This window comes from Mucilaginibacter sp. Mucisp86 (genome assembly GCF_047324315.1).
Classification (GTDB): Bacteria; Bacteroidota; Bacteroidia; order Sphingobacteriales; family Sphingobacteriaceae; genus Mucilaginibacter.
Genome location: NZ_CP168503.1, coordinates 6,051,344 through 6,166,686 on the forward strand (window position 1 = coordinate 6,051,344; position 115,343 = coordinate 6,166,686).

Genomic DNA, 115,343 nt, shown 5'->3' on the forward strand with positions numbered 1-115,343 from the left:
GCAATAATATCATCACTGATAATAGCATGGGTAACAGTAGGATATAAGGCTGTTAAAGCTGCGCTTGTTAACCCGGTTAAAAGCCTGAGAAGTGAGTAGCAGCTGGCAGTGGCAGTTTACAGTTAACGTGCTATACAAGTACCAATAAACTAATGAACAAGTGAACCAATGACCAAACCATGGTAGGAAATTACATTAAAACCACTGTGCGTGGCCTGATGAAAAACCGGGCTTACAGCTTTTTGAATATAGCCGGCCTGGCTATTGGAGTGGCTTGTGCATCTATGATATTTTTATGGGTGCAGGACGAGCTTACTTTTAATCATAATTTTGTAAAGCGGGATAACCTGTACACGGTTCGTGAAAATCAAACCTATGATGGTAAAACATCTACATTTAGGGCCACTCCGGGGCCAATGGCTGCGTCGCTTAAGGCCGATATTCCGGGCGTAAAAAATGCTGCCCGTATGGCAGGTTCTGATAATATTGTATTTGCGCTCGGTGATAAAGCAATCAACGAAAATGGTTCCTATACCGACGCGGAGATCTTCCCGATGCTGAAACTCTCATTTGTACAGGGCGATGAAGCAAATGTTTTTCACGAACTGCATTCGGTAGTGATCAGCACTACCATGGCTAAAAAGTTTTTTGGTGAAGCCAACCCGGTGGGCAAGGCTTTGAAGATGAACAATGAGCAGGATTTTACGGTTACTGGGGTGTTTACAGATCTTCCTAAAAACTCTACCTTCCAGATGCAATGGTTCGCACCCCTGAAAAATATCGATCATATGCAGCCATGGATGCAGGACTGGGGAGCTAACTGGGCCCGAACTTATGTGGAGCTGGAACCATCGGCAGATGTTAATTCCGTTAACAAAAAACTTGCTAACTACATCGGCACTAAGAAAAACGGTAATAAAACAGTGTCATTCCTTTTCGCGATGAACGACTGGAACCTGCGCGATAAATTTACCGATGGTAAAATGGATGGCGGAAGGATTGAATATGTTCGCCTGTTTTCGGCGATTGCCTTTATCATTCTTATCATAGCCTGTATTAATTTCATGAACCTCTCAACGGCCCGTTCCGAAAAACGGGCCAAAGAGGTTGGCGTTCGTAAAGTAATGGGCGCCGGTAGGGGTAAGCTTGTAGCCCAGTTTATAGGTGAGGCTTTGATCATGGCATTCATTGCCGTTATTATAGCGGTGCTTTTAGTTTACGCTGCGCTGCCATCGTTCAATAACATGGTTCAAAAGGAACTTAATATAGATTTATTGCAGCCCCTGCATTTAACTTATCTACTGTCGATAGGTTTTGTTACCGGTTTACTGGCTGGCAGCTATCCCGCGTTTTACCTGTCATCGTTTAACCCTATTGCGGTATTAAAAAATATCAAATTACCATCGGCGGCGGGCGCAGGTTTCATCAGGCAAAGTTTGGTGGTGATCCAGTTTTCGGTATCGATTATACTTATCATCGGTACAGTAATCATATATCAACAAATTCAGCACGTAAAAAACAGGGAACTGGGTTATGAAAAAGACAACCTTGTTTACATTGATACCAAAGGCAAAATAACCGACCATTTTACCGCGATAAATAATGAGCTGAAGCAAACCGGTGTTGTAGCCGATGCGTCATTAAGCGAATATCCTATTTTGCAGATCTGGAGTAATACCGATAATTTTTCATGGGATGGTAAGGACGCATCAAAAAATCCGCTGATCACTATTGAAAGTGTAAGCCCCCAGTTTGTATCAACCATGAATATGAAGCTGCTTGCAGGCAGGGATTTTTATGCCAATGCCACGCTTGATAGTAGCAACGTGATCATTAACGAAGCCTTTGCCAAACAAATGGGTAAGGCCGGTCATGTGGGTGGTATTATCAGGGATGGTGGCAGTAAGCCTTACCAAATAGCCGGGATTATTAAAGATTTCCTTTATAATGATATGTATGTTTCTGGCGCACCGCTGATGTTGTTTAACCGCCCGCAAAACAATAACATCTTAACTATCCGCTTTAAACAGGGCGTCAATTTAACCGCTGCCCTTGCAAAAGCCGGCGAAGTTTATAAACGTGCCAACCCGGGTTATCCATTCGAATACAAGTTTGTTGATAGTGATTTTGATGATCTATTTAAAACAGAAGCCCTTACGGGTAAGCTGGCTGGCGTGTTTGCATCGCTGGCTATTGTAATATCCTGCCTGGGCTTATTTGGTTTAGCTGCTTACACCGCCGAAAGAAGAATTAAGGAAATAGGTATCCGCAAAGTGCTTGGGGCATCTGTGGCGGGTTTAACCGGCCTGCTATCGCGTGATTTTTTAAAACTGGTTGCAGTTTCTTGCCTGATAGCCTTTCCGGTTGCATGGTACGCTACCAATAACTGGCTGCAAAGTTACCAATACCGGGTAACTGTACAATGGTGGGTATTTGCCGTTGCCGGGATAGCCGCGATTTTTATAGCGCTGGCTACTGTAAGTTTTCAGGCTGTTAACGCCGCGCTGAGTAACCCGGTAAAAAGCCTCCGTTCGGAATAAGTTAGTCATTGAATCATTTGCTTTGCGTCATTAAGTCATTGATACGGCGTAAAGCAAAGAATGACTTAATGATCAAATGACGCAAAGCAAATGACATATTATAAATGACCTAATGATATAAGAGATGCTGAGGAATTATATAACAATCGCCTGGCGCAATATCCTTAACAATAAGGTTTACAGCGCAATTAATATACTGGGGCTTGCCGCGGGGATGGCGGTTGCGTTGATGATTGGCCTTTGGGTAGCTAACGAGTACTCATACGACAGGTTTTTGCCCAATTATGAGCAGCTGTACCAGGTTGAGCAGCATTTTACTACCCAGCATGATGGCGAGCATACACAAACTGCGGTTTCATTACCATTGGCTGAAGTGTTGCGTAAAGAGATCCCCGGGATAAAACGGGTTGCCGAAACCGATTGGATAGGGATGCAATGGCATGATTTGCTGGTGGGTGATAAAAAGCTTTATGTTGCCGGGGGCGCAGCCAACCCCGATTTTTTACAGATCTTTAAATATACCTTTGTAAAGGGCAACGCCAAAGATGTGTTTAGCCAACCAAATTCTATCATCCTGAACGAATCGACCGCGATAGCCCTTTTTGGTGATGCCGACCCGATCAATAAAGTAGTGCGTTACGATAACAGCCAGAACTTAAAGGTAACCGGCATTATAAAAGATATTCCCAAAAACGCCACACTGCAGTTTAGTTTTTTAACACCTTTCAGCTTTAAAGAAGCAACCGAAGGCTGGATGAAAGGTGCCCGCACCATGTGGACAAACAACTCGTTCAACATGTACCTGGAGCTGCAGCCAGGCGTAACTATGGAGCAGATAGCGCCTAAAATTAAAAACGTCGTATATGATCATAGTGAACAAATGCGCCCGGGTAAGCCTGAAGTGATCATCCACCCCTTAAAAAAATGGCACCTGTATAATGACTTCAAAAATGGGAAGGCTGTAGGCGGTTTTATTGATTATGTGCGCATGTTCAGTGTGATAGGTATTTTGGTGTTGCTCATTGCCTGCATCAATTTCATGAACCTTTCCACTGCCCGGTCTGAAAAGCGAGCCCGTGAGGTAGGCGTACGCAAAGCCATCGGATCCCAACGAAGCGATCTGATAGCCCAGTTCCTGGCCGAATCTGTAATGATCACTTTCATTTCATTTTTGTTGTCGATAGTGATGGTACAGCTGGCCATTCCGTCGTTTAATGCAATTGTGGGCAGTGCTATCAGCATCCCGTATACTAATATTTTGTTTTGGGCTGTGATGATAGCCTATGTGCTGTTTACTGGTTTATTGGCAGGTAGTCGCCCAGCATTTTACTTATCGTCATTTAATCCTGTGCAGGTATTAAAGGGCACTATCAAGGTTGGTAAATCGGCTTCATTGCCGCGTAAGGTTTTGGTGGTAATGCAGTTTAGCTGTTCGGTTGCTTTGATTATCAGTACTATCATTGTTTATCAACAAATTCAATATGCTAAAAACAGGCCTACCGGTTACAGCTCAGCCCGGTTAATGATGACCGACATGAGCGGCGATCTTGAAAAAAACTACAGTGCCCTTAAAAATGATTTGCTGGCAAGTGGTATGGTGGAAAGTGTTGCTTCAGCATCAAGCCCAATTACAAATATTTATAGTCATACAGGTATCGATAACTGGCCGGGAAAAGCCGGTGGAGAAACAGGCATAAATGTTGGTTCGATATCAGTATCTCCCAATTATTTTAAAACATTGGGTATGAACCTGAAGGAAGGCCGGGATTTTTCGGCAGAGTGGGCCGCCGATACAACCAATGTTATCATCAATGAAGCTGCAGTAAAACGCATGGGATTGAAAGATCCGATTAACAAAGTGATAAATTACAGCTTTATGGGGCGGGTCCACATTATAGGGGTGGTTAAAGATGCCTTGATGGAATCACCGTTTACTCCTGTGCAGCCGGCTGTATTTAACCATGGCCGCGGCGGCAATAACATCATGTACCGCCTGGCGCCGAACGTAAATATGCAGGATGCTATTAAACGGATAGGAAAGATCTTCGATACCTACAACCCTGCATATCCATACATTTACCAGTTTGTTGATGAGGAGTATAACCGCAAGTTTAGTCTTGAAGCATTAGTTGGCAAACTGGCCGGTGTGTTTGCCGGATTAGCTATTTTCATATCATGTCTTGGTTTGTTTGGGTTAGCCGCTTACGTGGCCGAACAACGTACTAAAGAGATAGGTATCCGCAAAGTATTGGGTGCTTCAATAGCGCAGGTGTGGCTGCTGCTGTCAAAAGAATTTATTTTACTGGTGATGTTAAGTTGCTTAATAGCAACGCCCGTGGCCTTTTATTTTTTGAAAGATTGGCTGCAAAAATATGATTACAGAATAATCATAGGTCCGGGAGTATTCATGCTTTCGGCAGTTGCTGCCATAATTATCACCCTGATCACCATAAGTTTCCAGGCTATAAAAGCAGCGCTGACAAATCCGGTGAAGAGTTTGCGCTCGGAATAGTCATTGGTTCACTTGTTCATTAGTTTCATTAGTGAACGCGGGCAAGTATAAACAATGGCTTATATGCGAGGGTGGTACCCAATAAACTAATGAACAAGTGAACTAATGAACATCATACTATGATCAAAAACTATATAAAAATTGCGTGGCGAAATTTGGTGCGTAACAAGGCTTATGCTACCATCAGTGTTATTGGTTTGGCTTTGGGGATAGCCTGCGGCGTATTAATTTTTACGCTTATTACCTACCACCTGAGCTTTGATACCTTTCATAAGGATAAAGACAGGATTTATCGTTTCTATACCGAGTGGCATGACCAGGGTGTAGAACGGGCCGGAGCCATACCGCAACCAATGGCGAAAGGATATCGTAATGACTTTGCATTTAGCGAAAAAACAGCAAGATATATTAGTTTTAACAAAACGCTGATCACTATTACTAAAGGAAGCGAAGTTAAAAAGTTTGGTGAGGATAACGGCGTTGCCTTCGTTGAGCCGGAGTATTTTGATATCCTGAATTTTCCACTGCTTAAAGGCGACAGGAAAACTATTCTTGCTAACCCGATGGAGGCCCTTATTACAGAAAAAATGGCCCAAAAATATTTCGGTAATGAGAATCCGATAGGCAAAGTTTTTAAGCTGGATAACAATATCAGCGTTACCGTAACAGGTGTGTTGCAGGATTTACCAAATAACACCGACCAAAAGCAGCAGATCTTTATTTCGTATGCAAGCATGGATGCTTATGCAGGTAAAGATCGCGAAAATAACTGGGGAGGCGTTTACAGTGGCTGTCAGGGCTTTACCAGGTTAAAGCCAGGGGTTACCAAAGCACAGGTTGAAACGGCTATGCTGCAATTGGTAAAGAAAAACTATACAGGTCGTGATTTACAGGTTTGGCGCTTTAAATTACAACCTATAGCCGAAATGCACTTTGACCGCGAGTTGGGTGGCTATGCCGATAAAAGCTATTTGTGGGCGCTGTTCTTTATCGGGGTGTTTCTGATTATCACTGCCTCTGTTAACTTTATAAACCTGGCTACAGCACAGGCATTAAACCGATCAAAAGAGGTAGGGATCCGTAAGGTGCTGGGCAGCCAGCCTTTTCAATTGTTCTGGCAGTTTATCGCAGAGACAGCAATTATCAGCGTTATAGCCGTTGGCGTAGCCATTGGTTTATCTGAAATCGCCCTGCCTGCATTGAATAAACTGTTTCACGCAAACATGGCCTTTAACTGGCCGCAGTTAAGCTTGTTTACAGTTTTTATTACAGTTATTGTAGTTTTTCTTTCCGGCTCATATCCGGGACTGGTGCTGGCAAGGTTTCAGCCTATTAAAGCGCTCAAAAGCAAACTTTCGCAAAAAGATGTTGGCGGGTTTTCACTGCGGAGGGTACTGGTGGTTACCCAATTTACCATCTCGCAGGTGCTGATCATTGGTACCATCATCGTGGTATCGCAATTGCATTATTCGCAAAATGCAGATCTTGGGTTCAATAAAAATGCCGTAGTGCTGGTGCCGCTTCCTCAAAACGATAAAATAAAGATGAGTACGATGCGCAACCGCATAACCGAAATCAAGGGGGTTGAAAATGTAACCTACTGTTATAGTGCGCCGGCAGCCCGTTCCAATAGCAATACGGGTATTCAATATGATAACCGCGCCGAGGATGAGCACTGGAGCATCAATACCAAACAAGCTGATGAAAATTACATTTCTACTTTCGGCATCAAACTGGTTGCCGGCAGAAATTTTTTCAAGGGCGATTCAGTAAAAGAACTTTTGGTGAATGAAACCTTTGTTAAAAAATTGCGCCTCAAACCGCAGGATGTACTTGGAAAGCAGATGGCTATTAATGGCCGGGATTATAAAGGAACCATTGTTGGCGTAATGAAGGATTTTTACAATTACTCCTTTCATACTGAAATTTCACCCCTTTGTGTAATGCCTAATTATCAGTCTCTTTCTAACGTAGCAATAAAAATAGATATGCGCAATGCTAAAGCTACCTTAGCTGCCATTGATAAGATCTGGAACGAAACCTTCCCTGAAGAATTATATTCATACCAATTTCTGGATGATACCATAGCTCATTTTTACGAAATGGATAATATCCTGTTAACGCTTGTTGAAGCGTTTGCCGGTATCGCTATTATCATAGGTTGTCTTGGTTTATATGGCCTGGTATCGTTTATGGCGGTACGTAAAACTAAAGAGATTGGGGTACGCAAGGTACTGGGTGCAAATATCAGCAGTATTTTATGGTTGTTTGGTAAGGAGTTTAGCATACTGTTGTTAATTGCGTTTATAATAGCTGCTCCGCTGGCCTGGTGGGCAATGCATAATTATTTAAAGGATTTTCAATACCGGATCAGTATCGGCCCGCAAATATTTGTTATATCGATACTATCGAGCCTTATAATAGCCTGGATCACGGTGGGTTATAGGGCCACCATGGCCGCGTTGGCCAACCCGGTTAAGAGTCTGCGCTCTGAATAGTTGGTCATTGAGTCATTTTGCTTCGCGTCATTAAGTTATTGCAAAGACGTAAAGCAAAAATGACTTAATGACCATTAGAATGACCTAATGATATAAAATATGCTTAGAAATTACATCAAAATAGCCTGGCGAAACATCGTCAATAACAAGGCTTATACAGCTATCAATGTTTTGGGATTGGCAGCCGGGATGGCTGTTGCCCTGATGATAGCACTTTGGGTTGCCAATGAATATTCATATGACAGGTTTTTGCCCGATGCAGACCGGGTATACCAGGTACGCCGTAATTTTAACAGTAATGGCGAAACACTTACGTTTAGTTCAACTTCGCTGAAGCTATCCGATGTGTTACACACCATTCCTGAAATTGAATCTGTAGCACCTACCGACTGGACAGGTACGCATGGCCTGATAGTTGGTGATAAAAAATTATCGATTACCGGATTACAAGCAGGAAGCGATTTTCTGAAAATCTTTTCTTATTCTATGTTGCAGGGCAGCCGTTCATCAGCTTTGAAGGATGCCTATTCAATTGTTTTAACAAAGGCCACCGCCATTGCTTTGTTCGGTACGGAGAATGTGATTAATAAAGTTGTACGGATAGATAACGCGTATAATCTGAAGGTTACCGGTGTAATTCAGGATGTTCCCTCAAACTCGTCGATGCAATTCAGGTTCGTGATACCTTTTAGCCTTTTGGAGCAGACACAGCCCTACATGAAAGGTGCTCATGACAGTTTTGGCAACAATAGTTTTCAGATTTTTGTGAAACTTAAGCCTGGTGTAAGCTATCCCAAACTTGCTGCCAAGATCAGGAATATCGAAAAAGAAGAGGATAACATCAACGCTAAAAACTCCGAAGTGATCATGCAGCCAATGCTTGACTGGCACCTGTATTCTGACTATAAGAATGGTGTTGCCAGTGCTGGCTTTATTGATTATGTGCACATCTTTAGTGTGATCGGTGTACTGGTATTATTGATAGCATGCGTTAATTTCATCAACCTAACAACGGCGCGTTCCGAAAAGCGCGCCCGCGAAGTAGGGATCCGCAAGGCCATTGGCTCGCAGCGTCAACACCTCATCTTTCAGTTTCTGACCGAATCGGCCTTGATCACCTTTATATCTTTTATTTGCTCGATACTTTTTGTAAAGATTGCGCTTGCCCCGTTTAACGCGCTTACAGGTACTACAATCACCATACCTTTTAATAATATCACTTTCTGGCTTGTAGCTATTGGCTGTATGTTGCTTACTGCCTTAATCGCCGGTAGCAGGCCTGCATTTTATCTTTCTTCATTTAATCCGGTTAAAGTTTTAAAAGGCACTATCCAGGTTGGCCGCTCTGCATCTTACTCCCGTAAAATATTGGTGGTAATGCAGTTTAGTTGTTCTATTGCGCTGATCATTAGTACGGTAGTGATCTATAAACAAATCCAGTATGCCAAAAACAGACCTAATGGGTACGATCTCAACAGATTGATGGCGACAAATGCCAACGATGACCTCGGTAAACACTTTGATGCTTTCAAAAATGAATTGATTCAAAGCGGAATGGTGCAAAGCGTTTCATCGGCATCAAGTGCTGTTACCGATATTGATATGCACAACGATATTGACCAATGGCCAGGGAAATTTGCCGGTGAAACCGTTGAAATGGGCGTAATAGCTGTAGCCAATGATTATTTCAAGACTGTGGGTATGAAAATGCTTGCGGGAAGAGATTTTAACAATGCAATTTCAGATTCGTTAAACATTATTTTTAATGAAGCAGCGATTAAGCGCCTGCGACTTAAAGGTGACCCGATAAGCCAGGTAATAACTTATGGTGGTAAGAAATGTAAGATAATTGGCGTAGTAAAAAACGCGCTGATGCTATCGCCATTTGCACAGGCCGACCCAACTATGTTTTTATACAATAACGATCCGCATGGGAATATGATTTACCGCCTTTCGCCAAAGACAAACCCTCATGATGCAATTGATAAAATAGGGCAGGTGTTTTCAAAATACAGCCCGGCTTATCCTTATACATATCGCTTTGTTGATGATGATTACAACCGCAAATTTGGCCAGGAAGTATTGGTAGGTAAGCTGTCGGGCATATTTGCCGGTCTGGCCATTTTTATCTCATGCCTTGGACTGTTTGGCTTAGCGGCATACATCGCAGAGCAGCGCACTAAAGAAATTGGAGTACGCAAGGTATTAGGTGCAACAGTAAGCCAGCTATGGTTTTTACTATCGAAGGATTTTGTATTGCTGGTACTTATCAGTTGCGTAATAGCATCACCGGTGGCATTTTACTTTTTGCAGGGCTGGTTACAAAAATATGATTACAGAATAACCGTAGGGCCCGGTGTGTTTATCTTATCAGCGATAGCGGCTATAGTGATTACACTGGCAACAATTAGTTTCCAGGCTATTAAAGCGGCGATTGCCAACCCTGTTAAAAGTTTACGCTCTGAATAATTGATTGGTCATTGAATCATTTGCTCCGCGTCATTAAGTCATTGATAAAGTAGCAAAGCAAAAATGACTTAATGACCCAATGACATAATGAAATAAAGAGATGATAAAAAATTACTTCAAAACCGCCTGGCGGAATATCTGGAAAAGCAAGGTTTTTTCCGCTATTAACATTTTTGGATTGGCCGTAGGCATGGCAGCTTGTATAGTAATCACACTGTTTGTGTATTACGAAAAAAGCTTCGATAGCCTGCACACTAAGAATATCTACCGCTTAAACGAGGTGCAAAAGTTTGAGGGCATGGGAGCCACGCAAAAAGTTGCCTTATCTATGTTTCCGATGGGGCCGACGCTTAAGGCCGATTTTCCGGAAATAAAAAACTTTACCCGTGTGCGCTGGCAGCAAAAATTTCCGCTCAACAACGGACTTAAACGTGTATACATGCCACAGGTGTTCTTTGTGGACTCGGTTTTTTTGAAGATGTTTGATTTTAAACTACTGAGAGGTGACCGGGCAACTGCTTTGTTAAAACCACGCAGCGTTTTGTTAACCGAAGATGCTGCAAAACGCATATTTGGTAATGACGACCCGGTAGGTAAAACCGTTACCAATTACGGGCAGGATACCATAACTTATTCGGTTACAGGTATATTAGCTAACGTTCCCAAAAATTCACAATTGCAGTTTGATTGCCTGTTTTCGTTCAGCAGTATTTATAAACCCTGGATGTTTACCAATTGGGGCGGAAACTGGCTAAACACTTATCTTGAACTGGCTCCCGGCACCAACGTGGCAGCACTTGAAAAGAAATTTCCGGCTTATCTTGAAAAATACAGGGGCAAAGGAGGTTCTAAAAGTTATGAGCTTTTCTTGTTATCCCTTAAGGATGTGCATTCTAATTCGGCCGATATAGGGTTGGATTATATCAACTATCAAAAATTTGATAAGCATATCACTAACTTATTTACGGTGATTGGCATTATTGTTCTGATCATTGCATGTATCAACTTCATCAACCTTTCCACTGCGCGCTCATCTGAGCGGGCTAAAGAAGTTGGCGTGCGCAAGTCTATCGGTGCCGGTCGTTTTCAATTGGCAATGCAGTTTCTTGGCGAAACGGTGTTGCTTTCCCTGATCGCTTTAGTTTTTGCCTGTATTTTGGTAAGCATTGCAGTTCCTTTTGTAAATAGTTTAAGTCAGCGCGATATCAGTTTGCCATTGCATGATAACAAGATGCTTATAGGAGTGGTGCTTATAAGTACCGTACTTGTTGGTATTATTTCGGGCATATACCCGGCACTTTTCCTATCGTCGTTTCAGCCCGTTAAGGTATTGAAGGGAGCTATAGCATCGGTAGGAGGTAATAGGGTGCCGTTGCGAAATATTTTGGTTGTAGGCCAGTTTACAAGCGCTGTGATTTTGATGATTGCAACCGTGCTGGTTATCAAACAGCTTAAGTTTATGCAAAAAAAGGATCCCGGTTTTAACCGAGATCAAATTGTAAATGTTCCATTGGGGCTGATCCCTCAAAACAAATATGATCTGTTTAAGCAGGAACTGCTCTCCAACTCAATAGTACAGGGAGTTACCGCATCGCAGGATATTTTAGGTAGTCATCTTGATCAAACCGGGATCTCATTTAAGTTGGGTGATTCGCCTTTGCGCCAGCTTACCTCAACCTTGCTGGTAGTTGATAATAATTACCTTGATCTGTATAAGATCAAGCTGCTGATGGGAAAAAACTTTTCTACCGATACTTCGGCAGTTTGGAAGCAGTATATCATCAATGAAGCGCTGGCTAAAGAGCTGCTGAAAGATCATAAAGGGAAAAACATGGAATCCTTATTAGGGCAAAGATTTGGTTTTGATTCGTTGGGGGTAATTACCGGTATAGCTAAAGATTTTAACTTCAATTCCCTGCATTATAAAATCGAAACGCTGTTCCTGGTAAATGGTAAAGGGTTTAACCAAATGTCGGTTAAGATCAACGGCGGCAGGGCTAAGGATGCTGTGGCATTCATTCAGGCTACCTGGAACAAGGAATTTCCAGGGGTGCCTTTTGAATATCAATTCCTTGATGATCATTTTAAAGAAGTTTACAGCGTTGACAACCAGGTAAGCACCGTAGTGAGTATTTTAGCTGGGCTGATCATCATTATATCCTGTTTGGGACTGTTTGGTCTGGCATCGTATTCGGCCGAGAAACGGGTTAAAGAAATTGGTGTGCGCAAAGTGCTTGGTGCATCGGTACAAAATATAGTGATGCTGCTTTCGGGCCATTTTGTAAAACTGGTATTGATTGCCAACGTTATAGCCTGGCCAATCGCCTTTTACGCCATGAGTAAATGGCTGCAGGATTTTGCCTACCGCATTGATATCAGCTGGTGGGTATTCGGTATAGCAGGGTTCACCTCGCTCATCATTGCATTTGCAACTGTAAGTTTCCAGGCCATTAAAGCAGCGGTAGCTAATCCGGTTAAAAGCCTTAGATCTGAATGAATTTTACTCATTGAGTCATTTGCTTTGCGTCATTAGGTCATTGAACGCTGGCAAAAAATGACTTAATGACGAAATGACCTAATTAATGAAATAAAGGAAATGATTAAGAACTATATAAAAACAGCATGGCGTAACTTGGTTATAAACAAGGTTACTTCATTAATAAGTATTGCAGGTTTGGCAGTTGGGATAGGTTGCTTTATATTATTGGCTACCTATTTATTAAATGAACTGCGGTATGATAGGTTTCATGTTAACGCCAGTCGTATAGTACGTGTGGCTTATAATTATAAATCGTCGGATGATGCAGAGGCTAAAACAACTTCTGTAACGCCAACCGCACCGGTACCTGTATTTAAACAGCAATTGCAGGAGATTGAGGATGGTGTACGCATTTATTGGTATAATAATCCGGTACAATACCAGGATAAGCTATTTAACGAAAAACGGTTTCTGTTAGCTGATGAGCCATTTTTCAAAATCTTCAGCTTTAAGTTTCTGAAGGGTAACGCCGCAACCGCACTTAAAGATCCGTCGGCTGTGGTGATTACTGCATCTACCGCAAAAAAATACTTCGGTAATGAGGATGCTATGGGCAAGGTTTTGAAGGTTAATAACAAACAAAACATGATGGTTAGCGGCGTGGTAGAGGATGTGCCCGAGTATTCGCAGATCAAGTTTGACATGGTAGGCTCGTATGCTATTACCGAACACTCTAAAACGCGCAGATGGGATTCGGCTAACGATTATTCATACCTGCTGTTAAAGCCGGGTGTTAATATGGTTTCGGTTGAGCAAAAAATGAATAACTACGTAGCTGAGATGTTTAAAGATGATTTCAGGCAGGGGCACAAAATGTGGTTCAAGCTCGAGCCTTTGACCGATGTCCACCTTAAATCGGAAGCTACCTACCCGCTAACGCCATCTGGCAATATTAAATACATTTACATTTTAGGCGCAGTAGCGGTTATTTTGTTGCTGCTGGCCTGCGTGAACTTCCTGAACCTGGTAACAGCCAAAGCCATAGAACGCGGTCACGAAATAGGGGTAAGAAAGGTAATGGGCGCGGCACGTACGCAACTTTTTACACAGTTTATCATCGAATCTGCTATGATCACGCTGGTGTCGTTACTTGGCGGTTTGTTTTTGGCCGATTTAAGTTTTAAATGGTTCAGCGATTTTTCGGGCCAGCATTTAGGGTTTCAAACCTGGAATACATCGTGGTTGATCATGGCATTGCTGGGTTTGTTTATAACAGTGACATTTTTAGCCGGGACTTATCCGTCATTGTATCTGTCGGCTTTTAATCCTATTGTTACTTTGAAGGGGAAACTCACAAATACCTCTGGCGGCCGGGCTTTACGCAGATCGTTGGTTATATTTCAGTTTGTGGTATCTGTGTTTTTCATGATTTGTACGGTTATAGCCGGCAGCCAACTGCGGTACATTCAGCATTTGAATATCGGCATCGATAGGTCGCAGGTAATGGTGATAGATATCGGCGGCAAATCATTAAAAGATATTAAATCATTTAATAATGAGGTAACACGATTGCCCGGCGTACTAAGTGCAAGTGCTTCTTATGATTCACCGGTAGATGTTCACGGAGGGTATAGCATCAACAAAGCCGATGGCAAAAACAGTGATTATAACCTTTCGGTAACTGCTTTGCCGGTAGAACGCAGTTTCTTGAAAACACTCGGTATTAAATTGGTTCAAGGCAATGATTTTACCGATGCCGATGAGCAACGCTCTACCTTAACCGATGAAAATCAGCGCAGTTATGGCTTTATTATTAATGAAAAAGCCGCACAGGCATTGGGTTGGAAAGCTGAAGAAGCAGTAGGCAAACACATTGGCCTTAACGGACGTACCGGCGAAGTAAGAGGAGTTGTACAAAATTTTAACTTTGCTTCGCTTCATCAGGAAATTACGCCAATTGTAATGTTCACTGAGGATTATTTTGGTAAGATCCTTATCAAAACTTCGGGAAATAATACTGCCCAAACCATATCGGCAGTAAAAGAAAAATGGGCTGCCTTTAACCCTGCCACACCTTTTGAATATCACTTTCTTGATCAGGAGTTTGATGATATGTACAAAGCCGAGCAACGCACCGGTTCAATACTAACCGCGTTTACTTTTGTTACTGTATTTATTTCCTGCCTCGGCCTATTCGGACTGGCGGTATTCTCCACCAGGCAAAGGCTAAAAGAAGTCGGAGTGCGCAAAGTATTGGGAGCAAGCGTTTTCAGTATAGTGAAACTTGTTTCGGGCGATTTTCTGAAACTGGTGATTATATCGGTTATCATAGCCTCGCCGATAGCCTGGTACGCCATGCACCGCTGGCTGCAGGATTTTGCATATAAGATCAGTATACAAATATGGGTATTCATAGCTGCAGGTGCTGTAGCTATACTTATCGCTTTTATTACGGTTAGTGTACAATCTCTTAAAGCTGCACTTGCTAATCCGGTTAAGAGTCTGAGGTCCAGTGATTAGAGGTTGGTGGTTAGAGATTAGTTGAAAACATAGGAGGCCGGCTGTAAGAAAATATTTTTTACAGCCGGCCTTTTTGATTAAGTCAATTTTCGCAGCGGGTACGAGTAAGCTATCCTTAACTCCCAACTACATACTTGTTTCAGGAGAAGTAAAATTCAATATCTCAATCCGAAATCAAACTTAATCTAATCTCTAACCACCAACCTCTAATCACTAAACCCCACTGTATCATAACCGTACGCACCTTGTTACATAAGCGTACAGTAATGTTTTGATAAGATGATTTAATTTGTTGATAATTAGTTAGATATAACTTTGGTATGTTATTGATATGTTAATCGCAAAATGATGAGTATTATTGTTTAACTCATTTATTTACTAACAAACTAATTCAATAATTAAAAATGTTATCACTGCAGCATATTTCAAAGTATTTCCAGGTAGGGGGCAACAGAAACATCATCCTGAATGATCTCAGTCTTGAAGTTGACGAGGGCGAATTTATTTCTATCATGGGCCCTTCAGGTTCGGGTAAATCAACGTTGCTTAATATCATTGGTATGCTCGACGAACCATCGGATGGTTACCATTATTTTGAAGGTCATGCAGTGCATCAGCTTAAAGAAAAACAGCGCTCGGCCTTGTATAAGCAATACATTGGTTTCGTTTTCCAGGCTTATCACTTAATTGACGAATTGACTGTTTACGAAAACATTGAAACTCCGCTTATTTACCAGGATTTTAAAAGCGCAGAGCGTAAGGCTATGGTTGCTGATATGCTTGATCGCTTTAGCATCGTAGGTAAAAAGGATCTTTTTCCTGCACAGCTATCCGGGGGGCAGCAGCAGTTGGTGGGTATAGCCCGCGCACTTATCGCTAAACCCAAATTGTTATTAGCTGATGAACCAACCGGTAACCTCAATTCAAAACAAGGAGAGGAGATCATGGAGCTGTTCCGCAAGCTGAATAAGGAAGATGGCGTAACTATTATCCAGGTTACCCACTCCGAAAAAAATGCCGAATACGGTTCGCGCATTATCGACCTGCTGGACGGCCGGATCGATTCATCAAGAAAACTCTGAACTCAATAATAAAATGCGATACTATAAATTACTATTTTTCGGTCTTGTTGTATTTGGAAACTTAAAGGCTTACAGCCAGGCCCCGGCAGATTCTGTGCTTACTTTACAGCAGTGTATTGATCTTGCAATTAAAAATAACCTCAGTGTTAAAACAAGCGAATTGCAGATGCAGACACAGGAAATTGCCTATAACCAGGCACGCGAAAACCTGCTGCCGTCGCTTAATGGCAATGTGAGCCACAATATCAGCAACGGCCGTAGCCAGGACCCTACAAATTATAACTATGTAACACAGCAAATTACCTATGCCCAGTATAACCTGAACAGTAACCTGACATTGTTTAATGGCATGAGCCTTATCAACAATATTAAACGTTACTCACTGGCATACCAAGCCGGTAAAATGGACTTTCAACAAGCTAAAGATCTTGTTACGTTAAACGTGATTACTGCCTATCTTCAGGTGCTCGACAACGAGGACCTGCTGAAGGCAACAGATATACAGGTTGAACAGGCGCAGAGACAGGTAGACAGGCTGGTTATATTGAATAAAGACGGTGCCACGCCACCTGCTACGTTATATGATTTGAAAGGAACATTGGCAACCAGCCAAATTGGAGCTGTTAACACCAAAGCCGCAATGGGGATTTCAAAGATTAACCTATTGCAGATCATGAATGTGCCACTTAGCAAGGATATTAAACTTGCCCGTTTATCGGCCGATCAATTACCCGGCAGTTATGATAAAACGGCCGATGAGATTTATACCAAAGCGCTTAATGACCTGGCGTTGGTTAAAGCCTATGATCTGCGCTTAAAAAGTGCCGAAAAAGAAGTGAAATCTGCAAAGGGGGCTTTGTGGCCTACTATCTCAGCGTTCGGATCATTGGCAACCAACTACTCAAGCACCGGTAATACAGGATATTATTCGCAGTTGAAAAATAATTACAGTTCGGGCTTTGGAGTTGGGTTAAGCATACCTATCCTTAACTATTTTCAAAACCGTAACAAAGTGGCCCTTGCCCGGATCGACCTGCAAACCGCAAAATATAATAATGACTTTACACGGATCCAGTTAAAACAAAATATCGATCAGGCCTATATTAACATGACGTCGGCCCTTGAACGTTATCATTTGCTGCGCGATCAGGTGGATGCCTACGGCGAATCGTACCGTATTGCTGAAGTTAAATTTAATTCGGGAGCAATTACTTCGGTTGATTTCGTGATAGCCAAATCAAATTTCGATCAGGCTAATACAAACCTGATCAATGCCCGGTATGACTATTTTATCCGCACCAAAATACTTGATTATTACCAGGGGAATTTAGCGCTGTAACAACAGATTCTTTAAGATTAACAAAAGCCTATACTTTTATCTCAGATTATCAGTTAAATATCTGGTTGAACTTTTACCGAACTTATCGGTTAGGTTTAACCGGATATTTCTATTTTAGCGGCAGTTTTGCAAACAATATTGTTTTCATAAACTTAATACATCATCCAAACACCTAATAAATATGAAAAAATCAATTTTACTCTCATTATCTATTTTTTTATTGTCAATCGGCGTATCTAAAGCCCAGGTAATCCCAAGTTTTTCTTTTGGCTTGAAGGGCGGTCTAAATTATTCAACTTTCCCGTCAAACGGTATTTTTAACAACGATAACAAAGCGGGCTACCAGGCCGGTGCATGGGCACGAATCGGCGGTTTAGGCTTCATTTTTCAGCCGGAGCTTTATGTTACGGGAAAAAATGTAACAGTAAATACCAATGACGGTACAGCTAAAGCAAACTTTACAAGTGTTGACGTACCATTATTATTAGGTGCTAAAGTTGGAGCATTAGGCTTAGGCGGAAGGTTTTACGGTGGCCCTGTATTGTCGTTTACCGTTAACCGTGATCAAAGTTTGTCAAGTGCGGCGGCGCAAGCAGCAACTTTAAAATATAAAGATGCTAACTATGCTATACAGGTAGGTGCAGGTGTTGACATCAGCAGCCTTTCTATCGACCTTCGTTATGAAGGTGGTTTAAACAAAATAGCCTATGGTAATGATAACTCTCATACCCGTGTGAGCCTATTTAGCCTTGCTGTAGCTTACAAATTATTCTCATTATAATTCTTCGACCACTTCAAAATATACAAACGACCCGCCGGAAACGGCGGGTCGTTTTGTTCGAAATCAAAAGATGTAACTATTGTTCCGGGGTTTCGCAATCGATTGCATATTTAGTATCATACTTTAGCTTGTGATTGACAAAATAGTATTATACTTATTGTACAACGTACACCTATATTTATTTGCCATTTATGCACCTGTTATCTGTTTAAACGCGGATTATTGGTGTTTCCTAAAATTAAGGGCAGATGAAAAAGTATCTTCTCCATTCCATCAAATTTTTATTTGTGCCGCTGCTGATTACCGGCAATGCTTCTGCACAGCAAAAAGACACAACTTCGAAGCTTATCAGGCTAAATCAAATAGGATTTTATCCTGGCGCTGTAAAGAAGGCTATAGTTTTAAACGATAAGGAAGGCGACTTTTTTATCCAAACCGTTCAAAAGCAAACGGTATTTGCGGGGAAGCTAAAACCTTCGTTAAAGCCTAACTTTGCCGGGCATATTGTTCAATCGGCAGATTTTAGCGCGTTCACGAAGCCCGGTCGTTATGTACTATATGCTCCATCTGTTGGTTATTCTTATCCTTTTGAAATTAAAGCATCTGTTCATACCCCTGTGGCTGCAGCCGCTATTAAAGCTTACTATTTTATGCGTTCCGGCACAGCCTTGCCCGAAAAATACGCCGGCAAATGGCGCAGGGTTGAAGGGCATCCCGACACCGTAGTGCTGATCCATCCATCTGCCGAAAGTGAGGGGCGAAAAGCAGGTTCAATAATTTCATCGCCTCGCGGCTGGTATGATGCCGGTGATTATAACAAGTATATCGTGAATAGCGGTATTACTACAAGTACACTGCTTTCTTTGTATGAAGATTTTCCGGCTTACATGAAAACAGTCAGGCTTAATATCCCCGAAAGCAGTAAGAAAATCCCGGATGTTTTGGATGAGGTACTTTGGAACCTTCGCTGGATGTTGACCATGCAGGATCCTGCCGATGGCGGTGTTTATCACAAACTTACCAATGCGGCTTTTGATAAGTTTGAGATGCCTGATAAAGATAAGTCACCACGCTATGTGGTGCAAAAAGGCACTGCCGCCACGCTTGATTTTACAGCTGTTATGGCCCAGGCTTCACGGATTTTCAGACATTATCCCAAAGAGTTACCGGGTCTGGCTGATTCATGTTTAAATGCTGCTCAAAAAGCCTGGGAATGGGCGGTTAAAAATCCGCAATCAGCCTACCGTCAGGAAGAAATAAACAAAAAGTTTGAACCTAAGATCACCACGGGCGCTTATGGTGATAATAATTTTACTGATGAGTTTATTTGGGCTGCATCGGAACTGGTAGCTACTACCGGCAACGCAGATTATCTTAAAAATATCAATCTTGTACCAGATAATAGGATGCCGGTGCCCACCTGGTCGCAGGTTAGGTTGTTGGGTTATTATACGTTGATAAAAAATAATGTTACCGACAAGGCTGTCCCTGCGATTTCCGAAATCACGAAAAATCTTATCAGTACAGCCGATGATATGATCAGCGGGGTTGATTCAAACGCCTATCAAACGGTAATGACAAAATCCATAAGGCATTTTGGCTGGGGCAGTACATCCGAAGCTGCAAACGAAGGGATCCTGCTTATTCAGGCTTATAAACTAACTCACAGCAAAAAATATCTGAATTACGCTTTGGCTAATCTGGATTACCTGCTGGGCCGTAACGGTTCTGGCTATTCTTTTGTTACGGGATATGGAACTAAAACGCCGATGCACCCGCACCATAGGCCATCGGCTGCAGATGGGATAGTTGATCCGGTGCCGGGTTTGCTGGTTGGCGGATCAAACCCCGGCATGCAGGATGGCATCCAGGTGCCGTCGAAAGTACCTGACGAAGCTTATATCGACGACGAACGCGCTTATGCTGCAAACGAGATAGCCATCAACTGGAATGCGCCGCTGGCTTACCTGGCTAACGCCATGGAAGCTTTACAACACGAATTAGATAACCATTGATCAACTAAATAAAACATAAAACCTCACGACATGAAAAAACTCTACATTACAATGATTGGCCTGGCCTTTCTCAACGGGCTGTGCTATACAGTGCAGGCTCAAAAGAAGCCGGTTGCTGTCAGTGCTACCGATAAAAAGGTTGATGCCCTGATAGCCAAAATGAGCCTTGAAGAAAAGGTCGGACAGATGACCGAAGTTACTTCTGATGTTGTCTCTAAATCAGGTGGCGGCGCTCATGAACTTGATCCTGATAAATTGAAAGAGGCTATCATGAAATATCATGTTGGTTCGATATTGAATGTTACCGGAACAGCCTATGAACGCAGCCATTGGTATGATGTGATCTCGCAGATTCAGAAAGCGGCCGATCAGGATCGTTTAAAAATTCCGGTTATCTACGGTATTGATGCTATTCACGGTGTTACATATACTGTTGGCAGCACTTTATTCCCGCAGGAAATAGCTTTGGCTGCAACCTTTAACAAAAGTCTTGCGCATAAAATGGGGGAGATCACTGCCTATGAAACCCGCGCAAGTTATATCCCATGGAATTACTCTCCGGTGTTAGACCTTGGCCGCTCGGCTTTGTGGCCGCGGATCTACGAAACGCTTGGGGAAGATCCTTATGTGGTAAAAACAATGGGTGCCGAAATTATTAAAGGATATCAGGGTAACGATGTAGGTGATAAATACCATGTTGCCGCCTGTATGAAACATTACCTCGGCTACAGTTTCCCGCTGAGCGGAAAAGACCGTACCCCTTCGTGGATTCCTGACCGTTATATGCGCGAATATTTCCTGCCGTCATTTGCTGAAGCTGTTAAAGCAGGAGCAAAGACGCTGATGATCAACTCGGGCGAGATAAATGGCGTACCCGTTCACGCAAGCAAATATCTGCTGACTGATGTTTTGCGCGGTGAACTGCATTTTGACGGTATTGCTGTAACCGACTGGCGAGATATCCAATACCTGCATGACCGTCACCATGTGGCCGCTACCCAAAAAGATGCTGTAATGATTGCTGTAAATGCAGGCGTTGATATGAGCATGGTACCTTATGACTATACTTTTTATACTTATCTGATTGAACTGGTAAAAGAAGGTAAGGTATCAATAGCCCGGGTTAACGAAGCCGTTCATCGTATTTTAAAGGTTAAATATGAGCTTGGCTTATTTGAGCGCCCGGTTGGCAACCCTGATGACTATCCTAAATTTGGATCGGATGAGTTTAGGCAGGCCAGTGTACAGGCCGCTAATGAGGCTATTACATTGTTAAAAAACAATAACCATGTGCTTCCGCTTAAAAAAGATATTAAAGTACTGGTAACCGGCCCTACGGCAAATACCATGCGTTCGTTAGATGGGGGATGGAGCTATACCTGGCAAGGCGACTTGTCGGATAAGTTTGCTGCCGGGAAGAACACGATACTGGAAGCTATCCAACAAAAAATAGGAAAGGATAACGTAACTTATGCAGCCGGGGCATCTTTCGACAGTCTTCAAAATATAGATGAAACCGTAAAAGCCGCTAAAAATGCTGATGCTATTGTACTTTGCCTGGGCGAACTTTCCTACACCGAAAACGTAGGTAATATTGATGATCTGAACCTTCCCGGAGCGCAAACTCAATTGGCTTTGGAGCTTGCTAAAACCGGTAAGCCGGTAATCCTTGTATTGGCAGAGGGCCGCCCCCGTATTGTTACCGATGCCGAAAGTAAATCTGCCGCTACCATTATGGCCTATCTGTCTGGCAATGAGGGAGGGGATGCTATTGCCGGTGTTTTGTTTGGTGATGTAAATCCATCGGGCCGTTTATCAATAACGTATCCGCGTTATCCTAATGCGTTGGTTAACTACTACCGTAAAAATTTAGAAAATGGTAATCCCGACGATAAACACGGCTACAATCCTTTATATGAATTTGGTTACGGCCTCAGCTACACCACTTTTAGCTACAGTAACCTGCAAATCAGCAAGCCCGAACTTAAGGATAACGAAACGCTGACCATATCTGTAGATGTTAAAAATACCGGTCAGATGGAAGGTAAAGAATCAGTGTTGTTGTATATCAGTCAGCTTTATGCCAGTATAGCTCCTGATACCAAACGCTTGCGTGCTTTTGATAAGATCAGCCTGAAACCTGGGGAGACCAAAACGGTTACCTTTAAAATAACCCCGAAAGATTTGGCCTTTGTGAACGATGTAAGCAAAACGGTAACCGAAGCTGGTGCGTTTAAGATCCAGCTTGGTGATCAAACACAAAGTTTTAATTATGTATCTGCAAAAGATCAACCGTCAAGAACTGGCAGGTTGTAAGGGGGGATTAGGATTATAAGAAAAAAGCGCTTCCAATCAGTTTTGGAAGTGCTTTTTTTGCTTTTAAAGACTTACGAAGCTTCCAAAACTTTGTAAGTCTAAATTAATTTCTTTTGAAACTTGCGCTCGTTTGTAACGAGTGCTTAATGTGTTTGCGATTGTATCGCTTCCGCTTACGTTATAAACGTAAGCCCATGGTAAGCACTCGTTACAAACGAGCGCAAGAGCTTACTTCACCACCTCAACCCATTGGCCTTTTAATAAGCTGCTGATCTGGTTATTATACATAGCCTCGCAATAAACCGCCGGTAAATAGTATTTGCCGGTATAAGCCGCGTTAAGCATCACGTAATAAGTTGATTCCTGACCTTCGTTTAAGCTGAAATAAGTATTCACCCTGTCGTCACGAATATCGCGGTAATCAGATGGCGACGATTTAAATGCTTCATCACCAAGCAGGCGGGTATTCAAGATCTCCCAACCCGAAGGGAAGATCTGGGTGAGGGCGAGGTTGTCATATCTGCCGCGTTTGCCGGGGTTTTTGATGTTCACCTGGGCTACAAAGTCGGTACCCTGTTTTAACGATGAAGGATCTATCGGTTTACCTTTAAGCGAGAAATAGCCTACCCGCATTTGTAATACATCAGGATTGAGGATCGATTGGGTATCCTGTCCTGACGACGGCTGTCCTTTTTGTATTAGCCTTATGTACAATTTGTTATTGCTATTGTTTTTAAGGTAAACTTTACCGCCGTTGCCAGCCAATGCACCCTGCCATAAATACGAACTTGTGCTAATGGTAGCTTTAGCACTGCCGTTAGCATAGTTAAATTCAAGCTTGCCTGCTGGTTTGTTTTGCCCATAGAACTGCGCTAAAGCTATTAGTGAATAAGCTGTGGTTTGAGTGCTGTACCAATCATCCTGCGATAAACGTGCTGCGACAGTGTGCACCAGTCCGGCGGCCTTTTGTTTTTGCTCCAGCAGGGTAAGGGTTTCGAGTATCATTGCCTCGTCCCTTAAATCGGAGCCATAAGTGCCATAAAGACTATTATATGGTTTAACAGTGGTCGATAACTTTGCTATCATCCTTAATCCAACTTCAGGCTGGCCGGCGAGTTTATAAGCTGCGGCAAGGCGCCAGGCTGCTGCGTCACTCAATAATGCAAACTCACGCAGGCGGTTCATTGCACCCATTTCGGGTGAACGGGCGAGGGCCAGCAAGTATAAGCGGTAAGCCTGTGTAAGGTCATCCTCATAATAGTATGGTTGCTTGCGCGGTGCCCAGCTCAGCGCCTTTTCTTTCTGGTATTTTTTCCAGCGGTCAATAAAGCCTATTGGCATGCTGAATCCTTTTGCCTGGGCGGCCAACATGAAATGCCCGGCATAATTTGTTCCCCATTCATCGGCCTCGCCGCCGTAAGGCCAGTAACTTAAGCCACCGCCCTGCACCTGGAAGCCGTTGAGCCTGTTTATGGTGGCTTTGATATTACGGTCGGTTTCGGCCCTTTGTTTTGGCGAAAGATCAAGCAATTGGTTCAGGTACAATTGCGGGAATGCCGAAGAGGTAGTTTGCTCAACACAGCCATGCGGGTATTCAATCAGGTAATCCAAGCGTTTTGAGAGGTTTAACGGCGGGATGTAAGCCACCTCAAGTGTTGCTTTATTGGTACCGTTAATGCCAACAGGCTGGTAATCGATATTCCATACTTCACCAGGAGCAAGCTCTTTTTGAATAATGCGTGTAACCGGTGGATTAGGATTGCGCACATTGAGATCAACATCATAGGCTGCTGTTTCCGAACCGCTTTTGGCAATTATTTTTACTTTGCCTACGCCAACAAAATCCTTAACGTTCAAATCAAAAGTTACCATTTGGTCGCCGGGCTTATCAAAAGTAAGGGTTTTCTGGTTGTTGCCGCCGAGGTTGCTGAAAGCATTGCTCTGTACCTGTATGCTTACGAATTTAATATTGTTTTCCATAGCAAACACGGTAACCGGCAATTGAATGCTTTCTGAAGGGCCAAGCACACGCGGCAGGGTAGCCAGGATCATCAAAGGTTTTTTAACAGCTACAGCTTTTTCGGCAATGCCGTATGCTCCGTTGTGTCCCGCTACTATCATCGCTTTAACAGAACCTACGTATTGCGGCAATATAAAGCGCTGTGTTTGTTTTTCGCCGGCATCGAGGTGGAATGGTCCAAGGAATTTTACAACGGGCTTAAAGCGGTTTACAGACACGTTTTTGTTATTGCCGAGGTTCCCGTCACCACCTATGCTTAAGATACGCTCCAAGCCACCGCCAAATGCACCTATTACATAGTCAAACAGGTCCCAGGTTTTTACGCCTAAAGCCTCGTGAGCATAAAAAGTATCATGCGGATCAGGTGTTTTGTAATTGGTGATGTCTAACAATCCCTCATCAACAATTGCAATGGTGTAAGTCATTTCTTTGCCAGATGCTTCCGATACCGTAATGGCCGACTGTGTTTCGGGCCTGATCTTATCAGGCATATTGATGATAGGTTTCAGGATCGTTTCGGGGTTTTCAACCTGCAATGGGATGGCGCCATACATGCGGATGGGCAGGTCATTAACCGTTTGCGAATGTTTTTGCAACAGTGTAACGTTCACAAAAACGTTTGGCGCCATTGTTTCATCAACCGTAAATGTATAGCGGGTTTGCCCTTTCCTGGTATCTATCCACGCTGTTTTTAAAACTTTGCTGCCATTTTCAAAACTGATCAACGCGCGTCCGGACTCACCGGTTGGGATGGTCAAAGTAGCCTCATCACCAACTTTATAAGTTGATTTATCTGAAGTAAAAGATAACATCGCTGCTTCAGTAGGATTGGTTGATTGTAACCTTTCCGACCAGTTTGGCCAGTCAACGTAAATGATCTTACCTGTTGAATGGCCGGTTTGTTCATCTTTAACTTTAATAAGGTAACGGCCCCAGTCGGCTTTGTTGATGTGCAGGTTCCATTTGCCTGCGCCACCTGTAAGCCTCACGGTTTCAGTTTTGATGAGCTTGTTATATTTATCCTGTGTAAAGTTGCTCATTTCATTGCCGGTTTGATCCCACCACCAACGCCATTGCACTTTGTATAGCTCAACCTGCACATCGCGGCTGCCCGGCAGGGGGTTGCCGTTCACGTCAACATCGGCAATGTCAACTAGATGATCTTTATCAGTAACCAGCATTCCCGACAAGTCGCTGCCTTCGGGGGTTTTTATGCCCACGTAGCCCTGATAAACGTTATAAGGCATGCTAACCTGGTTTATGCTGAAGTTGCCGCCCGGCTCAAATACCTTAACCAGGAAATTTGCACGAAGCTGCCCCGGGGCTTGTTTCTCTACGTTTACATTTGCATCGACATCAGCTGTGCCGGTTTCACTCAGCTTGCCGTCAAAAACGGTTTGTACCTGGGTATTAAAGGCTAGTGTAGGATCGTCAAAAACATAATCCTTATATTTTTTGAAGCTTGTGTTTTGCGCGGATAGATAAGCATCAACTTTAGCTTTTAAGTTTTGTGCTGCACCGCCAAACAGCCATTGTGCGCTTAGTTTACCGTTGGCATTGTTGCCCTTGGTTAATTCTGCAGCTCCGCCGAACGACAGGCTAAGCTTGAGCCTGTTAGGCATTATGGTTTCAACCTTTATCTTTTTCTCAAACGTAGCACCACCAACTTTAACTTTGGCTGTCCAGTTGCCGGTAGGGGATGAGGTTTCGGTTGCCGTATGGAAACTGTAAAATCCATCTAAACTTTTAGTTTGGGTAATGCGCCTGTAAAGCTTATCACTTGGGTCATACAATTCAAATTCAACAGGATGATCGGGAGGCAGGGTTTTTAATTTGTCCTCGAGAATAAACGATGTATAAATGGAATCCCCCGGACGCCAAACGCCGCGTTCGCCATAAATAAATCCTTTGAGGCCGTTTTGTACTTCCTCGCCACCTACGTTAAACCTCGACAGAGGTAAAGAGCTGCCATCATCCAGCTTTAAATAGCCGCGTTGTGTACCTTTTTTTGCTACCAATAAGTATGGTTTTCTCTTCAGATTAAATTTGGCCAAACCGTCGCCATCGGTAGTGGTTTTGTAGATCACTTGTTTCTGATAGTCCAGCAGTTCGATATCTGCATTATTCATAGGCTCGGCACTCAGGATATCGGTAACGGCTATCAGCATGCTGTTATCATTACCCCGTTTGGCGATAAGGCCGATGTTTGATGAAATGATATTACGGGTAGCCCAGCGCTGTTTGCTGTAATACGAATCTGTACAGGCGTCGTCACGTTCCTGCCAGTTATAACCTTCGGGATAATAGTTGTCATAACGCTTCCAAAAGTCGTCGTCTTCATCACTTACTTTTGATGTATTATCGCTGTAATCACCACCGTAATAACCGCCTTCTTCGTCATCATCGCCATTATCTTTTTGAACCTTACCACTGTTGATCTTGCAGTTGAACAAGGAATATGATCGCCTGAAGCCGATAACCACCCGGTAGATGGCACCAGGTTCGGTGCGAATCATCTGGTCAAGATCGAGCATAAAACGATTCTTCTTGTGAAGGTTAAGACCTTTATCGGTGTCTAACCGGATCGTTTTTTGTACTATAGGCTTGCCAACTTGCCTTAATTCGGCACTGCCGTCAAGGCCATTGCTTTGAAAATATTGAGGTACGTTGTTTTCATAGATTTTGATGATCGTAACATCAACCGCATTGAGGTTAACTGCTTCAAATGGCATCATGATCCGTCCCGAATCGGGGAGGATAACACCTTTGCCGGGGATAGTAACAGCAGGCAGTCGGTTCTCAAAAAACAGGTTTGCGGTGTAGCCTCTGGTGATCCTTTTTAAAAGCGTGTTTTTTATCCCTTCATTTACGGTCACCGTATAATCACCTTGTAAGCGATCCGGGGCATAAACTTTTACCAGGCTCCCATCAATGCTGTATGCCGGATCAGTGATATTATTGATGCTGATAAGGCCGTTAAGTTCTTGTCCAACTAAAATGTTATCCGAAAACTGTACTTCAACGTATTGGTCGTTATCCTGAACGGCGCGGATATTCAAAACTTTGAAATCGCCAATTGCAGGAACTTCAAAATTTTGGCTGCCTTTTTTATCAACGCCAATGCTGCTGCCGTCCCAATTGATAACAAGCGGACTGGCTTTGCCAGCTATACGGGTTAAGCCGGTTATGGTAAAATGATGGTTTTTATGGGCTGCGTCATGCTCCCAGTTTATTTTAGCCGGCGAATCATAATTAGGTACGATAAGTTTATCAACAGCAGAGGGATCTTCAGCGTCGGCGGTTTGAATATCGCCTGTAAGCTTCATTTCAGTATTTGAAGTACTGCTGGCTGTTTGCATGCCAATAAATGACACGGTAAAATCGGGTTGGATAACCTGGAAGTTAAACTTAAAGTGCTCAAAATGGCCCGGCACTTCAATAAGTTTGCTTAATTTAAAATCAGCAGTGTAGTTTTTACCGGGATCGAGTTTTTCATCAGGCCTGAACTCGATGGTTCGGGCATCTGTCCAGATGGCTTTTCCTTTTATAGACGGAGAAAAGTTGAAAAGATCTTCGGTTATTTCTTCATTTTGCTGATGCGTTACCTGAACATCACTTGCCAGTCTGATCCGGATAGGGCTCTGTTTGGAAACAACGCCCGTTGTGTACGATTCGATATACTTACTGAATGCGGGATCAACAACCGTTTTTTTGTGACCACTCGCTATCAGGTATACAACGAGTAAAACAAGCGCAATGGTAGTAATAACAGTGATTAAGGTTCGGCGTTTGCGGAACTGACTGTATCCGTTTTCCATGAAATAGGTTTATTTATTATCAGGTAAATTATAAAATTTATGACAATAAATAATTTAAAGCGAAAATTATTTTATCATAACTCCGGGCTTATTTAAAACCGGGATCTTGATAAAATTCATCTCCACAATACTTTCAGGAAGGAAAATAAATTTCTTGTCGAAAATGTCTTTACCGATATAATAGCTTAGCCAATATTCGTTATTGAGGCCGAAAGTTTGCTCATCGATAGGCTCGATAAGCTTATACGCTTTACTGTCAACAACAGGGATCATATGCCGCAGGGTAGAGGTTTTTACCTGCTCGCCGTCCTTTTCACCATAACCTTTTGAGGTAATGAGCACATTTTCAATAGGCTCATTTTTAAGATTGATGAGATATACATACCATACCTTACTTTCTACACTTTCGCTCTCCAATGCTACTGCAATAGCAATATCCTTTACATTATTTTCGGGCAGGTCTTTTTTCATTCTTTTAGTTGGTTGGGTTGATTGAGTTGATCAGGTGAGTAGTTTTCAGCATGCCTACCAAACCATTCACTTAATCAACCCAATCAACCATGCACTTTATAATTTATTTTTTCTTCGGGGCCGCTTTCTTCTTTGCCGGAGCTTTTGTAGCAGCTGGCTTCGCTGCCGCGGCAGCTTTACCAAAGCGCCCTTTTTTAGCGTCCTTCGGTGTTGCATCAGCAAGTGCCTTGCATTCTTCGTAGGTAAGGGTTAAAGGGTCTTTATCTTTAGGGATCTTAACGTTCAGCTTGCCAAATTCAATATATGGCCCCCAGCGGCCGTTCAGTACTTTAACGTCCGGATCTTCATCAAAAGATTTGATCAACTTTTCAGCATCCTTTTTGCGCTTTAGGTTAATGAGCTCAATTGCTTGCTCTTCAGTAACATCATGTGGGTCGATTTCTTTAGGTAGCGACACAAAGGCACTGTTGTGGCTGATATAAGGCCCGAAACGGCCGATAGCTACTTTCATTACTTTGCCTTCATATTCGCCTACGACCTTCGGCAATTTAAACAGTTCAAGGGCTTCTTCAAGACTAATGGTTTCGATGCTTTGTCCGCTACGAAGACTTGCGTACAGCGGTTTTTCTTCGTTTTCTTCGGTAGCACTTTCACCAACCTGAACAAAGGGACCAAAACGGCCGATGCGAACAGAAACTTTCTTCCCGCTTTCGGGGTGGATACCTAATTCACGTTCGCCGGTTGCTTTGTCGGCCTTTTCAATAGTGCTTTCAACTTCCTTATGGAAGGGGTTATAAAAATCGTGGAGCATTGCAGTCCACTCTTTCATTCCCTGCGCTATTTCGTCAAATTGCTTTTCAACGCTGGCCGTGAAGTTAAAATCAACAATATCCTTGAAATATTGTACCAGGAAATCATTTACAACAGCACCGATATCAGTAGGGAACAGTTTCCCGCGTTCGGCACCTGTGTTCTCTGTTTTTTCTTCTTTTACAATGCTGCCTGCTTTCAGCGTTAATACCCTGAAATTACGTTGCTTGCCCTCGCGCTCTTCCTTAACCACATAACCACGGTTTTGAATGGTTGAGATAGTAGGGGCATAGGTTGACGGGCGACCGATACCAAGCTCTTCAAGTTTTTTCACCAGGCTTGCCTCAGTATAGCGGGCCGCCGGGCGGGAAAAACGCTCTGTGGCCGACATTTCCTGTAAAGCTAAACGCTGACCTTTGGTTAAAGGCGGCAGTATTGCATTTTCGCCATCCTGTTGTGGTTCGTCCTCGTCATCTTTCGATTCAAGATAAACTTTCAGGAAGCCGTCAAACTTCATTACTTCGCCGTTAGCTACAAGGTCTTCACTACGGGTGGAGATACCGATTTTTGCAGTGGTTTTTTCAAATTGGGCTTCGCTCATTTGCGAAGCAATGGCGCGTTTCCAGATTAGCTCATATAAACGCTTTTCTGCCGATTCGCCATCGATAGAATGATTATTGAAATATGTTGGCCTGATTGCTTCGTGCGCTTCCTGCGCACTGGCATTTTTAGTTTTGTATCTTCTTTGCTGATGGTATTTTTCGCCATAGGCAGATACGATCTCGCTTGCAGCTGAATTTAAAGCCAGTTCAGAAAGGTTTACCGAATCGGTACGCATGTAAGTGATATAACCCGATTCGTAAAGCCTTTGTGCAACCTGCATAGTGCGTGCTACGGAATAGCCCAATTTACGACTTGCTTCCTGTTGCAGGGTAGAGGTGGTGAATGGCGCTGCCGGCGAGCGTTTGGTTGGCCGGGTTTCTAACGATTTAATATCGAAATCCGCCGCGATACAATCATGTAAAAACTTTTCAGCTTCTTCCTGTTTTGCAAAGCGCTCGGGCAATTCGGCCTTGAAAGCTTCTTTGCCTCTGCCAAATATGGCTACTATTTTAAATGCTGCTTCTGATTTAAATTTATTGATCTCACGCTCACGATCAACAATAAGCCTTACTGCAACTGATTGTACGCGACCGGCTGAAAGTGATGGTTTTATCTTTTTCCATAAAACCGGCGAGAGTTCAAAACCTACCAGCCTGTCTAAAACACGGCGGGCCTGCTGTGCATTAACCAGGTTATAATCAATTTTACGCGGAGTATCTATTGCTTTTAAAATGGCCGGTTTGGTAATTTCATGGAATACGATGCGTTTGGTATGCGTATCTTTCAAATCCAGTGTTTCGTACAAGTGCCAGGAAATGGCCTCACCTTCGCGGTCCTCGTCCGATGCGAGCCAAACCATTTCGGCTTCCTTAGCTAACTTCTTTAATTCGCTAACTACCTGCTTTTTATCTGCAGGCACCTCGTATTTTTGTTTAAAGTTATTAGCTATATCAATTGCATCTTCTGACTTAACAAGATCACGGATATGCCCGTAGCTGGACTTTACTGTAAAGTCCTTTCCAAGGTAACCCTCAATGGTCTTAGCTTTTGCAGGTGATTCAACTATCAGTAAGTTTTTGGCCATTTAATCAGTTTTAGTTTTTGCAAATAAAACATAAAGTAAGCGAAACACCAATTAGTTTTTGGTAAAAGGTGTAAAAGTTGAAGGTAAATTATGTTTTAAGTTGAGATTTTTGCGCGAAAATGCCTCTGAAAATTATATTCTTGCAAAATAACTAAACTGATTTTAACAAAATGATAACAGGCGACTACGGCACCTCTTGTTTTTAAGTTCAAAGATTGCAAGGAAAAATTGTTTTACATCAGGAAACCGCCGCCAACGAGGTCATCTCCTTCATAAAATACAGCCGACTGGCCCGGTGCTATACCTGATACATTATGATGGAAGTCAACTTTCATATGTTCGCCCATTTGAAGAATAGTGCTTTGTGCTCCGGCATCTTTGTAACGTATTTTGGTAATGGCTTCAAGCGGCTCATTTATATTTTCATATTTAATGAGGTTGAGGTTTTTTACCCAGGCTTGCTTGCGTTCAAGCTCATCAGCAGTGCCTAAAATAACTGTATTGGTAGCAGGGTCAATTTTGGTAACAAACATAGGATGCCCTAATGCTACGCCCAAACCTTTACGCTGGCCGATGGTATAAAAAGGATAACCCTGATGCTTGCCTACAACCGTGCCGTTGGTAAGTACAAAATTACCCGGGCCAATTCGCTCATCAAGGTCTTCAACCTTGTGGCGCAGAAATGAGCGGTAATCGTTATCAGGTACAAAGCAGATTTCGTAGCTTTCACTTTTACCGGCAAGCTCTATTTGTCCCATATCAAGCGCCATTTGCCTGATCTCGGGTTTGGAAAAACTACCCAATGGGAATTTAGTGCGTGCGAGATTCTTTTGAGATACCCCCCACAACACGTATGATTGATCTTTATTGGTGTCCTTGCCTTTTGATATCACGTAACGGCCGTTATCCTGTAAACGGATATTGGCATAGTGACCGGTAGCTATAAATTCGCAATCGAGTTTATCGGCACGTTTTAGTAATGCTTCCCATTTAATATGGGTATTGCACAAAACGCATGGGTTAGGGGTACGGCCCGCCAGATATTCATCAACAAAGTTATCGATCACAAAATCGCCAAACTCATTGCGGATATCCAATATATAATGAGGGAAGCCATAGCCAACAGCCAAAGCACGCGCATCATTGATACTGTCCAAACTGCAGCAGCCGGTTTCTTTTGAACTACCCCCCGAAGAGGCATAGTCCCAGGTTTTCATGGTTAAACCAATAACTTCATAGCCCTGCTCATGCAGCATAACTGCCGCTACCGAACTATCAACCCCGCCGCTCATTGCCACTAATATCCTGCCATGCTTACTCATAATGCTGCAAAGATACCTATTTGATGTTTATGTTAACATATGCTTGGTCAGTAAAGGGTAAAATGTGTTTTTATCGAAGAGTTTTGTTATTAATTAATGGTTAATTGATACTGTTAGTCAGTTTTTTATGATGGTTATATTAAGTAACTATGCCATTGATCTGTGGTTTCTTAATTGATAGATACTGCTGTAAGTTCTTATTCATTACGTTTCCAATTTCATTATTTCACTAATATGAGTTAAATGCTTAAACCATTATAAGCTTAACATTATATTAATATATATTATAATTAAACATGACGGGAGTAAGAAAGTAACAGGCTTAGTGTAATAGGGGAATAAAAGGATATGTAAAATCGGATATCGCTAAAACCAATTAAATCTTGCGTCTATATCGCCAAAATCACCATAAATGTTACATTGAAACGGGGTGTAAGTGATACACCAATTTCAACAGTAAGGCTTTTTTTTTGATAAAAGTTTAATTAATAAATGTAGAGCTGACTATTATAAAAACGAGTTACATTATTTATTAAAAATAATGTAAAAATGATACTGCCTATTGTAACAGACCTATTACATTATAAATTTGCTATATCCTAATTAATAAAAGAATGTTAACTCAATTGACTTTAGAACAAAAATTACAGGGCGTGATTTTAGTGATTATTTGCTTTATTGCTGTAGCCAACTACTTAATAAAGTAACGCTTAACAATACGAATAACACGTTTAAGGTGCTTACTACAGGTTGTAAGCACCTTTTTTATTATATAAGATTTTTAGCAGGTTGATTACGGATTGCGGGTTTGTCCGTTCCCTTTAACTATCCATTTGTAACTGGTAAGTTCTTCCAGGCCCATTGGGCCGCGGGCATGAAGTTTTTGAGTACTGATGCCAATTTCGGCTCCAAGACCAAATTGAGCTCCATCTGTAAACGCCGTTGAAACGTTGGCATAAACCGCCGCGGCATCCACGTCATTTAAAAATTTAGCAATATTTTCAGCATCTTCAGAGATGATGGCCTCGCTATGTTTTGAGCTGTTTACAGCGATGTAAGCTAAAGCTTCGGTAAATGACGCTACCGTTTTTATAGCCATTTTCATGGAAAGGAATTCAGTACCAAAGTGTTCCGGGTTGGCTTCATGTAAAAGACCGGCGGGGTACTCATTTTTTAAAGCTGCAAAAGCCTGTTCATCAGCAAATATCTCTACTTCTTTTTCTTTAAGAATCTGGGCCAGTTGCGGCAAATCCTTGAGGCGGGTCGAGTGGATGATCAAACAATCTAAGGCATTACAAACACTTACCCGGCGCGTTTTAGCGTTGGCTATGATCTCCGCACCTTTTTCAACATTACCCGATTCATCAAAATAGGTATGTACAATGCCGGCGCCTGTTTCGATAACCGGTACTTTACTGTTATCCCGCACAAAATCAATTAACGACTGGCTACCCCTTGGGATGAGCACATCAATGTAACCAATAGCACTTAATAATGCTGTAGTAGCCTCACGTTCGGCAGGGAGCAGGGTAACCACATTAACATCAACGCCATGCCTTCCCAATACTTTATGAATCACCGAGATTATGGCCCGGTTTGAAAAATCTGCGTCACTACCACCTTTTAATACACTGATATTGCCTGTTTTAAAACAAAGTGCAAAAACATCAAAAGTAACATTGGGGCGGGCCTCATATATAACACCAACAACGCCAAGTGGCACGCGTGTCTTTGATATCGATAAGCCATTAGGCATTTCAGTTGCCGAAAGTTGTTTGCCAAGCGGGCTATCCAGTTTAGCAACGCTTTGCATATCGCCGGCAATACCTTTAATCCTGTCGGCAGTGAGTTTAAGCCTGTCGTATTTAGGGTCTACCGGATCCATCCGGTCAAGGTCTTTCTGGTTTTCTGCCAGGATGTATTCGGTTTGGGCTATAGCCTCTGCTGCAACATCCTCCAAAATCCCGTTGATTACGGAAGGGGCAAGGGGGGCTTTGCGGCTTGCTTCACGTGCTTTATCAAAATAGCTGTTATATTTCATGGTGTTTAGCCTTGTAAATAAAGATAATCATAATGTACCAATGCCTTTTGGTTTTTTTGGCCTATGCGTTCACGGGCCTTATCTGCGCCGTATTCAGCAATGCCTAAACCGATGAGCTTATCGGTATCATCAATCAGTTTAATAATATCACCTTTTTTGAAGTCGGTTATCACCCCAACAATGCCAACGGGTAATAAGCTGGTTGCTTTGTTTGAGATGAGTGCTGCTTTTGCACCGGCGTTAATCAGTACACTGCCAGTTGCTGATTTTTCGGAGTGGGCAATCCATTTCTTTTTGCCTGATGCTGTTTTATTTGGTATGAAACGGGTGTGCGTAACCTGGTTTTCCAAAACATCAGTTAAGATCCGATCCCGTTTGCCATTAGCAATGTGCACTGAAATGCCAAGCTGGGCGGTTTTTTGTGCCATGGTTGATTTTGTGATCATGCCACCCCGGCCAAACTGCGAACGGCCGGATGACACGAAAGTTGAAAAATCAAGTTCGTTACCGCTAACCTCATCTATCACTGCCGAACCGGCTGCTTTAGGATCGCCATTGTAAATGCCATCAACATTGGTGAGTATAATGAGGGCATTTGCGTTAAGCATAGAGGCTATCAAGCCTGCCAATTCATCATTGTCTGTAAACATCAGCTCGGTTACCGATACTACGTCGTTTTCGTTTACTACAGGGATCACCTCATATTGCAGCAAAGCCTCAAGGCAGTTTTTCATGTTGAGGTAATGCATCCTGTCCCTGAAATCTTCGCGGGTAACCAAAACCTGCGAACATAAGATCTGAAACTGTTCAAATAAATGCGAATAGGTGTTGATGAGTTTTACCTGGCCGATAGAAGCCAGCACCTGGCGGGCCGCAACAGCATCTGATTTTTCGGCGACCGTAATGAGGCTGCGGCCGGACGCTACAGCACCCGATGAAACAAGTATCACTTCAATGCCTTGCTTTTTTATCGCGGCTATCTGTTCAACCAAATGGGTTATCCTGGGTAGGTCGGGGAGACCGTTTTCCTGGGTAATAACATTTGAGCCGATTTTGATAACGATGCGTTGATAATTGAAAGCCATTAGTACAGTACAGATTGAGGCTTCAATATTACAAATTTGGGAGAAATTAGGCCTTGTTTATTTTGAAATATCCACTAAAGTGATGGATTTTATAGTGAAATGATGTAAAAATCGTCAAAAGTTTAAAAAAACATACCAGAAAGCTTGACACTCAGCTTTTAATTTATATTTTTGTCGACTAATTCTATAGACAATGTATCGTTTTAATGCAATTGCCAATCAATCCATGTTAAAAATGCAGCTCCTAACTGCAATGTGTTGTTGTTGAGCATAACTCAATCAACGATAATACACGGACCAAAAATCACAATTTTAATTACCACCACACCAATTACTTCATGAAAATTTTTACAAATTCAATTAGAATACTTGTGCTCTTCCTGGTACTATTGCCGGGCATAAGTTATGCACAGCTTAATGGCTCATATATATTGAGCGGAAAGGTTGACGATGACCAGGGCAAGCCGCTGGTAGGGGCAACCGTATCTATAAAAGGCACAACCAATAAAACATCAACAGATACTACCGGCAAATTTTCTTTAACCACAAGCGCCAAGTTACCTTATACGCTTGTTTTTACCGCAATAGGTTATCAGCCACAGGAGTTTTATATAAAAAATGCTAACAGTGCGGTAAACATCACCTTAACAACACAATCATTATTGGTTAATGAGGTGGTGGTAACGGCATCTCGTAAGGAAGAGAAACTGCTCCGATCTCCGGTGGCAATCGAAAAGTTGAGCATTACGGCCTTAAAGCAATCGCCTGGCCCCAGTTTTTATGACGCCTTAGAGAACGTTAAAGGCGTACAGATGACTACAACCAGTATTACCCTTAAAGTACCTAATACACGTGGTTTTAATAGTCCAAACAACTTCAGGTTTATGCAGTTGGTTGATGGTGTCGATATGCAGTCGGCTACTTTAGGTGTGCCGCTTGGTAATGCTATTGGCCCAACCGAACTGGATATAGCCAGCGTGGAAATTACTCCGGGTGCTGCTGCTGCCCTTTACGGAACTAATGCTATTAACGGATTGTCGAACCTATTTACTAAAGATGCTTTTAAATATCAGGGCTTAAGTTTTTACCATCGTCAGGGCGTTAACCATGTGGGTAAAGATCGTCTTGGAGCAAGCTCACTTACTGAAGATGCTTTGCGTTACGCCAAAGCCTTTAACGATAAGTTTGCCGTTAAAGTAAACTTTAGCTATATGCAAGGTCAGGATTGGCAGTCAGATACCCGCCTTGATCAAAATCCAACCAACCTTAAATCAGCAAACCCGGCTTATCCTGAATTAACAGGCACCAGCAACGCTGCTTATGACGGCTGGAACAAATATGGTGACGACGCACTTGCCGGTAGTAATACTGTATCAATAAAAGGCATCACGGTTGATGGTAAAGCCCGTCCAAATCTTACTGTGGCGCGTACAGGATACAACGAGGTTGACCTGGTTGATCCGCACGTGAAAAACTTGAAGTTAGATGGTACGCTGGCTTATAAATTATCGCCGAGCACCGTACTATCATATACCTATCGTTATGGCAGGCTTGATGGCGTGTTTCAACGCGGTAACAAAATTTCATTACAAGGTGCAACTGTTCAGAACCATAAAATTGAGTTAAAAGGGAAAGAATTCCTGGTTCGTGGCTACGAATCGATTGAAAACACCGGCAACTCGTTTAACGTGAAACCACTGGCAGATAACCTTGATTTGAACCACGCCAGCAACTCGGCCTGGGCAACTTTATATGGCAATGCTTTAAAAGCTTATAATGGTGGTGTACTTACTTCGGCAAATCTGGCAGCGGCTGAGCAGGCTGCCCGCGCTGCTGCTGATAAAGGTAGGGTTGAGCCAGGTACTCCTGAGTTTGATGCTTTGAGGAAAACCATTATAGGCATTAATAACTGGGATATTAAATCGAGCCTGATCCCTAATGCTCCGGTTACAGGAGGTGCGGCCCTGGTTCAAAAAAGTCACATGTACAACGGTGAAGCCCAGTGGGATTTGAGCAGCAAAGTTAAATTTGCTGACCTGTTGGTTGGTGCGGATATACGTGTGTATAGCATTACACCTGATGGTAATAACTTCGTGGATTTTAGCCGCCCTATTGCAGACAGGAACACTCCATTGGCCGACGGTACTTTTGGTAAAGATGTGATCTACAAAAAATATGGCGCCTTTACCCAGGTTACCAAAACTTTTTTTGATGAGAAATTGAAATTATTCGGTTCTATCCGCTGGGACCGCAACCCGTACTTCGATCCTAAATTTACACCGCGTTTAGCTGCCGTTTACACCGTTAACCAAAATCACAACTTCAGGTTTACATTCCAGAACGGTTATCGTTTCCCTTCATTGTTTGAGGCTTTATCATACGTAAATAACGGCCGCGTAAAACGTGTAGGCAGTTTACCATTCATTAACGAAGGCTTAGGATATCTTGGTAATAGCTATACCCAAACATCAGTTGTGGCATTTAACGCAGCTGTGAATGCTGCAGGCGGCTCAGATCAGGCAGCTTTGGCTAATCGTAACCTGTTAAAAATAGCGGACCTGCCACCGGCACGTCCTGAACAGATTACTTCTTTTGAAGTTGGCTACAAAGGCATAGTGGCGGATAATAAAGTGTTCATTGATATTGATGCATACACTAACCGCTATGACGGCTTCCTTGGTCAGGTGCAGGTGTTTGTACCAAATGGTGCTACTGTAGGCTCGGATGCAGCTGTATTATCAATGCTTGATATTAACCGCGACCCTACAACGGGTACATCAACTAACGCTGCCAGCCAGGGTCAAAGCAGGTACCGCGTTTATACTAACGCCAAGAATATCTATCATAACTACGGTTCATCTGCAGGTATCACTTACAATTTCTACCAGCACTACACCGTATCTGGTAACGTGAGCTTTAATAAGCTGAAAGCCCAAACAGCTTCTGATATCTTTGTTACAGGGTTTAATACACCGGAATGGTCTGGTAACGTATCGTTCGGTAACCGCGAAGTGGTTAAAAACTTCGGCTTCAACGTAGTTTACAAGTGGCAGCAGTCATACCTGTGGGAGAGCCCGCTGGTTACAGGCACAGTACCATCAATCAAAACAGTGGATGCACAGGTTACCTACCGCGTACCTTCATACTATGCAACATTTAAGTTAGGTGCTACCGACATCTTCAATAAAAGATACTACCAATATGCAGGCGGCCCAACAATCGGCGGCTTGTACTATGTTTCTGTAACGCTTGATGGTTTGTTAGCAGGTAACAATAACAACAAGTAAGCGCTCTTATTACGTTTTATATTAGTTTGTAAGGGGATGAGGTGTAAAAACTTCATCCCTTTTTTTGACCGCTGATTTTTTAACTGTGATAAAAATAGATGATTGTAAGAGATATTAATATAAATAATCAAATCATTATAAAGCATAGAAAGTCATCAACGAAATCAATGTAATCAAAAAAATCAGCTTTAAAAAAAAGGCCAACCAATCTTTCGACTAATTGACCTACGTATAAAAAAAAGCGTCTTGAACCTTGATTTACATGATCAGAGGATTTTCATGAATTAGTTTGATAGGATCAACTTGCATAGTTTTCAAGCTAATCCTTAAATCCTATTCATCAGGGTTTTGCTGTTTCATGTAACCCACATTCTTTTTTAGATTGATCTTCCCACCACCAGCGGCCGGCACGGAAATCTTCACCTTCGGCTACCGCACGGGTACATGGCATACAGCCAATGCTTGGGAAACCTTTGTCATGCAGTGAATTATATGGAATGTTGTATTGTTTAATGTAAGCTTTAACTTCGTCAAGCGTCCAGCTAAAAATAGGGTGGAACTTCACCAGTTGATTTTGTTCGTCCCATTCCAGGTCATGCATATCATGGCGGTTAACCGACTGCTCGGCGCGGATGCCAGTGATCCAGATCTTATTACCTTTTAAAGCACGCTTAAGCGGTTCTATTTTACGAATCCCGCAGCACTCTTTACGGTTTTCAACCGATTCATAAAAGCTGTTAGGGCCTTTTTTGCTTACCATTTCTTCAAGCAACTCGTTATTGGGATAGTAAGCATGAATGGGCTTCTGATACCTGTTCATGGTAGCCGCCCAAACCGAATAAGTTTCGCGGAAAAGCCTGCCGGTTTCAAGTGTAAATACTTTGATAGGCAGGTTATTGGCAAATATCATATGGCTGATCACCTGGTCTTCCCAACCAAAGCTGGTTGAGAAAATCACCTCACCCGGAAACTGCTCTGCCAATTTGGTCAGAGCTTCAATAGGGGCGAGCCCGGCAGTTACGCCTTGTATTTGTTGTAATGCGGTGCTCATTTTATATAACCTTAGTAATAAACATGATAATAGAACGGATACTGATGAGGATAACGATTACCGAGACCGCCACCATGATAGTTTTTGCAGAGATCTTATTGGAGATCTTAGCAGCAATTGGTGATGCAAGCGCACTGCCTAAAATAAGGCCGCCTACAGCCTGCCAATGATCGCTGCTTACCATGGCAATAAAGGTTATTGAACCCATCATTGCCACAAAAAAACGAGAAAGCTTCACTGTGCCCAATGAAAAACGAGGGCTCCTTCCGCCGGCTATCAGGGTAGATAGTACGATTGAACCCCAGCCACCGCCGCCAACAGCATCAATAAAACCACCACCTAAACCAAGCAATGAAATGCGTTTTACTTTATCGGCCGATTTTTTCTTTTGTGTGTTGAATGCTTTTTTGAATATTACTATACCTAATATCAGTGTGTAAACAGATACAACAGGCTTGGTATACATGCTATAATGCTCAAGTGATGATAACAAGTAAGCCCCTGTTACAGCACCGATGATACCCGGTATAACCAGGAGTTTAAATAGCTTCCAGTTGATGTTACCCATGCGATAATGCATCCAGCCAGCTATACCGCAACTCATGATCTCGGAAAGGTGTACGCCCATACTGGCTGAGGCCGGAGGGATACCCATAGAAAGTGAGAATGTGGTTGAGGTAACACCGTACGACATGCCAATGGCTCCGTCAATCATAGCAAATACAAACCCGGCTCCTAAAAAGTAATAAAAGATAGGATCGATGCCGGTTACGAAGTGCTTAAAGTTAGGCTCTTTGAAATAAAGTGCGGTTATACCAATGGCCAGCGACACGATAATGGTTGACCAAATTAGCCAGATAAAATTTTTGCGGCTGGCAGCTTTAGGCTCAACCAGTACAGATGTTACGCTGTTCAGTTTCTTTACCTTGTCGGCAAAATCACCTTCAAGGGTATTTCTTAGTTCGCTCATTTGCTGCAAAGTGATATCAAGCTCGGCAGGAAGGCTTTCATTTAATACTTCTTTTAGTCGTTTGGCCACAGTAGGTGATTTTCCGTTGGTAGATATGGCTAATTTCAGATCGCCTTTTTGCACTATCGATCCTAAGTAAAAATCACATAATGCAGGCTTGTCCGCTACATTGATCAATAATTTACGATCATGAGCAGCGTTGCGGATGTAATTGTTAAGCTCGCTATCGTTGGTAGCAGCGATAACTATATCAGCTTCGTTCAGATCATCGTCAGTAAATGATTTTTGTACGATGCGGATACCGGGGTATTGTGATGCAAGCGTATGTACCTCAGACAAAAACTCGCGCGAAATAACGGTTACCCTCGCACTATTGCTGTTGTTAAGCACAGCGGTAAGTTTTTCCAAACCAACATTACCGCCGCCAATAAGCACCGTATGCAGGTCATTCAGCTTTAAAAAAACAGGGAAAAGCTGGTTCCCTTCCTGTTTTTCATCCTGAATATTGGTCAAACTTTTATCCACGGGCAACAACGTCATAAACTTCTTGTATCAGTTGGAATTTTGGATGAAGTGATACCACTTCGCCTAAAACAATGATAGCAGGCGATGAGATCCTGCTTTCTTGAACGGCATCAAGAATGGTATCCACAGTAGCAACGGCAATTTTCTCCTCAGCTGTTGATCCGCTTTGGATAACGGCTACAGGCAGTTTGTTCTTGCCTTGTAACTTAAATATTTCAGTGATCTCGGCCAGCTTGTGGATCCCCATCAATACAACCACAGTAGCATTTGAGCGTGAAGCATCAATAAGGTCGTTCGAGATCTTACCGTTAGCAGTAGTACCGGTAACTACCCAGAAACTTTCGCTTAATCCGCGGTGTGTAACAGGGATTTGCTGTAATTCGGGCACGGCTATCGAGCTTGAAATACCCGGAATAACCGAAGCAGGTATGTTATGCGCCGAGGCAACAATAAGTTCCTCATATCCGCGACCGAATACAAAGGGATCACCGCCTTTTAACCTAACCACATGGCCATAGTTTTTGGCATAATCAACCATAAGATTGTTAATTGCTTCCTGCGAAAAGGTATGGTCGCCGGAACGTTTGCCAACGTAAACTTTTGTGGAGTTTTCCGGAGCGTAATCAAGTAGCTCCTCATTAACTAAAGCATCGTACAAAACAACATCGGCTGTTTTTAAAGCTTTGATGGCTTTTATGGTTATCAGGTCGGCATCACCAGGGCCTGCGCCAACCAGTGTAATGCGCGGCTCTTTTATATTTTTATTAGTATCAGTCATTATTGTACAAGCGCCTCTCTCTTATCCTTACTTCTGCTTAAAAATTCTGTAGCCTGTGCTAAATATGCGGTGGCAAATTCCTGTGAAGGCTCGTTTTGATTGAGCTGTAGTGCCAGTTCATTAAATGTTCCGTTTAACTCAAACTCGCCTTTTTCAACGTATTGCGCATCAAATTCGCGGATCACACCAATTTGTGTGCTGCTGTTAACGCCTTTATCGAGTAATAAAGCTTTTGCCGAACTTACGAAAACATTGTAGGCATGGTAAATAGCATCAGCCCAACGGCCGGCAGCATAGGCTTCATTAGCCCAACCCAATTTCTCTTCCGATTCAAACAGCAGGGTAGCTACCAGGTCGATGATCACACCGGCGCATTCACCTACACCAATGGCGGTAACAAAGGTTTCCTGGTGGCCCCAGTCAATATACTCGTCATCGGTAAGTGTAGTTAAATCAGCAAGAGGTTTCAACAAACGATAAAAATAATCTTTACCCTGCCTGTCGTAATATTCATGGTAAGTTTCACCTTCAGGCGAAAACTCTTTATAGTCGTTCAACAACCATCTTAAAACGTCGGTAGCACGTTTGGTAGGTACTTTAATTACCCTCTCGGCAGCGCGGCCAACGCCGTCGCCAACGGTACCGCCACCCAACATCACCTGTACCGATGGTAATACTTTAGCGCCCGCTTTAAGCGAACTGCCGTGGAAACCAATGTGGGCCAAGCCATGCTGACCGCATGAGTTCATACAGCCGCTTATTTTAATCTTAATTTCGCGGTTATAAATAAAATCCTCGTATTCGTTATAGATCAGATCTTCCAATACCCTGGCCATGGTCATACTGTTCGAGATACCAAGGTTACAGGTATCTGTACCCGGACATGTGGTAACGTCGGCAAGACTGTCAAAGCCGGGTGCAGCCAGCTCAAGCTTAGCTAATCCTTCATACAGGGCAGGCAGCGCTTCTTTTTGAACATATTTTAATAACAAACCCTGGTTTTGGGTGATACGGATCTCGTTGCCAACCAAAGGCTCTAAGGTTTTAACCAATGCACGGGCGGTATCAGATGATATATCGCCTACCGGTACTTTTATATATACACCATAAAAGCCATCTTGCTTTTGTTCAAAAACGTTGGTTGCCAGCCATTGCTCATAACGGAGCGGATTGCTGATAGTTACTTCAGGATAACCATTTGTTGGCGGCAGCGCAGGAACATCAACAGCGTCGCGGTTAACAGGGTATGACTTTACCTTATTGGCTGTACGCTCGATTTTGGTTAAGCGCAGCACTTCATCCAACCCTAATTTTTGGATAAGATACTTCATCCGGGCTTTGTTACGGTTGTTGCGCTCGCCATAACGGTCAAACACACGGATCACCGATTCGATATAAGGGATCAGTTGGTCTTCAGGTAAAAATTCTTCAACAATGCTGGCTAAAATAGGCTGCGCACCTAAACCACCACCAAGCATGATCTTAAACCCACGCTCGCCGTTAGCATTTATTTTAGGGATGGCGCCAATATCATGAATGTATGAGAATGCGGTATCCTCATCGCTTGATGAAAAAGAGATCTTGAATTTCCGACCCATTTCCTGGCATATTGGGTTGCGCAGAAAATAATCAAAGGTAGCATATGCATACGGCGAAACGTCAAATGGTTCTTTTGGATCGATACCGGCAGTAGGAGAGGCTGTAACGTTACGAACAGTATTACCGCAGGCTTCGCGAAGGGTAATATCATCCTGCTCAAGCTTGGCCCAAAGCTGAGGTGTGCGATCAAGGCTTACATAGTGGATCTGGATATCCTGACGGGTGGTAAGGTGCAGGTTGCTGCTTCCAAATTCGTCAGAGATTTCGGCAATTTTTAACAATTGCTTAAAGGTAACCTTACCGAATGGCAATTTAATACGCACCATCTGTACGCCCGGCTGACGCTGGCCATACACACCACGTGCTAAACGCAAACTCCTGAATTTTTCATCATGAATTTTACCTTCACGAAAAGCGTGGATCTTTTTTTCAAGATCGATAATATCCTTCTCAACAATGGGATTCTCCAGTTCTGTTCTGAAGCTCTGCATATTCTATGTATTAATCTTTTATAAAAAAGCCCCTTTGGCTGTGGCTAAAGAGGCATATATTGTTAAATATTACGTTTATAGCCCCGATTTACCATTGCGCATCTGGCAACAGATCAGTTGGTTTTGGCAAGTAATATTAATGCTCTCACGATTCATTTCCCAAATATATATATAGTATACGGAAAAGGTAGCATTTAAATAAAAAAAACTGCGTTATGACAGTTTTATGAAGTTTTGAAATTAAACGCTGATGAGAGTACTTTCGCGTTTAATGATATCGGCGATACTTGTTTCGCTCAATATTTTAAGTGTGGCATCCCTTACGTCAACAAACACATCCCTTATGCCGCAAGTGCTTTCCTGGTGGCACTCATCACATTTGTGGTAAAAATTTAAGCTTGCGCAGGGTACCATGGCGATAGGTCCATCGGTGATACGCATAATACTTACCAGAAATATTTCTTTGGGGTCGCGGTTAAGGCTGTAGCCACCGCCAGCGCCTTTTTTACTATACAGAAATCCTGCATTGCGCAGATCAAGCAGTATTTGCTCAAGAAATTTCTTAGGGATCCGTTCAGTTTCGGCAATCTTCGAAATTTGCATAGGCGGCTGGTCCATGTTCTTGCCAAGAACCACAAGTGCCTTTATAGCGTACTTAGTTTTTTTTGAAAGCATTTTCTAAAATAAAACTCACAAAGTTAAAGAAAGATATCATCTAAATTAATTATTTTTTCGAGTAATATTATAGATTATATAGAAAGGATATTTTATACAGACATTGTTATATAAAAGTTACAATTGATGCCTGTCTGAATGGCCAAGACTTTTACCCGAATTTACCTTATCACGAACAGCCTGTTTTAACTCTTTAATCTCAGGGAAATGCCCATCGCGCTTGCGGTCAAACAGTGTTTCTTCATCAACGCTTATCGTATATCTACCACTTACTTCACTTGGTTTTAGGGTAACTCCGTTCACATCATCGGTAAAGGTAGTGAGCAACTCCTGCGCCATGTAAGCGGCGCGCATCATCCAGTTGCATTTAGGGCAATATTCAATAGTTATGGTTGGCTTCATGTGGTTGTTATTGGTTTTTTTACTACAATAAATCTTTCCTCGGTATGGGTACTTAAAACGTTAAGTTCATTTCCCACCGAAATTATGCCGGTATTTTCATGCACCAGGTTTTGTCCGAACATAATTTTATTGTTTTTCATGCGGTACGAGGCCAGGGTTTTTAGAGGCTCCTTAGCTTTTACAGCAGTTTGCTGATCAATAGTTGTAAGCACACAGCGGGCACAAAGTTTTGCGCCGTAAAAGGTAATGCCTGCTATATCAATCTCATTCATCAGGTCTTCGCAGTAAGCTTCCCCACCGGTGAAGACGATATTGGGGCGAAAACGGTTCATTGGCAATGGCAACATCATCCGTTTGTTAAGATCATCAAGCGAAGCCTGCCCGATGAGCAGGAAAGGATAGGCATCGGCAAATGAAGTAATCACTCCGGGTTTGGCATAACGCTGGTCAACCTCGCGTTCGCTGTCATCGGGCATGTAAATCAGCCTGCATTTCATATTAAGGGTTTTGCTAAACCATTGGTCAAACTCTTCGCTTACATATTGTCCAAAGCAGGTGTCGTCCCAAACGGCAAACTGTTGCAAAGGTTTTCTTTCGCAATTAAAAGGAATTAATAACGATCCGCTTGAATGATGGTGCACAGTTATCCCATCAGGCTCTACCATTACTTTTATTAAAGCCATCTGCGGAAACTCGCGCTGTGTTATAAAGTGCCCATGTTCATTAACCAGCATCCAGCGCCGGTCATGTTCTAAACCGCGACTGGTAACCACAGCGCTTTGTACAGCAATGCCACCTAATGATTTTATTGGGTAGATATATAATTCGCTTACCTGGAGCATGGCGTAAAAATAATAAAAGAACCTTGATTTTTAGGATTAGCGGATTTCATGAAGTCTGAATAAAACTTACTATCAAGGTAATCCATCAATCCCATAAATTATGGTTCATACTTTTCTTCACAATCGATTGCTATATCAATTTTTAATTAATATACTTGTTTTATCCAATCTCAAAACCAATTTTAAAACATATGCCATTAACTAATGTAAACGGCAAAGCCAAGGCTAATAATACTTATGACGCTATTGTAATAGGCTCGGGTATCAGCGGTGGCTGGGCGGCAAAGGAGTTATCAGAACTGGGTTTAAAAACCATTATGCTTGAACGGGGCCGAAACTTTGAACATATCAAAGATTATAAGAGCGCCAGCCAGAATCCCTGGGACCTTCATCATGCCGGAAAGCCAACTCAGGCGCAGCGTAAGCAGCGCCCGGTGATATCACGTAATTGGGGCGCTACAGAACCCATTATGGATTATTGGACAGATGAACAGGCTGCGCCGTACACCGAGATCAAACCCTTTAATTGGTGGCGTTCATACCAGCTTGGTGGCCGCTCCATTTTATGGGGAAGGCAAAGTTACCGCTGGAGCGATTTTGATTTTGAGGCTAACGCTAAAGATGGCTGGGCTATAGATTGGCCTATCCGCTATAAAGACCTTGCTCCATGGTATGATCATGTAGAGAAGTTTGCAGGCATCAGCGGTTCATTAGAGGGCTTACCACAACTGCCTGATGGTCATTATTTACCACCAATGGACATGAACGTGGTGGAAAAGGATGTCGCCGCGCGCATCAAGAAAAATTACAACGGCAGCAGGCATATGATTATTGGTCGCTCGGCTAATTTAACAGCCGCCATTCCGGGGCGCACGGCATGCCAGTTCAGAAACCGGTGCTGGGAAGGTTGTCCGTTTGGCGGCTACTTCAGTACTCAATCGTCGACATTGCCCGCTGCTTTGGCTACCGGTAATTTAACGGTGAGGCCTTACTCTATCGTTACTAAAATATTGTATGATAAGGACACAAAAAAGGCCAAAGGGGTAGAGGTGCTTGATGCCGAAACCAATCAAACCTATGAATATTATTCAAAAATAGTTTTTGTCAACGCGTCGGCACTTAATAGCGCCTGGGTTTTGATGAACTCTGCTACAGACATCTGGCCCGATGGCTTAGGAAGCAGTAGCGGCGAGCTTGGTCATAACATTATGGATCATCATTATAATCTTGGTGCAAGCGGACTGGTTGATGGTTTTGAAGATAAATATTATTACGGCCGCCGCGCTAATGGCATTTATGTAGTCCGGTTTGCCAACCTGTTTGGCGATAAACGCGATTACCTGCGCGGCTTCGGTTACCAGGGTGCTGCAAGCCGCCAGGGCTGGAACCGTGAAATTGCCGAATACAATATTGGGGCCCAATATAAGGATGCGCTTACCGAACCCGGTCCATGGACAATTGGTATTGGCGGTTTTGGTGAATTGCTGCCTTATCACGAAAACAAAATCACTCTTGATAAAACCCGCAAGGACAAATGGGGGCTACCAATATTAGCGATGGACGCTGAGATAAAGGAAAACGAAAAGAAAATGCGTATTGATATTGTGCGGGAAGCCAAAGCCATGCTAGAAAGTGCTGGTGTAAAGAACATCGAAACGCATGACCGCGGCCATAATGTTGGTGATGGCATCCATGAAATGGGTACCGCAAGGATGGGGCGTGATCCTAAAACTTCGGTGCTTAACGGCAACAACCAGGTATGGGATGCCAAAAATGTTTTTGTTACCGATGGCGCTGCCATGACTTCGTCCGCATGTCAAAACCCTTCGTTAACTTATATGGCTATGACGGCCCGCGCTGCTCATTTCGCCGTAGATGAATTAAAAAAAGGAAATTTATAGGTTGGTGATTAGTGAGTGGTTGATTAGGTGAATTGTTCAGTTCTATTTTCCCCAAAGGCCAACCACTCACTCAATCAACCCAATCAACCATTCACCAAACAATAACCACTCACATAATCAACCAGTCACCAACCATGAAAAAACTACTAACCATTTGCCTACTAATAGGCGCATCTATTACCCAAGTACTTGCTAAAGATAAAGTACTTGTATTTTGTAAAACGGCTGGCTTTCATCATAACTCAATAGCGGTAGGTGTACCTGCTATTATGAAATTAGGTCAGGAGAATAATTTTGATGTGGATAGCACCACCAATGCTGCAAAGTTTACTATTGATAACCTAAAGCAGTATAAGGCTGTGATATTTTTAAGTACCACTGGTGATGTTTTGAATGATACCCAGCAGGCTGCTTTTGAGCAATACATTAAAACGGGCGGTGGCTTTGTTGGTGTACATGCCGCAACCGATACAGAATATGACTGGCCATGGTATGGCAAATTGGTAGGTGCCTATTTCAAAAGTCATCCAAAGCAGCAAGAGGCTACTTTAGATGTATTCGATCGTAATTTTATAGCTACCAAACACCTTCCTGAAACCTGGAAACGCTGGGACGAATGGTACAACTACAAATGGATAGGTGATGACCTGCATGTGCTAATTAAAATTGATGAAAAAAGCTATACCGGCGGCGAAAACGGCGACAATCATCCGATGGCATGGTACCATAACTTCGATGGAGGCAGGGCTTTTTATACAGAGCTTGGACACACTGATGAATCATATGCTGATCCGTTATATTTAAATCATCTGTTAGGTGGCATTAAGTATGCGATGGGGCGGAAAAACTGAACCATGATTTTTAGGATTTGGAAATTAACAGAATTAAAAAGCCTTGCAACGTTTCAACATTGCAAGGCTTTTTAATGTGAGTGTTCTGAAAATTCTTTAATTCTGAAAATTCTGATTCAGACAATTATGCATGCTGTATCGCTTCAACAAGCGCCTTATTGTGTTTGTATCTGAATACGAACGGGAAGATAATAGCGATTACCAAAGCATAACCGGCAAATGTAAGCCAGATGCCGTGCCAGTCTTTTCCTCCACCAGGCAGCAGGAAGAAATGATCGATAATGAGGCCACTCGCAATGCTTCCAAAAAAAGCCCCGAAGCCGTTTACCATCATCATAAAAAGGCCTTGTGCACTCGCCCTGATATCGGGAGTGGCTTGCGTTTCAACAAACAGTGAGCCTGATATGTTAAAGAAGTCGAAAGCCATGCCATAAACAATGCATGATAAAACAATCATCCATAAACCGCCTGCGGGGTCGCCAAAGGCGAAAAGGCCAAAACGTAGTACCCAGGCCAGCATACTGAACAGCATCACATATTTGATGCCGAATTTACGCAGGAAAAACGGGATCAATAAGATGAAGAATGTTTCGGAGAACTGGGATATCGACATGATGATAGCTGGGTATTTTACGCCTACAGAATCTTTATAAATAGCTATATTTTTAAAATCCTGTATAAAGGTATCGCCATAAGCATTGGTAAGTTGCAATGCTGCCCCCAAAAGCATTGAAAAGGCGAAGAAAATAGCAAACTTCGGGTCTTTGAACAGTTTAAAGGCGTTTAACCCCAATGAGTCGACAAACGATTTGTTGTTTGCCTTAGCGGAAAGCGGAGGGCATTTGGGAAGACTGAATGAATATAGTCCGAGCGCTAGTGCTACTGCTGATGCTATATAAAACTGGTTAGGCGATGTTTCATTATGGGTAAGGCTCACTGTCCATAAGGCAGCGATAAAGCCGATAGTTCCCCAGATGCGAATAGGAGGATAGTCTTTAACTACATCTTTGTTGCTGCTTTTTAATGCCGAATATGCTACAGTTATCGAAAGCGAAAGGGTTGGCATATAAAAGATCATATTGATGAGTATTACCCAAAAAAATGCAGAAGGGCTGGTAATTAAAGGCAGGGTAAATAATGATGCTGCACCAAATATGTGCATGATGCCATATAGTTTTTCAGCGTTAATAAACCTATCAGCTATAATACCGGTAAGGGCTGGCATAAATATAGCCGAAATACCCATGGTGCTAAAAATAGCCCCAAACTGAGCGCCCGACCAATGTTTGTCCTGAAACCAATATGCACCAATGGTAAGCAACCAGGCCCCCCAGATAAAAAATTGCATAAAATTCATCAGTATTAAGCGGAACTTAATATTCATATGGGTACCCGGTTTAAATAAAATTTAGTCAGTGTTAAATTAAAAGCGGAAAGTAGTGAAATAAATGTGAATCAGAAAGCTACAAGTGTAGAAATTACGATTGTTAAACAGAAACCCAGGGGCTGAGTTTCTGTTATATTATATGCAATAAATTATCTTTTGGCAAATCCGAAATCGAAAATCCGGATTCCGAAATTATTAGGATGCTTTACGTTTATTCAGTTCGTCGCGGATCTTCGCCGCTTTTTCGTACGATTCTTCGGCAAGGGCTTCCTGTAGTTTGGTTTTGAGCTCTTCGGTACTGATAGAAGCGTAACCGCTAACCGATGCGCTAACCGATTTCTCCTCAGGTGCTTCGTTGATATTTTCTAAATACACGAAGTCATTACCTTCAATAACAATGCCCGCTGTTGAAAGGATAAATTCATATGTGAAGATAGGGCAGTCAAAACGTACGGCTACAGCGATGGCGTCAGAAGTGCGGGCATCTATTTCTACAGAACGCTTTCCGTCACTGCAAACCAGCTTGGCGTAAAAAATGCCATCAACAAGATTGTAGATAATTACTTCCTGAACTTCAATTTGATAAGCCTGGGCAAAGCTCTTGAACAAATCATGCGTAAGCGGGCGGCTTGGGGTCATCTTTTCTATTTCGATGGCAATTGCCTGGGCTTCAAAGCTTCCGATGATAATAGGCAAACGACGACGGCCGCTAACCTCGCCCAAAACAAGTGCGTACGCGCCGGATTGAGTTTGACTGTATGATAAGCCGACAATATCAAGCTTTATTTTTTTCATGTTATTCCCCATCACACCTGTATTTATGCTGAAGCTTTATATTCTTTAACGGCTGCAATTAATTTAGGGAGTACTTCAAACGCGTCGCCAACAATCCCGTAATCCGCTACCTTAAAAAACGGCGCTTCAGGATCTTTGTTTATTACGACGATAACTTTTGATGAACTTACCCCGGCCAGGTGTTGAATAGCACCTGAAATGCCGACTGCAATATACAAATTTGGACTGACAGCTATGCCGGTTTGACCAACGTGTTCGCTATGGGGTCTCCAGCCAGCATCTGATACCGGTTTTGAGCAGGCAGTAGCAGCACCTAAAAGCTCGGCAAGCTCTTCTATCATGCCCCAGTTTTCCGGGCCTTTTAAACCGCGACCGCCCGAAACAACAATTTCAGCATCAGGCAATGAAACTTTATCAGTTGAGCGAACGATTTCTTTAATCATGGCTTTAAAGTCGGATGCTTTAGGTTCAACATTAAAGTCCTCAACCTGAGCGGTGCCACCTGTTTCAACTACTTTGTAAGAGTTGGGTACAAGCGCAATAACTTTAATAGCCGACGTAAGCTCAACCGTAGCAAAAGCTTTCCCCGAAAAGGCGGTTTTCTTTACCTTAAAAGAGCCTCCTGCCTGTTCCGGTAAGGCAACCGCTCCATCAGCTACGCCTGCTTCCAGTTTTACGCCAACCCTTGGCGCCAATCCTCGGCCCGAAAAAGTATTTGATAATACTACAACTGCCGAGCCTTCTTTTTTAGCAGCTTCAGCTATAACAGAGGCATAGGCCTGGTTTACAAAGTCCTTTAATTTATCTCCTGATACATTAAGTACCTTATCTGCGCCGTATTTACTTAATAAAGCTAATTCGGTTGCATCAACGTTGCCAATTGACACAGCAGTAACAGAAGTATTACTTTGATCGGCAATAGCACGGGCATAAGAAACAGCTTCAAAAATTGACTTTTTGAATTTGCCCCCGGCATTTTCCGCATATATTAAAACTGACATATTTATCTGTAAGTGATTTAGATCATAAATTAAATAACACGCGCTTCTGCATGCAGCAGTTCAACCAGTTTTGCAGTATCATCGGCAGGAACAAGTTTAACCTGGCCACGGGGGGCTGGTGTTTCATAACCGGTGATTTCTGAAAATGTTTTTACATCAACAGGTTCTGCAACAGCAAGCGGCTTAGTCCGTGCCGACATAATACCACGCATATTAGGGATTTTGGGTTCAGCCACACCCTCGGCAGTACCCGCCACAAATGGATAGGGTATGGTCAAAACTTCTTTACCGCCTTCTATTTCGCGTTCAACGGTTGCTTCGATGTCACCAGCATCTAATTTTTTGATAATGGATACCGATGGCAAATCAAGCAGTTCGCCCAGCATGCCTGCAACTTTTGAGCCGTTATAATCAATGGATTCGCGGCCGGTAAGGATGAGATCGAAGGGATTTGCTTTTACATATTGTGCAATTTGATAAGCTACATACCACGCATCGTGCGGTTTAGCGTTTATGCGCACAGCATCGGTAGCGCCAATGGCCAGGGCCTTGCGTATAGTGGCTTCGGTATTTGCCTCACCAACGTTTATTACAGTTACTGTGCCCTTACCGCCGTCGGTTAACTCAATGGCGCGCGCAAGTGCAATTTCATCATAAGGGTTAAGTATGAACTGTACCCCGTTTGTATTAAATTGCGTGTTATTATCAGTAAAAGTTATTTTTGTGGTGGTATCAGGAACATTACTTACACATACCAGAATCTTCATATCAATAGGTTTTTGCAAATTTAGTTAAAAAAGATAGAGTTTAAAATGGAGTTGAACAGATTGAATAAGCTGCTGGAATTTATAAAAAATGAACCGGATGACGAGTTTCTGAAGTATGCCCTTGCAACAGAATATCTGCGTCTGAATGAGACAGATAAGGCGCTTGCTTATTACGAAGATTTAGTGAATAACCATCCTGGCTACACCGGTACCTATTACCATTTAGGTAAGCTTTATGAAGCGTTGAACCGTAAAGATGATGCTATCAAAACCTACGAAAACGGCATGAAAGTAACCAAAGAAAAACGCGATAACCACGCTTTTTCTGAATTGCAAGCAGTATACAGGCAGGCAATGGGCTTTGAAGAAGATGACGACGATTATTAGTTTTTTGTTAATAGTTGATGGTTCATAGTTCATGGCTTTTTATTTTCCCTGATTAATTTTAAGATGAACTGTTTTAAACCATGAACTGAACCTCTTTAAAGAATGAAAAAACAGCAACTTATATTCCTTCGGGATGTGCTGATATATACCTTCACTGCTTTTGGCGGACCGCAAGCCCACATCGCCGTTTTACTGCGGGAATTTGTTGAGAAACGAAGATATATTACTGAAGATGAGTTGATGGAGCTTAATGCCTTATCGCAGGTTTTGCCGGGGCCTTCATCAACCCAAACACTGGTTGGGATAGCCTGGAAAGTAGGCGGGCTCAGGCTGGCCATCATTACATTTTTGATCTGGGTCCTTCCTTCGGCCACTATCATGTGCATGGCTGCCATAAGCTATAATATGTTTGCCAATAAGGCCAAATTTGCGCATGTGATCAGTTATGTACAACCCATAGCCGTTGGCATAGTTGCTTACGCCACTTATACGTTTGCCAATAAATTTCTGAAAACAAGGATCAGTACTATGCTGGCTATCGGCTCATTGATCGTTACACTGATCCTGCAAAATGCATATGCTTTCCCGATCCTGATATTGCTTGGCGGTATCATATCATCGGCTATGGAAACCCAGCAGCATGAAAACGAATTAAGGGTAAAGTTATATTCAAATGTAAACCCTAATAAGGTTGCTTATTTTATTGGTATCTTGCTTTTCTTTGCGGCTTTGGGTGCTGTTGTAAATCAAACATCGCCATTCAGCCTGCCTATCCGTTTATTCGAAAACTTTTACCGTAATGGGATTTTAATTTTTGGAGGAGGGCAGGTGCTTGTGCCGCTCATGTATACCGAATTTGTTGAGGTTAAACATTATCTGGGCAGGTCGGAGTTTTTGTCGGGATATGCCCTGCAGCAGGCTTTGCCCGGACCCACATTTTCGTTTACATCTTTTTTGGGTGGCATAACACTTGGCAATAAAGGCTATAACATTTGGGGACAAATAATTGGCAGCCTCGTTGCTGTTATTGGCATCAATACCCCCGGGCTTATCCTTATTCTTTTTATCGTGCCTTTCTGGGAGGATCTTAAAAAAATCACCAGGATAAAGAACTCATTGAGCGGGATAAATGCCGTAGCTGTAGGTTTTATGGCGACAGCGTTGATTTTACTGGTAAAGCCTTTTGGTTTAAACTGGTCAGCCTACGCATTGATGATAGGTACGTTCCTGGTGCTGCATTTTACCAAAATAAAAACACCGATAGTGATTATTATCGGTGTGGTTTTGGGAATGATATTTTGATTTGGGATTCCGGATTTTCGATTTCGGAATTTTGCATTTAATAAATCCGAAATCGAAAGTCCAAATTCGAAATTGAATTAAAACGGTGCTTCGTCATCCATGTCGTCCATTCTTGAAGGGCGAATGATGAAGTTACTCTGCTTTTCAAAATCCTGTGAAGGAGCAAGGCCCGCGAAAGCATTACCCGTAGGTGGAGGGAAGCCGTCCATACCTTCTTCAAGGTTAGCAAATTTCACATATTTACCAACAAATTTCAATCGTACAGTACCTGTTTCACCGTTACGGTGTTTGGCTATAATAACCTCGCCTACACCCTGGGTTGGGTTACCGTCTTCATCTTCCGTTAATCCGTAATATTCAGGACGATATAGGAACAATACCATGTCGGCATCCTGCTCAATAGCGCCAGATTCACGTAAGTCTGAAAGCATTGGCCTCTTAGAGTTACCCGGCCTGCTCTCTACCGCACGACTTAACTGAGATAATGCAATTACCGGTACACTGAGCTCCTTGGCAACTGATTTTAATGCACGTGAAATACTGCTGATTTCCTGCTCACGGTTACCACCACCACCTTTGCCCTCGGCCTTGCCATGCATCAGCTGTAAGTAGTCGATGATGATTAACTGGATGTCATACTGGGATTTTAAACGGCGACATTTTGCCCGGAACTCAAAGATGTTTAGCGCAGGAGTATCATCAATGATGAATGTAGCTTTCTCAAGTCTGCCAATTTTGGAGTGTACCTGTTGCCATTCCCATTCTTCAAGTGTACCCTTACGTATTTTTTCCTGCTCAATTTCCGCTTCGCCGGCAATCAAACGGTTAACCAACTGTACGGATGACATCTCCAGCGAAAATACTACCACTGGCTTGTCAAAGTCAACGGCGGCATTGCGGGCGCAACTTAACACGAAAGCTGTTTTACCCATAGCCGGACGGGCAGCGATAATAACCAGATCGGATTTTTGCCAGCCCGAAGTCATCCGGTCGAGGCCAGTAAAGCCCGAAGCAACGCCCGTTAAGCCATCTTTTTTATCTTTCAGGGCCTCAATATCCCGTAATGCTTCGTGAACGAGGTCGTCCATGTTGCGGGCATCACGGCGTAGGTTGCTTTGTGCAATTTCAAACAGGTTTTTTTCGGCCATATCCAGCAGGTCAAATACATCGCTGGTATCTTCATAAGCGGCGTTGATCACTTCGGTAGAGATCCGGATCAGTTCGCGCTGGATAAATTTCTGGATAATGATACGTGAGTGGAACTCGATATTGGCAGCGGAAGCAACACGGCTGGTAAGTTCTGTGATGTAGTAGGCACCACCAACCATTTCAAGCTCGCCTAATCTGCGTAACTCGGCCGTAACTGTAAGAATATCTACAGGTTGTGTTTTTTCAAACAGTATTTTAATGGCAGAAAATATCTTCTGATGATTAGTTTGATAAAAAACTTCGGGTTTTAAAACATCTATAACTGACGAAAGGGCATCCTTCTCCAGCATAAGGGCGCCTAAAACTGCCTCTTCCAAATCGGTAGCCTGAGGCTGCAATTTGCCACCTGCAATAAAGGGAGTTGGATTGGGAACTCGGCTGCGTCGCTCAAAAGTATTCGGCTTGTTATACTGGTTGTTATTCTCAAAACTCATAAGGGTACAAAAATATACAAAAAATGTTGCGACGGGCAAAGGAAACACCTAACATAGTGTATCGGCATTTTAAAATAATCATACACAGGGCAATAAATTAAAGCTTTTTAATAAACATCGGAGTGTTGATAACTTTTTAACGAAATATGGATAGGTTGATTTTCAGGTAATTGAACCGATGTTAATAAAGTTTTGGAATGTTGATAGCAATTGCACTCAAAGGCTGTTAAACCCAAAAGGGTTATCAGTTCAATAACGGCTTAATCAATTAATATAGCTACTTTTGCCAAAATTCAAATCATAAAATGGCATTTAATTCAAGGCCTCAGCGCGAAAGCAATCAAATGGTTTTTGGGATCAGGGCGGTAGTAGAAGCTATCCGTTCGGGCAAAGAGATCGAGGCATTATTTATACAACGAGGTATAGGCGGCGGTCTTATTCAGGAGCTTAAAGAGTTGATGAACGAGTATCAGATAACCGCACAACAGGTTCCCGTTGAAAAACTCAACCGCATTACACAAAAAAATCATCAGGGGGTCATAGCCGTGATCTCGCCCATTGTTTATCAAAAAATAGAAAACATCATACCCGATGTATTTGAAAAAGGGGAGACACCGTTGATTTTGGTTTTAGATAGCATTACCGACGTGAGGAACATGGGCGCAATTGCCCGGACTGCCGAATGTGCAGGCGTGCACGCTATTGTAATTCCGGCAAAAGGCTCAGCGCAGATCAACCCTGATGCTATTAAGACATCGGCTGGCGCGTTATATAAAATTCCGGTTTGCAGGCATGATAACTTTATGCAAACTGTGCGCTTTTTGCAGGAATCTGGCTTGCAGTTGGTTTGTTGTACTGAAAAAACTCAGGATGATATTTATAAACCTGATTATACCGTACCAACGGCTATCGTTATGGGTTCGGAGGAGGATGGGATCCGTAACGAGATCATCCGCATTTCAGATCATTTGGCAAAAATCCCCATGTTTGGAGAAATTGAATCTTTAAACGTGTCGGTGTCAACGGGGGTGATTTTGTATGAAGCGATAAGGCAGAGAACCCCCCCCGCCCCCTAAAGGGGGTGCTTACTTATGGCAAGCTTTCAATATTGTTAAACAAGAAAAGCTTTGCACCGGCAAAGCTTTTCTTGTTTATATATCTTTATCATTGGTACTCCCCTTTAGGGGCAGGGGGGTTAAATATACTTCGCTCCAAACTTATTTTTCACATCAGTCACAACCTGCTTGATATTTTGTTCCTGATCACGCGGGCAAATAAGCAGCGAATTGTTTGATTCTACAACAATATAATCATGCAGGCCCTGTAGTATTACCAGTTTTTCGCCTGGTACGTTTACCATACAGTTTGATGAATCATACATGATCACTTTTTCGGCAGGGATAACGGCATTGCCTACATAATCTTTTTCGGCCAGGTCATATATCGATGCCCATGTGCCCAGATCACTCCAGCCAAAATCCGAAGGTAGTACATATACATTATCTGCCTTTTCCATAATACCGTAGTCTATCGAGATATTGACGCATTGCTGATATGCCTTATGGACATAAGTTTTTTCATCGTCAGAGTTGTAAACAGGTCTTGCATCAGCAAATATTTCGTGCATTTCGGGCAAGTGCTGGCCAAATGCTTTAACAATAGCTTTGGCCGACCAAACAAAAATACCGGCATTCCATAAAAAATCGCCGCTTTGAATAAATGTCTTTGCTATTTCAAGCGTTGGTTTTTCAGTAAAGGTTTTTACTTTATGAAACTCGTCGTTAATAACATTATCGGTATATTGGATGTATCCATAACCGGTATCTGGTCTTGACGGTTTAATACCCAGGGTTATCAGGTAATCGTTTGAAGCCGCGGTTTGCAATGATTTTTCAATGGCGGTAACAAAAGCCTCTTCATCCAATATCTGCTGATCAGAAGGGGCCACAACAATGGCAGCGTCGGGATTAAGGCTTTCAATTTTGAAACAGCCGTAGGCTATGCAGGGAGCCGTGTTACGCATTACGGGTTCGGTAAGGATCTGTTGATCCCCCAAATCCGGCAGCTGTTGTTTTACCAGTTTGGTATAGTTTTCGTTAGTAACAATATATATATTTTCTTTTGGGCAAACTTTCAGGAAACGTTCGTAGGTGTTTTGAATTAAGGTTTTACCGGTACCAAGTATGTCGATAAACTGTTTAGGGTGCGATGTACGGCTTATCGGCCAAAAGCGGCTTCCAATCCCTCCTGCCATAATTATCGCATAATAGTTTTTATCCATGAGAAAGTAGAGAATTTTAATTTGGTATATCAACTGTAAAAATGTGTAATAATTTGTTAATTATCGATTAAGTGCATCTAAATAATTTAACAGGGCGCTCAATCACAATTTGTCTGGTTCTTTAAATGAACAAGTAAAGAAATTGTTTTTCATCTAATCATCATTTTTACATAAAATTTAAAAGTAAATCCAACGTTTATTTAGAAAATTTTGTTACTTTAAACTTTTAAATACAATTTAAGAATTTGTTAAAATAATGATAGAAACAAAGAAATCGCTATTTGACAATCTCCAGAATTTTTTCGGGTTTGATAATTTTAAGGGGGAGCAGGAAGCGATAATAACCAATATCCTGGCCGGCAATGATACATTTGTTATTATGCCTACCGGGGGTGGCAAATCGATGTGTTATCAGTTACCGGCTTTAATGAGCGATGGTACGGCAATCGTAATTTCACCGCTGATAGCCCTGATGAAAAACCAGGTAGATCAGCTTAGGGCTTTCGGAGGATCAGATAGTATAGCCCACTTTTTAAATTCGTCACTTACAAAATCAGAGATAGCCAGGGTTAAAGAAGATGTGCTTGCAGGAAAAACCAAGTTGCTATATGTTGCGCCTGAGTCATTAACCAAGCAGGAAAATATCGATTTCTTACGTTTGAACCAAGTATCATTTGTTGCTGTAGATGAGGCCCACTGTATTTCGGAATGGGGGCACGATTTCAGGCCCGAATACCGCAAAATACGTCAGGTGATCAGCAATATCGGCGAAAACATTCCTATCATTGCTTTAACGGCGACGGCTACTCCTAAAGTTCAGCAGGATATTCAGAAAAACCTGCAGATGAACAATGCAACCGTATTTAAATCATCCTTTAACCGCGGTAACCTGTTTTATGAAGTGCGTGCCAAGCGCAATGTTATAAAAGAGATAGTAAAGTTTGTAAAACAAAATCAGGGCAAATCAGGCATTGTGTATTGCCTTAGCCGTAAAAAGGTTGAGGAAGTAGCCGAGGTGCTTAACCTTAATGGAGTAAAGGCACTGCCGTACCATGCCGGGCTTGATCCTAAAGTACGTGCCGAAACGCAAGACAAATTCTTGATGGAAGATGTTGACGTTATTGTGGCTACAATAGCGTTCGGTATGGGGATTGATAAACCAGATGTTCGTTACGTAATACACCATGATGTACCCAAAAGCATGGAAGGATACTACCAGGAAACAGGCAGAGCTGGTCGTGACGGCGGTGAAGGTGTTTGTGTAGCCTTTTATTCTGAAAAGGACATTGATAAGCTTCAGAAATTCATGAAAGATAAGCCTGTTTCGGAACGCGAAATAGGTACCCAGATACTTAAGGAAGTTATTGACTACTGCGAATCATCGGTTTGCAGGCGTAAGCAGCTGTTACATTATTTTGGCGAAAACTTTAATGAAGCCGGCTGTAATAACATGTGCGATAATTGCTGCACGCATAAAGAGCATTTTGATGGCGAGGAACACCTGCACAGGGCGTTAAGTTTAATCAAGCATATTGGTGAGAAGTTTGACGATCATCATATCATCAGCATATTAATGGGCGAGGAAAATGCGCAGATTAAAAACTATGAACACGACCAGCTTGATTATTATGGTGCGGGCAAAGATTTGGGCAAAAATCTTTGGAATTCGCTTTTAAGGCAGGCTTTGCTCAATAACTATATTTCAAAAGATATTGATCAATACGGGCTTTTAAGGCTTACCAAAAGTGGAAATGCTTTTATTGACAATCCGCATAGTATCCGGTTTGTTTTAAACAAAATCATGGAGGCTACCGATGATGATAGTGACGATGATGGTCCAAAACAAAGCGGGGGGGCGCTTGATACGCAATTGCTGCAAATGCTTAAAGAGCTGCGCAAAAAGCTTGCAAAACAAAAGGGCTTGCCACCATTTGTGATATTCCAGGATCCATCTTTAGAGGAGATGTGTACACACTATCCTGTTAATACAGAAGAGCTTAAACAAATTTCAGGTGTAGGTGCAGGCAAGGCGTTGAAATTTGGTAAACCTTTTACCGATTTGATCCAGAAATATGTAGAAGATAATGATATTGACAGGCCGATTGACATGGTGATTAAAAGCGCAGCCAATAAATCAGCCCTTAAGGTATTCATTATTCAAAATATCGACAGGCATTTAAATCTTGACGATATAGCCGCTTCAAAAGGTCTTACATATGAAGAGATTCTGAAAGAAGTTGAAACTATTGTTAACTCCGGAACTAAACTTAACCTCAACTATTATATTGACGAAGTTATTGATGAGGATAAGCAGGAAGAAGTGTTTGATTATTTCCGTACTGCCGAAGCCGATTCAATTGATGAAGCTTTAGCCGAACTGGGCAGCGACGATTACACCCGTGAAGAGGTACAGTTAATGCGCATTAAGTTCATGTCGGAATTAGGAAACTAAGAGAGGATATTGCTTAAAATATTGAAGCCTTCAGATTAAATTCTGAAGGCTTTTTACTTTCTGATCTTCTTCAATTAAAAGGCCCGGAATTTGCATTTATGTAGCCCGGTTGCTTTACTTTAAGCAACCCGTAAGTACAAGTATTAGTCTATTAACTTTAGGCCTTGCGCGTTCTGCTTTTAGCTTTTAAAGCTTACTTAGTAATGATCATAAACTCTGTACGCCTGTTTTTTGCCCTGTCTTCTTCGCTTGTGTTTGGCGCTATGGGCTGTGTTTCGGCGTAACCTTTGTAAACAAGCCGGGCAGGAGCAATACCATGTGATACAAGATACTGATAAACGGATTTCGCCCTGTTTTCAGATAGTACCTGATTACTTTGGTGATTACCCACGTTATCAGTATGCCCCGAAATTTCGATTCGTACAGTTGGATTTACGCCTAAAAATTCAATAAGCTTAAGAAGCTCGGCTTTTGATTCCTTTTCAAGATCAAACTTATTGGTATCAAAAAAGATATTCTTGAGTATCACCTTATTCCCAACTTCAATAGGTGATAACAAAGCCACAATATTAAACGGGTTCTTGGTTTTGTAATTTTTGAGTGAAAAGTTTTCGGAATAAAACAGATATCCGCTTTTTGAAATATTAAGCGCATAGTTTTTGCCCGAAGTTAAAGTAGCTAAAAAATCGCCCTTCTCTTCGTCGCTGTAATCCTGGTAAACCGCTAAATTATTTTCGAGGTCAATAATTTCAATGGCGGCTTCCAGGGGTTGTTTGGTTTTTGCATCTTTCACAAAGCCTTTAACATAGGTCACTAAGCGAGGTCGTAACTTTACCGGTAGCTCAAATTTGTAAATATCATAGCCGCCGAAACCGTTTAAATTATTCGACGAAAAGAAAGCATAATCACCGGCGGCGGTTAACGATAAGCCGCTTTCATCACCACTGGTATTAATAGGATATCCGAGGTTTTCGGGCTTTCGCCATTTGCCATCCTGGCCTAAGCGGCTAACAAATAGGTCTTTACTTCCTAAGCCGGGCCATCCGTCACTGCTGAAGTAAAGTGTACTATCGTCCGGATGTATAAATGGTGATTGTTCATTATACGGGGTGTTAACATTAGGGCCAAGGTTTTCCGGCTCGCCCCAGCCTTTTTCGCCTAATGTACTTTTCCATATATCATAACCGCCATAGCCCCCTTTGCGGTTACTTACAAAGTAAAGCGTGCGCCCGTCGAAGTTTATAGAGGGTTGAGACTCCCAGCCGGAAGTGTTTACCGGTGGGTTAAGGTCAACAGGTTTTACCCAGTCGTTGCCCTTTCTTTGAGCTATATAGATATCACACCGGCCTAATCCATCCGGACGGTTACAGCCGGTAAAAAACAGGTATTTACCATCCTGCGAAATGGATTGTGCGCCTTCATTATATTTTTCTGTGTTAATCTGGTTGCTTAGATAGGTGGCGGTAGTCCATTTACCATTTACCATTTCACTTTTATAAAAGTCTTCGTTGTTGTTGATCTTCCGGGTAAATATCAGTGTACTTTCATCGGCTGTAGCAACTGGCAGGTACTCATCGTTAGCTGTATTTATCTCGGGGCCGATATTTATTGGCTTAAAGGGTACAGGGTGTGATATAGCCTGTATACTGAATTTGGCATCGGCGAGCATCTTTTTTGCATAGGTAATGTTGTCAGGAGTCAAGTCGGGATAGGTAAGGTATTTTTCGAGATGCAGCTGGGCCTGCGCATAGCTTGCATCATGAATTTCCATTTCTCCGGCCTTAAGATATGCACCGCGATTAAATTCAGGGCTTAATGCAATGACTTTTTCATACTCTTCTACAGCGGGTTTATACATCCGTTTCATCCGGTATAAATCGGCAAGCAGGAGGTGGGCTTCTATGAATTTCGGATCCTGACCAATGGCCTTTAATGAGTTTTGAATGGCTTCATCATAAAGGTGCTGATCAAGATTTTGGTAAGCAGAAGCGAAGAATTTTATAGCTTCTTTATTGGATGACGAATATCGGGCAGGCTGCTGGGCACAAAGCAAAGCAGGTACACACAATGCAAGCACCAATAAAACTGCAATCTTCATTTTAACTTAGGATAATTAATATCGTAAGTTAAAAAAATTATGGAATATTCAGATACTTATGAGTTTGTAATGAAATTTCCCATTGTGGGTTTTCTTTCACATAGTCAACAATAAGTGGTGTCATCTCCTTTGATTTTGACCATTCGGGCTGTAAATAGAGCTTACAGTCGGGCGATACCATTTTGGCGTGATATTCGGCCCATTCAAAGTCAGATTTATTGAACACGATTACTTTTAATTCATGGGCGCATTCAGCAACATGTGGCGTTGGTGCCTTGAACTTTTTAGGGGAAAGACAAATCCAATCCCAATCGCCCGAAAGCGGGTAAGCACCTGAGGTTTCAATAAAAGTTTTTATCCCTTTTTCGTGAAGTTGGTGGGTTAAATAGTCGAGATTGTATATAAGAGGCTCGCCACCGGTTACTACAACAGCCTTTGCCGGATGAAGGGCAGCATTACTTACAATGGTATCGGCAGCAGTGAGTGCATGCAACTCGGCATCCCAGCTTTCTTTAACATCGCACCAATGGCAACCTACATCGCAGCCACCGAGACGAATAAAATATGCGGCTTTACCCGTGTTATATCCCTCGCCCTGTATCGTATAAAACTCCTCCATTAAAGGAAGCAGCGTGCCATCGTCTGGTATTTGGTGTGCCATAGTTATTTAAGGGTGCAAAGGTACTGAAAGATAGGCGAAAGCTAAAAGATGAAAGCTAAAAGGTTACACTAATATGGAAGTATCTTTTAAGGTGAAAGGTAAAAGGCCAAAGGTTAAAGGTTTTTCCTTTCATCAATTATGCACTACGCTATAGATGACGCGATAAACTACCTTTCGCCTTTTACCTTTATCCTTTTTATTTTCATTTTATAATTGTTATAATTACTTTTAATTTTAAGATAACCAATTAACCTTAAATTCGTAAAATGCAATAACTGTATCGGCGACGCTTAATTTATATCCGGAAATGAAAAAACTTTACTTTCCTTTAATTTTACTGGTAGTGCTTTGTTTTAGTTCATGTGTGGATATTGAAGAGCATTACGATTTTAAAAGTGACGGTACCTGTAAGGTAGCCTATGCTTTTGATATGAGCAGGGCCGTATCGGTACTGGTTAATCTGATGTCTGATTCAGTTAAGGAAACTCCACAATTTAGTTTGGTTAAAGATACAACGCTTAATTTTTATAGTGCAATACCCGACAGTGCCCAACAAAAACTAAAAACTGAAGAAGTTGAACTGGCCAAAAGCAGTGAGCTAACTGTTAATATGAACCTTAAAAAGAGTGTTATGAAAGTAACACTTAATCATACAGCAAAAAACGCAGCAGACCTGCAATATTATTTGCAAAATGTATCAAAAATTGCACTTAATACCCAGATAAGTGCTATAACTACTACCGATAAAACAAATAAGCCATTTGATGCACGGCAAATGGTAGGGGGGCAGGACTATTATTCGTATGATATAACTCCTCATAAATTTTACCGCATTATTGACAAGGCTAAATTTAACGCCTTTTTAAAGAAAACCCAGGCTACCTTCATGATGGCTAAAGCTATGCTGATTGATATGCCCTATAAAGTGATCCTGCGGTTTGCTCATCCTGTAAAGAAGGTCAATAATTCAAAGGCTATGCTCTCGGCCGACAGGAGGGAAGTTACGCTTGTTACCAGTATGGACGAGGTAATTAAAAATCCTAATGTAATGAATTTGAAGATCGATTTTTGAGCAAGGGTTTGCTATTAATTACTTATGACCTGGTATAAAGTTGACTCTCTATCCGATATTTCCGTTCCATTTATTAAAAAGGTTAAGGCCGGCAGCAAAAGTATTTGCCTGGTAGGGTTTGAAGGTAAGCTCTACGCGGTATCGGCTAAATGCCCGCATGCCGGTGCGGATATGAGTGAAGGACTATGCGTAAGAAAACTCATAGTTTGTCCGTATCATCGGTATACTTATGATCTGGAAACAGGAAAAGGTGGCGAAGGACAAAATGATTTTATTGAAACTTACCCGGTTGAAGTAAAGGAGGATGGAGTTTACGTTGGCGTAGCCTCCATTTGGGATAAGTTAAGGCAAGCGTTTAAGTAGAAGGTGCTTTTTATTAATTCCGTCATTGCCGAAGTACGAAGCAGTCCCAAACTATAAAGGGCGGACCTACTTATCGGGGATTGCTTCGTACCTTATAATGATGTGATCGTAAGTTATTGATTATTAAATGTGTTTTTTTTCTGTTTTACAATATGGGCGTTGCCTGCGGCCGGGCTATCCGCTGCAAGTCCTCGCCTTTCCTGCCCGCAAACCCAACCCGCGCTGTGGGCTTTACGCTGCTATCCCTAACGCGTCCCGCGCAACAGCCCTAAAATAGAGTTTACATGTCATCACAGTTTTTTCAGATTCCCTGATGGTTACAGCAATGACGATTTATATGAAAGCGGACTTCTATTTATAAACCTCTTTATTAGCGGAGGCCAATGTGTTTTTAAGCAAACCAACAATGGTCATCAGGCCTACACCGCCTGGTACCGGGGTAATCCATGATGATTTTGGTGCAACATTTTCAAAATCAACATCTCCGTAAAGCTTAAAGCCTGATTTTGTTGTGGTTGAGGTTTCACGGTTCATACCTACGTCAACTATAACAACACCATCTTTTACCATATCGGCAGTAATGAAATTCTTTTTGCCGATAGCAACGATCAGGATATCTGCATCAAGTGTGAACTTTTTGATATCAGGTGTACGACTGTGGCAAATGGTTACTGTACAGTTACCCGGAGTGGTGTTGCGGGCCATCAGGATGCTCATTGGCGAACCAACAATATTGCTGCGACCAACAACCACGCAATGTTTACCGGCGGTTTCAATGCCGTATTCCTTAAGCATTAAAGTAATGCCATAAGGAGTTGCCGGTATAAACGACGGTAAATTACGCTGCATACGGCCCAGGTTAACCGGGTGAAAGCCATCAACATCTTTGCGATGGTCGATACGCTCGGTTACTTTTTCAGGATCGATATGTTTGGGTAAAGGAAGCTGTACTATGATGCCATCGATATCAGCATCCGCATTCAGCTCTTCAACTTTTTTTAATAGTTCTTCTTCGGTAACGTCATCTTCATAACGTACCAGCGATGATTTGAAGCCAACTTTTTCGCAATTTTTCATTTTGCTGGCTACATAAGTTTCGCTACCGCCATCATGACCAACCAACACTGCCACCAAGTGAGGCTTCCTGCCGGTCTTTTCTAATATTTTAGCTGCTTCTTCAGCTATTTCAACCTTAAGTTTTTCTGAAACGTATTTTCCGTCTAAAAGCTGCATTATTAAATGTGTTTAACGAAGTGGTCAGGCAATGGCGGCAAGCTTAAGTTTACCGGCTCTGATTTTACTCGTACTTTTATAAAAGGCCTGTTGTCCAGGGATAATTTTAATCCGTGATTTTGATTGATCTTGCTAATGATACTTTCAATAGTTTCTGTTTTATTGTTCAGGAGCATTTCAAATATAACTTTATTTGAATCTGCGTCTTTATTGAAAGCATCAATATAATATTTCGGTTCGCCGGCATCGTAAACAATCCATTTACCATAAACAAAGTCTCCTAAATGAATATGTTTAACAAACCCGTTTGCTGTAAAATATGTAACTAACCTGTACAGAATATATCAATTTACTCACCCCGATTCCGCTCAAAGGAATTAAGGGATTAATCCAACTTCAAAACTGCCATGAACGCCGACTGTGGTATCTCAACGTTACCTACCTGGCGCATGCGTTTTTTACCTTGTTTCTGTTTCTCCAATAATTTACGTTTACGGGAGATATCGCCGCCGTAACATTTGGCAGTTACATCTTTGCGTAAGGCCTTCACCGTTTCGCGGGCTATGATCTTGGCACCGATAGACGCCTGGATAATGATCTCGAACTGTTGACGCGGTAAAAGCTCTTTTAATTTCTCGCAGATCTTTTTACCAAAATCATAAGAGTTGCCCCGGAAAATAAGAGACGAAAGCGCGTCAACAGGCTCGCTGTTTAAGCGGATATCGAGCTTAACCAAATCCGACTGGCGGTAACCTATCTGGTGATAATCGAACGAAGCATAACCTTTTGAAATGGTTTTCAGCTTATCGTAAAAGTCAAATACGATCTCACCCATTGGCATTTCGAATATCAGCTCAACGCGCTCAGATGTAAGATATGACTGATTGGTAATAGTACCACGCTTTTGAATACAAAGCGACATTACCGGACCAACAAATTCAGATTTTGTGATGATGGTAGCCTTGATGTAAGGTTCTTCCACAAAATCAATTTTTGATGGATCGGGAAGATCAGATGGGTTATTTACCGTGAACGAGTCGCCTTTTGTAGTATGGGCCAGGTACGATACGTTGGGAACGGTGGTGATCACCGTCATGTTAAACTCGCGCTCCAAACGTTCCTGGATAATTTCCATGTGCAGCATACCGAGAAAACCGCAACGGAAACCAAAACCCAAAGCTGCTGATGATTCCGGTTCAAAAACCAGTGATGCATCATTCAACTGTAATTTTGCCATTGATTCGCGTAGTTCTTCATAGTCCTCAGTATCAACAGGGTAAATGCCTGCAAATACCATCGGCTTTACCTCCTCAAAACCTTGTATGCCTTCTTCGCAAGGGCGATCAACCTGGGTAATGGTATCGCCAACCTTAACCTCTTTTGCTTCTTTAATACCTGATATGATATAACCTACGTCACCGGTTTTGATCACGTCTTTAGCTAATGGACGTAATTTAAGTGTACCAACTTCATCGGCAAGGTATTGCTTTTCGGTAGCTACAAATTTTACTTTATCGCCTTTGCGGATCTCGCCGTTCACAACTTTAAAATAAGCTATGATACCACGGAACGAGTTGAATACCGAATCAAAGATCAATGCCTGTAGCGGTGCTTTAGGATCACCTACCGGAGCAGGTACACGCTCAACAATTGCACGAAGAATATCATGTACTCCCATGCCCGTTTTGCCCGATGCAGCAAGGATTTCCTCGCGTTTGCAGCCAATAAGGTCAACTATCTGGTCTTTCACTTCCTCCGGCATAGCACCTGGAAGGTCCATTTTATTCAGGATAGGGATAATCTCCAGGTCGTTCTCTAAAGCCAGGTACAGGTTGGAGATGGTTTGTGCCTGAATACCCTGTGCGGCGTCGACTATCAATAATGCACCTTCACAAGCTGCAATTGAACGTGATACCTCATATGAAAAATCAACGTGTCCGGGGGTGTCAATCAGGTTAAGCACATATTTTTGCCCATCAAGCTCATAATCCATTTGTATGGCATGGCTTTTAATGGTGATACCGCGCTCGCGCTCTAAATCCATATCGTCAAGCAATTGTGCCTGCGATTCGCGCTGGGTAATAGTGTTGGTATACTCTAATAACCTATCGGCAAGTGTACTTTTACCGTGGTCGATGTGTGCTATGATACAAAAATTACGAATGTGCTCCATTGAATCGCAAAAATAGCTTTTTAAACCGATAATTTGTACCGGCTAATAAATTAACTATTTTGAAATGTTTAATTTAATAATATTTCACAACAATGGCTATACCGATAAGCATACTAAGTGATATAGAATCAAGATTGAATACTGTTGTTAAAAAAGTGAGTGTCGTTAGCGGCGGCGACATTAATCAAGCCTATCTGTTGCAAACTACCGTAGGTAATTTATTTATTAAGATAAATGATAGGCATAATTACCCCAATATGTTTTCGAAAGAGCGACAGGGATTAGATGCTATTCGCGAAGCCAATGCAATTGCAGTTCCTGAGGTTGTTTTGCAGGGAGAGTTTGGCAATGATAGCTACCTTATATTAGAATGGATAAATATTGGTTCTGCTAACATGCTTGCATCTTCTAAGTTAGGGATGGGGCTTGCCCGTATGCATAAAAATACCAATGCCAGGTTTGGTTTTTATACTGATAATTATATGGGTTCGCTAATTCAAACTAATAATTGGTATACCAAGTGGAGCGATTTTTTTATTGAGCAGCGATTGCAGCCCATGGTTAAAATGGCGACAGATAAGAATGAACTTACCAGGAACGACGTTCACCAGTTTGATCGGCTTTATAAAAAACTCCCAGGTTTATTTACCGAAGAACCGCCAGCATTGCTTCACGGTGATCTTTGGGGAGGCAATTATTTGATTGATACCGATGGTAAGCCTTACCTGATCGATCCGGCGGTTAGCTATGGAAACAGGGAGTTTGATATAGCAATGACTACGCTTTTTGGTGGTTTCGATCCTGCTTTTTATGAGGCTTATAATAGCGAATTTCCTTTACAGGCAGATTGGCAACAGAGGCTAAAACTTTGGAACCTATACCCGTTGCTGGTTCATGTAAACCTGTTTGGAGCTAGTTACGCCAAACAGGTTAGAGAAAATCTTTCGATATTTATTTAGTTTACGCCTTGTACAAAGATTGGTGTCTCGGATACGTTTACGGTCAATTTCCCCTTAATCGTTTTAACTTGGGTTGTGATCACAGAATCGGCGCCTGTTTTTAAAGCATAAATGTTGGCTTTGGGCGTGCCGAGGTCAAGCGTATAGGCACCTGTACGGGCTCTAAAATCGGGAATTGTTAATACGTACATATTTTGCGAACCAGATACATATTTATCAACCAAAGGATCGGCATTAATGGTGCTGTTATAAGTATAACTACCCATTAGTTTTGATGTTTGCAGTATGTAATCGGCGGAGGGCCGGCGTTTACCATTTTCAGCTAAACCAGATGTTGCATATTGAACAGCAACATTGGGGGTATCGTCAAAAAGCTGGTAATAAAATACACGTTGTATACCATGTCTGATATAAAGTAACGAAGTTCTTAGAATCCAATCGGCCTGGGTGTTTTTAGGGGTATTTTTGCCCACGTATAGCGCCTTTTGATAGCTACCTTCGTTTATATCGTAGCCTGATTCGGTTACCCATACAGGAATAGGTTTAACAAACGAATCTGCATATTGAACAAACGAATCAGCAATTTGTCCCGCCATTGACAACTCGGGCGGCAGGCCAAAGGTGGCCGGCTGATGGGTCAAAATATTGCCATTATTATTGTAATAGTGATAGTTGATAATGTCAAAACATAAGTCGATGCTGCCGTCTGCCCTGTAACCACGGTTAGCACGGCACCATTCCACCATTTTCTTTACAAAATCTACGTCGGCTGTAGCCAAGCCCCCCATAACAACTTTCATGTTAGGATCGGCATTTTTTACACCCGCATTCTTTCCTAATTTGCCCTTGTCGCCATCATAAAAGGCCGACATATTGGCGGCATATTCTTCGGCAGTTTGTTGGGTAGACGGCCGTTTCCACCATTTGTCGCGCTCATTATCACATTCTATGTACGTAATAAACCCCATGCCCACTTTTACCTGGTTAGGCAGGTCATTTGGCCATCGTATGCTGGTATCAACCATTATTAATGACTTGCTGATATTAGTATTATAGCCATACCTTGCTGCAAACTGAAACGCCATATGCGCCTGGTCGATATAGCTTGCCGGATCTGCCTTATTTAAACCATAAATAAGAGGTGCATTTTCAAGATCACGCATATTGTTAGGATAGGTATCAACCAACCATGGCGGGCAATTTTTTATATCTGCTAAAACCAATATACCGTCCTGCTTACAACGGCTGTAAATTAGATCATAGTTCCAACTGCCTTCATGGGTTGGGTTGAAAGTGTAGTTGCCTTTAGTGCTTTCCATTCGGGCCCATCCTAAATAATGCCTTACCGCGCTGAATGACTTGATAAGGTTCATGTTTGTTTCATAAATGGTATTTTTGAGCTTTGGATTGGCGGGATCCTGCAAAAAATTCCATTCGTAAGCGTTTATGCCAAACATGTTTTTAAGCGGGATATTTGAAATAACCGGAGTGGTTTTATTATTTGTAATGCCTTCCGAACTTTTTTGCGGGCGACAGCGATTGAACGAAAAAGTAAATAATGATAGCATTAACAGTATCTTGTAGTTAAACAGCAGCTTCATTACTTTGCGTGGTTTTGCGTGTAAATTATGATTACAATCAGGGTTAATAAAAAGACTTCTTTCAATAAATTCCATTATGTATGTATAACATACTTAGTTAATTTTTTGCGAAGGTTTTTCAATAAAATTTGACTTTTTATAAACAGGGATAATTTAAGTTTTAACGAATAATTTATCGTAGTGGTTACGATTTTGTTGCTGTTGTGAAGGTATAAATATTGTAAGGCGATACTTAACAAAGCAGGGCAAAAAAAACCGGCATACGCCGGGCTTTAAAAAATATAATTTTAAGGTTTATTTTACCCTTACATAGGTTTCAATGATCTCATGGTCAACTTTTAGGCTATCTATCTTTTCAATGCCTTTTTGTACTAATGTATCATTGCTCACCGTAAGTTTAAATTTAAAATCGCGGTTTTCCCAATCGCGTGCATCGCAGTAAGCCAGGTGTTCGGTATAATCGTCGCCCGATAGGGTATAGGTGCCGGCACCCGACGAGTAAACCGGTTTGGCTGTTTTGCCGTGTACAAGGTCGTGCGTAAAGAAGGCAAAGTTAGTTGCGTTAAACATCTTAAACATTTCCTGATCTTTTGGAGGGGTGGTTACAGTAGTATCTCCCTTAGTGATGCTTTTGCTTGATATCAGGTGCCATGTTCCATCAAGTTTACCCGCTGGTTGGGCCGTTTCTGTGGTTTGTTTTTGCGGATTGCTGCATGAGGCAAGCGCAAGCAATAAAAAAGATGCTAAGTAATAGGTTCTCATGGTATTAATAAAGGTTATTTGATGTACAATAATAGCATAAAAAAAGCACCGGCTATCATATTTGCCGATGCTTTTTAAAATAATTTCAAAAGTTTGTGTTACTCGCCGCGCTTTAGGCCAAACTTTTCAATTTTACTGTATAGGTGACTGCGTTGAATATCGATGTCATCAGCAGTTTTCGAAACGTTCCAGTTATTTTTCTCCAGCTTAAATTTGATATACTCACGCTCTGCAAAGTCTTTATACTCCTGGAAGTTATTGAACTGATCAAAATCTGTTTGCGGAGCAGGGGCAGCTGTTCCCGCAGTAATGGCAACAGGTGCTGAAGGGTTTGCAAATGCCCTCACATCATTATCTGTAATAACTTTATCGCTTAGAATAATCAAGCGCTCAACCATATTACGAAGCTCACGGATATTTCCGGTCCATGGTAACGCTTTAAGCGCCTCCAGTGCGGCATCCGAGATCTTTTTAACCGGCATACCGTATTCATTGCAGATTTCATCTAAAAAGCTTTGCGTTAATAGCGATATATCGTCTTTACGTTCAATAAGCGGTGGTACATGGATCAGTATAACGCTTAAGCGGTGGTACAAGTCCATACGGAAATTACCTGCCTCAATTTCTTTAAGGAGATCCTTGTTTGTTGCTGCTACTACACGTACATCAACATCAATTTCCTTTTCGCCGCCTACGCGGGTTATTTTATTTTCCTGCAGTGCACGTAAAACCTTGGCTTGTGCCGACTGGCTCATATCACCAATTTCATCTAAAAATAGCGTACCGCCATTTGCTGATTCAAATTTGCCAATGCGCTGTTTAATGGCCGATGTAAACGAACCTTTTTCATGACCGAATAATTCGCTTTCTATCAATTCTGATGGGATGGCCGCGCAGTTAACCTCAATGATAGGTGCGCTTGAGCGATTTGATTTTTCGTGCAGCCAGCGCGCAACCAGTTCTTTACCACTACCATTGGCACCTGTAACCAACACGCGGGCATCGGTAGGGGCCACACGGTCGATAGTTTCTTTGATCTTAACAATGGCCTGCGATTCGCCTAAAATAGGGCGTACCTTTGATACTTTACGTTTAAGTACCTTGGCTTCAACAACCAAACTTCCCCTGTCAAGCGCGTTGCGAACGGTGATCAGCAGGCGGTTTAGGTCAGGCGGTTTGGAAATAAAGTCAAACGCGCCTTTTTTACTGGCCTCAACAGCGGTTTCGACTGTGCCGTGGCCTGATATCATTATAAATGGAAGATCGGGTTTAATGGCGAGGCCTTCGGTAAGTACCTCCATGCCATCCATGCGGTTCATTTTAATGTCGCATAGTACCAGGTCATAGTCTTTTTTTTCAATCAACTGAAGACCGTCAACTCCGTTATCTACGTCTTCAACTTCGTAATCCTCATATTCTAAAATCTCGCGAAGCGTATTACGTATTGACCGCTCATCATCAATTATTAAAATTTTAGCCATGTTTTATAATTATGTACCGATAGTAATTGTTATTTGCTAATATATGGGTTTGTATAGAAAAACAAACACTTTTAATTTGCTATAAAGGTTTAGGGCAGGTAAATGTTTGCAGCATTATGAATTTTATCGAAAATAATTGACATAAAATAAATAAAAAACCCCTCGCTTTACAGCAAGGGGTAATACAGCAGCAAACCTATAAGCCGGGTTCTGTTTTGCCTTGTTAAAGGGCAACTTCTATCATTTATCTGGCCCTGTTATCACTAACAGGTTTAAACAACCCACCCATCCTAACGACCTGCCTTGCGGCAGATACGGGAGCGAGCAACTCCGCTTTCAGGACCTATTTGGTTTTTCAACTCCTGAGGTTTACCGTCATAGCCGGTCGCCCGGTTATGCCGTGAGCTCTTACCTCACGTTTTCACCCTTACCCGCCTAAGCGGGCGGTATTTTCTCTGTGGCACTTTGCTGTCGCCGGCTGCCGGCGCCTTCCCGTTAGGAAGCAGGATGCTCTATGTTGCCCGGACTTTCCTCCGCCAAACAAGCTGGCAGCGATAGAACGTTTTGCGGTTGTAAAGTTACGGAATATATTAGGAATTATAGAGCCTATGACAACGATAACAGGTAGCGCTCAACTTTTAAAGCAAGCATTTGTTCCTGGAACCTATAAATCAGCCAAAGCCAAATTAAGATAACAGGTAAAAAAATAATTGTCCAGTTTGAATGTGATTGCTCATGGTTAATCATGTAAAAGTTAACGGCAAACAGTAAAATAATCCCTGAAGTTAATATTAACTCAACCCTGACTTTTGTTTTTAAAGTGACGTTAACTACGTTATGATCTTGAGATTCAAACAGTGCATATATTTTTATTCCCTCTACGGAACCTCCGGAACGCAAGACCATCGTACCGATCGAGGTATTGGATATAAATTTGTATTCGTTTTGGCTTACCTTCTTTATAGCAAATTCATCCTGGGGGTATTGAGCAAGTCTATTTTCAATCTCCACCGAAGAGACAGGCATCTTAAATTGTTTTTTTAGTAAAAGACTATTGTAAGCTCCCACCCGTCAATTGCAGTTTTTTAAATCATCCTGAACCTGCTGCAAGCTAATAGTCCCCAGTTTATTACCGAAGGAATTCGTAACATATGTGAGCACTTTGGCGATTTCAAGCGGCGCTATGTCATAGGCCTGCATCTGGTCATCAAAAGAACGACCGGCTACGGTTATTTTCCCTTTAAGGCCGTTTTTGATAAAACAAGCGAGTGTTGCCTTATTGTTTTTTAGATAAGTTGAATCCGTTAATGGCGGGATAAGTGATGACAGGCCCTGACCTTTATCGCCATGACAATTTTGACAGTGTTGCTGATAAACAAGGCTGCCTGCAGAATAATAGCGTTTAAACTCAATTTGATCGTCGCTTTGGCATGACGCGCCAATCACAATTAACAAAATAGCTATAGCGCCTATTACCTTTATCTTCATTTAGCGGCAATTTGGTCTGGTTCGGCCTTCAGGGTTTTAACATCAGCTATTAGTTTGGTTACTTCTGCCGGGTCTGTTCCCTCATAAGTACCACGAATACGTTTTTGCTTATCTATCAAAATAAAGAAACCATCATGAATATATTCGCCTTTCGGATTTTTTTCGGATACGCTTTGCAGGTAGCTTTTACCAATTTTATATGTATCTCCTTTTTCACCATGCAACAACCACCAGGTATTACCACTAATCCCTAATTTATCAGCATAGCGTTTTAATACAGGTACAGTGTCATATTTGGGATCGATAGTATGCGAAATGATCCTGAAATTATCATCATCCTTAAACTCCTTATACACGTTGAGCATATTGCGGTGCATTACCGGACAAATAGAAGGGCAGGTGGTAAAAAAGAAGTCTGCCACATAAATTTTCCCTTCAAGGTTTTTTTGTGTGATAGTATCGGCGTACTGGTTAACAAACTTGAAGGGGGGGATAGTGGCGTACTCAGTATCCGTTACCGTTTTTCCGTTAACAGTTTTAGTTACAGGTGTTTTATAACCCAATATCGGGAGGGCGGTTTTAGTATTTGATTTGCAGGCATTAAAAAGCATTAAAATCACGATGCCTATCCACAGTTTCCTCATTTTTTTGCCGGTATTTGGGTTATGTATTTAGTCGAAGCAGTAACAGCTACATTGATTTGGGTATCTATTTTGCTGATGAGCTTTTTTTGAGTTTCAAGATAATCCATGATTTCCTGATGCGATTTGCCCTTGTTTTCTGCGTCAAATTTATGCATCCAGTCGCTCATAGCGCTATCTGCATCATCAACCTGTTTTAGATATACTTTTGCAGTGTCTTTATTAATATTGGGGGTATTGTTTTTTACCAGGCTATCGAGCAGCATTTTGTTTTTCATCAATTGCTCGTCATTGGCCATTACTTTATCATGTACGGCAATTACCTGGTTTAAAAGGTCTTTTTCCTGTTTTTTGGTATCGGTGCAACCCAATAACAGGGTAATGCCCGCGGCTGCTAATAGATGTTTTTTCATGGGTTTTGATAGCGTGATAAAACTTGGCAAATATGCTAAATGTTTAGCTGTTTAACACTCTTAAATAATAACTATAGTCTGTAACAGGTAAACTTTTTGCGCCTGCAAACTTTAGCTGTTGCCCTATTTGTGCCCTGGTGTGCGTACCATGGTTAAGCACCTGCGTAACAATGTCTCCCAGTTGGTTTTCAAAATAGTCGCCGGTAAAGCTATGATAGGAGATCAGCTTGTTTATCTCATCCTCATTTATTTCGTTTAAAAACGTTACCCAATCGTTATAACGCTCCGGAACTTGCTTTTTGCATTGCTCAATTGTAACATTTTCGGGCCAGGTATTAGGTACAGAAGGGGGGATGAGCCTACATCTTTCAAGCCAAACCTGCTCGGCAGCCAGCAGATGGCCCATTAGTTTAAGAGTTACAGCAGGCAAACCGTTCACCTCCATGGTTTGTATCAACTGCTGATTGGCAAATAGGTTATAACCAAACATTTTTAAAAAGTATGTTTTCATAAGGTTTTTAAATTCGACGGCTAATTTATTAAAGCTATTTAGTATATTAGTATAAATGCTGGTTAACAATTAAATAACATAGTTGTCATATTCAGCAAACATCTGCTTGTTACCTTTATTATTATAGTTAAATAACATAAGGGCATGAAATTCATTATCAATATTTCAAAACTGCTGATCAATTTCCGTCAGTGGATGATGCTTAAAAGTATGCGTTCATCGTTCATACATTAAGTTATCACTTATAATTCTTCATTTATAAATATAATTGCACTTTTGGGCTTTTGTAGCTCAAATTAATGGAACTTACTGGCCAGGAAATACATTTAAGCAAAGATCTTTTTGGTAACGACTTCGAGTGGGGCGTTTCAACAGCTGCTTTTCAAATTGAGGGTGCTCATGATGCTGATGGAAAGGGCCTATCAGTATGGGATACTTTTACAACAAAAAAGGGGAAGATCCTGAATGGCGATCATGCACAAACAGCGTGCGATTTCTATAATTTATATGAGCGCGACATCGACCTCATCAAAGAACTTAATATTCCCAATTTTCGCTTCTCTATATCCTGGGCTCGCATCTTACCTGAAGGCACCGGGAAAATCAACCAGGCAGGTATCGATTATTACAACCGGGTAATTAACTATTGTATTAAGCAGGGTGTAGAGCCCTGGTTAACTGTTTATCACTGGGACTTGCCCCATGTGCTTGAGGTTAAAGGCGGCTGGACAAATCGCGAAGCAATAAGCTGGTTTAGCGAATTTGCTACTATTTGCGCTCAAAACTTTGGTGATAGGGTAAAGCATTGGATGGTCATGAATGAGCCTGTAGTATTTACCGGGGCAGGCTATTTTTTTGGCATTCATGCGCCAGGACGTAGTGGTATGAAAAATTTTGTGCCGGCCATACATCACGTTACCATGAGTATAGCTGAAGGAGGAAGGGTTTTGCGGAAATTGTTGCCATCAACGGCGCAAATAGGTACAACATTTTCTTGTTCACAGATTGAGCCCTATTCAGATAAACCAAGAGATATAGCCGCAGCCGTTCGTGCCGATGCGCTGATTAACCGTTTATATATTGAACCGTTGCTGGGGATGGGGTATCCGATCAGGGATCTTCCTGCGCTTAAAGACCTTAAAAAATATTTTTACCCCGGCGACGAGGATAAGCTGAGTTTCGATTTCGATTTTATCGGTATCCAGAATTATACCCGCGAAATTGTAAAATATTCATTTTTTACCCCTTACATTCATGCAAGCATGGTCAAAGCTGAGAATAGGGGCGTTGACCTTACTGCTATGCGCTGGGAGGTTTACCCTCCATCTATTTATCACATGATAAAAAAATATGATGCTTATCCAAATGTTAAAAAAATCATCATTACCGAAAACGGATCGGCTTTTCCTGATGAAGTAACTGATGGTGAAGTAAACGACCCAAAAAGGCTGAAATATCTTAAGGATAATTTAGCACAGGTATTAAAGGCAAAGAACGAAGGCTATAAAATTGAAGGTTATTTTGTGTGGACCCTAACCGATAATTTTGAATGGGCCGAGGGGTACCATCCACGTTTTGGATTGATTCATGTTGATCATGCAACACAGCAGCGTACAGTTAAAGTTTCGGGCAAATGGTATGCTGATTTTTTAAAATAAGCCTTTAGTTTTTGGGCAAAGTGAAATTAAATGATGTGCCGTTTTCGGTGTCGCTCTCGAACCAGATGCGGCCACTATGATCTTCAATGATTTGCTTGCAAATGGAAAGCCCAAGGCCAAATGATTTTTCACCGGCAGTTCCGGGGCGTTTTGCATCTGTAAACATGTTGAATACCTGGTTTCTCAGTTTTTCGGGAATCCCAATACCGTGATCTTTAACCGAAATCTGGATTTCGTTTTCCAGTTCAACTGCCATAACCAAAATAGCGGATTCTTCAGGGCTGAATTTAATAGCATTGCTAATAAGATTGCTGATTACCCGCCATATTTTTTCACGGCTAATGCAAACTTCAAGCGGCGAAGTTAACAGGAACGTATTGATAATCTGCTGCTTTTCGGCAGCTTTAAAGCGCATCAATTCAACGCTATTACTTAATAAGGTATTAACTTCAACTGCTTCTTTATTCAAAATAGCCGAAGCTGATTCTGTAGCTTCCAGTATTTCATTGATTAGTTCAATGGAGTTAAATGAAGTTTCCCGTATAATATTTAAAAGTTCTTTTTGTTCGTCTGTATAATTTTCTTCCGACATTACACCCGTAAGCGAAGCTATCCCTCCTATAGGATTGCGCAGATCATGAGCAACAGTGCGTAAAATACGGTCTTTTTCCTGGTTGTTAAGTTTTAAATCGTTAAGCGCATTCTCAAGGTGATGGTTTTGATGATTTATCTGGTTATTAAGACTCCCAAGGGTTTTTACATTCTTTTTTGATTTTTGCCAGTTTAAAAATACCAGAGAAATGATAATGATGAGCATCAGGGCAAAAACAATAGTTACCCTGAGGTAAACATGCTGTAATTCATTGTTTTTTTTGAGATTATTAAACTCATTGTCTTTTTCAAGGCTTTTAACCTGCTCGGCAACGTCCGCTTCTTTCAGTTTTTTATTTTCATTGGCTATAGTGTCCTTCAGTTCGTCATATTGCTTATAATGCAACATAGCTTGCTGGTGGTCGTTTTGCTTTTCAAAATAGTTTGACATTAGCAAGTGCCAGTCTTGCCTGGTTTCGGGGCTTTTAACACTGTCAAACTGGAGTTTAATAATATTGAGAAGGTTCAATAAAGAATCATTGGCATTTTGACGATCGTATACGGATGCTAGTTTTATCTCAGAGTATTGAGCATCATTATTATCGTTCCCTTTACGCAGATTGATGGCTATGCTTTTTTTGAGCAGTTTTTTTGCCTTGTTGTAATCTTTTTGCCGGATGCTTATATCAGCCATATTGCCGTAAACCACACCCTTAGATACTTCACCCATCTGGGGCCTGTCTTTAAACCTCGCAACATTATAATTAATATAATCAAGGGCTTTATTGTAAAAATACATGGCACTATCATTCATTAACATTTTACTGTAGCTCAAACCTATGTTGTTCAGTAATTCCTGCCTGCGATAAAAATAATTGAAGTTTCCTTCGCATGAACTGGTTTCATCAAAGCTTTTTCTGAAATAAACGGCTGCCCGGCTGTAATGTTCCTGCTTGTACAAAATCATACCCATACGATAGCTATAATCGCCCATCGTACAGTCGTCGAGGTTGTTATTGGCAATCACTTTACCTTCATAAAAGTACCCGTAAGCTTCGTTATAGCGGTGTTCATCAAACAGCACATCTCCTTTAGCAAGATGGGCCTGCCCGTATTCGCTGGTGAATTTTAGCTTTTTTTCGGGTGTGTCGAAAATATTCAGCATGCTATCAGCATATAACAAAGCCATCCTGTGATCACTTTTTATATGAGAAGCGTAGGTGTAGATGAAAAAATAGTAGTTGTATACCTGTTTAAAACCAAGATTGCTTGAATGACGAAAAGCCGAATCAAGATATTCAACAGCTGCTTCATGATGACCGTTATCATACATTATAGTTGCAGTATCAACAGCTTTATTATATGCCGAGGATGAAAGAAAACCTTTTGGCTGTTGCCGGCAGGAAGCGATTAGCAGGAAAAAAAAAGCAAAAAGCAAACATCTCCGCATGTCACCGGATAGCCATATTTGCCTAAAGCCTTTATATATGAACATCAATATGAAATTAAGCAGGTTTAGAGCTGGTTATAAAACAAGGGTAAACTATGAAAAAAATCAAAAAAACCATGCTGCTTTGCTAATATTTTTAATTAATTATTACTAAGAATTAAATAGGATTGCCCGAGTAGGCGATACTATGATGCCTGTGCTGGAAGATAGACGTAAAAACTCGAACCATTATTGATGTCGCTTTTTAGCCAAATCCTCCCGCTGTGTTTTTCAATTATTTGCCGGCATATGGAAAGCCCGAGGCCAAACGATTTTTCACCATCGGTGCCCGGGCGTTTAGCTTCGGTAAACATATTAAACACCTGTTGCTGTAGTTTATCAGGGATACCTATGCCATAGTCTTTAACACATATTTCAACCCCAAGGTGCTTTTGGTTCACAATTACATAAATAACCGCGCCCCTCGGACTAAACTTTATGGCATTACTGATCAGGTTGCTGATAACCCGCCATATTTTTTCCCTGTTTATTAATAGCTCGGTAGGGGTATCCAATAAGCTAAGCATAATATCCTGGTCTTTTTCGGCTGCTTTAAAACGCAACAGGTCAACGCTGTTATTGATGAGGCTATTAATTTCAACCCATTCTTTATTGAAAGTTACATTTGCGGTGTTTGCCGCCTCCAAAATTTCATTAATAAGCTCAAGGGAATTATATGAGGTTTCTTTGATGAGATTGATAAGGTCTGTTTGTTCCTCATCCTGCGCATCTTCAACCATTGATGCCGACAGCGAGGCAATGCCTCCAAGCGGGTTACGAAGATCATGAGCTACGGCACGCAAAATGCGGTCCTTTTCCCTACTGCCCTGGTTTACTTCTTCAAGGGTGTTTTCTAACTCGTTTTTTTGCTGTTTAATCTGGTCGTTAAGCTTTTTTATTGCTACGATATCCCGTTTTGACCTTCTCAGGTTTCGAAAAACAAGGAAAATAATGATCACTGCCATTACAGAAAAAAGTACTGCAAGGCATATATAGATCAACTGTAATTTATTATGGCCTTTAAGGTCTTCTATCTGGTTTTCTTTATCAAAACTGGCTTGCTGCTGATTAACATCTGTCTGTTTTAAAGATGATGTTCTTTTTATTGCCGAGTCTTTTAATGCCGAATAGTTTTTAAAATAAAACAGGCTATTCTGATAGTCCTTTTTTTGCAGATAATAACTGCTCATCAAACCATTCCAGTTCGTTTCCGCATCGTCATTCCTGATGGTATCAAGCTGGGCACGCAGACTTTTCAATAATTCAAAAAGATCGTTTGGTTTATCAATGATTGAATATAAGCGGGCAAGTTTTATTTCGGTTAATTCGGCATCGCGGTTATCATTGCCCGGTCTTAAATTAATAGCAATACTTTTCTTCAGTAGCTCATTTGCCTTGTTATAGTCATGAGTTAGCATGGCAAGGTCGCCCTGGTTGCCGAAAACAACTCCCCGGGCAACCTCAAGCAGGTTTGCTCTTTCGATAAAGCGGGTATTGTTTTCGTTGATATAAGTAAGCGCTTTGTTTAAATAAAGTTTTGAACTGTCAATATCGCCGCTGTTTTTATAACTCTCGCCAATATTATCCAAAAGCTCCTGGCGTTGGTAGAATGCACGAAAATCATCTGTATAAGCATAGCTTTGCCGGTGACTGATCTTGAAATAGTTGGCGGCTTCCCTAAAATGTCCCTGTTTAAACATGATCATACCCATCCGGTAGGTATATTCGGCCAGTATAGCATCATCAATGGCGTTTTTGCCGATGGAATAGCCTTTGTAAAAGTACCGGTAAGCCTGATCGTACTTCACCATGTCTGAATAGGCATCTCCGGTAGCAAAATCTGCCTCGGCGGTTAAAGCAATGTGTTGATTAGCAGTGACACTTTCAGTAGCTACTGACCGCATCGTATCTGCATAAGGCATGGCTTTTTTAGGATCATGTAACGCTTTTAAATTGTAAAGAAAATGAAAAGCGTAAAAACGGAACCTGTCGCTTACAAATGGCTTTTTTATAGTTGCATACGCTGAATCAAGATATTGAAGGCCTTTTTCGGGTTGAGATTTTTCACCATTGTATAAGCTTACGGTATCAAATATTGCCCTAAATTGCTTGGAGTAATCTCCGGTATCGTTAATGTTGTTTGTGCAAGAATTAAAAGACAATAAAAATACGATAGCCAGCCAGAAAGAATGGTTGAACAATAGTTTATTTAAATTAACAGGGCTATCGGGGGGCGCCAACATTAAGTGTTTACTCAGCAAATATAATGTTCATAATTATAATGAACAATATTTTTGCGTGCGAATAACATCTATGTTACTAAAAGTTAATGGCGCTGATTGTCTGTTATTTAAAAGCATCCAGTCCGGTAACATCCATGCCGGTAATAAGCAGGTGGATATCATGTGTACCCTCGTAAGTTATTACTGATTCGAGGTTCATCATATGACGCATAATAGGGTATTCGCCTGTAATACCCATGCCGCCAAGCATTTGTCTTGCTTCGCGGGCTATGGTAATAGCTGTTTCAACGCTGTTTCGTTTAGCCATCGATATTTGTGCAGGGGTGGCCCTGTTTTCGTTTTTAAGAGTACCTAAACGCCAAACTAATAACTGTCCTTTGGTGATCTCTGTTATCATTTCGGCCAGTTTTTTTTGCTGAAGCTGAAAGCCGGCTATAGGCTTGCCAAACTGTTCGCGTTCTTTTGTATAACGAAGGGCTGTATCGTAACAATCCATAGCGGCGCCCAACGCGCCCCAGGCAATGCCGTACCGGGCCTGGTTTAAACAGCCCAGCGGGCCCTTTATACCGGTTACATTAGGTAACAGATTTTCTTTAGGTACTTTAACGTGATCAAATACAAGCTCACCCGTAGCTGATGCACGTAGTGACCATTTATTATGGGTAGCAGGAGTGGTAAAGCCTTCCATGCCACGCTCAACAATCAGTCCGCGAATTTTACCCGCTTCATCCTTAGCCCAAACAACAGCAATATCAGCGAAAGGCGAATTGGAAATCCACATTTTAGCGCCATTAAGGATATAATGATCGCCGGCATCTTTAATATTGGTGGTCATGCCACCGGGGTTTGAGCCGTGATCCGGCTCTGTAAGACCAAAGCATCCCATTAATTCGCCGCTTGCCAGTTTAGGAAGATATTTTTTACGCTGTTCTTCGCTGCCGTATGCATAAATAGGGTACATCACCAACGATCCTTGTACTGAGGCTGTAGAGCGGATGCCCGAATCGCCGCGCTCTAATTCCTGCATAATAATACCATAAGCAGTATAATCCAGGCCTGCACCGCCATATTCAACTGGTATGGTAGGCCCAAAGGCGCCAATTTCCGCCAGGCCTTTTAACAGTTGCGAAGGAAACTCAGCTCTTTGAGCATAATCTTCAATAATGGGGCTTAATTCCTTTTTTACCCAGTCACGAACTGATGATCGGATCAGCTTATGCTCGTCGGTTAATAACTCATCTAACAGGTAATAATCAGGGGCTTCGTACAAATCTGTTTTGGCCATAATACTATAGTTGGTGAGCAAATATAAAGCATTTAAAGCCGGTAAAAGCAAGCTCAAAACGCTGTTTTTTGATATGTGGGGCCACTTTATTGCAAAAAGTAGGTTTAAACGGTTTAAAGCATGTTTTTGACTGGAAAATATTTTTATAAGTTGAAAATCTGGATGATTGGAAGAAATTTAAAAAGTCTTTTGGTTCGTGGTGAGATTTAGATATGGCTTTTATTACTTTTGAACATGATCAATATAGCCTTACAAGGCGCGGAATTTTTCGCGTACCACGGATTTTATCCTGAAGAACAAAAAATAGGTTGCCGCTTTTTAGTTGATGTGAATGTAGGCTTTGTGCCACCAGGCGATCTGCTGGAAGATAACCTTAGTAAAACAGTTGATTATGAACGTGTGTATATTATAGTATGCGAAGAGATGAAGCAACCACGTAAACTAATAGAAACCGTTGGACAGGCAATTATTGATCGCATAAAGAAAAAATATCCGTTTGTGGAGAGCATCGAAGTTGTCATAAAAAAGCTTACCCCACCATTAAGCGGCAAAGTGGCCCATTCGGCTGTTATTATAAATTATAAGAAATCCTGATCATGGAATTCAATAAAATATCAGCTCAAATATTAGAAGCCATTAGAGCAGTTGTTGGTGAAAGCAACGTTTTAACCAGTCATGAAAGTCTTGAAAAATATAGTCATGACGAAACTGAAGACCTAATTTACTATCCGGAAGTTGTGGCAAGACCACAAACGCCTGAAGAGGTTTCGGCACTATTGAAGATTTGTAACCAGAACTTAATACCCGTAACGCCGCGAGGTGCCGGTACCGGTTTAAGCGGAGGGGCATTGCCGGTTAGAGGGGGATTGCTGATTGCGATGGAGCGTTTCAATAAAGTACTTGAAATAGATGAACAAAACCTGCAAGCTACCGTTGAGCCAGGCGTGATAACCGAAGAGTTTATGAATGCGGTGGCTGAAAAAGGTTTGCTATATCCTATTGATCCGGCCAGCAAAGGGAGTTGCTTTATAGGAGGGAACGTATCGCATGGTTCGGGTGGCCCCCGGGTTGTTAAATATGGTACCATACGCGAGTATGTGTTAAACCTGCAGGTAGTTTTAACCTCGGGCGAAATTATCTGGACGGGAGCTAATACCCTTAAATACGCATCGGGCTATAATTTAACCCAGTTAATGATAGGCTCTGAGGGTACCCTGGGCATTGTTACTAAAATAGTAGTGAAGCTTATCCCGGCCCCAACGCTGAATGCCTTAATGCTGGCCTCGTTTCCAACAAACGAAGCTGCTTGTGCAGCGGTTTCAGCAATATTCAGGGCCGGAATTATCCCGTCGGCACTGGAGTTTATGGAGCGAAAAGGGGTGGAGTGGGTTAAAGAACACGATAACATCGCCTTTGATTTGCAGGATGGCATCGGGGCATTTTTGTTAATTGAGGTTGATGGCACAAACCAGGATGTAATTTTTACTGATTGCGAAAAGATAAACGCAGTACTTGAAGAATTTGATTGTCGTGATGTATTATTTGCCGATTCTGCTGCACAAAGAGAAGAGCTTTGGCGTTTAAGGCGCACCATGGCCGTATCGGTAAAATCAAACTCGGTTTATAAGGAAGAAGATACTGTTGTGCCCCGTGCTGCTTTGCCTCAACTGATTAAAGGAATAAAAGAAACGGGAGCCAAGTACGGTTTTGAATCGGTTTGTTACGGGCATGCCGGCGATGGAAACCTTCACGTAAATATCATTAAAGCCAATATGAGTGATGAGGATTGGAACAATAAACTGAAATTCGGCATCAAGGAAATATTTGAGTTGACTGTATCCCTCGGTGGTACTTTATCGGGCGAGCATGGCATAGGTCTGGTGCAAAAAGATTTTATGCCGATAAAATATTCAGACATGCATTTTGCACTTTGGAAAGGGATAAAACAGGTGTTTGACCCCAAAGGGATTTTAAATCCGGGGAAGATATTTTAGATTTCAGATGTGCAGATTATAGATGTGCAGATGTTCGGAAATTAGATGCGTAAGAATAATGAGATTTCATCTGCATATCTGCACATTTAAAATTTGCACATTAATTGCGTATCTGCACATCCAAAACTAATTGGTATTCAAAATCAGCCTTGGTTCATCATAGTTGATCATTCTATGTCTCTCGGATGATGGGATAGGTACTGATTTATTGGTCGAATAATCGTAGCTGATACAAACCGTTTTGCCGGTTGTTACAATCTCCTCGCCGTTGGGCGTAATTTTCACCAATACGTGCATCATATCAAAGCTGCTATTGCCTATACGAATGGTGCGTACATAACAGGCAATATTATCCTGAACAGTAATGGGTTTCAGGTAGTTGATCTCCGAGCGGCCTAAAATAATGCCTGTATTGCTCCAGTCCCAGTTGATGATTTCTTTCCAGTAGCCGATCCTGGCTATCTCAAAATAAGTTAAATATACAGCGTTGTTTACGTGTCCGAATGAATCTATATCCGAAAAACGGATAGGGATAGGGGTTTTATATTTGTAATCAGCAAGTTTTTCAGCCATTTTCAGTCATTTTGTCTGCCTAAAATATTTATTGATGACTTTTTGTCGCTTGTTTTAGGCGTTTTTGCTGTTGGTACAGCAGTTGATCAATAGGTTACGAAGTTAACAAAAAACAAAACTTTAGGAGGATATAAAAATGACATTAGTAAAATTTAACAACGGCCTTAAAAATACTTCAGCTAACCCATTCTTTAGCGATGTGTTTGATTCATTGATCAATGATTCGTTTTTAAGCGATAAATTAATTGCCCGTGTGCCTGCCGTAAACATTGCAGAAACCGAAAACGAATTTTATGTTGAACTGGCTGTCCCTGGTTTAAAGAAAGAAGATTTCAAGATCAACCTTGATAAAAACGTGTTAAGTGTAGCTGCCGAAAAGAAAGCTGAAAATGTTGAAGAAGGAAAAAAATTCAGCAAACGTGAATATAGCTACAATTCATTCGTTAGGTCGTTCACTTTACCTGAAAGCGCCGATCAATCAAAAATTGATGCTGATTATGCTGATGGTATTTTGAAACTTACTATAGCAAAAAAAGAAGAAGCTAAATTTCAAACAAGAGAAATAGCTGTAAAATAATTAAAGACTGTTTTCATAAAGTAGTTAGTTTGGTTTGAAGGCCGCCCTGTAATGAGGCGGTCTTTTTTTATGTACTAGACCAAGCTGTGGTTGTAAAATAAATCTGTTTGCATTTTAATTAATACTAAAAATATTAGTATTTTTGATTTGATATGAATGTGGACAGGATAACGGAAAAGCTCAATATTTTGGCCGACGCGGCTAAATATGACGTGTCATGCGCATCGAGCGGCAGTGACAGGAAAAATAAGGATAAAGGTTTAGGGAATGCCAGTAATGGTATTTGCCATAGCTATACCGAAGACGGGCGATGTGTTTCCTTGCTAAAAATCCTCCTTACCAATCACTGTATTTTTGATTGCGCCTATTGCGTATCCCGTAAAAACAATGATATCAAACGTGCGGCATTTACGGTGCAGGAAGTGGTTGATCTTACCATTAATTTTTATCGCCGTAACTATATCGAAGGTTTGTTTTTAAGCTCGGGTATTTTCAAAGATGCTGATTATACTATGGAGCGATTGGTTCGGGTTGCTAAAAAGCTGCGTACCGAACATAATTTTAATGGGTATATTCATTTAAAGTCTATCCCCGGTGCAAGCGAGGAGTTAATGAGGGAAGCAGGTTTATATGCCGACAGGCTCAGTGTTAATTTAGAAATGCCCACCGAGGCAGGGCTAAAGCTGCTGGCGCCCGATAAAAACCGGCAGGATATGATTGATCCGATGCAGTTTCTAAAAAAGGAGATCATTCAGAATACTGAGGAGAAAAAACTTTTCAAAAAAGCACCCATGTTTGCACCAGCCGGGCAAAGTACACAAGTAATTGTTGGTGCTACGCCTGAAAATGATCAGCAGGTACTGCAATCGGCCAATTATTTTTATAAAAATTTCAATTTAAAGCGGGTATATTATTCGGGTTATGTGCCTGTGTTGGCCGACCAACGACTCCCTGCCTTGAATACAGCTGTGCCGCTTGTGCGTGAAAACCGTCTTTACCAGGCCGATTGGCTTATGCGTTTTTATGGATTTCATGTAAACGAGATCGTGAATAATCAAAATCCCTTGCTTGATCTGGATATTGATCCAAAGTTAAGCTGGGCCATCCGAAACATGCAGGTCTTTCCTATCGATATTAATAAAGCCGATCTGCAGCTGATTCTTCGGGTGCCTGGTATAGGCTTACTATCGGCACAAAAAATAATGGCAGCACGCAAATTTGCCAAGCTGGGCTGGGAGCAGCTAAAAAAAATAGGAGTGGCTGTTAATCGTGCGCGATATTTTATTACCTGTAATAGTAATGAATTTGAAAGGCGCGACTTAACCGGGCAAAATATTAAGCAGTTTATCATGGCCCAATCGCAGAGCAAATACAATAAAAATACACAAATCCAACTTAACCTGTTTTGATATGAACACGCTGGTTTACGACGGAACGTTTGATGGGTTACTTACCGCTGTGTTTGAGATTTATGAGCGTAAACTATATCCTGTAAAATTGTTAAAAGGAGAGTGGCGCAACAGCGCTTTATTTGAAGAGGTAATACCTGTTGTTACTGATGAAGCCCGGGCCAGCCGGGTATTAAGGGGATTGCGTAAAAAACTTTCGGCAGCCGGGGTACAGCGCCTTTATATAAGTCACATGGCCGAAATAGCAGGTGAAGACTGCAATGTGCTCGGCTTTATCCGTCATGTTTTTGATAATGATCAAAACATTGAAGAAGATTATGGCAACAGGTATGTGATGCGCCTGTCGGAGATTTTGAAAATGATGCGGCGCGAAAAGCATAGAATGGAAGCGTTCGTTCGGTTTAAGAAATTGAATGACGGAACTTTTTATGCGGCTATTGAGCCCGACTTTAACGTATTGCCATTGCTGATCAAACATTTTAAAAGCAGGTATGCCGATCAAAAATGGATGATCTATGATATCAAAAGAAATTACGGACTATACTATGATCTCCATGATACGCAATTCATCGAAATGGATTTTGATGAATTGAATAAGCCTGTTAATATTATCGCTGCGTATAGCGAAGATGAAGGTGCCTACCAAAGCCTTTGGAAGAATTATTTTAGCAGTGTAAACATTGCTTCGCGCAAAAATACAAGGCTTCATGTGCGGCATATTCCAAAGCGTTATTGGCGGCATTTAACAGAGAAAATTTAGCGTTTTGCCGGTTTTGCGCGTTTTCTCATTTAGCTTGTATGTTGCTTTTGGTGACCTTTGTTGAAAAAGGACGATGTTAATAACCTTGGCGTTTATTTGCCTGATTGCCAGTGTTTATACTTAAAATGGGTGATTTGTTTATTGTGGATAACCTGCTTTTTAAAGTTGATAACCTGTTAATAAAAACAAATAAAAATATTTGCGCAATCCGGCGAATGTCCCGATATTGAAATCATCAAGAACGACGTACTTTGACAGCCTTTCAGGAAAACAGAAATTGAATCGGGTGAACCTTCGGGGGAACTAAAGATCAAGGGAAGTCCTGAGTCACAAGAAAAAATGAAGAAGGCGAAAGTCTTTTGAAAAAAGAAGGTGATTAAATGAGGTGCCGGAATTAAGGAGAAGAACTCTACGGAGGGAAACAACAGAAACCGGTGACATTGAGAATAATCGACCGCTCGTGAGAGCAACGGATGAAGATCATGTCGGTAAGAGATACACAAAACTTGATGCTGTTGGGCAACTACGGTTAAGCAACAGTTTGGAAACGGGAGTTCAAATCGCAAGAGATGACTCCCGTTTTCGCTTTTGCAGGTTTTTTGTTTTGGGAGAAATTTTTCTTCAAACCTTAAAATCGTTATTTTAGGCGGATATGAAGGATGGCCAGCGTAACCAGAAGAAAATATTTGTTTTAGATACTTCTGTGATCTTGTATGATCACAACGCATTTCAAAACTTTCAGGAGCATGATGTGGCCATACCGATCCAGGTATTGGAAGAGCTCGATAACAAGAAAAACGGTAACGATACCCGAAACTTCGAAGCTCGGAGTTTTATCCGGCTCATGGACGACCTGTCGCACAACGGACTGATCAATGAGTGGATCCCGCTTAACGGAAAAACTAAAGGTAGCTTTAAAGTAGCTATGGACACCAAAACTACCGGCCAGGATGCCGAGGAGATTTTTGGTTCCGACAAAACAGATCACCGAATCCTGAACGCGGCACTCGGCTTGCAGGAAGAAAACCCCGGAAAAAAAGTAGTGTTGGTATCAAAAGATATTTGCCTTCGCCTCAAGGCCAAAGCACTTAACCTGCATGCCGAAGATTATGAAACAGGCAAGATCAAAAACCTGGACGAGCTTTATACCGGTAAAACCGACGTAGATAAGGTAACAGAAAAGCTGATCACTACCCTGAATAAAAATGAAAATGTACCCGCCGAAAATTTAAAGATAGGTTCGTACACCAATAATCACTTTTATGTATTAAAAGGGAAAAAAGTTGATACTGTAGGTTTTTATAATTCGCAAACCAAACAGCTTGAAAAAGTTACCGAGCAGCCTGTTTTAAATATCCATCCCCGTAATATCGAGCAATCTTTTGCTATTCACGCATTACTGCACCCGGATATTAAATTGGTAACAATACAAGGAAACGCCGGCACGGGTAAAACGCTATTAGCTTTAGCCAGCGCCCTTGAGCAGCGTAAATATTACCGCCAGATTTTTGTTACCCGCCCCATAGTGCCTTTAAGTAATAAAGATATCGGCTTTTTGCCCGGCGATATCAAATCAAAGATTGATCCCTACATGGCCCCGATATGGGATAATCTGAAATTTATTAAAGATCAGTTTGCCGATGATGAAAAGATGCAGGCCAAAATTGATGAGCTGGTTAACAACGATAAAATCTCGATCGCACCGCTGGCATTTATACGCGGACGTACGCTCAGTAAAATTTTCTTTATTGTTGACGAAGCACAAAATCTAACCCCGCACGAGGTAAAAACCATTATTTCCCGTGCCGGTGAAAATAGCAAATTTGTATTTACGGGAGATATTTACCAGATAGATACGCCATATCTCGATGCCGAAAGTAACGGACTGTCTTATCTTATTGATAAAGCCAAAGGGCATCCACTTTATGCGCATATCACTCTGCAAAAAGGGGAAAGAAGCGAATTGGCTAATTTGGCTACAGAGTTATTGTAGGTTCTTGATTTACGGAGTTTTTAAAACTTCGTAAATCTTACACTTTTGTCATTAATCCTTCAGGCAATCAATTTTTTAAAACTTCATAAGTTTTTCCTATGTATCTTTAGGAAATAAACCTCTACTTATGAAAATATCAAAATACCTGCATTCGTGCCTGCTTTTTGAATTGGATAATTATCAACTATTGTTTGATCCGGGCAAGTTCTCTTTTATCGAAGGCCTGGTTACCCCGCAAATGTTTACTGATGTAAAAAGTATTGTAATTACGCATATCCATCCCGATCATTTTGATATTGATGTCTTAAAAAGTATTGTTGAATTAAGCGGAGCGGAGGTGATCACCAATACACAGGTAGGTAAGGAACTGGAGAAAATCGATTTGAAATATACTTTGCTTGAAGAAGGAACCCACAAAGCAGGACCCTTTAAACTTCAAGCGTTCCCTGTTAGGCATGAGCTAATTTTAGATAATCCCTTGCCTCAAATGACGGGCTTCCTGATCAATAACAAAGTTTTGCATCCGGTAGACTCCATGGAAGATAAATTGTTGAATTTTAAAGGTATTGAATTGTTGATCATGGTTTCTATGGCACCATTTGCCAACGAACCAACAATTGCAGCCTTTGCCGACGAATTACACCCTAAACAAATTCTGCCTGTGCATGACGGATATGCTAAAGAGTTTTTAATTCTTCAACGGTACGGCGCTTACAAAAAGCATTTTGATAGGCAAGGTATCAAGTTTCATGAAATTTATAAAGTGGGGGATGGGATAAGTCTTTAGTCAGTCAGAAGTCTTAAGCTTTAAGCAGAAATGCTTCGAAAGAATGACCACTCCAAACTTCAGTGCTGGGGCTATAGAAATATAGCTTTAAAAAAAGAAACCCCCGCCGAGAGGCGGGGGTTCTTTGCGGGCTCAGCCTCCTGCTAAGCCGACCCGCGTTAACCTTATCACACTGCTAAGGTGAGGATTAATAATGAAGAAAACATGAACATTAATTGCGGTTAAATCTTCATCTTAGCGAAAAACATAATTTTAGCTAATGCAGAAACCCGACAGCCTCATTTTTGATATGGACGGAACCCTTTGGGATGCCGTTGACACCTACGCCGAATCATGGAACCTTATATTTCAAAAGCTTGATATTCAAAGAACTATTAAACGGGACGAACTACTGCATGTAATAGGCATGGATGGAAAAAAGCTCACCCGTGTTCTGCTGCCCGAATTTGATGAGGAAAAAGGGATGGAAATATACAACGCAGTAAATCAAATAAGGCGTGAAATATTACCCACCAGCGGTGGTATGATGTATAATGGGGTTACAGAGGGTTTAAAACAATTGGCAAGCAAATACAAGCTTTTTGTTTTAAGTAATTGCGCTGTGGGTATTATACCGCTGTTTTTAGAATGGGCAGGCATTAATGAAGTTATTACGGATAGTTTTGCTTATGGTACCAATCAAATGCCTAAAAATCATAATATGCATTTGCTCATGGATAAGCATAATTTGCAAAACCCGGTTTACATAGGCGATACCAATGGTGATGCCGAGCAAACACGTATTGCAGGTATACCGTTTGTTTTTGTTAGCTATGGTTTTGGTAACACCGATGATTATGATGTAAAGTTCGACGATTTTGAATCCCTTACCCAATATTATTTGAGTTTGTAAGTTAAGTTTACATGAAAAGCGTATTACTGCTTGTTTTATTTTTAATTACTCTGTGTGGTGCGGCGTCGGGCCAGCATGCAACCGTTGAGTCGGAACAATGGATTACTGAAGACCTTGGTTACCTTTATTTTAACGGCGGCAAGGTTTATTTCAATTTCGACGGGTACAAGAAACACGAAAACAAATACAAAATAGAGCATGATACGCTCAAAATAGTGGATAGCTATAGCTCCAGTGCAGACAATTTTAAACAACAGCATATTGATGTTTCTAAGTTCATTATCAACTATTTCGATGGCAAAAAATTAACCATTAAGGCGGTTAATGAAAATGGTATAAAATTAGCTGGTCGCCCTCCGTTGCAGTTTAAAAATTATAAGGCAAGTTTTGATAATGGCGTCAAGTTTTCTAAACTGCGTTTCCTGTCCTCAACCTGTTACGGCAATTGTCCGCAATTACTGATCAACATTTGGGCTGATGGTACTTATCGTTTAAAAGGCGGCGAATACGCAGACCCCTATAAAGGTGATTATGCAGGAAAACTTACCGGTCTGCAGCTTGATAGCCTGAACTTTTGGTTAAAACGCAGCGAATTAAAAAAGATGTACGATTGGAAGCAAGGTAGCCAGGTTACAGATGCACCTAACTATTACCTGGATATTGACTTTGAAAACAATAAAGATAAACTTACGCTAACTACTAATGATCCTCCTTTTAATTTAACCGGCTTGGTTAACTTTTTAGTAGAGTCTTTTAGAAAAGTAAACCTCACGAAAATTAAAGAAGGGGAAAAGCCGGCAAACTAAACAGGTGATGGTCATGATATAAATATTTGCTTACCTGCTAAGTTTTTGTAGCTTAGTTAGCAAATAAATCTCCGATGAAAAGAAAAACCAAGGTTATTATCACCCTCATATTGCTGCTAATTATAGTAGGCTTTTTTTACTATCGCTATTACTTTGTTTTTGGCGAGGGAACCAAGGCAGGAACTATGAATTATTTTGTGAAGAAAGGCTATGTATTTAAAACTTATGAAGGCAGACTAATTCAAAGTGGCATCCGCACCCAGGCAGCCGGGGGCACAATTGGCTCAAATGAATTTATGTTTTCTGTAACCGACGAAAAAGTAGCGAAGCAACTGAGCAGCAATGCAGGTTCATTTTTGGAGCTTCATTATAAAGAATATCTGCATACATTACCGTGGCGGGGCGTAAGTGTTTTTGTGGTTGATAGCGTAGTCTCGGCCAAACCGCTTGCGCCGGGTATGTAATAAAATATATTAAGCTACAGCCTGCTTAGGCACTAACCAGGTTGTAGCTTAATTTGCCGTTTTGTTTGGTGATCTTTACCAATCCCCGGTCAAAAAGATAATTAAGCACTTCAATCGTGTTTTTTTCGTGTGTAAAAGTATTTACAGCAGGTTCGTATTCCCTTAGCTTCAAAGCGATATCGGCAACTGTGGCATGTTTTAATTGCGAAAGTGTGTAAACTACTTTATCCTGCGTGCAAATAACCTTATTGTATTGGTCTGGCACACGGCATGTTGAAAAAAATGTTTGATTTGAATTGCTCATTTGCTTATAAAAATTTGATCATGCATTAACCGTATCCCTCAGGGATTTGACGGCGCCATGCGCTTTTTTTAAACCCTCTAAATGGTTATTAAGTAAGACCACTACCTGGTCATCTTCCCATATCAGCTCCTTATCGTCAAGCGCAGCGCGGTATGCTTTTTTTGCTATGTCCTCGCCATATTCGCAATCCGAAAGTATAGAGTGGTTGTCTTTACTAACAAAAACTGATTTTACATCCATCCAGGCATGATAAAATTTGCCTGAAAGAGAAGTGCCTTCTGTGGGATCTCCACCTAATAGATGGATGTAATCCCGTATTTCATTAACGTAGTTTTTGCTTTGATCAATATATTCATTAAAAAGTAAATTCAACCCGGCTTCATCGGTTGCTTCAATAGCTTTTTGATATCCGGCTACTCTGTCGTTATTTATTTTGATCAGATCATTTAATGCTGAGATCTGATGTTGTACATGCTGTAAAACTCCCATGGCTTTGTTGTTTTGTTTAAATAAATAACATGTCTTACAGGTTAATGTTTTTATATTTTAGTTATGTAATGACAAGTGAAACAATTATTTGAACTGCATGTCACCACATACAACGGGATGAATCGGCAACCGGATAAAACGGTCACCGCCAGGGCTCATCCCGAGGAGGGGGTAACAGCAATTTAATATGTCATTTCCATATTGGTTTTAATATACCTAAACAGCGGGAAGAACCTGCGGCCTGGTGAGACGGCCGCTATCAAGGTTCTGCCCGGAGAGGGGGTAATGGTTATTTAGTTGATTGATGTTGTTTATTATTAAGCAATAATGGTTTTTTGAATAAAACGGGCCATTTTTTTAATAACTTATCCATGTCAAAGGGTTTGGCTCAATCCTCCGAAATTATTTATGATTAACTAACCTAAATGTAAATGGTCTAAAAAGAAATTAACTATGAGTATCAGCTACAGGTAATGCAATGCAAAAAGCAGGCCCTTTACGTTCAACGCTGTTTACCCGCATCCTGCTGTCTTCGCTCCTAATAATTTCTGAAGAGATGTATAATCCTAACCCCAAACCGGGGAAAGTATGCTGCTTATTTCGCCCACCCGGTAAAATTTTTTATTGTTATAAGATCAAATGCATTAAAACAATTTTATAAGTATTTTTATTACCATACCAATAAAACAAATTCCTGTATGCTTGATGGTTGTGGTATACGGGTGATTTAATAAATAGTATCTATATGACCAAATTGCATAAAAAAGAGAAGTATACAATATTTAAGGAGTTGCCCAAAACTCCAACAGGTATTACCGGTTTGGACGAGATAACGGGCGGCGGCTTACCTAAAGGCCGGTCTACGTTAATTTGCGGTGAGGCCGGATGTGGTAAAACGCTGATATCGCTTGAATTTATAGTAAGAGGCGTTACCGAATTTGATGAACCGGGCGTATTTATGGCATTTGAGGAAAAGGCAGATGAGCTTGCTGCGAACGTAGCATCGCTGGGTTTTGATTTACGTAAGCTTCAGGATGAAAAAAAATTAAGACTGGATCATGTACATATTGACAGGAGCGAGATTGAAGAAACCGGCGAATATGATCTGGAAGGTTTGTTTATTCGCTTAGGTTATGCTATAGACAGCATTGGTGCAAAAAGGGTTGTTTTAGATACCCTGGAGAACCTGTTTTCGGGTTTATCAAATCAGCTTATACTGCGCGCCGAATTAAGAAGGCTTTTTAGTTTTTTAAAAGGGAAAGGGGTAACCGCCATTATAACCGGCGAGAAGGGAGAAGGAGAATCATTAACGCGGCAGGGGCTTGAAGAGTATGTTTCGGATTGCGTGATACTGCTTGATCACAGGGTTATTAATCAGATTTCAACTCGTCGTTTACGGGTGATAAAATACCGGGGCTCGCAGCATGGTACTAACGAATACCCATTTTTAATTGATGAAGAGGGTATTTCAGTACTTCCTATAACATCGTTAGGGCTCGAAAAAGAAGTGTCGTCGCAACGAATTTCATCGGGTATTCCATCGCTCGACGTGATGTTTGGGGGCAAAGGCTTCTTTCAGGGGAGCAGTATCCTGGTTTCAGGAACAGCAGGTACCGGTAAAACAAGCATTGCGTCAAGTTTTGCAAATGAAGTTTGCAAAACTAAAAAAAAGTGCCTTTATTTCGCATTTGAAGAGTCACCTAAACAGATCCTTCGCAACATGAAGTCAATCAATATTGATCTGCAAAAACATGTTGACAATGGTTTGCTTGAATTTCATGCCTCGCGCCCTACACTTTATGGGCTCGAAATGCACCTGGTTGCTATTTATAAGATTATCAAAAGGTTTAAGCCCGTTGCTGTGATCCTTGACCCAATTACAAACCTTATTAATGTAGGATCTGTAAACGAGGTAAAATCAATGCTGATCAGGCTGATTGATTTTTTACAGAACGAGCAGATTACGGTTATGTTTACCGCGCTGAGTTTGAATACTGTAGTGAGTGAGCAAACAGATGAAGGCGTGTCATCATTAGTTGATGCATGGTTGCTCGTAAGGGATATCGAATCAAACGGTGAACGTAACCGAGGTTTATATATCATGAAATCGCGCGGAATGAGCCACTCGAACCAGGTACGCGAGTTTATTATTACCGACGATGGGTTAAGGCTGGTAGACGTTTATCTCGGCCCGGAAGGCGTACTTACAGGGTCGGCCCGTGAGGCACAAAAGTTAAAGGAAAAAACAGGCGTGGCGCTCAGGGACTTTGCTGTGTCCCGTAAGGATAAAGAGATCCTGCGAAAGCGTATGATGCTTGAATCAAAGATTGCAAGCCTGCAGGCCGAATTTGAATCGGCCGAGGAAGAACTGAACAAAATGTACCTTGAAGAAGAGCTGAAACAGGAGATCATTGAAAAGAACCGGCAGGAAATGACCAATATTCGCCGTGGAAATGTTAGTACTCCTAAAAGTAAATCAAAAAGCAAAAAGTAATGGAACTGGAAGAAGTTATAAAGTATGAGTTGAGATTGTATGTGGCAGGTAAAACGTCAAAGTCAGTTACCGCGCTTACCAATCTTAAAAAATATTGTGAAGAACATTTAAAAGGTCAGTATGTTATTGAAGTAATTGACTTATTGCAACAGCCGCAACTGGCTGAAGGCGACCAGATTTTTGCTGTGCCCACGCTGGTTAGGAAAGTACCTGAACCTATTCGCAAAATAATAGGCGATTTAAGTAACGAGGAAAAAGTTTTGGTTGGATTGAATATCAGGCCTGTAAACAATATTTAGATGACAGCGCGAAACCAGTTACCTTTAGATGCCGACGACAATTCAAATGATGCAGAAGACCAATTTTTTCGTTTACGCTTATTTGTGATTGGAGCATCACCCAATTCTGTCCGGGCCATCGCCAATCTTAAGAATATTTGTGAACAGCACATCAAAGCTAATTATGAGCTGGAGATTATAGATGTTTATCAGCAGCCGCTAATAGCAGAAGCCGAACAGATCGTAGCACTGCCATTATTAATCAAAAAATCTCCTGGTACCGAACGAAAGCTTATAGGAGATATGTCAAATACTTCAAAAGTTTTAAAGGGACTTGGTATCCATTCAGAAAGTTGATCATGGAATCGTTTAAATATACATATGAGCAATTACTGGCCGAAAACGATGAGCTTCGTTTTAAGTTGGAGGAAGCAAATGATACCATTGACGCCATTCGTAGTGGCGGGATTGATGCCCTTGTGGTTAAAGGTGAAGAAGGGCACCAGCTTTATACGCTGAAAACGGCCGATCAAACCTATCGTGTTTTTATTGAAAAAATGAACGAAGGTGCGGTTACGCTTAACCGGGATGGAATTATCTTGTATAGTAATTCGCGCTTTGCCGCTATGGTTAACGAACCGCTTGAAAAAGTGATCGGTATTTACTTTGATGTTTTCATTGCAGAAGTGTCTGCAGGAAGATATAAAGAAGTAATAAAGGACGGCTGGAACAACGATTGTAAAGGCGAAGTTTTATTGTCAAGTCCCGATGGCAAGCTAACGCCCTGTTTACTGTCATGTACTACGCTTGACCTTGATGAGGGAACGGCATTAAGCCTGATCTTAACAGATTTAACCAGCCAAAAGGAAACCGAGTGGGAGCTGAAAATTAAAAACGATCAGTTAGAAGAGGCCCAGAATATAGTAGAAGGGCTCAATAACGAGCTCGAAGATACCGTAAGAGAGCGTACCAATGACTTGCTTATCAGCCGCGAACATTTTAAGCTGCTGGCAAACAATATTCCTCAAATGACATGGACAAACCTGCCCGGAGGAGAAGTGAATTTTTACAACCAGCGCTGGTTTGACTATACCGGAAGACGGTATGGAGAAACAGCAGGATGGGGCTGGCAGCAAATTGTGCACCCCGATGATCTGCAAAAAACATTGGATACCTACCTGGCGTCTTTAAAAAACGGAAATGTTTTCGAATTGGAAAACAGATATCTCCGCTGGGATAATACTTATCGCTGGCACCTTAACCGGGCAGTGCCGCTGAGAGATGATACAGGAGAGATCCTGTTTTGGGTAGGTACCGCTACTGATATTGAAGAGCAAAAAAAGCAGCTGGACTTAAAAGACGAATTTATTGGCGTTGCCAGTCACGAACTCAAAACGCCATTAACCAGTTTAAAAGGATATTTACAGCTTATTTCTGTTTATAAAAAGGAAGAAGTGCCTCCAATGGTTAAACAATATATCGAAAAGGCCGGTATTGCTTTAAATAAGCTTCAGCGTTTGGTTAATGATCTGCTCGATGTAAGTAAAATACACGCCGGCAGGCTCGAATACGCCATGGCCGAAGTAAACCTTCGTGACCTTGTGGCTTTGACGCTGGATAGTGCTATTCACCTTTATCCTGAATTTCATTTTATTAATAAATCAGAAATGGATTTCTTTGTAGAAGGAAATGCCGGACGACTTGAGCAGGTGCTCGTGAATTTTATTAATAACTCGGTAAAATATTCAATCGATGATAAAAAGATCATCATTACAACCGAGAGTGTAAACGGCAGGGTGCGGGTATCGGTAAAGGATTTTGGCATAGGGTTATCGGCAGGGCAAATCGAGCATATTTTTGAACGGTTTTATCGGGTTGAGGATAAAAAGTTCATGGCAGGGGGCCTTGGTATGGGCTTGTATATTTCGGCCGAAATCATTAATAATCATAAAGGTGATATAGGGGTTGAAAGTGAACCTGGCAAAGGCGCTACTTTTTACTTTGAGCTGCCTTTGCTTGAAAAGTAAGTATTTACCTTATTTGAGCTCAAAATTGCAGTTGACTTAAATACTTCTGATATTGGCCGGAAAACCTGCTATAAAACATAAAATATGTCTGCCGAAAACGGAAATGTATCTATCGCAAACGAGCCCGATGGCGTAACTACCATTAGTTTTTATCATCCGGCACAAAATTCAATGCCTTCTGTATTATTAAAGCAGCTTGCCGATGCCATATTCAATGCCGGCAATGATCCGGATACAAAAGTTATTATTTTAAAGAGCGAGGGTGACCGTACGTTTTGTGCAGGTGCAAGCTTTGATGAACTGTTACAAATTAAGGATAAAGAAACCGGTGCATTATTTTTTGAAGGGTTTGCCAATGTGATCAGCGCATGCCGCCAATGCCCTAAAATAATTATTACGAGGGTACAGGGTAAAGCAGTTGGAGGAGGGGTTGGGCTTGCCGCCGCTGCCGATTATTGTTTAGCAACAGACGCTGCTGCAATAAAATTAAGCGAACTCACTATTGGTATTGGCCCGTTTGTAATAGCGCCGGCAGTGACGCGTAAAATAGGGTTATCAGCATTTTCACAGCTTACCGTCAGAGCAACCGATTTTCAAACTGCCCAATGGGCAAAACAAAACGGTTTGTATAACGAGGTTTATGAAGATCTTGCATCTCTTGATGCTGCGGTATCTGAACTTGCAAAAAAACTCGCTTCATACAATCCTGAAGCACTTAACCGTTTAAAGCAGATACTTTGGGAGGGTACTGCCGATTGGGGCGATTTGCTTAAGCAGCGTGCAACTATAAGCGGGGAATTGGTTTTATCAGCGTTTACACAGCAGGCATTGCACTCTTTTTTTAAGAATAAGTCAAAATAATTGAAATAGAATACTGATATTTTCATATAATTTAACAGATACTTCCCGTTTTTGGTGGAATTTTGTAACTTAATATTGTACACCTAAGTCATTTTATTAACCAATTAGATAGTCGTTTTACACGGACATTATTGTCTATCATCTTACTTGAATGAACTATCCTCAAAAAAACAAGTTTATTGTTATAATAAGCCTGCTTATCATGCTTGTTTTTAGTTCGCTTTTTACCGGCTGGCTAACAAATGTATTGGTATGTATCGTTATAACCGGTACTGCCCTCATACTGCTTAATTATATTGAAAATAAGAGGCTTAAAAGTGAAAGTAAGATCATCGACCTCAATAATGCGCTTGCGGAACAGATGCAGCAGCATGCATCTGCACTTTTAGATACGGTTGTTAAACTTGAAGTTAGCGAAGAAAAATACCGCTCATTGATTGAGCATGCTTCTGATGCTATATATGTAATTGACTTTGAAGGGCGTTTTACCGAAGTGAATGCAAGCATGTGTAGAATGACCGGCTATAACCGTGAAGAATTGCTTCAGCTTAAAGTTGAGCAAATTATTGATCCTGAAAATCTGAAAAGCGAGCCGGTGGTGCTTGGCCCGGATGATTTACATACTGCGGTAATGAAAGAACGCCGTTTTGTAAAGAAAAACGGGCAGGTATTTGATGTGGAAATTAACGTAAAAAAGTTTACTAAAGACAGTGTACTTGTTATAGCGCGTGACATTACCAATCGTAAAGTTATGCAGGCCGGGCTCAGGGAAGCTGAGCTTAAATTCCGCACATTGGCCGAAAAGTCGATGGTTGGCGTTTATATTGTCCAAAAGGGCACATTTATATATGTTAACCCCCGGTTTGCCCACGTTTTTGGTTATGAACCTAATGAACTGATCGGCGTTTCATCGGTTGATGTTATTATCAGCGAACAATATAAGGCACTTACGCTCGAACATGTTAGGGCGAAGCTTTCGGGAGAAGTTGAAAGCGTAAATTATGAGGTTATGGGCCGCTGCAAAGATGGCTCAACTAACTGGGTGGAGTTTTATGGTACAGCAACGCAAATTAACGACGAGCCGGCCATCATTGGCTCAATGATAGACGTAACCGAACGGAAAAAGATTGAGGAAGAGTTGCGGCTATCCGAACAAAAATATAAACTCCTTTTTGATAGCAATCCACTGCCTATGTGGATGATAGCAAAAAGCGATCTGTCTATCATTGCCGTAAATCACGCAGCTACAAAACATTATGGTTATACCGCCGACGAGTTTTTAAGCATGACCATTAAAGACGTAAGGCCTCCTGAAGAATGGGATGCAATGTATAGGGGGTATGCCGAGAAAGCGCCTAAATGGGGCAATACTATAACTACCCTTCATCGCAAAAAAGATGGCTCGATGATCAATGTACAGATTTTTGGCCAGGATATTGTGTATGAGGGGCGTTTGGTGAGGCTTTCAATTGCCAATGATATTACTGAAAAATTGCGGTCGGAAGAGTTACTTCAAAAATCAGAGGCAAACCTGCAATCCATTTTAAATACAACCGATACAGCTTATGCCCTGTTTGATAAAGATCTTAAAGTTTTGGCATTTAATCATAAAGCTGTAGGATTTGTGAGGAGCCAGTTTAATCATGATCCGCAAAATGGCGATAAACTTGCTGATTTCTTTCCACCCGAACGCTTTCCGCAATTTATTGAATTTAATCAACAGGTTTTGAATGGCCAGAATGTGAGTTATGAAGTAGATTATCTTCAGACCGATGGTTCAAAATGCTGGTTTTATGTGCGCCTTTTCCCAATCAGGGATAGCCAGGAAAATATATTAGGATTGATGATGGCTCTTTATGATATTACCGAAAGAAAGAATATTGAAAATAATCTTAAAATAGCTTACGAACGAATCCATAACCACATCAGTCGGATAAAAAATATGGCCTGGAAACAATCGCACTATATGCGGAGTCCGGTGGCTAATCTAAAAGGCCTTGCCGAATTATTAAAGGATAATCCTGCAGATACCGAGACATTGGATCATATGATTACAGAACTAGGACGCCTCGATGCCGTAATTGTTGAAATGGCCCGTGATGCTGCCAGTCATGATTAAATAAGAAGCCCCGGCAATCCCGGGGCTTCTTACCGTTTTACCAGTGCCTGCAGTAACGTGGGGCGCGGTAATACCGATGATAATATACAGGCGCATCGTAATACCCGGTAGCGTAATAACGGGGACGCCCGTAATAAACGTCAGGCCCATAATAAACAGGTCTTCCATAATATCCCCTTGTATAAACAACCCGGTGATATGGGCGGCCAAAATGCGCATTTATACTTATACTTTGTGCTTTCGCAAACTGAAATGAAAACACCATCACGAAAGCTATTATTGAAAACCGGATCAATTTCATGGTTGTAAATTTTAGTTAATACCTAAATTGTAGTACATAATTATGACTGGTGACAGGAGAGTTGGTTTAATTTTAATTTTATATTTTTAGGCATGTATTACTTTGTCTTTTCTACAATAGTTGTTCTTATCATCGCGGGTGTGCTTTATATTAAATCGTATTATGATAGGTTACGCTGGGCAAAAAAAAGATTGGTGAAAATTCAGGGTAAATGGGGCAAGCCTATCAATGCACGCCGAAATTTCGACCTGATCAGAACTTATTTAGATTCGGCAGAGGATAAAGATAAGCTTGCGGTTCAGACAGCAGATGACCTTGATTTGATTAGTGTTTTCAATTATATCGACAGAACAAACAGCAAGCCCGGTAAACAATATCTTTTTAATTTACTGCATCATCCTACAACTGATGTAGACGCTTTGCATGATCTTGACAATGCTGTCGAGGATCTTAATATGGATATTCCGGGCCGGGAACTTATCGAAGTTGAACTATCAAAACTTAACGACCCCAATGCGTATTTTATCGCCGACCTTTTCCTTAAAGCACATCAACCGGTATTTTCATCGGTAGTAAATTTTTACTCAAAGGTTTCTTCATTCCTAATCGTTGCGGCATTAATATCGCTAATCGTAATACCCAATATCTATAGTTTTATCTTTTTGGTGTTATTGTTTGTTTACAACATCGCCATACATCTAACCAGCCGCAAGGCTATTTCGGGATATGCCAGATCCTTACCGCAGTTACTGATCATGTATAAGGTAGCAGTGGCATTGGTAAAAAGCGGGAAATTTGGCGCTGCTGCAGCGGTAAAGCAAAGCCTTACCAATTTAACAGACTTAAAACGGGCACTTAAGTTTGTAAATATAGAAAGCCGCTTCGTGAATAATACAAGTGATATCAGTTATGCCGCTTTTAAGTTGTTTAAATTGCTTTTTGTAATAGAACCCAATACCTATACCTCGTCGTTAAAACAAATTGCTAAATACCGCACCGATATAAAAGAAGTATATGAATTTATCGGCCAGGCTGATGCGATGATAGCTATACAATCTGTGCGTGACGGCATGCATGTTTACTCGAAGCCGGAGTTTACTGATGTCAACGGCAAAATAGAGATTACCGAACTGTTTCACCCATTGATAGCCAATTGTGTAGCTAATTCTCTTTATACTACAGATGCAGATAGGGGAGCATTGATCACGGGATCGAACATGTCGGGTAAAACAACGTTTATTAAAGCACTGGCTTTAAATACCCTGCTGGCGCAAACCATATTTACAAGTTGTGCAAAAGCATATAAAGCACCGCTGTTGAAAATACAAACCAGTATTAAAACCAGCGATAATATTGATGAACAAAAAAGTTATTTTCAGGCGCAGGCTTCGGCTATTTTAAATATTATCGATCAAAGTTCTCAAAAAGAGGCTATAAAAAGCCTGGTCATCATCGACGAGATTTTCAGGGGTACCAATACGATTGAACGCATAGCAGCGGCTAAGTCGGTACTTTCCTATATCACCGCCAATCAAAATTTCGTATTTGTATCAACCCACGACCTTGAGCTTGCCGAACTGCTGGACGATGATTTTGTTGTATACTCGTTTTCCGACTCAAAAGATGGTCGGGTGCTTGTGTTTGATTATCTGCTGAAACAAGGCTTACTTAAAAGTACCAACGGAATAGCCATTCTAAAATCGATGGGATACCCCGAAGCTGTTATTGATGAAGCCAATATAATAAGCGAACGGATGATGAATAAGTATTTGGTGTAGTGGCGGTAGCTTTTCTGCAATTAATTAAAATAGCGTCATTGAGAGTACCCATCAGGGGAAACCTGAAAAAAATCGTGATGTAGCGGTTGTGTGCGGGCCGCGTTAGTGATAGTAGCGGATACCGGCCTTGTGGCTAATGCCTTGTGTAGTATGAGCGGATAGCACGGGCCACAGGCAACGCCCATATTTATAATATTGATAAAAAACATATTTTAATAATCAATAACTTACGATCACGTCATTATAAGGTACGAAGCAATCCCAAACTGTACAGAGAGATTTGTATAGCTGCTCTGCTTCTTGGGGATTGCTTCGTACCTCGCAATGACGCGTTATATTTCCTTTCTCTTAAAATTGGTAAAAATTAATCCTCATACAACCTCAATCTGTTTTTCAGGTATCGCATATCCTCCTGCAGTTTTTCAACCCTTTGAAGCAGGTGGGAGATAGCTTCTATACCAGCTATATTGATATCAAGCTCATGTAAACTGATTAGTTTCTCCAGTTTTTGGAGTTCTGTTTGTGGGATGAATGTAGTTTCGTTAATAATAGTAAACTCAACCAGGCCCGCTTCATGTAACGATGTGATAAACGTGTATTCAACATTATGATATACACAAAAATCATTTGCTGCTATTAATTCTGCTGTTTTCATAATGTGTTTAAATTTAGGTTGATGATTTTGCCAGTTCTTCAAATAACTGCTTTTGTTTTTCGGTAAGGTTAGTAGGGGTTTGGATATCATAGGTCAGGTACAGATCGCCAAACTCATTTTCTTTTTTGTAAACAGGCATACCCTTGCCCTTAAGCTTTACTTTGGCGCCGTTTTGTGTTTCGGGCTTTACTTTTACCTTAACCTTGCCGTTTAAAGTATCGGCAGTTATTTCCCCGCCTAAAACTGCCGTATAGAGGTCAAGTTTCAATGTAGTATATAAATTATTACCGTCGCGTTTAAAATTTGTGTCGGGGGCCACATTAAACTGGATATACAGGTCACCGGCCGGGCCGCCGTTTACACCCGGAGCGCCGTGCCCGGTTATCTTAATAGTTTGCCCGTTTTCAACACCTGCCGGTATAGTTATACGGATGTTTTTGCCGTTAACTGTAAGTGTTTGTTTATGAGTTTCAAGAATATCGCGGAGGTTTAGGCTCAATGAAGCATTATAATCCTGTCCACGATATTTTGCTTGTCTGCTGCCCCGGGTACCTCCTGCGCCTCCAAACATTGATTGAAAAAAATCTGAAAAATCTTCACTTCCAAAACCTTCTGCACCACCAAATGTGTCGGCATTGCCAAAGCCGCTGTAGCCGCCAAAACCGCTTCCCTGATTCCCGGCCTGTTGGCGCGACTGCTGTTCGTATGCTTCGCCATGCTGCCAGTTTTCGCCGTACTTGTCATATTTTTTACGCTTTTCAGGATCACTCAATACTTCATTTGCCTCATTTAACTGCTGAAACTTTTTGTTGGCTTCCTCGTCGTTGGGGTTAAGATCTGGGTGATATTTTCGGGCCAGTTTACGGTATGCATTTTTAATATCCTTTTCTGATGCATTTTTATCAAGCTGTAATACTTTGTAGTAATCTATAAAAGCCATGGCGGGGATTAATATAAACAGATGTGTTATTAACTACTAAATATACAGCTTGGTTTTAAACGAATAGCTTTTTTAGTGTCATTTGATAATAGTGTAACCCAAGATAGTATATCGGGGTCATAGTTGGCAAATCCTTTAAATTATGAAAGCCGAAATCGATTTCCAGCAACAGACATTACAAGGGTTTTGCCTTGTGGCTGCGCCATTGTTGTTTTTTATATCAACATTTTTTTGGATAGACGGACAATACGGGGTAACGGCAGCAACCCTGATCTGCCTGTCAACGGTATTTTGGATCCCAGCTTTGTATGCCTTATTTGGCTTGTTAAAGCACAGTATGCCATTTTATTCAGCAATAGGTTTATTAATAGCTGTTTATGGATGTTGCATGGGGGCAATGGGGTTTGGTATGCTGGGATACTTGTCAACTATATTTAAAATTTCTCATCATAATTATCTCGATGTTTTGAGGCAATATCCTGTTAGTTCGGGGTTGTTACTTTTTTGGGCAGGCCCGTTGTTTCCATTAAGCTTATTGGTGTTAGCCATAAACCTCGTTCGAAAAAAGGCAGTACCGGTTTGGCTTGGTTTGCTGATCGGCCTTGCAGCTGTAGCTTTTCCTGTAAGCCGGATTTTGCGGATCTCATTGGTGGCCCACCTGGCTGATATCTTGCTATTGCTTCCATTAACAATTATAGGGATAGGTTTTATAAAGCGCTCAAACGTTACTAATTTATTAATTAAGCAGAAATAATTCTTCTGAATAGCAACGCTTAATTATTAATTAAGGTGCTGATCAAGCAAGCAAAATCTACCTGAAAGTGGGTAGATTTTGCTTGCTTGATCAGTTTTTTTTGCATCTTTACTCAACATCCGCCTGCTAATTTATCACTTGATTATAACCTAATTAGTTAATGTTGGAAGCGCGGCTGCCCGAAAACGAAGAGGCCAGGTTACAGGATCTGTACCGCACCGGATTACTTGACTCTCCACAGGAAGATGAGTTTGATGATATTGTCAAATTCGCATCCTCATTATGCAATATGCCTATTTCTCTTATCAGCCTTGTTGATACTAATCGGCAATGGTTTAAAGCCAGGGTTGGTTGGGAAATTCCGCAAACAGAAAGGGGAACCTCCTTTTGCAGCCATGCTATATTGCAGGATCAGCTTTTTGAAGTGCCGGATGCTGCACTGGATGATCGTTTTTACGATAACCCGCTCGTTACCGATTTGCCGGCCATCAGGTTTTATGCAGGTATGCCCCTCGTTACCAAAAGCGGCAGTAGGCTGGGCACGCTTTGTGTAATTGACAATACTCCGCGCACATTAACAGCCGATCAGAAGTTTGGCCTTAAAGTATTGGCTGCTAATATTATTAAAATAACGGAGCTTCGTATCAAAAATAAGAGCCTGCATTATTTATCCGAAACGCAAAAAACAGTTATTTCTATCTTAGCCCATGATGTTCGTAATCCGCTGGCATCTATTAAATCAATAATTGAGTTTAAACAATCAGATATTCTGGATGCAGGTGATGCAACGGAAATGATTGAAATGGTATCAGATCAGCTTGATAACACCATTAATATGGTTGACAATGTTGTGCGCTGGGGCGAATTGCAAATGAAATTTGCCCGTTTTAACTATACCGATTTCAATCTCCACGAACTTGTTGAAAGCGTTTTTACATCTGAGTCCTTAAACGCATATGCCAAAAATAACACCATGGTAAATAATGTATTTATCGAAACACTGGTAAACTCAGATATGCAAGCGGTTGAATTTGTATTAAGGAACCTCGTAAGCAACGCCAATAAATACACGCAAAATGGTTTTATCACAGTAAATATGACCTATGTTGATAAGCATATGGTAATTGAGGTTACTGATACAGGTGTTGGCATGACAAGCGAAAGGGCCGAAAAACTTCTGAGTTCTACAAAGAACGATCACAAATCAACCCTGGGCACTAACAATGAAAAGGGGAGTGGCTTGGGATTATTGCTGGTCAGAGAGTTCATTGATCGCCTTAACGGGAAAATTACTGTAAAAAGTGCCCCCGGAAAAGGTACAAGCTTCAAAATGGTAATTTGAAGTCTTTTATTTAATGTACAACCAGTACCTTTGGCATCCTTAAATTGATCATATGCCTGTAATAACTCAAGCTACCCTTACTGATGTTCCCGAACTTAATGTTTTAGTAAACAGTGCTTACCGTGGCGAAAGCTCCAAACAGGGCTGGACAACTGAAGCCGACCTGATTGGCGGCATTCGCATTGATGAAGACACACTTGCCGGTTATATGAATGATGAAAATATCATCATTTTAAAGCATACTGATGAAGATGGCTACATTACAGGTACTGTTTATCTTGAAGTCAGGTATCCAAAACTATATATTGGCATGTTCAGCGTGTCGCCATTATTACAGAATAAAGGCGTAGGCCGTGCGTTGATAGAGGAAGCTGAGGTTTACGCACGTAAGCACAATTGTCATACGCTAACCATGACGGTGATCAGCACCCGTTTTGAGCTGATAAGCTGGTACGAGCGCCGTGGTTACAAACCAACCGGCGAAATTCAGCCTTTTCACGCACATGGCCGTTTTGGCGATGCTAAACAGCACATTGAGCTGATTGTAATGGAGAAAAGTATTTAGAGTCTTTAGTAGGAAGTCTTAAGTTCTAAGTTTTTAGTCGAAAGTACTGAGCAGAGTAAATTGACTTTAAACTTAATACTCAAGACTTCCGACTTGGAGCTTAAGACTTCAAAACAAACGCCAGCACCTCGCTGATCTTATCAGCCTGTTTAAAGTTTTCGTGGGTTAAAACGGTTTCAACGTGTTCATGCGCCCAGGTAGTGTGAAAGGGGACGTGAACGGCGTGACCGCCAATATTGATCACCGGCATCACATCTGATTTTAGGGAGTTACCGATCATCATGAATTCTTCAGGATTAATATCTAAATGTTTGATCAGCTTGATATAATCGTCCTCCTTTTTATCGCTCATGATCTCAATGTGGTGAAAATAATGTGCCAGCCCCGATTTTTTGAGTTTGCGCTCCTGGTCAAGCAGGTCGCCTTTGGTAGCAACTACCAATCGGTAATGGTCTTTTAGTGAGTATAACACATGCTCCACATCATTTAATATCTCTATCGGTTGGTTAAGCATATCCTTGCCATACTGCAGTATGGTTTCAACTACCTCAACACTGATGTTTTTTTCGGAAATGCTTAGCGCAGCCTCTATCATGCTCAGGATGTAGCCTTTTATCCCGTAGCCATAAAGCGGCAGGTTATCAACCTCAACCTTAAAAAGCTCTTTGGAAATGGTATGCTGTGGCGAAAAATTTTCAAGCAGGCTGCAAAACCTTTCTTCGGTAGCTTGAAAGTAAGGTTCATTTACCCAAAGGGTATCATCGGCATCAAAGGCAATTACTTTTAGGTTCATTTGAAGTATGTGGTTTACCTGGTGCAATAATAATACATCAGGTTGATTTTAATAGCATAGGGAGCTGTTAAGTAGCAATAAATATTTAACATTTATTAACTATTAAGCTCAATTTAAGCGATTTAAAAATAAAGTAAATTTGTATGCAACCTTATTTCAAAAGCTACGTCTCATAACTTAAATGGTCAAATTAATATTCGTTTAAATGGAAGAGATACTGCCACCCTTAAAAGAATTTATTGTTGATTATTGCAACAGGTATAAGATCCACAATATTGATCCGCATAGTCTTAGCCTCGATACCAGTATCGATCTTGATCTGGATATTTTCGATATTGAGATAGATCTTTTTCTTGCCGATTTTGCCGAAGAGTTTAATGTCGATCCGTCCAAATTCAGCTGGTATAAATACGGCTATCCCAAGGGCTCAACCCGGGTAAAGATGATAAAACTGATGTTTGGCTACAACACCACATGGGTTAAACAGCTGGCTCAATACTGCTACACTCCCAAATTTAAGGTGCGTAACCTGCAAGATGCCGTTAAGACGGGCAAATTGGTTTAATGAACGATATAGGTTTCACTAATCCGGAATCGGTGAAATCAAAAAATAATCGGTGGAATCCCCCCAAATAAAAATCAGCGAAATCAACGTAATCAGAAATGATCAGCGGTTAAAGATCTGTAACCCCTGTATGTTTACGTTTGATGAAATTTCTGATATCCAGTACAATACCAGCAAAGAAGTAAAATATAAGCGGAAAGCCTACCGCCAGGAACGAAGAGTAGATAAAGAATAGCCGGATCTTGGAGATAGAAATATTAAAACGCTCGCCAAGATAGGTGCATACGCCAAAAGAGTACCGTTCAAAAAAAGTGAGTATTCGCTGTAGCATGGTGTCAGGCCAGTTTTAGTATCTTATTACCAACGCCGCATTGCAGGCATTTCTTATAGTTACAGTAACTATTTTTTAACTCAAGCAATGCCTGTGATTCAAACGCAGTATCAATTTTCACTCCTAAGTTAACAAAATCGGCGATAATATTGTTTTTTTCGGCTGGTAAATTTTCTAATAATTTAAGACTGCGGCTAATATAATATTGCTGCTGATGCTGTTTGCCATAACTAAAGAGGAACAAAGCCACCGTATTGAGCAACAAGATATCAACAGAACCATCGCCCATATTTTTTGACGATGGCTTGGATTGTACATCAAACCGGTAATGATCTTCCCAGTAATCGTTCACTTTGATCTCCGTAAATAAACCACGGAATGCTTTCACCTCTTTAATTTCCAGTATTTTGGATAACAGATGGTTTGATTGTACTATAAGCGCTGCAAATTGAGCCAGCCTGATGGTTGGAAAATTTTGGGGCCTTAACCGCATAAACTTCCACAGGTGGTTCTCAACCGGCTTAAGGTTGTATTTTTTGCGGAGATACCCGTATTCCTTTTGGAGTTTTAATGGGTATTCATCTTTAAACTCACCCTCCAAAAAGCCTGCCTGCCCAAATATCAGCGCCTCTATTTGCATAGCGTTGTTTTTGTTTTTGGCGAGGATTAGCTGCGGCAGGGACTTAGCCGTTAATTCAAATGGCAGGGCATTAACTTTAAAACCAAAATTCGCAGCCAGGAACTGGTAAAAAGTTTCTTCCCAATCGCCTTTGTTTAATGCCAAAGCTGCCGCTACATTGGCGGATCGTTTTTCCATCCGTTCAACCAGCACGCGGGTAAGCCAGTTTTGCATGGTGAGGCCATCAACGGTTGCAATACCAGCTTCGCAGGGAATAAAGGTTTGGTTGCCGAAAACCAGTTTATGGTATTTATTATAAAGCTCTTCACTGATGCGGTTTTGCAGTTCAAGCGTTGGAACTTTGCGCCCGTTTGGCAGAAACAACGGCACATCATTGCGATAAACTACATGCAGTATCACGTTATCATACGCGCCATCGTGCGTATGTCCATGCTTTTGCCAGTCAGAAGCAGAAAGATGTACTTCTACATTTCCAGCCCAAACCGTTTCGCCGATGCGGATCCTTGCATTATGAAAATCAGGGCCCGAATCAGAATTATGCAGCCCTGCCGAAAAGATCTCCAATTCTTCACCATCTACAGTTTGCAGGTTTTCGCGCTCAAAAAGTCTGAATTTCCAGATGTAATGCAAAAAATCTTCGGTGAATAACATGTTCGGTGAGTGGTTAATAAGGTTAGATTGGGTTGATTAAGTTGTTTTATTAAAGTTAAATATGCCGGTTATTATATTGGTATTGTACCTCTATTTTAAAATCCCTAATATTACGGAAACCAACAATATCTGCCAAACCTATGAATGAAATAAAATCACCAATACCCCAAACTATGGGTGGGCGCATCAAATCCATCATTGGGGGATCGCTGGGTAATTTGGTTGAATGGTATGACTGGTATGCTTACACTGCCTTTTCTCTTTATTTTTCGGATGCTTTTTTTCCTCCACAGGCTCAACTTTCTTCATCAGAAAACCAAACAGTACAGCTATTAAACACAGCGGGTATTTTTGCCATAGGCTTTTTAATGCGGCCAATAGGCGGCTGGGTGATGGGTACCTTTGCCGATAAACGCGGCCGTAAAACGGCGCTCACATTTTCTGTATTACTCATGAGCGTCGGCTCGCTTATCATTGCTATAACGCCGGGCTATAAATCTATAGGTGTTGCCGCGCCTATATTGCTCGTGTTAGCCCGTATTATCCAGGGCTTGAGTGTTGGCGGCGAGTACGGTACCAGCGCCACATACTTAAGTGAAATGGCCACGAAAAAACATCGTGGTTTTTATTCAAGCTTTCAATACGTAACGCTCATTATGGGGCAATTGCTGGCACTGGGCGTATTAGTTTTGCTGCAAAGAGCATTTTTATCCGAAAAACAACTGCACGACTGGGGCTGGCGCATTCCCTTTGGTATAGGGGCTATACTGGCCGTTACCACCATGTATTTAAGACGGAGCTTACAGGAATCGGCATCGTTTGAAAAGGAGGGAACTAAGCCCAATGCCCTGAATGGTACCATAAAAGCTTTAACACAACATCCTAAAGCGGTCTTTACGGTAGTAGGATTAACCATTGGCGGCACGCTGGCTTTTTATACGTTCACTACCTATATGCAAAAGTTTTTGGTTAATACCTCAGGTTTTAGCAAAAGCGCCGCTACGCTCATCTCCACCTTAACGTTGGCTGTATTTATGGTGATCCAACCTTTATTCGGCTTACTGTCAGATAAAATTGGCCGTAAACCGTTGCTTATTGGTTTTGGGATACTGGGTACGCTTTGCACTATCCCTATTATGACCTTACTAAGTCATACCAAAGATGTATGGGTTGCATTTGCACTGATCCTTTGCGCACTGATCATTGTAAGCGGCTACACCTCCATCAACGCGGTTGTAAAAGCCGAACTTTTTCCGGCTAATGTACGCGCTCTGGGTGTAGGCTTCCCTTATGCCATAGCGGTATCGCTATTTGGTGGTACTGCCGAGTATATTGCCTTATGGTTCAAAAATGAACACCATGCGCAATGGTTTTACTGGTATGTAACTGTTTGTATTGCGCTTTCATTGATCCTGTACGTCACTATGAACGATACACGTAAGCATTCAAAAATGGAAGATGAGTAAATTTTTCGATGTGCAAATGGGTATGTAACCTTCGCGTTAATCAGGTGTTAAATTAACGGTAAATCTATCACGCCCGGTTAATGTTCAGGAAATGTATTTCATCCACGTGAATAAAAAGTATTAATTTTGCCCGTTCATTACAAGGGAGGACCCTTAAATTTATGACTGAAACAAGCAATTTATTTCAACTGGCAGTAACCTTACTGCAGCAACTGATATCCATACCGTCGTTTAGTAAAGAAGAAGACCGCACAGCCGATCTGATCAACGAATTTCTGCAATCGCACGGAGTAACTACTCATCGTAAACTAAATAACATCTGGGCCTGGAACAAACATTTCGATCCGGCAAAAGAAACTATCTTACTTAACTCACATCATGATACTGTTAAACCCAATTCAGGCTATACACGTGATCCCTACGATGCCAAAATTGAAGATGGTAAATTATATGGCCTTGGCAGTAATGATGCCGGAGGCTGTCTTGTTTCGCTTATAGCGGTGTTCCTGTACTTTCATGATAAGGAAAACCTGAAATATAATTTTTGCTTAGCCACAACTGCCGAAGAAGAGATCTCGGGTGTGAACGGCCTGGAGCTGATCATCCCCGAATTAGGGCAATTATCTTTTGGTATTGTAGGCGAGCCAACCCTGATGCAGTTGGCCATAGCCGAACGCGGGTTAATGGTATTGGATTGTACAGCCCATGGCCGTGCAGGTCATGCTGCCCGCGAAGAAGGGGAGAATGCTATTTACAAAGCTTTAACTGATATTGAGTGGTTCCGTACTTTTAAATTTCCTAAAGAATCGGAAGTTTTTGGGCCGATAAAAATGTCGGTTACCATTATTAACGCCGGTTCACAACATAACGTGGTACCTGCCAGCTGTGTTTATACTGTTGATGTGCGTGTTACCGATGCCTACCGTAATGAGGAAGTATTAGAGATCATCCGTGAACATGTTGCAAGCGATGTAAAACCACGTTCTATCAGGTTAAAACCATCATCTATCCCAAAAGAACACCCCATAGTTCAGGCAGGTATTGCACTTGGCCGTACCACCTACGGTTCACCAACCACGTCCGATCAATCGTTGCTTGATATCCCATCTATAAAAGTTGGCCCCGGCGATTCTGCACGTTCACATACTGCTGATGAGTTTGTGTATGTGGATGAGATCAGGGAAGGGATTGAGCTATATATTAAGATGCTGGAGCGTATTAATTAAGTACCGGTAACAGCTTGCTGAATCCAGATTTACGAAGTTTTAAAACTTCGTAAATCTTCTAAATCATATCCCTGCGTCCGTGTCCTCACGGACGTTTTGCTCTTCATAAAGCCTTATGAAACATATAGTTTGATAAGGCTTTTTTTATTGCATACAGGTTGACCGGGAGGACACGGTCAACGGGGGAGAGCGTATTAATTAAACCGGATATATAATGACGTGGTAGAGATGAGATTCTTTTGCTTCTCAAAGACCCTGGCTTAGAATAGCCTCAAAAGATCTAACCCTATTTAACCGGCGTAGGCCTTGTAGGTGTTAACGGGATTAATCCCTTAAACATCTTTGCACCATCGCCTGTAAGCCTCAGGTAGTAGTCTGCAGAGCAAGCTGTACCATCTTCGTCAAGGGTTACAAATGATGATCCCGCCGGAACAAAATCCTGGCTTTCGGCGGTCTTGGCTATCTGGTTGCCTTCATTATATTCGTCAAACATGGAGATGTAAAGTCCTTGTGCTCCTACACTTTTCATGTTAAAGAATTGCCTCCACATAAAATCACCGTGAGCGCGCTGATGTTCCTGCAGATCGCCGGGGAG

90 protein-coding genes and 1 other RNA gene (2 of these 91 running past the window's edge) are annotated in these 115,343 nt (G+C 41.6%); 46 read left to right on the plus strand and 45 right to left on the minus strand.

Annotated elements, in window-relative coordinates:
- The 12 genes from ACEN9X_RS25285 to ACEN9X_RS25340 all read left to right on the plus strand — a co-directional run.
- Positions 1-99, plus strand: the end of a protein-coding gene (locus tag ACEN9X_RS25285) for an ABC transporter permease (protein ID WP_413667773.1). Its footprint begins 2,355 nt before the window's first position; 99 of the gene's 2,454 nt are visible here — the last part of the coding sequence; its start codon lies beyond the left edge, outside the window; it ends in the stop codon at positions 97-99.
- 80 nt (positions 100-179) lie between these two features.
- Entirely contained in the window at positions 180-2,540 is a 2,361-nt protein-coding gene (locus tag ACEN9X_RS25290; RefSeq protein WP_413667774.1) for an ABC transporter permease, read from the plus strand.
- A 124-nt stretch (positions 2,541-2,664) separates the two neighbouring features.
- The gene (locus ACEN9X_RS25295) at positions 2,665-5,052 is read left to right on the plus strand and encodes an ABC transporter permease (protein WP_413667775.1); all 2,388 of its coding nucleotides are present in this window, start codon (positions 2,665-2,667) and stop codon (positions 5,050-5,052) included.
- Positions 5,053-5,171: 119 nt separating this feature from the next.
- Positions 5,172-7,550 carry an ABC transporter permease gene (locus tag ACEN9X_RS25300; protein WP_413667776.1) on the plus strand — a complete coding sequence of 793 codons (2,379 nt, stop codon included), beginning with the start codon at positions 5,172-5,174 and terminating at the stop codon, positions 7,548-7,550.
- A gap of 99 nt (positions 7,551-7,649) precedes the next feature.
- On the plus strand, positions 7,650-10,019 hold the full coding sequence (locus ACEN9X_RS25305; RefSeq protein WP_413667777.1) for an ABC transporter permease: 2,370 nt from the start codon (positions 7,650-7,652) through the stop codon (positions 10,017-10,019).
- 100 nt (positions 10,020-10,119) lie between these two features.
- Positions 10,120-12,516 carry an ABC transporter permease gene (locus ACEN9X_RS25310; protein ID WP_413667778.1) on the plus strand — a complete coding sequence of 799 codons (2,397 nt, stop codon included), beginning with the start codon at positions 10,120-10,122 and terminating at the stop codon, positions 12,514-12,516.
- Between the two features lie 99 nt (positions 12,517-12,615).
- A complete protein-coding gene (locus tag ACEN9X_RS25315) occupies positions 12,616-15,018 on the plus strand; it encodes an ABC transporter permease (protein ID WP_413667779.1) in 2,403 nt (800 codons plus the stop codon).
- A gap of 404 nt (positions 15,019-15,422) precedes the next feature.
- Positions 15,423-16,100, plus strand: a complete 678-nt coding sequence (locus ACEN9X_RS25320; RefSeq protein WP_112569202.1) for an ABC transporter ATP-binding protein — start codon at positions 15,423-15,425, stop codon at positions 16,098-16,100.
- Positions 16,101-16,113: 13 nt separating this feature from the next.
- Entirely contained in the window at positions 16,114-17,439 is a 1,326-nt protein-coding gene (locus ACEN9X_RS25325; protein ID WP_413667780.1) for a TolC family protein, read from the plus strand.
- A gap of 181 nt (positions 17,440-17,620) precedes the next feature.
- A complete protein-coding gene (locus ACEN9X_RS25330) occupies positions 17,621-18,220 on the plus strand; it encodes a porin family protein (RefSeq protein ID WP_413667781.1) in 600 nt (199 codons plus the stop codon).
- Between the two features lie 248 nt (positions 18,221-18,468).
- A complete protein-coding gene (locus ACEN9X_RS25335; RefSeq protein WP_413667782.1) occupies positions 18,469-20,235 on the plus strand; it encodes a glycoside hydrolase family 9 protein in 1,767 nt (588 codons plus the stop codon).
- 30 nt (positions 20,236-20,265) lie between these two features.
- Entirely contained in the window at positions 20,266-22,551 is a 2,286-nt protein-coding gene (locus ACEN9X_RS25340) for a glycoside hydrolase family 3 N-terminal domain-containing protein (protein ID WP_413667783.1), read from the plus strand.
- Between the two features lie 228 nt (positions 22,552-22,779).
- Here ACEN9X_RS25340 and ACEN9X_RS25345 read toward each other — a convergent pair whose 3' ends face one another.
- The 6 genes from ACEN9X_RS25345 to proB form a co-directional block, all read right to left on the minus strand.
- A complete protein-coding gene (locus tag ACEN9X_RS25345; RefSeq protein WP_413667784.1) occupies positions 22,780-28,389 on the minus strand; it encodes an alpha-2-macroglobulin family protein in 5,610 nt (1,869 codons plus the stop codon).
- A 66-nt stretch (positions 28,390-28,455) separates the two neighbouring features.
- On the minus strand, positions 28,456-28,860 hold the full coding sequence (locus ACEN9X_RS25350; protein WP_090525388.1) for a hypothetical protein: 405 nt from the start codon (positions 28,858-28,860) through the stop codon (positions 28,456-28,458).
- A gap of 103 nt (positions 28,861-28,963) precedes the next feature.
- Positions 28,964-31,357 (minus strand): type I DNA topoisomerase, encoded by a 2,394-nt coding sequence (gene topA / locus ACEN9X_RS25355; RefSeq protein WP_413667785.1) that lies wholly within the window; start codon positions 31,355-31,357, stop codon positions 28,964-28,966.
- A 233-nt stretch (positions 31,358-31,590) separates the two neighbouring features.
- A complete protein-coding gene (mnmA, locus tag ACEN9X_RS25360) occupies positions 31,591-32,679 on the minus strand; it encodes a tRNA 2-thiouridine(34) synthase MnmA (RefSeq protein ID WP_413667786.1) in 1,089 nt (362 codons plus the stop codon).
- A 793-nt stretch (positions 32,680-33,472) separates the two neighbouring features.
- Positions 33,473-34,720, minus strand: coding sequence for a glutamate-5-semialdehyde dehydrogenase (locus ACEN9X_RS25365; RefSeq protein ID WP_413667787.1), 1,248 nt, complete (start codon positions 34,718-34,720; stop codon positions 33,473-33,475).
- A gap of 5 nt (positions 34,721-34,725) precedes the next feature.
- Positions 34,726-35,805 carry a glutamate 5-kinase gene (gene proB, locus ACEN9X_RS25370; RefSeq protein WP_413667788.1) on the minus strand — a complete coding sequence of 360 codons (1,080 nt, stop codon included), beginning with the start codon at positions 35,803-35,805 and terminating at the stop codon, positions 34,726-34,728.
- A 338-nt stretch (positions 35,806-36,143) separates the two neighbouring features.
- Between proB and ACEN9X_RS25375 the strand changes: the two genes are divergently transcribed.
- A complete protein-coding gene (locus tag ACEN9X_RS25375; RefSeq protein WP_413667789.1) occupies positions 36,144-39,092 on the plus strand; it encodes a TonB-dependent receptor in 2,949 nt (982 codons plus the stop codon).
- A gap of 340 nt (positions 39,093-39,432) precedes the next feature.
- Here ACEN9X_RS25375 and ACEN9X_RS25380 read toward each other — a convergent pair whose 3' ends face one another.
- The 7 genes from ACEN9X_RS25380 to ACEN9X_RS25410 form a co-directional block, all read right to left on the minus strand.
- The gene (locus ACEN9X_RS25380) at positions 39,433-40,143 is read right to left on the minus strand and encodes a phosphoadenylyl-sulfate reductase (protein ID WP_413667790.1); all 711 of its coding nucleotides are present in this window, start codon (positions 40,141-40,143) and stop codon (positions 39,433-39,435) included.
- 1 nt (position 40,144) lies between these two features.
- Positions 40,145-41,653, minus strand: coding sequence for a TSUP family transporter (locus tag ACEN9X_RS25385; protein ID WP_413667791.1), 1,509 nt, complete (start codon positions 41,651-41,653; stop codon positions 40,145-40,147).
- Entirely contained in the window at positions 41,631-42,416 is a 786-nt protein-coding gene (cobA, locus tag ACEN9X_RS25390) for a uroporphyrinogen-III C-methyltransferase (protein ID WP_413667792.1), read from the minus strand. The genes ACEN9X_RS25385 and cobA overlap by 23 nt, the downstream gene beginning before the upstream one ends.
- On the minus strand, positions 42,416-44,506 hold the full coding sequence (locus tag ACEN9X_RS25395) for a nitrite reductase (RefSeq protein ID WP_413667793.1): 2,091 nt from the start codon (positions 44,504-44,506) through the stop codon (positions 42,416-42,418). The genes cobA and ACEN9X_RS25395 overlap by 1 nt, the downstream gene beginning before the upstream one ends.
- 240 nt (positions 44,507-44,746) lie before the next feature.
- Positions 44,747-45,181, minus strand: coding sequence for an RrF2 family transcriptional regulator (locus ACEN9X_RS25400; RefSeq protein WP_413667794.1), 435 nt, complete (start codon positions 45,179-45,181; stop codon positions 44,747-44,749).
- Positions 45,182-45,298: 117 nt separating this feature from the next.
- Positions 45,299-45,583 carry a SelT/SelW/SelH family protein gene (locus tag ACEN9X_RS25405; protein WP_413667795.1) on the minus strand — a complete coding sequence of 95 codons (285 nt, stop codon included), beginning with the start codon at positions 45,581-45,583 and terminating at the stop codon, positions 45,299-45,301.
- Positions 45,580-46,425, minus strand: a complete 846-nt coding sequence (locus ACEN9X_RS25410) for an MOSC domain-containing protein (protein ID WP_413667796.1) — start codon at positions 46,423-46,425, stop codon at positions 45,580-45,582. The genes ACEN9X_RS25405 and ACEN9X_RS25410 overlap by 4 nt, the downstream gene beginning before the upstream one ends.
- Before the next feature lie 191 nt (positions 46,426-46,616).
- Here ACEN9X_RS25410 and ACEN9X_RS25415 point away from each other — a divergent pair, with 191 nt between their 5' ends.
- A complete protein-coding gene (locus ACEN9X_RS25415) occupies positions 46,617-48,326 on the plus strand; it encodes a GMC oxidoreductase (protein WP_413667797.1) in 1,710 nt (569 codons plus the stop codon).
- 134 nt (positions 48,327-48,460) lie between these two features.
- On the plus strand, positions 48,461-49,177 hold the full coding sequence (locus tag ACEN9X_RS25420) for a ThuA domain-containing protein (RefSeq protein WP_413667798.1): 717 nt from the start codon (positions 48,461-48,463) through the stop codon (positions 49,175-49,177).
- A 124-nt stretch (positions 49,178-49,301) separates the two neighbouring features.
- On the opposite strand, the gene ACEN9X_RS25425 is transcribed toward ACEN9X_RS25420, so the two are convergent.
- From ACEN9X_RS25425 to ACEN9X_RS25440, 4 genes are all read right to left on the minus strand, one after another.
- A complete protein-coding gene (locus tag ACEN9X_RS25425) occupies positions 49,302-50,561 on the minus strand; it encodes a nucleoside permease (protein WP_413667799.1) in 1,260 nt (419 codons plus the stop codon).
- A 198-nt stretch (positions 50,562-50,759) separates the two neighbouring features.
- Positions 50,760-51,359, minus strand: a complete 600-nt coding sequence (locus ACEN9X_RS25430) for a bifunctional nuclease family protein (protein WP_090526212.1) — start codon at positions 51,357-51,359, stop codon at positions 50,760-50,762.
- 23 nt (positions 51,360-51,382) lie between these two features.
- Positions 51,383-52,360: an electron transfer flavoprotein subunit alpha/FixB family protein gene (locus tag ACEN9X_RS25435; protein ID WP_413667800.1), complete on the minus strand. Its 978-nt coding sequence runs from the start codon at positions 52,358-52,360 to the stop codon at positions 51,383-51,385.
- 29 nt (positions 52,361-52,389) lie between these two features.
- Positions 52,390-53,127 carry an electron transfer flavoprotein subunit beta/FixA family protein gene (locus tag ACEN9X_RS25440; RefSeq protein ID WP_413667801.1) on the minus strand — a complete coding sequence of 246 codons (738 nt, stop codon included), beginning with the start codon at positions 53,125-53,127 and terminating at the stop codon, positions 52,390-52,392.
- Positions 53,128-53,172: 45 nt separating this feature from the next.
- Here ACEN9X_RS25440 and ACEN9X_RS25445 point away from each other — a divergent pair, with 45 nt between their 5' ends.
- Complete coding sequence (locus ACEN9X_RS25445) at positions 53,173-53,514, plus strand: tetratricopeptide repeat protein (RefSeq protein ID WP_413667802.1); 342 nt, start codon at positions 53,173-53,175, stop codon at positions 53,512-53,514.
- Positions 53,515-53,616: 102 nt separating this feature from the next.
- Positions 53,617-54,816, plus strand: coding sequence for a chromate efflux transporter (gene chrA, locus ACEN9X_RS25450; RefSeq protein WP_413667803.1), 1,200 nt, complete (start codon positions 53,617-53,619; stop codon positions 54,814-54,816).
- A gap of 77 nt (positions 54,817-54,893) precedes the next feature.
- Here chrA and dnaB read toward each other — a convergent pair whose 3' ends face one another.
- On the minus strand, positions 54,894-56,459 hold the full coding sequence (gene dnaB / locus ACEN9X_RS25455) for a replicative DNA helicase (RefSeq protein WP_413667804.1): 1,566 nt from the start codon (positions 56,457-56,459) through the stop codon (positions 54,894-54,896).
- Positions 56,460-56,764: 305 nt separating this feature from the next.
- Here dnaB and rlmB point away from each other — a divergent pair, with 305 nt between their 5' ends.
- Positions 56,765-57,535: a 23S rRNA (guanosine(2251)-2'-O)-methyltransferase RlmB gene (gene rlmB / locus ACEN9X_RS25460; protein ID WP_413667805.1), complete on the plus strand. Its 771-nt coding sequence runs from the start codon at positions 56,765-56,767 to the stop codon at positions 57,533-57,535.
- Positions 57,536-57,654: 119 nt separating this feature from the next.
- On the opposite strand, the gene ACEN9X_RS25465 is transcribed toward rlmB, so the two are convergent.
- Positions 57,655-58,740 (minus strand): mannose-1-phosphate guanylyltransferase, encoded by a 1,086-nt coding sequence (locus ACEN9X_RS25465; protein WP_413667806.1) that lies wholly within the window; start codon positions 58,738-58,740, stop codon positions 57,655-57,657.
- A gap of 259 nt (positions 58,741-58,999) precedes the next feature.
- Between ACEN9X_RS25465 and recQ the strand changes: the two genes are divergently transcribed.
- Positions 59,000-61,192 (plus strand): DNA helicase RecQ, encoded by a 2,193-nt coding sequence (recQ, locus tag ACEN9X_RS25470; RefSeq protein WP_413671157.1) that lies wholly within the window; start codon positions 59,000-59,002, stop codon positions 61,190-61,192.
- Between the two features lie 193 nt (positions 61,193-61,385).
- On the opposite strand, the gene ACEN9X_RS25475 is transcribed toward recQ, so the two are convergent.
- On the minus strand, positions 61,386-63,290 hold the full coding sequence (locus ACEN9X_RS25475; RefSeq protein ID WP_413667807.1) for an OmpA family protein: 1,905 nt from the start codon (positions 63,288-63,290) through the stop codon (positions 61,386-61,388).
- A gap of 37 nt (positions 63,291-63,327) precedes the next feature.
- Positions 63,328-63,951, minus strand: a complete 624-nt coding sequence (locus ACEN9X_RS25480) for a 7-carboxy-7-deazaguanine synthase QueE (protein ID WP_413667808.1) — start codon at positions 63,949-63,951, stop codon at positions 63,328-63,330.
- A 307-nt stretch (positions 63,952-64,258) separates the two neighbouring features.
- Here ACEN9X_RS25480 and ACEN9X_RS25485 point away from each other — a divergent pair, with 307 nt between their 5' ends.
- On the plus strand, positions 64,259-65,023 hold the full coding sequence (locus ACEN9X_RS25485; RefSeq protein WP_413667809.1) for a hypothetical protein: 765 nt from the start codon (positions 64,259-64,261) through the stop codon (positions 65,021-65,023).
- A 24-nt stretch (positions 65,024-65,047) separates the two neighbouring features.
- Positions 65,048-65,386, plus strand: coding sequence for a Rieske (2Fe-2S) protein (locus ACEN9X_RS25490; RefSeq protein WP_413667810.1), 339 nt, complete (start codon positions 65,048-65,050; stop codon positions 65,384-65,386).
- Positions 65,387-65,737: 351 nt separating this feature from the next.
- Here the strand turns inward: ACEN9X_RS25490 and ACEN9X_RS25495 are convergent, their stop codons facing one another.
- Both ACEN9X_RS25495 and lepA read right to left on the minus strand, forming a co-directional pair.
- Positions 65,738-66,619, minus strand: coding sequence for a bifunctional 5,10-methylenetetrahydrofolate dehydrogenase/5,10-methenyltetrahydrofolate cyclohydrolase (locus tag ACEN9X_RS25495; RefSeq protein WP_091206048.1), 882 nt, complete (start codon positions 66,617-66,619; stop codon positions 65,738-65,740).
- A 385-nt stretch (positions 66,620-67,004) separates the two neighbouring features.
- Positions 67,005-68,792 (minus strand): translation elongation factor 4, encoded by a 1,788-nt coding sequence (lepA, locus tag ACEN9X_RS25500; protein ID WP_091206052.1) that lies wholly within the window; start codon positions 68,790-68,792, stop codon positions 67,005-67,007.
- Positions 68,793-68,884: 92 nt separating this feature from the next.
- Between lepA and ACEN9X_RS25505 the strand changes: the two genes are divergently transcribed.
- The gene (locus ACEN9X_RS25505; RefSeq protein ID WP_413667811.1) at positions 68,885-69,751 is read left to right on the plus strand and encodes a fructosamine kinase family protein; all 867 of its coding nucleotides are present in this window, start codon (positions 68,885-68,887) and stop codon (positions 69,749-69,751) included.
- Here ACEN9X_RS25505 and ACEN9X_RS25510 read toward each other — a convergent pair.
- The 9 genes from ACEN9X_RS25510 to ACEN9X_RS25550 all read right to left on the minus strand — a co-directional run bounded on the left by ACEN9X_RS25510 (position 69,748) and on the right by ACEN9X_RS25550 (position 76,648).
- Complete coding sequence (locus ACEN9X_RS25510) at positions 69,748-71,352, minus strand: hypothetical protein (RefSeq protein WP_413667812.1); 1,605 nt, start codon at positions 71,350-71,352, stop codon at positions 69,748-69,750. The two genes, ACEN9X_RS25505 and ACEN9X_RS25510, sit on opposite strands and share 4 nt — an antisense overlap.
- Positions 71,353-71,646: 294 nt before the next feature.
- On the minus strand, positions 71,647-72,114 hold the full coding sequence (locus ACEN9X_RS25515; RefSeq protein ID WP_413667813.1) for a hypothetical protein: 468 nt from the start codon (positions 72,112-72,114) through the stop codon (positions 71,647-71,649).
- A 98-nt stretch (positions 72,115-72,212) separates the two neighbouring features.
- Positions 72,213-73,595: a sigma-54-dependent transcriptional regulator gene (locus ACEN9X_RS25520; RefSeq protein WP_413667814.1), complete on the minus strand. Its 1,383-nt coding sequence runs from the start codon at positions 73,593-73,595 to the stop codon at positions 72,213-72,215.
- A gap of 183 nt (positions 73,596-73,778) precedes the next feature.
- An RNA gene (gene rnpB / locus ACEN9X_RS25525) (RNase P RNA component class A) lies at positions 73,779-74,166 on the minus strand.
- 35 nt (positions 74,167-74,201) lie between these two features.
- Entirely contained in the window at positions 74,202-74,621 is a 420-nt protein-coding gene (locus ACEN9X_RS25530) for a hypothetical protein (protein WP_413667815.1), read from the minus strand.
- A gap of 45 nt (positions 74,622-74,666) precedes the next feature.
- Positions 74,667-75,083 carry a c-type cytochrome gene (locus ACEN9X_RS25535; protein WP_413667816.1) on the minus strand — a complete coding sequence of 139 codons (417 nt, stop codon included), beginning with the start codon at positions 75,081-75,083 and terminating at the stop codon, positions 74,667-74,669.
- Positions 75,080-75,727 (minus strand): SCO family protein, encoded by a 648-nt coding sequence (locus ACEN9X_RS25540; protein WP_413667817.1) that lies wholly within the window; start codon positions 75,725-75,727, stop codon positions 75,080-75,082. The genes ACEN9X_RS25535 and ACEN9X_RS25540 overlap by 4 nt, the downstream gene beginning before the upstream one ends.
- Complete coding sequence (locus tag ACEN9X_RS25545; protein ID WP_413667818.1) at positions 75,724-76,137, minus strand: hypothetical protein; 414 nt, start codon at positions 76,135-76,137, stop codon at positions 75,724-75,726. Before ACEN9X_RS25545 ends, ACEN9X_RS25540 begins: the two co-directional genes overlap by 4 nt.
- A 43-nt stretch (positions 76,138-76,180) precedes the next feature.
- Entirely contained in the window at positions 76,181-76,648 is a 468-nt protein-coding gene (locus ACEN9X_RS25550; RefSeq protein ID WP_413667819.1) for a DinB family protein, read from the minus strand.
- A gap of 299 nt (positions 76,649-76,947) precedes the next feature.
- Between ACEN9X_RS25550 and ACEN9X_RS25555 the strand changes: the two genes are divergently transcribed.
- The gene (locus ACEN9X_RS25555) at positions 76,948-78,306 is read left to right on the plus strand and encodes a GH1 family beta-glucosidase (RefSeq protein WP_413667820.1); all 1,359 of its coding nucleotides are present in this window, start codon (positions 76,948-76,950) and stop codon (positions 78,304-78,306) included.
- Between the two features lie 4 nt (positions 78,307-78,310).
- On the opposite strand, the gene ACEN9X_RS25560 is transcribed toward ACEN9X_RS25555, so the two are convergent.
- The 3 genes from ACEN9X_RS25560 to ACEN9X_RS25570 all read right to left on the minus strand — a co-directional run bounded on the left by ACEN9X_RS25560 (position 78,311) and on the right by ACEN9X_RS25570 (position 83,914).
- Positions 78,311-80,230 (minus strand): ATP-binding protein, encoded by a 1,920-nt coding sequence (locus ACEN9X_RS25560; protein ID WP_413667821.1) that lies wholly within the window; start codon positions 80,228-80,230, stop codon positions 78,311-78,313.
- A gap of 302 nt (positions 80,231-80,532) precedes the next feature.
- Entirely contained in the window at positions 80,533-82,587 is a 2,055-nt protein-coding gene (locus tag ACEN9X_RS25565; protein WP_413667822.1) for an ATP-binding protein, read from the minus strand.
- 145 nt (positions 82,588-82,732) lie between these two features.
- Positions 82,733-83,914, minus strand: a complete 1,182-nt coding sequence (locus ACEN9X_RS25570) for an acyl-CoA dehydrogenase family protein (RefSeq protein ID WP_413667823.1) — start codon at positions 83,912-83,914, stop codon at positions 82,733-82,735.
- 234 nt (positions 83,915-84,148) lie between these two features.
- Here ACEN9X_RS25570 and folB point away from each other — a divergent pair, with 234 nt between their 5' ends.
- Both folB and ACEN9X_RS25580 read left to right on the plus strand, forming a co-directional pair.
- Entirely contained in the window at positions 84,149-84,508 is a 360-nt protein-coding gene (folB, locus tag ACEN9X_RS25575; protein WP_413667824.1) for a dihydroneopterin aldolase, read from the plus strand.
- A 2-nt stretch (positions 84,509-84,510) separates the two neighbouring features.
- Positions 84,511-85,908: an FAD-binding oxidoreductase gene (locus tag ACEN9X_RS25580; protein ID WP_413667825.1), complete on the plus strand. Its 1,398-nt coding sequence runs from the start codon at positions 84,511-84,513 to the stop codon at positions 85,906-85,908.
- Positions 85,909-86,034: 126 nt separating this feature from the next.
- Here ACEN9X_RS25580 and ACEN9X_RS25585 read toward each other — a convergent pair whose 3' ends face one another.
- A complete protein-coding gene (locus ACEN9X_RS25585) occupies positions 86,035-86,481 on the minus strand; it encodes an acyl-CoA thioesterase (RefSeq protein ID WP_413667826.1) in 447 nt (148 codons plus the stop codon).
- 136 nt (positions 86,482-86,617) lie between these two features.
- Here ACEN9X_RS25585 and ACEN9X_RS25590 point away from each other — a divergent pair, with 136 nt between their 5' ends.
- From ACEN9X_RS25590 to ACEN9X_RS25625, 8 genes are all read left to right on the plus strand, one after another.
- Positions 86,618-87,058, plus strand: coding sequence for an Hsp20/alpha crystallin family protein (locus ACEN9X_RS25590; protein ID WP_413667827.1), 441 nt, complete (start codon positions 86,618-86,620; stop codon positions 87,056-87,058).
- 152 nt (positions 87,059-87,210) lie between these two features.
- A complete protein-coding gene (locus ACEN9X_RS25595) occupies positions 87,211-88,467 on the plus strand; it encodes a putative DNA modification/repair radical SAM protein (RefSeq protein ID WP_413667828.1) in 1,257 nt (418 codons plus the stop codon).
- A gap of 1 nt (position 88,468) precedes the next feature.
- The gene (locus ACEN9X_RS25600) at positions 88,469-89,227 is read left to right on the plus strand and encodes a TIGR03915 family putative DNA repair protein (protein ID WP_413667829.1); all 759 of its coding nucleotides are present in this window, start codon (positions 88,469-88,471) and stop codon (positions 89,225-89,227) included.
- Positions 89,228-89,879: 652 nt separating this feature from the next.
- Positions 89,880-91,220, plus strand: coding sequence for a PhoH family protein (locus ACEN9X_RS25605; protein WP_413667830.1), 1,341 nt, complete (start codon positions 89,880-89,882; stop codon positions 91,218-91,220).
- A gap of 127 nt (positions 91,221-91,347) precedes the next feature.
- Positions 91,348-92,007 (plus strand): MBL fold metallo-hydrolase, encoded by a 660-nt coding sequence (locus ACEN9X_RS25610; RefSeq protein WP_413667831.1) that lies wholly within the window; start codon positions 91,348-91,350, stop codon positions 92,005-92,007.
- Positions 92,008-92,266: 259 nt separating this feature from the next.
- Positions 92,267-92,899: an HAD family hydrolase gene (locus tag ACEN9X_RS25615; protein WP_413667832.1), complete on the plus strand. Its 633-nt coding sequence runs from the start codon at positions 92,267-92,269 to the stop codon at positions 92,897-92,899.
- Between the two features lie 467 nt (positions 92,900-93,366).
- Positions 93,367-93,705 (plus strand): hypothetical protein, encoded by a 339-nt coding sequence (locus tag ACEN9X_RS25620; RefSeq protein WP_413671158.1) that lies wholly within the window; start codon positions 93,367-93,369, stop codon positions 93,703-93,705.
- Between the two features lie 74 nt (positions 93,706-93,779).
- Positions 93,780-94,169: a hypothetical protein gene (locus ACEN9X_RS25625; RefSeq protein WP_413667833.1), complete on the plus strand. Its 390-nt coding sequence runs from the start codon at positions 93,780-93,782 to the stop codon at positions 94,167-94,169.
- 25 nt (positions 94,170-94,194) lie between these two features.
- Here ACEN9X_RS25625 and ACEN9X_RS25630 read toward each other — a convergent pair whose 3' ends face one another.
- Positions 94,195-94,473, minus strand: a complete 279-nt coding sequence (locus ACEN9X_RS25630; RefSeq protein ID WP_413667834.1) for a hypothetical protein — start codon at positions 94,471-94,473, stop codon at positions 94,195-94,197.
- Between the two features lie 18 nt (positions 94,474-94,491).
- A complete protein-coding gene (locus ACEN9X_RS25635) occupies positions 94,492-94,962 on the minus strand; it encodes a ferritin-like domain-containing protein (RefSeq protein WP_413667835.1) in 471 nt (156 codons plus the stop codon).
- 745 nt (positions 94,963-95,707) lie between these two features.
- Here ACEN9X_RS25635 and kaiC point away from each other — a divergent pair.
- The 6 genes from kaiC (at position 95,708) to ACEN9X_RS25665 (ending at position 102,741) form a co-directional block, all read left to right on the plus strand.
- Complete coding sequence (gene kaiC, locus ACEN9X_RS25640; RefSeq protein WP_413667836.1) at positions 95,708-97,456, plus strand: circadian clock protein KaiC; 1,749 nt, start codon at positions 95,708-95,710, stop codon at positions 97,454-97,456.
- Positions 97,456-97,755 carry a circadian clock KaiB family protein gene (locus ACEN9X_RS25645; protein WP_413667837.1) on the plus strand — a complete coding sequence of 100 codons (300 nt, stop codon included), beginning with the start codon at positions 97,456-97,458 and terminating at the stop codon, positions 97,753-97,755. Before kaiC ends, ACEN9X_RS25645 begins: the two co-directional genes overlap by 1 nt.
- Entirely contained in the window at positions 97,756-98,091 is a 336-nt protein-coding gene (locus ACEN9X_RS25650; protein ID WP_413667838.1) for a circadian clock KaiB family protein, read from the plus strand. It abuts the gene before it with no gap.
- A gap of 2 nt (positions 98,092-98,093) precedes the next feature.
- A complete protein-coding gene (locus ACEN9X_RS25655) occupies positions 98,094-99,761 on the plus strand; it encodes an ATP-binding protein (protein ID WP_413667839.1) in 1,668 nt (555 codons plus the stop codon).
- Positions 99,762-99,845: 84 nt separating this feature from the next.
- On the plus strand, positions 99,846-100,622 hold the full coding sequence (locus tag ACEN9X_RS25660) for an enoyl-CoA hydratase/isomerase family protein (protein WP_413667840.1): 777 nt from the start codon (positions 99,846-99,848) through the stop codon (positions 100,620-100,622).
- Between the two features lie 151 nt (positions 100,623-100,773).
- A complete protein-coding gene (locus ACEN9X_RS25665) occupies positions 100,774-102,741 on the plus strand; it encodes a PAS domain S-box protein (RefSeq protein ID WP_413667841.1) in 1,968 nt (655 codons plus the stop codon).
- A 37-nt stretch (positions 102,742-102,778) separates the two neighbouring features.
- Here the strand turns inward: ACEN9X_RS25665 and ACEN9X_RS25670 are convergent, their stop codons facing one another.
- Complete coding sequence (locus tag ACEN9X_RS25670; protein WP_413667842.1) at positions 102,779-103,042, minus strand: hypothetical protein; 264 nt, start codon at positions 103,040-103,042, stop codon at positions 102,779-102,781.
- 92 nt (positions 103,043-103,134) lie between these two features.
- On the opposite strand from ACEN9X_RS25670, the gene ACEN9X_RS25675 reads away from it, so the two are divergent.
- Positions 103,135-104,820 carry a MutS-related protein gene (locus ACEN9X_RS25675; protein WP_413667843.1) on the plus strand — a complete coding sequence of 562 codons (1,686 nt, stop codon included), beginning with the start codon at positions 103,135-103,137 and terminating at the stop codon, positions 104,818-104,820.
- Positions 104,821-105,184: 364 nt separating this feature from the next.
- On the opposite strand, the gene ACEN9X_RS25680 is transcribed toward ACEN9X_RS25675, so the two are convergent.
- The gene (locus ACEN9X_RS25680; protein WP_413667844.1) at positions 105,185-105,475 is read right to left on the minus strand and encodes a chaperone modulator CbpM; all 291 of its coding nucleotides are present in this window, start codon (positions 105,473-105,475) and stop codon (positions 105,185-105,187) included.
- A 13-nt stretch (positions 105,476-105,488) separates the two neighbouring features.
- Complete coding sequence (locus ACEN9X_RS25685; protein ID WP_413667845.1) at positions 105,489-106,415, minus strand: DnaJ C-terminal domain-containing protein; 927 nt, start codon at positions 106,413-106,415, stop codon at positions 105,489-105,491.
- 142 nt (positions 106,416-106,557) lie between these two features.
- Here ACEN9X_RS25685 and ACEN9X_RS25690 point away from each other — a divergent pair, with 142 nt between their 5' ends.
- The 3 genes from ACEN9X_RS25690 to ACEN9X_RS25700 all read left to right on the plus strand — a co-directional run bounded on the left by ACEN9X_RS25690 (position 106,558) and on the right by ACEN9X_RS25700 (position 109,076).
- The gene (locus ACEN9X_RS25690) at positions 106,558-107,169 is read left to right on the plus strand and encodes a hypothetical protein (RefSeq protein ID WP_413667846.1); all 612 of its coding nucleotides are present in this window, start codon (positions 106,558-106,560) and stop codon (positions 107,167-107,169) included.
- A 160-nt stretch (positions 107,170-107,329) separates the two neighbouring features.
- Positions 107,330-108,511, plus strand: coding sequence for an ATP-binding protein (locus ACEN9X_RS25695; protein WP_413667847.1), 1,182 nt, complete (start codon positions 107,330-107,332; stop codon positions 108,509-108,511).
- Positions 108,512-108,563: 52 nt separating this feature from the next.
- The gene (locus tag ACEN9X_RS25700) at positions 108,564-109,076 is read left to right on the plus strand and encodes a GNAT family N-acetyltransferase (protein WP_413667848.1); all 513 of its coding nucleotides are present in this window, start codon (positions 108,564-108,566) and stop codon (positions 109,074-109,076) included.
- Between the two features lie 100 nt (positions 109,077-109,176).
- Here the strand turns inward: ACEN9X_RS25700 and ACEN9X_RS25705 are convergent, their stop codons facing one another.
- Complete coding sequence (locus tag ACEN9X_RS25705; protein ID WP_413667849.1) at positions 109,177-109,869, minus strand: HAD family hydrolase; 693 nt, start codon at positions 109,867-109,869, stop codon at positions 109,177-109,179.
- 205 nt (positions 109,870-110,074) lie between these two features.
- Here ACEN9X_RS25705 and ACEN9X_RS25710 point away from each other — a divergent pair, with 205 nt between their 5' ends.
- Entirely contained in the window at positions 110,075-110,434 is a 360-nt protein-coding gene (locus tag ACEN9X_RS25710) for a DUF1493 family protein (RefSeq protein WP_121224761.1), read from the plus strand.
- Positions 110,435-110,543: 109 nt separating this feature from the next.
- Here the strand turns inward: ACEN9X_RS25710 and ACEN9X_RS25715 are convergent, their stop codons facing one another.
- Entirely contained in the window at positions 110,544-110,765 is a 222-nt protein-coding gene (locus ACEN9X_RS25715) for a PspC domain-containing protein (protein WP_022830549.1), read from the minus strand.
- 4 nt (positions 110,766-110,769) lie between these two features.
- Positions 110,770-112,056, minus strand: coding sequence for a DUF2851 family protein (locus ACEN9X_RS25720; RefSeq protein WP_413667850.1), 1,287 nt, complete (start codon positions 112,054-112,056; stop codon positions 110,770-110,772).
- Positions 112,057-112,196: 140 nt separating this feature from the next.
- On the opposite strand from ACEN9X_RS25720, the gene ACEN9X_RS25725 reads away from it, so the two are divergent.
- The gene (locus tag ACEN9X_RS25725) at positions 112,197-113,522 is read left to right on the plus strand and encodes an MFS transporter (RefSeq protein WP_413667851.1); all 1,326 of its coding nucleotides are present in this window, start codon (positions 112,197-112,199) and stop codon (positions 113,520-113,522) included.
- A gap of 161 nt (positions 113,523-113,683) precedes the next feature.
- Positions 113,684-114,748: a M20 family metallo-hydrolase gene (locus tag ACEN9X_RS25730; RefSeq protein ID WP_413667852.1), complete on the plus strand. Its 1,065-nt coding sequence runs from the start codon at positions 113,684-113,686 to the stop codon at positions 114,746-114,748.
- 286 nt (positions 114,749-115,034) lie between these two features.
- Here ACEN9X_RS25730 and ACEN9X_RS25735 read toward each other — a convergent pair whose 3' ends face one another.
- Positions 115,035-115,343, minus strand: partial view of a glycoside hydrolase family 71/99-like protein gene (locus ACEN9X_RS25735; RefSeq protein WP_413667853.1) — the 3' portion only. It continues 975 nt past the right edge of the window; the window shows 309 of its 1,284 coding nt (coding positions 976-1,284); the start codon falls outside the window, past its right edge; the stop codon is at positions 115,035-115,037.

Excerpts from the sequence above, each read along its gene's own strand:
- ACEN9X_RS25290 (WP_413667774.1), top strand. The coding sequence starts at position 180 with ATGGTAGGAAATTACATTAAAACCACTGTGCGTGGCCTGATGAAAAAC.
- ACEN9X_RS25295 (WP_413667775.1), top strand. The coding sequence starts at position 2,665 with ATGCTGAGGAATTATATAACAATCGCCTGGCGCAATATCCTTAACAAT.
- ACEN9X_RS25300 (WP_413667776.1), top strand. The coding sequence starts at position 5,172 with ATGATCAAAAACTATATAAAAATTGCGTGGCGAAATTTGGTGCGTAAC.
- ACEN9X_RS25305 (WP_413667777.1), top strand. The coding sequence starts at position 7,650 with ATGCTTAGAAATTACATCAAAATAGCCTGGCGAAACATCGTCAATAAC.
- ACEN9X_RS25310 (WP_413667778.1), top strand. The coding sequence starts at position 10,120 with ATGATAAAAAATTACTTCAAAACCGCCTGGCGGAATATCTGGAAAAGC.
- ACEN9X_RS25315 (WP_413667779.1), top strand. The coding sequence starts at position 12,616 with ATGATTAAGAACTATATAAAAACAGCATGGCGTAACTTGGTTATAAAC.
- ACEN9X_RS25320 (WP_112569202.1), top strand. The coding sequence starts at position 15,423 with ATGTTATCACTGCAGCATATTTCAAAGTATTTCCAGGTAGGGGGCAAC.
- ACEN9X_RS25325 (WP_413667780.1), top strand. The coding sequence starts at position 16,114 with ATGCGATACTATAAATTACTATTTTTCGGTCTTGTTGTATTTGGAAAC.
- ACEN9X_RS25330 (WP_413667781.1), top strand. The coding sequence starts at position 17,621 with ATGAAAAAATCAATTTTACTCTCATTATCTATTTTTTTATTGTCAATC.
- ACEN9X_RS25335 (WP_413667782.1), top strand. The coding sequence starts at position 18,469 with ATGAAAAAGTATCTTCTCCATTCCATCAAATTTTTATTTGTGCCGCTG.
- ACEN9X_RS25340 (WP_413667783.1), top strand. The coding sequence starts at position 20,266 with ATGAAAAAACTCTACATTACAATGATTGGCCTGGCCTTTCTCAACGGG.
- ACEN9X_RS25345 (WP_413667784.1), bottom strand. The coding sequence starts at position 28,389 with ATGGAAAACGGATACAGTCAGTTCCGCAAACGCCGAACCTTAATCACT.
- ACEN9X_RS25350 (WP_090525388.1), bottom strand. The coding sequence starts at position 28,860 with ATGAAAAAAGACCTGCCCGAAAATAATGTAAAGGATATTGCTATTGCA.
- topA (WP_413667785.1), bottom strand. The coding sequence starts at position 31,357 with ATGGCCAAAAACTTACTGATAGTTGAATCACCTGCAAAAGCTAAGACC.
- mnmA (WP_413667786.1), bottom strand. The coding sequence starts at position 32,679 with ATGAGTAAGCATGGCAGGATATTAGTGGCAATGAGCGGCGGGGTTGAT.
- ACEN9X_RS25365 (WP_413667787.1), bottom strand. The coding sequence starts at position 34,720 with ATGAAATATAACAGCTATTTTGATAAAGCACGTGAAGCAAGCCGCAAA.
- proB (WP_413667788.1), bottom strand. The coding sequence starts at position 35,805 with ATGGCTTTCAATTATCAACGCATCGTTATCAAAATCGGCTCAAATGTT.
- ACEN9X_RS25375 (WP_413667789.1), top strand. The coding sequence starts at position 36,144 with ATGAAAATTTTTACAAATTCAATTAGAATACTTGTGCTCTTCCTGGTA.
- ACEN9X_RS25380 (WP_413667790.1), bottom strand. The coding sequence starts at position 40,143 with ATGAGCACCGCATTACAACAAATACAAGGCGTAACTGCCGGGCTCGCC.
- ACEN9X_RS25385 (WP_413667791.1), bottom strand. The coding sequence starts at position 41,653 with ATGACGTTGTTGCCCGTGGATAAAAGTTTGACCAATATTCAGGATGAA.
- cobA (WP_413667792.1), bottom strand. The coding sequence starts at position 42,416 with ATGACTGATACTAATAAAAATATAAAAGAGCCGCGCATTACACTGGTT.
- ACEN9X_RS25395 (WP_413667793.1), bottom strand. The coding sequence starts at position 44,506 with ATGCAGAGCTTCAGAACAGAACTGGAGAATCCCATTGTTGAGAAGGAT.
- ACEN9X_RS25400 (WP_413667794.1), bottom strand. The coding sequence starts at position 45,181 with ATGCTTTCAAAAAAAACTAAGTACGCTATAAAGGCACTTGTGGTTCTT.
- ACEN9X_RS25405 (WP_413667795.1), bottom strand. The coding sequence starts at position 45,583 with ATGAAGCCAACCATAACTATTGAATATTGCCCTAAATGCAACTGGATG.
- ACEN9X_RS25410 (WP_413667796.1), bottom strand. The coding sequence starts at position 46,425 with ATGCTCCAGGTAAGCGAATTATATATCTACCCAATAAAATCATTAGGT.
- ACEN9X_RS25415 (WP_413667797.1), top strand. The coding sequence starts at position 46,617 with ATGCCATTAACTAATGTAAACGGCAAAGCCAAGGCTAATAATACTTAT.
- ACEN9X_RS25420 (WP_413667798.1), top strand. The coding sequence starts at position 48,461 with ATGAAAAAACTACTAACCATTTGCCTACTAATAGGCGCATCTATTACC.
- ACEN9X_RS25425 (WP_413667799.1), bottom strand. The coding sequence starts at position 50,561 with ATGAATATTAAGTTCCGCTTAATACTGATGAATTTTATGCAATTTTTT.
- ACEN9X_RS25430 (WP_090526212.1), bottom strand. The coding sequence starts at position 51,359 with ATGAAAAAAATAAAGCTTGATATTGTCGGCTTATCATACAGTCAAACT.
- ACEN9X_RS25435 (WP_413667800.1), bottom strand. The coding sequence starts at position 52,360 with ATGTCAGTTTTAATATATGCGGAAAATGCCGGGGGCAAATTCAAAAAG.
- ACEN9X_RS25440 (WP_413667801.1), bottom strand. The coding sequence starts at position 53,127 with ATGAAGATTCTGGTATGTGTAAGTAATGTTCCTGATACCACCACAAAA.
- ACEN9X_RS25445 (WP_413667802.1), top strand. The coding sequence starts at position 53,173 with ATGGAGTTGAACAGATTGAATAAGCTGCTGGAATTTATAAAAAATGAA.
- chrA (WP_413667803.1), top strand. The coding sequence starts at position 53,617 with ATGAAAAAACAGCAACTTATATTCCTTCGGGATGTGCTGATATATACC.
- dnaB (WP_413667804.1), bottom strand. The coding sequence starts at position 56,459 with ATGAGTTTTGAGAATAACAACCAGTATAACAAGCCGAATACTTTTGAG.
- rlmB (WP_413667805.1), top strand. The coding sequence starts at position 56,765 with ATGGCATTTAATTCAAGGCCTCAGCGCGAAAGCAATCAAATGGTTTTT.
- ACEN9X_RS25465 (WP_413667806.1), bottom strand. The coding sequence starts at position 58,740 with ATGGATAAAAACTATTATGCGATAATTATGGCAGGAGGGATTGGAAGC.
- ACEN9X_RS25475 (WP_413667807.1), bottom strand. The coding sequence starts at position 63,290 with ATGAAGATTGCAGTTTTATTGGTGCTTGCATTGTGTGTACCTGCTTTG.
- ACEN9X_RS25480 (WP_413667808.1), bottom strand. The coding sequence starts at position 63,951 with ATGGCACACCAAATACCAGACGATGGCACGCTGCTTCCTTTAATGGAG.
- ACEN9X_RS25485 (WP_413667809.1), top strand. The coding sequence starts at position 64,259 with ATGAAAAAACTTTACTTTCCTTTAATTTTACTGGTAGTGCTTTGTTTT.
- ACEN9X_RS25490 (WP_413667810.1), top strand. The coding sequence starts at position 65,048 with ATGACCTGGTATAAAGTTGACTCTCTATCCGATATTTCCGTTCCATTT.
- ACEN9X_RS25495 (WP_091206048.1), bottom strand. The coding sequence starts at position 66,619 with ATGCAGCTTTTAGACGGAAAATACGTTTCAGAAAAACTTAAGGTTGAA.
- lepA (WP_091206052.1), bottom strand. The coding sequence starts at position 68,792 with ATGGAGCACATTCGTAATTTTTGTATCATAGCACACATCGACCACGGT.
- ACEN9X_RS25505 (WP_413667811.1), top strand. The coding sequence starts at position 68,885 with ATGGCTATACCGATAAGCATACTAAGTGATATAGAATCAAGATTGAAT.
- ACEN9X_RS25510 (WP_413667812.1), bottom strand. The coding sequence starts at position 71,352 with ATGAAGCTGCTGTTTAACTACAAGATACTGTTAATGCTATCATTATTT.
- ACEN9X_RS25515 (WP_413667813.1), bottom strand. The coding sequence starts at position 72,114 with ATGAGAACCTATTACTTAGCATCTTTTTTATTGCTTGCGCTTGCCTCA.
- ACEN9X_RS25520 (WP_413667814.1), bottom strand. The coding sequence starts at position 73,595 with ATGGCTAAAATTTTAATAATTGATGATGAGCGGTCAATACGTAATACG.
- ACEN9X_RS25530 (WP_413667815.1), bottom strand. The coding sequence starts at position 74,621 with ATGCCTGTCTCTTCGGTGGAGATTGAAAATAGACTTGCTCAATACCCC.
- ACEN9X_RS25535 (WP_413667816.1), bottom strand. The coding sequence starts at position 75,083 with ATGAAGATAAAGGTAATAGGCGCTATAGCTATTTTGTTAATTGTGATT.
- ACEN9X_RS25540 (WP_413667817.1), bottom strand. The coding sequence starts at position 75,727 with ATGAGGAAACTGTGGATAGGCATCGTGATTTTAATGCTTTTTAATGCC.
- ACEN9X_RS25545 (WP_413667818.1), bottom strand. The coding sequence starts at position 76,137 with ATGAAAAAACATCTATTAGCAGCCGCGGGCATTACCCTGTTATTGGGT.
- ACEN9X_RS25550 (WP_413667819.1), bottom strand. The coding sequence starts at position 76,648 with ATGAAAACATACTTTTTAAAAATGTTTGGTTATAACCTATTTGCCAAT.
- ACEN9X_RS25555 (WP_413667820.1), top strand. The coding sequence starts at position 76,948 with ATGGAACTTACTGGCCAGGAAATACATTTAAGCAAAGATCTTTTTGGT.
- ACEN9X_RS25560 (WP_413667821.1), bottom strand. The coding sequence starts at position 80,230 with ATGTATGATAACGGTCATCATGAAGCAGCTGTTGAATATCTTGATTCG.
- ACEN9X_RS25570 (WP_413667823.1), bottom strand. The coding sequence starts at position 83,914 with ATGGCCAAAACAGATTTGTACGAAGCCCCTGATTATTACCTGTTAGAT.
- folB (WP_413667824.1), top strand. The coding sequence starts at position 84,149 with ATGATCAATATAGCCTTACAAGGCGCGGAATTTTTCGCGTACCACGGA.
- ACEN9X_RS25580 (WP_413667825.1), top strand. The coding sequence starts at position 84,511 with ATGGAATTCAATAAAATATCAGCTCAAATATTAGAAGCCATTAGAGCA.
- ACEN9X_RS25585 (WP_413667826.1), bottom strand. The coding sequence starts at position 86,481 with ATGGCTGAAAAACTTGCTGATTACAAATATAAAACCCCTATCCCTATC.
- ACEN9X_RS25590 (WP_413667827.1), top strand. The coding sequence starts at position 86,618 with ATGACATTAGTAAAATTTAACAACGGCCTTAAAAATACTTCAGCTAAC.
- ACEN9X_RS25595 (WP_413667828.1), top strand. The coding sequence starts at position 87,211 with ATGAATGTGGACAGGATAACGGAAAAGCTCAATATTTTGGCCGACGCG.
- ACEN9X_RS25600 (WP_413667829.1), top strand. The coding sequence starts at position 88,469 with ATGAACACGCTGGTTTACGACGGAACGTTTGATGGGTTACTTACCGCT.
- ACEN9X_RS25605 (WP_413667830.1), top strand. The coding sequence starts at position 89,880 with ATGAAGGATGGCCAGCGTAACCAGAAGAAAATATTTGTTTTAGATACT.
- ACEN9X_RS25610 (WP_413667831.1), top strand. The coding sequence starts at position 91,348 with ATGAAAATATCAAAATACCTGCATTCGTGCCTGCTTTTTGAATTGGAT.
- ACEN9X_RS25615 (WP_413667832.1), top strand. The coding sequence starts at position 92,267 with ATGCAGAAACCCGACAGCCTCATTTTTGATATGGACGGAACCCTTTGG.
- ACEN9X_RS25625 (WP_413667833.1), top strand. The coding sequence starts at position 93,780 with ATGAAAAGAAAAACCAAGGTTATTATCACCCTCATATTGCTGCTAATT.
- ACEN9X_RS25630 (WP_413667834.1), bottom strand. The coding sequence starts at position 94,473 with ATGAGCAATTCAAATCAAACATTTTTTTCAACATGCCGTGTGCCAGAC.
- ACEN9X_RS25635 (WP_413667835.1), bottom strand. The coding sequence starts at position 94,962 with ATGGGAGTTTTACAGCATGTACAACATCAGATCTCAGCATTAAATGAT.
- kaiC (WP_413667836.1), top strand. The coding sequence starts at position 95,708 with ATGACCAAATTGCATAAAAAAGAGAAGTATACAATATTTAAGGAGTTG.
- ACEN9X_RS25645 (WP_413667837.1), top strand. The coding sequence starts at position 97,456 with ATGGAACTGGAAGAAGTTATAAAGTATGAGTTGAGATTGTATGTGGCA.
- ACEN9X_RS25650 (WP_413667838.1), top strand. The coding sequence starts at position 97,756 with ATGACAGCGCGAAACCAGTTACCTTTAGATGCCGACGACAATTCAAAT.
- ACEN9X_RS25655 (WP_413667839.1), top strand. The coding sequence starts at position 98,094 with ATGGAATCGTTTAAATATACATATGAGCAATTACTGGCCGAAAACGAT.
- ACEN9X_RS25660 (WP_413667840.1), top strand. The coding sequence starts at position 99,846 with ATGTCTGCCGAAAACGGAAATGTATCTATCGCAAACGAGCCCGATGGC.
- ACEN9X_RS25665 (WP_413667841.1), top strand. The coding sequence starts at position 100,774 with ATGAACTATCCTCAAAAAAACAAGTTTATTGTTATAATAAGCCTGCTT.
- ACEN9X_RS25670 (WP_413667842.1), bottom strand. The coding sequence starts at position 103,042 with ATGAAATTGATCCGGTTTTCAATAATAGCTTTCGTGATGGTGTTTTCA.
- ACEN9X_RS25675 (WP_413667843.1), top strand. The coding sequence starts at position 103,135 with ATGTATTACTTTGTCTTTTCTACAATAGTTGTTCTTATCATCGCGGGT.
- ACEN9X_RS25680 (WP_413667844.1), bottom strand. The coding sequence starts at position 105,475 with ATGAAAACAGCAGAATTAATAGCAGCAAATGATTTTTGTGTATATCAT.
- ACEN9X_RS25685 (WP_413667845.1), bottom strand. The coding sequence starts at position 106,415 with ATGGCTTTTATAGATTACTACAAAGTATTACAGCTTGATAAAAATGCA.
- ACEN9X_RS25690 (WP_413667846.1), top strand. The coding sequence starts at position 106,558 with ATGAAAGCCGAAATCGATTTCCAGCAACAGACATTACAAGGGTTTTGC.
- ACEN9X_RS25695 (WP_413667847.1), top strand. The coding sequence starts at position 107,330 with ATGTTGGAAGCGCGGCTGCCCGAAAACGAAGAGGCCAGGTTACAGGAT.
- ACEN9X_RS25700 (WP_413667848.1), top strand. The coding sequence starts at position 108,564 with ATGCCTGTAATAACTCAAGCTACCCTTACTGATGTTCCCGAACTTAAT.
- ACEN9X_RS25705 (WP_413667849.1), bottom strand. The coding sequence starts at position 109,869 with ATGAACCTAAAAGTAATTGCCTTTGATGCCGATGATACCCTTTGGGTA.
- ACEN9X_RS25710 (WP_121224761.1), top strand. The coding sequence starts at position 110,075 with ATGGAAGAGATACTGCCACCCTTAAAAGAATTTATTGTTGATTATTGC.
- ACEN9X_RS25715 (WP_022830549.1), bottom strand. The coding sequence starts at position 110,765 with ATGCTACAGCGAATACTCACTTTTTTTGAACGGTACTCTTTTGGCGTA.
- ACEN9X_RS25720 (WP_413667850.1), bottom strand. The coding sequence starts at position 112,056 with ATGTTATTCACCGAAGATTTTTTGCATTACATCTGGAAATTCAGACTT.
- ACEN9X_RS25725 (WP_413667851.1), top strand. The coding sequence starts at position 112,197 with ATGAATGAAATAAAATCACCAATACCCCAAACTATGGGTGGGCGCATC.
- ACEN9X_RS25730 (WP_413667852.1), top strand. The coding sequence starts at position 113,684 with ATGACTGAAACAAGCAATTTATTTCAACTGGCAGTAACCTTACTGCAG.